114 protein-coding genes and 2 tRNA genes (1 of these 116 running past the window's edge) are annotated in these 112,657 nt (G+C 59.4%); 67 read left to right on the top strand and 49 right to left on the bottom strand.

Annotated elements, in window-relative coordinates:
* Positions 1-145: 145 nt before the first annotated feature.
* On the bottom strand, positions 146-1,123 hold the full coding sequence (locus BDE40_RS07160) for an autotransporter outer membrane beta-barrel domain-containing protein (protein WP_134013716.1): 978 nt from the start codon (positions 1,121-1,123) through the stop codon (positions 146-148).
* Between the two features lie 199 nt (positions 1,124-1,322).
* Here BDE40_RS07160 and BDE40_RS07155 point away from each other — a divergent pair, with 199 nt between their 5' ends.
* Entirely contained in the window at positions 1,323-2,012 is a 690-nt protein-coding gene (locus BDE40_RS07155) for a Hint domain-containing protein (protein WP_134013715.1), read from the top strand.
* Here the strand turns inward: BDE40_RS07155 and BDE40_RS07150 are convergent.
* The 7 genes from BDE40_RS07150 to BDE40_RS18490 are packed head-to-tail and all read right to left on the bottom strand — an operon-like array spanning position 1,978 to position 8,341.
* The gene (locus tag BDE40_RS07150) at positions 1,978-2,907 is read right to left on the bottom strand and encodes an AEC family transporter (RefSeq protein WP_134013714.1); all 930 of its coding nucleotides are present in this window, start codon (positions 2,905-2,907) and stop codon (positions 1,978-1,980) included. The genes BDE40_RS07155 and BDE40_RS07150 overlap by 35 nt on opposite strands.
* Positions 2,908-3,702: an MBL fold metallo-hydrolase gene (locus BDE40_RS07145; RefSeq protein ID WP_134013713.1), complete on the bottom strand. Its 795-nt coding sequence runs from the start codon at positions 3,700-3,702 to the stop codon at positions 2,908-2,910.
* Positions 3,699-4,484 carry a TatD family hydrolase gene (locus tag BDE40_RS07140; RefSeq protein ID WP_134013712.1) on the bottom strand — a complete coding sequence of 262 codons (786 nt, stop codon included), beginning with the start codon at positions 4,482-4,484 and terminating at the stop codon, positions 3,699-3,701. Before BDE40_RS07140 ends, BDE40_RS07145 begins: the two co-directional genes overlap by 4 nt.
* An 11-nt stretch (positions 4,485-4,495) precedes the next feature.
* Positions 4,496-5,620, bottom strand: a complete 1,125-nt coding sequence (locus BDE40_RS07135) for a DNA polymerase III subunit delta' (protein WP_134013711.1) — start codon at positions 5,618-5,620, stop codon at positions 4,496-4,498.
* A complete protein-coding gene (gene tmk, locus BDE40_RS07130; RefSeq protein ID WP_134013710.1) occupies positions 5,617-6,246 on the bottom strand; it encodes a dTMP kinase in 630 nt (209 codons plus the stop codon). Before tmk ends, BDE40_RS07135 begins: the two co-directional genes overlap by 4 nt.
* On the bottom strand, positions 6,243-7,412 hold the full coding sequence (locus tag BDE40_RS07125) for a D-alanyl-D-alanine carboxypeptidase family protein (RefSeq protein WP_134013709.1): 1,170 nt from the start codon (positions 7,410-7,412) through the stop codon (positions 6,243-6,245). The genes tmk and BDE40_RS07125 overlap by 4 nt, the downstream gene beginning before the upstream one ends.
* Positions 7,413-7,435: 23 nt before the next feature.
* A complete protein-coding gene (locus BDE40_RS18490) occupies positions 7,436-8,341 on the bottom strand; it encodes an SPOR domain-containing protein (RefSeq protein ID WP_281275427.1) in 906 nt (301 codons plus the stop codon).
* A gap of 223 nt (positions 8,342-8,564) precedes the next feature.
* Here BDE40_RS18490 and BDE40_RS07115 point away from each other — a divergent pair.
* Positions 8,565-8,654, top strand: a tRNA-Ser gene (locus BDE40_RS07115).
* A gap of 19 nt (positions 8,655-8,673) precedes the next feature.
* Here the strand turns inward: BDE40_RS07115 and BDE40_RS07110 are convergent.
* Positions 8,674-9,369 carry a helix-turn-helix domain-containing protein gene (locus BDE40_RS07110; protein ID WP_134013708.1) on the bottom strand — a complete coding sequence of 232 codons (696 nt, stop codon included), beginning with the start codon at positions 9,367-9,369 and terminating at the stop codon, positions 8,674-8,676.
* Positions 9,370-9,619: 250 nt separating this feature from the next.
* On the opposite strand from BDE40_RS07110, the gene BDE40_RS07105 reads away from it, so the two are divergent.
* The 9 genes from BDE40_RS07105 (at position 9,620) to BDE40_RS07065 (ending at position 21,603) form a co-directional block, all read left to right on the top strand.
* A complete protein-coding gene (locus BDE40_RS07105; protein WP_281275426.1) occupies positions 9,620-12,304 on the top strand; it encodes a nitrate/nitrite transporter in 2,685 nt (894 codons plus the stop codon).
* Positions 12,305-12,368: 64 nt separating this feature from the next.
* Positions 12,369-16,103: a nitrate reductase subunit alpha gene (locus BDE40_RS07100; RefSeq protein ID WP_134013706.1), complete on the top strand. Its 3,735-nt coding sequence runs from the start codon at positions 12,369-12,371 to the stop codon at positions 16,101-16,103.
* On the top strand, positions 16,100-17,638 hold the full coding sequence (gene narH / locus BDE40_RS07095) for a nitrate reductase subunit beta (protein WP_134013705.1): 1,539 nt from the start codon (positions 16,100-16,102) through the stop codon (positions 17,636-17,638). Before BDE40_RS07100 ends, narH begins: the two co-directional genes overlap by 4 nt.
* Before the next feature lies 1 nt (position 17,639).
* Complete coding sequence (narJ, locus tag BDE40_RS07090; RefSeq protein ID WP_134013704.1) at positions 17,640-18,344, top strand: nitrate reductase molybdenum cofactor assembly chaperone; 705 nt, start codon at positions 17,640-17,642, stop codon at positions 18,342-18,344.
* A 12-nt stretch (positions 18,345-18,356) separates the two neighbouring features.
* Positions 18,357-19,073 (top strand): respiratory nitrate reductase subunit gamma, encoded by a 717-nt coding sequence (gene narI, locus BDE40_RS07085; protein ID WP_134013703.1) that lies wholly within the window; start codon positions 18,357-18,359, stop codon positions 19,071-19,073.
* Between the two features lie 5 nt (positions 19,074-19,078).
* On the top strand, positions 19,079-19,876 hold the full coding sequence (locus BDE40_RS07080; RefSeq protein ID WP_134013702.1) for a peptidylprolyl isomerase: 798 nt from the start codon (positions 19,079-19,081) through the stop codon (positions 19,874-19,876).
* 18 nt (positions 19,877-19,894) lie between these two features.
* Positions 19,895-20,425: a hemerythrin domain-containing protein gene (locus tag BDE40_RS07075; RefSeq protein WP_134013701.1), complete on the top strand. Its 531-nt coding sequence runs from the start codon at positions 19,895-19,897 to the stop codon at positions 20,423-20,425.
* 4 nt (positions 20,426-20,429) lie between these two features.
* Positions 20,430-21,047, top strand: coding sequence for a carbonic anhydrase (locus BDE40_RS07070; protein WP_134013700.1), 618 nt, complete (start codon positions 20,430-20,432; stop codon positions 21,045-21,047).
* A gap of 46 nt (positions 21,048-21,093) precedes the next feature.
* A complete protein-coding gene (locus BDE40_RS07065) occupies positions 21,094-21,603 on the top strand; it encodes a DUF2478 domain-containing protein (protein ID WP_134013699.1) in 510 nt (169 codons plus the stop codon).
* 30 nt (positions 21,604-21,633) lie between these two features.
* Here BDE40_RS07065 and BDE40_RS07060 read toward each other — a convergent pair whose 3' ends face one another.
* Complete coding sequence (locus BDE40_RS07060; protein WP_134013698.1) at positions 21,634-22,464, bottom strand: shikimate dehydrogenase family protein; 831 nt, start codon at positions 22,462-22,464, stop codon at positions 21,634-21,636.
* The gene (locus tag BDE40_RS07055) at positions 22,454-23,398 is read right to left on the bottom strand and encodes a LysR substrate-binding domain-containing protein (RefSeq protein WP_134013697.1); all 945 of its coding nucleotides are present in this window, start codon (positions 23,396-23,398) and stop codon (positions 22,454-22,456) included. Before BDE40_RS07055 ends, BDE40_RS07060 begins: the two co-directional genes overlap by 11 nt.
* Before the next feature lie 168 nt (positions 23,399-23,566).
* On the opposite strand from BDE40_RS07055, the gene katG reads away from it, so the two are divergent.
* Entirely contained in the window at positions 23,567-25,741 is a 2,175-nt protein-coding gene (katG, locus tag BDE40_RS07050) for a catalase/peroxidase HPI (RefSeq protein WP_134013696.1), read from the top strand.
* Positions 25,742-25,798: 57 nt separating this feature from the next.
* On the opposite strand, the gene BDE40_RS07045 is transcribed toward katG, so the two are convergent.
* Positions 25,799-26,653 carry a universal stress protein gene (locus BDE40_RS07045; protein ID WP_134013695.1) on the bottom strand — a complete coding sequence of 285 codons (855 nt, stop codon included), beginning with the start codon at positions 26,651-26,653 and terminating at the stop codon, positions 25,799-25,801.
* 137 nt (positions 26,654-26,790) lie between these two features.
* Here BDE40_RS07045 and BDE40_RS07040 point away from each other — a divergent pair, with 137 nt between their 5' ends.
* Both BDE40_RS07040 and BDE40_RS07035 read left to right on the top strand, forming a co-directional pair.
* Positions 26,791-27,741, top strand: a complete 951-nt coding sequence (locus tag BDE40_RS07040; RefSeq protein WP_134013694.1) for a DnaJ C-terminal domain-containing protein — start codon at positions 26,791-26,793, stop codon at positions 27,739-27,741.
* 3 nt (positions 27,742-27,744) lie between these two features.
* A complete protein-coding gene (locus BDE40_RS07035; protein ID WP_134013693.1) occupies positions 27,745-28,056 on the top strand; it encodes a chaperone modulator CbpM in 312 nt (103 codons plus the stop codon).
* A 7-nt stretch (positions 28,057-28,063) separates the two neighbouring features.
* Here the strand turns inward: BDE40_RS07035 and BDE40_RS07030 are convergent, their stop codons facing one another.
* On the bottom strand, positions 28,064-28,720 hold the full coding sequence (locus tag BDE40_RS07030; RefSeq protein ID WP_134013692.1) for a DUF2238 domain-containing protein: 657 nt from the start codon (positions 28,718-28,720) through the stop codon (positions 28,064-28,066).
* Positions 28,721-28,771: 51 nt separating this feature from the next.
* Between BDE40_RS07030 and BDE40_RS07025 the strand changes: the two genes are divergently transcribed.
* Entirely contained in the window at positions 28,772-29,476 is a 705-nt protein-coding gene (locus BDE40_RS07025) for an endonuclease/exonuclease/phosphatase family protein (RefSeq protein WP_134013691.1), read from the top strand.
* Here the strand turns inward: BDE40_RS07025 and BDE40_RS07020 are convergent.
* The gene (locus BDE40_RS07020; RefSeq protein ID WP_134013690.1) at positions 29,473-30,183 is read right to left on the bottom strand and encodes a VIT1/CCC1 transporter family protein; all 711 of its coding nucleotides are present in this window, start codon (positions 30,181-30,183) and stop codon (positions 29,473-29,475) included. The two genes, BDE40_RS07025 and BDE40_RS07020, sit on opposite strands and share 4 nt — an antisense overlap.
* A 124-nt stretch (positions 30,184-30,307) precedes the next feature.
* On the opposite strand from BDE40_RS07020, the gene BDE40_RS07015 reads away from it, so the two are divergent.
* The 3 genes from BDE40_RS07015 (at position 30,308) to BDE40_RS07005 (ending at position 31,654) form a co-directional block, all read left to right on the top strand.
* Positions 30,308-30,664: a phasin family protein gene (locus BDE40_RS07015; protein WP_134013689.1), complete on the top strand. Its 357-nt coding sequence runs from the start codon at positions 30,308-30,310 to the stop codon at positions 30,662-30,664.
* 127 nt (positions 30,665-30,791) lie between these two features.
* Positions 30,792-31,133 carry a protein tyrosine phosphatase family protein gene (locus BDE40_RS07010; protein ID WP_134013688.1) on the top strand — a complete coding sequence of 114 codons (342 nt, stop codon included), beginning with the start codon at positions 30,792-30,794 and terminating at the stop codon, positions 31,131-31,133.
* Between the two features lie 98 nt (positions 31,134-31,231).
* A complete protein-coding gene (locus BDE40_RS07005; protein WP_134013687.1) occupies positions 31,232-31,654 on the top strand; it encodes an ion channel in 423 nt (140 codons plus the stop codon).
* 75 nt (positions 31,655-31,729) lie between these two features.
* Here BDE40_RS07005 and BDE40_RS07000 read toward each other — a convergent pair whose 3' ends face one another.
* From BDE40_RS07000 to BDE40_RS06980, 5 genes are all read right to left on the bottom strand, one after another.
* Positions 31,730-33,061, bottom strand: coding sequence for a TRAP transporter large permease (locus BDE40_RS07000; RefSeq protein WP_134013686.1), 1,332 nt, complete (start codon positions 33,059-33,061; stop codon positions 31,730-31,732).
* Positions 33,061-33,690, bottom strand: coding sequence for a TRAP transporter small permease subunit (locus BDE40_RS18360; protein ID WP_134013685.1), 630 nt, complete (start codon positions 33,688-33,690; stop codon positions 33,061-33,063). The genes BDE40_RS07000 and BDE40_RS18360 overlap by 1 nt, the downstream gene beginning before the upstream one ends.
* 81 nt (positions 33,691-33,771) lie before the next feature.
* The gene (locus tag BDE40_RS06990) at positions 33,772-34,875 is read right to left on the bottom strand and encodes a TRAP transporter substrate-binding protein (protein ID WP_134013684.1); all 1,104 of its coding nucleotides are present in this window, start codon (positions 34,873-34,875) and stop codon (positions 33,772-33,774) included.
* Positions 34,876-35,009: 134 nt separating this feature from the next.
* Positions 35,010-35,678, bottom strand: a complete 669-nt coding sequence (locus tag BDE40_RS06985; RefSeq protein WP_134013683.1) for a TerC family protein — start codon at positions 35,676-35,678, stop codon at positions 35,010-35,012.
* Complete coding sequence (locus tag BDE40_RS06980) at positions 35,675-37,276, bottom strand: GMC family oxidoreductase (protein ID WP_134013682.1); 1,602 nt, start codon at positions 37,274-37,276, stop codon at positions 35,675-35,677. Before BDE40_RS06980 ends, BDE40_RS06985 begins: the two co-directional genes overlap by 4 nt.
* Before the next feature lie 152 nt (positions 37,277-37,428).
* On the opposite strand from BDE40_RS06980, the gene BDE40_RS06975 reads away from it, so the two are divergent.
* Entirely contained in the window at positions 37,429-38,214 is a 786-nt protein-coding gene (locus tag BDE40_RS06975) for an IclR family transcriptional regulator (protein ID WP_134013681.1), read from the top strand.
* Here BDE40_RS06975 and BDE40_RS06970 read toward each other — a convergent pair.
* Positions 38,211-39,194 carry an alcohol dehydrogenase catalytic domain-containing protein gene (locus BDE40_RS06970; RefSeq protein ID WP_134013680.1) on the bottom strand — a complete coding sequence of 328 codons (984 nt, stop codon included), beginning with the start codon at positions 39,192-39,194 and terminating at the stop codon, positions 38,211-38,213. The two genes, BDE40_RS06975 and BDE40_RS06970, sit on opposite strands and share 4 nt — an antisense overlap.
* Before the next feature lie 252 nt (positions 39,195-39,446).
* On the opposite strand from BDE40_RS06970, the gene BDE40_RS06965 reads away from it, so the two are divergent.
* From BDE40_RS06965 to BDE40_RS06950, 4 genes are all read left to right on the top strand, one after another.
* Positions 39,447-42,998 (top strand): Ig-like domain-containing protein, encoded by a 3,552-nt coding sequence (locus tag BDE40_RS06965; protein WP_134013679.1) that lies wholly within the window; start codon positions 39,447-39,449, stop codon positions 42,996-42,998.
* A 70-nt stretch (positions 42,999-43,068) separates the two neighbouring features.
* A complete protein-coding gene (locus tag BDE40_RS06960) occupies positions 43,069-44,568 on the top strand; it encodes a TolC family protein (RefSeq protein WP_162848041.1) in 1,500 nt (499 codons plus the stop codon).
* Complete coding sequence (locus BDE40_RS06955) at positions 44,565-46,865, top strand: ATP-binding cassette domain-containing protein (RefSeq protein WP_134013677.1); 2,301 nt, start codon at positions 44,565-44,567, stop codon at positions 46,863-46,865. Before BDE40_RS06960 ends, BDE40_RS06955 begins: the two co-directional genes overlap by 4 nt.
* Positions 46,865-48,034 carry an HlyD family type I secretion periplasmic adaptor subunit gene (locus tag BDE40_RS06950; RefSeq protein WP_134013676.1) on the top strand — a complete coding sequence of 390 codons (1,170 nt, stop codon included), beginning with the start codon at positions 46,865-46,867 and terminating at the stop codon, positions 48,032-48,034. Before BDE40_RS06955 ends, BDE40_RS06950 begins: the two co-directional genes overlap by 1 nt.
* 3 nt (positions 48,035-48,037) lie before the next feature.
* On the opposite strand, the gene BDE40_RS06945 is transcribed toward BDE40_RS06950, so the two are convergent.
* Positions 48,038-49,294: a glycerate kinase type-2 family protein gene (locus BDE40_RS06945; RefSeq protein ID WP_134013675.1), complete on the bottom strand. Its 1,257-nt coding sequence runs from the start codon at positions 49,292-49,294 to the stop codon at positions 48,038-48,040.
* 332 nt (positions 49,295-49,626) lie between these two features.
* Between BDE40_RS06945 and BDE40_RS06940 the strand changes: the two genes are divergently transcribed.
* The 6 genes from BDE40_RS06940 to BDE40_RS06915 all read left to right on the top strand — a co-directional run bounded on the left by BDE40_RS06940 (position 49,627) and on the right by BDE40_RS06915 (position 53,488).
* Positions 49,627-50,253 (top strand): ATP-dependent Clp protease proteolytic subunit, encoded by a 627-nt coding sequence (locus BDE40_RS06940; protein WP_073139221.1) that lies wholly within the window; start codon positions 49,627-49,629, stop codon positions 50,251-50,253.
* Between the two features lie 155 nt (positions 50,254-50,408).
* On the top strand, positions 50,409-51,674 hold the full coding sequence (gene clpX, locus BDE40_RS06935) for an ATP-dependent Clp protease ATP-binding subunit ClpX (RefSeq protein ID WP_134013674.1): 1,266 nt from the start codon (positions 50,409-50,411) through the stop codon (positions 51,672-51,674).
* Positions 51,674-52,063 carry a RidA family protein gene (locus BDE40_RS06930; RefSeq protein ID WP_134013673.1) on the top strand — a complete coding sequence of 130 codons (390 nt, stop codon included), beginning with the start codon at positions 51,674-51,676 and terminating at the stop codon, positions 52,061-52,063. Before clpX ends, BDE40_RS06930 begins: the two co-directional genes overlap by 1 nt.
* Positions 52,064-52,133: 70 nt before the next feature.
* Entirely contained in the window at positions 52,134-52,517 is a 384-nt protein-coding gene (locus tag BDE40_RS06925; RefSeq protein WP_134013672.1) for an NADH:ubiquinone oxidoreductase subunit NDUFA12, read from the top strand.
* Between the two features lie 24 nt (positions 52,518-52,541).
* Positions 52,542-52,991 carry an outer membrane lipid asymmetry maintenance protein MlaD gene (mlaD, locus tag BDE40_RS06920; RefSeq protein WP_073139207.1) on the top strand — a complete coding sequence of 150 codons (450 nt, stop codon included), beginning with the start codon at positions 52,542-52,544 and terminating at the stop codon, positions 52,989-52,991.
* Positions 52,988-53,488: a DUF2155 domain-containing protein gene (locus BDE40_RS06915; RefSeq protein WP_134013671.1), complete on the top strand. Its 501-nt coding sequence runs from the start codon at positions 52,988-52,990 to the stop codon at positions 53,486-53,488. The genes mlaD and BDE40_RS06915 overlap by 4 nt, the downstream gene beginning before the upstream one ends.
* Here BDE40_RS06915 and aat read toward each other — a convergent pair.
* The 9 genes from aat to BDE40_RS06870 all read right to left on the bottom strand — a co-directional run bounded on the left by aat (position 53,394) and on the right by BDE40_RS06870 (position 61,768).
* On the bottom strand, positions 53,394-54,032 hold the full coding sequence (gene aat, locus BDE40_RS06910; RefSeq protein ID WP_211342405.1) for a leucyl/phenylalanyl-tRNA--protein transferase: 639 nt from the start codon (positions 54,030-54,032) through the stop codon (positions 53,394-53,396). The two genes, BDE40_RS06915 and aat, sit on opposite strands and share 95 nt — an antisense overlap.
* Before the next feature lie 40 nt (positions 54,033-54,072).
* Positions 54,073-55,416 (bottom strand): acetyl-CoA carboxylase biotin carboxylase subunit, encoded by a 1,344-nt coding sequence (gene accC / locus BDE40_RS06905; RefSeq protein ID WP_134013670.1) that lies wholly within the window; start codon positions 55,414-55,416, stop codon positions 54,073-54,075.
* 6 nt (positions 55,417-55,422) lie between these two features.
* Entirely contained in the window at positions 55,423-55,923 is a 501-nt protein-coding gene (gene accB / locus BDE40_RS06900; protein ID WP_134013669.1) for an acetyl-CoA carboxylase biotin carboxyl carrier protein, read from the bottom strand.
* Between the two features lie 134 nt (positions 55,924-56,057).
* A complete protein-coding gene (locus BDE40_RS06895) occupies positions 56,058-56,372 on the bottom strand; it encodes a hypothetical protein (protein ID WP_134013668.1) in 315 nt (104 codons plus the stop codon).
* 135 nt (positions 56,373-56,507) lie between these two features.
* Positions 56,508-57,263: an ABC transporter ATP-binding protein gene (locus tag BDE40_RS06890; RefSeq protein ID WP_073139187.1), complete on the bottom strand. Its 756-nt coding sequence runs from the start codon at positions 57,261-57,263 to the stop codon at positions 56,508-56,510.
* An 11-nt stretch (positions 57,264-57,274) separates the two neighbouring features.
* The gene (locus tag BDE40_RS06885; RefSeq protein WP_073139182.1) at positions 57,275-58,033 is read right to left on the bottom strand and encodes an ABC transporter ATP-binding protein; all 759 of its coding nucleotides are present in this window, start codon (positions 58,031-58,033) and stop codon (positions 57,275-57,277) included.
* 12 nt (positions 58,034-58,045) lie between these two features.
* Positions 58,046-59,239, bottom strand: a complete 1,194-nt coding sequence (locus BDE40_RS06880; protein ID WP_134013667.1) for a branched-chain amino acid ABC transporter permease — start codon at positions 59,237-59,239, stop codon at positions 58,046-58,048.
* Positions 59,240-59,243: 4 nt separating this feature from the next.
* Entirely contained in the window at positions 59,244-60,275 is a 1,032-nt protein-coding gene (locus BDE40_RS06875; RefSeq protein WP_134013666.1) for a branched-chain amino acid ABC transporter permease, read from the bottom strand.
* 134 nt (positions 60,276-60,409) lie between these two features.
* Positions 60,410-61,768 (bottom strand): substrate-binding protein, encoded by a 1,359-nt coding sequence (locus BDE40_RS06870; RefSeq protein ID WP_134013665.1) that lies wholly within the window; start codon positions 61,766-61,768, stop codon positions 60,410-60,412.
* A gap of 253 nt (positions 61,769-62,021) precedes the next feature.
* Here BDE40_RS06870 and BDE40_RS06865 point away from each other — a divergent pair, with 253 nt between their 5' ends.
* The 5 genes from BDE40_RS06865 to BDE40_RS06845 all read left to right on the top strand — a co-directional run bounded on the left by BDE40_RS06865 (position 62,022) and on the right by BDE40_RS06845 (position 67,934).
* Positions 62,022-63,311 carry a short-chain fatty acyl-CoA regulator family protein gene (locus BDE40_RS06865; RefSeq protein ID WP_134013664.1) on the top strand — a complete coding sequence of 430 codons (1,290 nt, stop codon included), beginning with the start codon at positions 62,022-62,024 and terminating at the stop codon, positions 63,309-63,311.
* A gap of 77 nt (positions 63,312-63,388) precedes the next feature.
* Positions 63,389-63,772 (top strand): response regulator transcription factor, encoded by a 384-nt coding sequence (locus BDE40_RS06860; RefSeq protein ID WP_134013663.1) that lies wholly within the window; start codon positions 63,389-63,391, stop codon positions 63,770-63,772.
* Positions 63,773-63,780: 8 nt separating this feature from the next.
* The gene (locus tag BDE40_RS06855) at positions 63,781-64,131 is read left to right on the top strand and encodes a hypothetical protein (protein ID WP_246030372.1); all 351 of its coding nucleotides are present in this window, start codon (positions 63,781-63,783) and stop codon (positions 64,129-64,131) included.
* The gene (locus tag BDE40_RS06850; RefSeq protein WP_134013662.1) at positions 64,131-66,815 is read left to right on the top strand and encodes an ATP-binding protein; all 2,685 of its coding nucleotides are present in this window, start codon (positions 64,131-64,133) and stop codon (positions 66,813-66,815) included. The genes BDE40_RS06855 and BDE40_RS06850 overlap by 1 nt, the downstream gene beginning before the upstream one ends.
* Before the next feature lie 81 nt (positions 66,816-66,896).
* Complete coding sequence (locus BDE40_RS06845) at positions 66,897-67,934, top strand: FliM/FliN family flagellar motor switch protein (RefSeq protein WP_134013661.1); 1,038 nt, start codon at positions 66,897-66,899, stop codon at positions 67,932-67,934.
* A gap of 55 nt (positions 67,935-67,989) precedes the next feature.
* Here the strand turns inward: BDE40_RS06845 and glnA are convergent, their stop codons facing one another.
* Both glnA and BDE40_RS06835 read right to left on the bottom strand, forming a co-directional pair.
* Positions 67,990-69,396, bottom strand: coding sequence for a type I glutamate--ammonia ligase (glnA, locus tag BDE40_RS06840; RefSeq protein WP_134013660.1), 1,407 nt, complete (start codon positions 69,394-69,396; stop codon positions 67,990-67,992).
* A 37-nt stretch (positions 69,397-69,433) separates the two neighbouring features.
* Positions 69,434-69,772 (bottom strand): P-II family nitrogen regulator, encoded by a 339-nt coding sequence (locus BDE40_RS06835; protein ID WP_089944888.1) that lies wholly within the window; start codon positions 69,770-69,772, stop codon positions 69,434-69,436.
* 150 nt (positions 69,773-69,922) lie between these two features.
* Between BDE40_RS06835 and BDE40_RS18525 the strand changes: the two genes are divergently transcribed.
* Positions 69,923-70,609 carry an NAD(P)H-hydrate epimerase gene (locus BDE40_RS18525; protein ID WP_162848040.1) on the top strand — a complete coding sequence of 229 codons (687 nt, stop codon included), beginning with the start codon at positions 69,923-69,925 and terminating at the stop codon, positions 70,607-70,609.
* Positions 70,606-71,460, top strand: a complete 855-nt coding sequence (locus BDE40_RS18520) for an NAD(P)H-hydrate dehydratase (protein WP_134013658.1) — start codon at positions 70,606-70,608, stop codon at positions 71,458-71,460. The genes BDE40_RS18525 and BDE40_RS18520 overlap by 4 nt, the downstream gene beginning before the upstream one ends.
* 75 nt (positions 71,461-71,535) lie before the next feature.
* Here BDE40_RS18520 and BDE40_RS06820 read toward each other — a convergent pair whose 3' ends face one another.
* Complete coding sequence (locus BDE40_RS06820; RefSeq protein ID WP_162848039.1) at positions 71,536-72,045, bottom strand: Hint domain-containing protein; 510 nt, start codon at positions 72,043-72,045, stop codon at positions 71,536-71,538.
* Between the two features lie 252 nt (positions 72,046-72,297).
* On the opposite strand from BDE40_RS06820, the gene BDE40_RS06815 reads away from it, so the two are divergent.
* From BDE40_RS06815 to BDE40_RS06805, 3 genes are all read left to right on the top strand, one after another.
* Positions 72,298-72,381: transfer RNA gene (locus BDE40_RS06815), tRNA-Leu, on the top strand.
* A 21-nt stretch (positions 72,382-72,402) separates the two neighbouring features.
* Positions 72,403-73,740, top strand: a complete 1,338-nt coding sequence (gene tig, locus BDE40_RS06810) for a trigger factor (RefSeq protein WP_134013656.1) — start codon at positions 72,403-72,405, stop codon at positions 73,738-73,740.
* 166 nt (positions 73,741-73,906) lie between these two features.
* A complete protein-coding gene (locus BDE40_RS06805; RefSeq protein ID WP_134013655.1) occupies positions 73,907-74,488 on the top strand; it encodes a hypothetical protein in 582 nt (193 codons plus the stop codon).
* Between the two features lie 52 nt (positions 74,489-74,540).
* Here BDE40_RS06805 and BDE40_RS06800 read toward each other — a convergent pair whose 3' ends face one another.
* The 5 genes from BDE40_RS06800 to BDE40_RS06780 all read right to left on the bottom strand — a co-directional run bounded on the left by BDE40_RS06800 (position 74,541) and on the right by BDE40_RS06780 (position 77,283).
* Positions 74,541-75,068, bottom strand: coding sequence for a hypothetical protein (locus BDE40_RS06800; RefSeq protein WP_134013654.1), 528 nt, complete (start codon positions 75,066-75,068; stop codon positions 74,541-74,543).
* A gap of 92 nt (positions 75,069-75,160) precedes the next feature.
* Positions 75,161-75,787: a 50S ribosomal protein L9 gene (rplI, locus tag BDE40_RS06795; RefSeq protein ID WP_134013653.1), complete on the bottom strand. Its 627-nt coding sequence runs from the start codon at positions 75,785-75,787 to the stop codon at positions 75,161-75,163.
* 12 nt (positions 75,788-75,799) lie between these two features.
* Positions 75,800-76,027: a 30S ribosomal protein S18 gene (gene rpsR / locus BDE40_RS06790; RefSeq protein WP_073139131.1), complete on the bottom strand. Its 228-nt coding sequence runs from the start codon at positions 76,025-76,027 to the stop codon at positions 75,800-75,802.
* A 31-nt stretch (positions 76,028-76,058) separates the two neighbouring features.
* Positions 76,059-76,409: a 30S ribosomal protein S6 gene (gene rpsF / locus BDE40_RS06785; protein ID WP_121020945.1), complete on the bottom strand. Its 351-nt coding sequence runs from the start codon at positions 76,407-76,409 to the stop codon at positions 76,059-76,061.
* 151 nt (positions 76,410-76,560) lie between these two features.
* Positions 76,561-77,283 (bottom strand): hypothetical protein, encoded by a 723-nt coding sequence (locus tag BDE40_RS06780; protein WP_134013652.1) that lies wholly within the window; start codon positions 77,281-77,283, stop codon positions 76,561-76,563.
* A 189-nt stretch (positions 77,284-77,472) separates the two neighbouring features.
* Between BDE40_RS06780 and BDE40_RS06775 the strand changes: the two genes are divergently transcribed.
* The 3 genes from BDE40_RS06775 (at position 77,473) to otnK (ending at position 80,360) form a co-directional block, all read left to right on the top strand.
* The gene (locus BDE40_RS06775; protein WP_134013651.1) at positions 77,473-78,042 is read left to right on the top strand and encodes a YceI family protein; all 570 of its coding nucleotides are present in this window, start codon (positions 77,473-77,475) and stop codon (positions 78,040-78,042) included.
* 165 nt (positions 78,043-78,207) lie between these two features.
* The gene (gene ltnD, locus BDE40_RS06770) at positions 78,208-79,107 is read left to right on the top strand and encodes an L-threonate dehydrogenase (RefSeq protein WP_134013650.1); all 900 of its coding nucleotides are present in this window, start codon (positions 78,208-78,210) and stop codon (positions 79,105-79,107) included.
* Positions 79,104-80,360: a 3-oxo-tetronate kinase gene (otnK, locus tag BDE40_RS06765; RefSeq protein WP_134013649.1), complete on the top strand. Its 1,257-nt coding sequence runs from the start codon at positions 79,104-79,106 to the stop codon at positions 80,358-80,360. Before ltnD ends, otnK begins: the two co-directional genes overlap by 4 nt.
* On the opposite strand, the gene BDE40_RS06760 is transcribed toward otnK, so the two are convergent.
* Both BDE40_RS06760 and BDE40_RS06755 read right to left on the bottom strand, forming a co-directional pair.
* Entirely contained in the window at positions 80,357-81,550 is a 1,194-nt protein-coding gene (locus BDE40_RS06760; RefSeq protein ID WP_134013648.1) for a cytochrome b/b6 domain-containing protein, read from the bottom strand. The genes otnK and BDE40_RS06760 overlap by 4 nt on opposite strands.
* Before the next feature lie 93 nt (positions 81,551-81,643).
* Positions 81,644-82,018, bottom strand: coding sequence for a cupin domain-containing protein (locus BDE40_RS06755; protein WP_134013647.1), 375 nt, complete (start codon positions 82,016-82,018; stop codon positions 81,644-81,646).
* Between the two features lie 229 nt (positions 82,019-82,247).
* On the opposite strand from BDE40_RS06755, the gene fabD reads away from it, so the two are divergent.
* The 5 genes from fabD to BDE40_RS06730 all read left to right on the top strand — a co-directional run bounded on the left by fabD (position 82,248) and on the right by BDE40_RS06730 (position 85,664).
* Positions 82,248-83,186: an ACP S-malonyltransferase gene (fabD, locus tag BDE40_RS06750; RefSeq protein ID WP_134013646.1), complete on the top strand. Its 939-nt coding sequence runs from the start codon at positions 82,248-82,250 to the stop codon at positions 83,184-83,186.
* Positions 83,179-83,739 (top strand): hypothetical protein, encoded by a 561-nt coding sequence (locus BDE40_RS06745; RefSeq protein ID WP_134013645.1) that lies wholly within the window; start codon positions 83,179-83,181, stop codon positions 83,737-83,739. Before fabD ends, BDE40_RS06745 begins: the two co-directional genes overlap by 8 nt.
* A 25-nt stretch (positions 83,740-83,764) precedes the next feature.
* Positions 83,765-84,502, top strand: coding sequence for a 3-oxoacyl-[acyl-carrier-protein] reductase (gene fabG / locus BDE40_RS06740; protein ID WP_134013644.1), 738 nt, complete (start codon positions 83,765-83,767; stop codon positions 84,500-84,502).
* Positions 84,503-84,720: 218 nt separating this feature from the next.
* The gene (locus BDE40_RS06735) at positions 84,721-84,954 is read left to right on the top strand and encodes an acyl carrier protein (RefSeq protein ID WP_021100083.1); all 234 of its coding nucleotides are present in this window, start codon (positions 84,721-84,723) and stop codon (positions 84,952-84,954) included.
* A 185-nt stretch (positions 84,955-85,139) separates the two neighbouring features.
* On the top strand, positions 85,140-85,664 hold the full coding sequence (locus BDE40_RS06730) for a GNAT family N-acetyltransferase (RefSeq protein ID WP_134013643.1): 525 nt from the start codon (positions 85,140-85,142) through the stop codon (positions 85,662-85,664).
* Between the two features lie 54 nt (positions 85,665-85,718).
* Here the strand turns inward: BDE40_RS06730 and BDE40_RS06725 are convergent, their stop codons facing one another.
* Together BDE40_RS06725 and BDE40_RS06720 are read right to left on the bottom strand one after the other, a co-directional pair.
* A complete protein-coding gene (locus tag BDE40_RS06725; protein WP_134013642.1) occupies positions 85,719-86,351 on the bottom strand; it encodes a glutathione S-transferase family protein in 633 nt (210 codons plus the stop codon).
* A 1-nt stretch (position 86,352) separates the two neighbouring features.
* Positions 86,353-87,378, bottom strand: coding sequence for a nuclear transport factor 2 family protein (locus BDE40_RS06720; protein WP_134013641.1), 1,026 nt, complete (start codon positions 87,376-87,378; stop codon positions 86,353-86,355).
* 191 nt (positions 87,379-87,569) lie between these two features.
* On the opposite strand from BDE40_RS06720, the gene fabF reads away from it, so the two are divergent.
* The 20 genes from fabF (at position 87,570) to cysE (ending at position 105,883) form a co-directional block, all read left to right on the top strand.
* Complete coding sequence (gene fabF / locus BDE40_RS06715) at positions 87,570-88,823, top strand: beta-ketoacyl-ACP synthase II (protein WP_134013640.1); 1,254 nt, start codon at positions 87,570-87,572, stop codon at positions 88,821-88,823.
* 7 nt (positions 88,824-88,830) lie between these two features.
* Positions 88,831-89,988 carry an endolytic transglycosylase MltG gene (gene mltG, locus BDE40_RS06710; protein WP_134013639.1) on the top strand — a complete coding sequence of 386 codons (1,158 nt, stop codon included), beginning with the start codon at positions 88,831-88,833 and terminating at the stop codon, positions 89,986-89,988.
* A gap of 500 nt (positions 89,989-90,488) precedes the next feature.
* Positions 90,489-91,817 (top strand): DNA-packaging protein, encoded by a 1,329-nt coding sequence (locus BDE40_RS06705; protein ID WP_134013795.1) that lies wholly within the window; start codon positions 90,489-90,491, stop codon positions 91,815-91,817.
* Positions 91,818-91,974: 157 nt separating this feature from the next.
* Entirely contained in the window at positions 91,975-93,141 is a 1,167-nt protein-coding gene (locus BDE40_RS06700) for a phage portal protein (protein WP_134013794.1), read from the top strand.
* Complete coding sequence (locus tag BDE40_RS06695) at positions 93,141-93,401, top strand: GTA head formation protein, RCAP_rcc01685 family (protein ID WP_134013638.1); 261 nt, start codon at positions 93,141-93,143, stop codon at positions 93,399-93,401. Before BDE40_RS06700 ends, BDE40_RS06695 begins: the two co-directional genes overlap by 1 nt.
* Before the next feature lie 20 nt (positions 93,402-93,421).
* Complete coding sequence (locus tag BDE40_RS06690) at positions 93,422-93,985, top strand: HK97 family phage prohead protease (protein ID WP_134013793.1); 564 nt, start codon at positions 93,422-93,424, stop codon at positions 93,983-93,985.
* Positions 93,986-94,016: 31 nt separating this feature from the next.
* Complete coding sequence (locus BDE40_RS06685; RefSeq protein WP_134013637.1) at positions 94,017-95,219, top strand: phage major capsid protein; 1,203 nt, start codon at positions 94,017-94,019, stop codon at positions 95,217-95,219.
* Between the two features lie 74 nt (positions 95,220-95,293).
* The gene (locus BDE40_RS06680; protein WP_342775000.1) at positions 95,294-95,893 is read left to right on the top strand and encodes a head-tail connector protein; all 600 of its coding nucleotides are present in this window, start codon (positions 95,294-95,296) and stop codon (positions 95,891-95,893) included.
* Positions 95,890-96,225, top strand: a complete 336-nt coding sequence (locus BDE40_RS06675) for a phage head closure protein (RefSeq protein WP_134013636.1) — start codon at positions 95,890-95,892, stop codon at positions 96,223-96,225. The genes BDE40_RS06680 and BDE40_RS06675 overlap by 4 nt, the downstream gene beginning before the upstream one ends.
* The gene (locus tag BDE40_RS06670) at positions 96,222-96,632 is read left to right on the top strand and encodes a DUF3168 domain-containing protein (protein ID WP_134013635.1); all 411 of its coding nucleotides are present in this window, start codon (positions 96,222-96,224) and stop codon (positions 96,630-96,632) included. Before BDE40_RS06675 ends, BDE40_RS06670 begins: the two co-directional genes overlap by 4 nt.
* A 110-nt stretch (positions 96,633-96,742) precedes the next feature.
* Entirely contained in the window at positions 96,743-97,177 is a 435-nt protein-coding gene (locus BDE40_RS06665) for a phage major tail protein, TP901-1 family (RefSeq protein WP_121020866.1), read from the top strand.
* Positions 97,177-97,494, top strand: coding sequence for a gene transfer agent family protein (locus BDE40_RS06660; protein WP_134013634.1), 318 nt, complete (start codon positions 97,177-97,179; stop codon positions 97,492-97,494). Before BDE40_RS06665 ends, BDE40_RS06660 begins: the two co-directional genes overlap by 1 nt.
* Positions 97,491-97,682 carry a phage tail assembly chaperone gene (locus tag BDE40_RS06655; RefSeq protein ID WP_134013633.1) on the top strand — a complete coding sequence of 64 codons (192 nt, stop codon included), beginning with the start codon at positions 97,491-97,493 and terminating at the stop codon, positions 97,680-97,682. Before BDE40_RS06660 ends, BDE40_RS06655 begins: the two co-directional genes overlap by 4 nt.
* Positions 97,682-98,344, top strand: a complete 663-nt coding sequence (locus BDE40_RS06650; protein ID WP_134013632.1) for a phage tail tape measure protein — start codon at positions 97,682-97,684, stop codon at positions 98,342-98,344. The genes BDE40_RS06655 and BDE40_RS06650 overlap by 1 nt, the downstream gene beginning before the upstream one ends.
* Positions 98,345-98,363: 19 nt before the next feature.
* Complete coding sequence (locus tag BDE40_RS06645) at positions 98,364-98,996, top strand: DUF2460 domain-containing protein (protein WP_134013631.1); 633 nt, start codon at positions 98,364-98,366, stop codon at positions 98,994-98,996.
* Positions 98,993-99,868 (top strand): DUF2163 domain-containing protein, encoded by an 876-nt coding sequence (locus BDE40_RS06640; RefSeq protein WP_134013630.1) that lies wholly within the window; start codon positions 98,993-98,995, stop codon positions 99,866-99,868. The genes BDE40_RS06645 and BDE40_RS06640 overlap by 4 nt, the downstream gene beginning before the upstream one ends.
* Positions 99,865-100,311, top strand: coding sequence for an NlpC/P60 family protein (locus tag BDE40_RS06635; protein ID WP_134013629.1), 447 nt, complete (start codon positions 99,865-99,867; stop codon positions 100,309-100,311). The genes BDE40_RS06640 and BDE40_RS06635 overlap by 4 nt, the downstream gene beginning before the upstream one ends.
* Entirely contained in the window at positions 100,311-104,264 is a 3,954-nt protein-coding gene (locus tag BDE40_RS06630) for a baseplate multidomain protein megatron (protein WP_134013628.1), read from the top strand. Before BDE40_RS06635 ends, BDE40_RS06630 begins: the two co-directional genes overlap by 1 nt.
* Positions 104,257-104,967 (top strand): DUF2793 domain-containing protein, encoded by a 711-nt coding sequence (locus BDE40_RS06625; protein ID WP_134013627.1) that lies wholly within the window; start codon positions 104,257-104,259, stop codon positions 104,965-104,967. Before BDE40_RS06630 ends, BDE40_RS06625 begins: the two co-directional genes overlap by 8 nt.
* Before the next feature lie 106 nt (positions 104,968-105,073).
* Positions 105,074-105,883: a serine O-acetyltransferase gene (gene cysE, locus BDE40_RS06620; protein ID WP_134013626.1), complete on the top strand. Its 810-nt coding sequence runs from the start codon at positions 105,074-105,076 to the stop codon at positions 105,881-105,883.
* A 52-nt stretch (positions 105,884-105,935) separates the two neighbouring features.
* Here the strand turns inward: cysE and BDE40_RS06615 are convergent, their stop codons facing one another.
* From BDE40_RS06615 to BDE40_RS06585, 7 genes are all read right to left on the bottom strand, one after another.
* A complete protein-coding gene (locus tag BDE40_RS06615; protein ID WP_134013625.1) occupies positions 105,936-107,237 on the bottom strand; it encodes a pyruvate dehydrogenase complex dihydrolipoamide acetyltransferase in 1,302 nt (433 codons plus the stop codon).
* 12 nt (positions 107,238-107,249) lie between these two features.
* Positions 107,250-108,623, bottom strand: a complete 1,374-nt coding sequence (locus BDE40_RS06610) for a pyruvate dehydrogenase complex E1 component subunit beta (RefSeq protein WP_134013624.1) — start codon at positions 108,621-108,623, stop codon at positions 107,250-107,252.
* Positions 108,624-108,626: 3 nt separating this feature from the next.
* On the bottom strand, positions 108,627-109,628 hold the full coding sequence (pdhA, locus tag BDE40_RS06605) for a pyruvate dehydrogenase (acetyl-transferring) E1 component subunit alpha (RefSeq protein ID WP_134013623.1): 1,002 nt from the start codon (positions 109,626-109,628) through the stop codon (positions 108,627-108,629).
* A 161-nt stretch (positions 109,629-109,789) separates the two neighbouring features.
* Positions 109,790-110,065 carry an FtsB family cell division protein gene (locus tag BDE40_RS06600; protein WP_425462394.1) on the bottom strand — a complete coding sequence of 92 codons (276 nt, stop codon included), beginning with the start codon at positions 110,063-110,065 and terminating at the stop codon, positions 109,790-109,792.
* Between the two features lie 143 nt (positions 110,066-110,208).
* Positions 110,209-111,102 (bottom strand): fructose bisphosphate aldolase, encoded by an 894-nt coding sequence (locus BDE40_RS06595; protein WP_134013621.1) that lies wholly within the window; start codon positions 111,100-111,102, stop codon positions 110,209-110,211.
* 86 nt (positions 111,103-111,188) lie between these two features.
* Positions 111,189-111,959, bottom strand: a complete 771-nt coding sequence (locus tag BDE40_RS06590; RefSeq protein WP_134013620.1) for an SDR family NAD(P)-dependent oxidoreductase — start codon at positions 111,957-111,959, stop codon at positions 111,189-111,191.
* 3 nt (positions 111,960-111,962) lie between these two features.
* A protein-coding gene (locus BDE40_RS06585) for a phosphoglycerate kinase (RefSeq protein WP_134013619.1) crosses the window boundary here: on the bottom strand, positions 111,963-112,657 show its 3' portion. It continues 484 nt past the right edge of the window; 695 of the gene's 1,179 nt are visible here — the last part of the coding sequence; its start codon lies beyond the right edge, outside the window; it ends in the stop codon at positions 111,963-111,965.

Genomic DNA, 112,657 nt, shown 5'->3' with positions numbered 1-112,657 from the left:
ATGGAAAAAGTGCGCTGGGCGATACACCGTGGAACCCCAAGATATAGGGTTACAATGCGCTCCGACCGCACCATTCTCCGAAAATCCGGTTTGAATTGTTCACAGGGTTATGGCTGTGTTCTTAAACCGAAAACAGCGCCCCCCCTTAGAACTGCCAGAAATAGCCAGCACTTGCGCCGATGGTTGTCGTGCCCTCGGACGTGCGAGACACGTTCGCGCCGAGGTTCAACGCACCTGTGTCACTGATGATGGTCACGCCGCCGCTGATGCGCGGAGTGGTGAAGCTGTCGACATTGCCGAAGCCGTCATCGTTGCGGACATAGTCGATCTCGAAACCGGCATTGGGCAGATAGGTCAGGTTGCCTTTGTCGATGGCGTTGTAGTGGACGCCTGTGCCGACGGTGGCGACGAAACTTTTGATCTCGGTCGCGCCATAGAGCACGACGGGGACGACGCTGCTAAAGGCAGGGAGTTTTTCGCGGACAGAGGCCACGCTGATGAACGGCGACAATTCGGCGCTTTGAAGCGGGATGCTGCCAGTCAGAGTCAGGTTGCCGAAGGTCTTTTCACCGGAGAACTTGCCCCCGTCGATGTCATAATCGGGTTTTCCGAAGCCGATGAAACCGTCAAGGCTGAGCGAGTCGGACAGACGTGCGGAGAAATAGGGCCCGACGGAGAAGCCTTTGGCTTTAATCTTTTGGGTGCCGGGCACAGTTACCGTGGAGCGGTTATAGCCCCCGATCAGCCCCACCACGAAGGAGTCGCCCAGCAGGGTGTCGGCCCCGAAAATCACGTTGGCGGAGTTGCCGGAATAGGTGCCGCTCAGGCGCTTGGCATCGACGGAAGCCCATGCCGAGGAAATGCCGCCCCAAGTCGGTGCCGTGCCACCAGTCAGGCTGGTGTCGTCCTGGCGCACAGATGGCTGTGCCGTGCCGCTGCGACGGTTGGCGATGGCATTTCGGAAGCTGGCGATGTCAGAGCCGACAATCTGCCCGGACGCCTCGGAACGCGGGTCCATTGAATAGTTGTAGCTTTGGGCATCGGCGACTTGTGGTGCGATCATCGGTGCCAGAAGAACCGGAAGCAACATGCACGAGCGGCGAAAGAATGCGGAAATATTCATGGAAATAACCTTGGCTGGAAGAACGCCTGATCATAACCCAGCCAGCGCAGTTTACCTATAGCCAAGGATCAGCCTGGCAATGCGGATTGATTATTTGGCAACAGATAGCTCATTTGACGGCCAAGCCGCTCACACGTGCAAGTCGACAGCTTTGGAAACACTCCGTTTCGTCGATTTCGTGATTTGTCATTGAATTGACATGCTTGGCGCATCGGCGGCCAGTATTGAGACAAAGTTGACCCCTAGGACGGTGACAAGACGTGTTTTTCTAGAGGTTTTTATGCAGCGCCATCTGGTTCAGATTTCACAAGAGACCAAGCTTTCAGTATCTCGGGCGCGCGCTAGTAAGCCGTGCTTTGCCCTCGGCACGCATGTCCTGACGCCGAGGGGCGACCGGTTGATCCAAGACCTTAAGGTGGGTGACTTGGTCGAGACGCTGGATCACGGGGCGCAGCCCGTGCGCGCAATGGGTGTCCGCCGTTTCGAGGCGTTGGATGACGCGGCCCCGATCCGCTTCAAGGCAGGAACGCTCAACAACGAACACGACCTATGTGTCACTGCCGGTCACCGGATCCGGTTTGCCGGATGGCAGCCGGACTTGCTGTTCGGTGAGTGGGAGGTGCTGGTCGCTGCGCGGGACTTCGTCAACAACGTGGATGTGATCCGCGATATCGGCGGCATGGTGCGCTATGCGTATCTGGACTTCGACGCGCATCACATCATCTTCGCCGAGCGGGTTCCGGTTGAAAGCTCCCAGATGGGTGCACGCGGGGCAACCGACCGTCCCAGCTCCGACAAGCTCGCCTTCCCACCCTTGGCGGAACACGAGGCGCAGGTGCTTTTGCGGTCCTACACTAGGGCAAAAGTGCCAGCCACACCCACAGCGTAAGCACCGACAGCGCGGTCGAGATCAGGACTGCCGATGCCGCAACCCGTTTGCCGACGCCATACATGTTGGCGAACACATAAGCATTCACCCCCGGCGCCATGGCCGATGTCAGCACGACTGAGCGGAACGCACCGGTTCCGACACCCGTAGCCCCAGCGACGAGCCATGTCAGGCTTGGCTGGACGACAAGCATCAGCGCGCAGACCATGATCACCGGACCGGTGTCGCCTTCCAGCTTGTAACGGGCCAGTACACCGCCCAGCCCGAAGATCGCCGCAGGCAGCGCCGCGCGGATCATCAGGTCGATGGCATCGATCAAGACGCCGGGAAGGGGCAGGGAGGTGATGTTGACCACAAAGCCCAACGCGATCCCGATAATCAGCGCGTTATGGGTGATCGCCCGCCAGACGGCCTTTGCCGTGTGCCACAGCCCGCCGCCCTTGTTGCGCACCACCTCCATCGCGGTGATGCCGATGCCGTAGCAGATCGGCGCGTTGACGGCGATGATGGCATAGTTCGGTGACAGGGAGCCCTCGCCATAGGCGCGCTCGGTGATCGGCAGGCCCAGCAGCACGGCGTTGGAGAACAGGCAGCAAAAGCCGATGGCGATGCTGTCCTCCCAAGGTCGTCCGAAGATCAGGCGCGCGCCGAGCGTGCCAAGGGTAAACCCAGCGATGGCGGGCAGGTAGTAGGACGCGAGCAGGCGCGGCTCGAAATATGCACCCAACTCCAGCTCCGCGATGCCGCGAAACAACAGGCATGGGATGGCGAAACTTTGGGTGAACTTCATCAGCGCATCCGCGCCCTCGTTCGAGAAAAGGTCGCGTTTGACCGCGATGTATCCCGCGCCGATGACCAGAAACACTGGCAGGATGACTTCCAGCAACGCCCCCATCTAAAGGTCGTATTCGATCGTCATGCCGTCATAAGCAGGGGTGACGTTGTCGGCTGTTTCGGCCTCGACCGTCGCATAGTCGAGGTCGATATGCATGTTGGTGATGACCGCGCGTTTGGGGGCCAGCTTCTCGATCCATCCCAGGGTGTTTTCCAGATGCGAGTGACTGGGATGCGGTGCGCGGCGCAGGGCGTCGATGATAAAACAGTCGAGGCCCTGTAAGGCCGCCCATGTCTCGTCGTAGAACTCTGCCACGTCCGGCAAATAGGCCAGCCCACCGATACGGAAACCCAAGGCGTCAATTGTGCCGTGGTTCGCCCTGAACGGGGCCAGCGGGATGGTGCCACCGGGGCCTTTGACCTCGATCAGTCCTTTGATCGACTTCAATGTCAGGATTGGCGGATAGGGAGAACCTTCGGGTTGCACGAAGGCATAGCCGAAGCGTGCGATCAGGCTGTTGGTTGTGTCACCGTCCGCCCAGACCTTCAGACGTTCCTTCATGTTGAACACGATCATCCGCAGGTCGTCGATGCCATGCACATGGTCGGCGTGGGAATGGGTGTAGACCACCCCGTCCAAGCGGCCGACATTTGCGTCCAGAAGCTGCGAACGCAGGTCGGGTGAGGTGTCGATCAACACGGAGGTGGTGCCTTCGGGACCGATTTGCTCGATCAGCAGGGAACAACGGCGGCGGCGGTTTTTCGGGTTGTTGGAGTCACAATCCCCCCAATGCCCGCCAAGTCGCGGCACCCCACCAGAGGAGCCGCAGCCCAATATGGTGAACCGGCGCTTCATTTGGCTTTCCAGAACAAGCGTTCGAAATTGGCCTGCGTTTGCGTGGCGAAGTCAGGGTAGTCCATGCTGAAAACCTCCGCGCCCACCTTGGCCGTGTGGGCCGTATAGCCCGGCTCGTTTCGTTTGCCGCGATAGGGGGGCGGGGCGAGGTAGGGCGCGTCGGTCTCGACAAGAATGCGGTCCACCGGCGCGGCGGCGAAGATGTCGCGCAACTCTTGGGACTTGGGGAAGGCGGCGATGCCGGACATGGACAGGTAGAAGCCCAGATCAAGCGCGGCCTCAGCCAGTTCCTTCGTGGACGAAAAGCAGTGCATGACGCAGGCATACCCGCCCTTTTTGTGTTCCTCCGTCAGGATGCGGGCCATGTCGTCATCCGCTGCGCGGGCGTGGATGATGAGCGGCAGTTTGGTCTGCCGCGCGGCCTCAATATGCACGCGCAGGCTTTGTTGCTGAATGTCCTTGCTCTCGGCGGTGTAGTGGTAGTCCAGCCCCGTCTCGCCGATGCCGACGAATTTGGGATGCTCGGCCAGCTTCACCAACTCGTCCACCGTGGCCAGCGGCTCATCGGCTGCACTCATCGGATGGGTGCCGGCGGCATAGTAGACGGAAGGATGCGCCTCCGCGATGGCGCGGACCTGTGGCTCCAACCGCAGCTTCGTGCAGATCGTCACCATCCGCGTCACGCCTGCGTCATGGGCGCGAGCGATGATATCGGGCAGTTCGCCCTCGAAATCGGGGAAGTCGAGATGGCAGTGACTGTCGGTAATTTGGGGCGTGCTCATTCTCGGCCTCGTCAGGCCGCGGTTTTCGCGGCCACTTCGTTCATTGCCAGAACCATATCAATGACCAGCGCGGAAGGGTCAAGGTTCACCGCACGCCCGTGTTGCGCGCGGGCGGAGATATCGGCCGACACGGAGGCCCATGCGCGCGCTGCGTTCGCATCGGGCGACAGACGGGCGAGCATTTCCAACTCACCGCGCGCAGCCTCTGTCTGAGGCTGGCCCAGACCGGCGCGCGCAAGGCGGGCGAGCAATACGTCAGCGAGGCGCAGCATCAACTCGTAGCGGGCTTCCTGACCGCGGGCGGCGGCCTTCTCACCAAGTGCAATCATTAGCGTGCGATCCAGCTTCGGAAAACTGGCGGCGAGCGCGACAAGGTCGGCATAGACCTCTAGCCCGCCAAGATTTAGCATCCGCAATGCTTCACCCACAGAACCGCCGGACAGTTCGGCCAGCGCCGAACCATGCGTACCGATATCGGCCCCCGTGGCGGTCAGGGCGGCGGACATATGGTCGGCGTCAAGGGTCACACAGCGCAACTCGCGGCAGCGCGACCGGATCGTGGGCAGAAGCCGCGACGGTTGGTGGCTGATCAAGAACAACAGCGCGTCGGCGGGCGGCTCCTCCAACACCTTCAACAGGGCGTTGGCGGCAGAGACGTTCATGTCGTCGGCGGCATCCACGATGACGATGCGGCGGCCGCCCTCGGTGGCGGAGAGGGAGAAAAAGCCCTTGAGCTTGCGCACCTCGTCGACGGTGATCTGCTGTTTGAACTTCTTTTTGTCCTCGTCATACGGGCGTTTCAGCACGAACAACCCCGGCTCGCTGCCAGCGTTCATGCGGGCGGCAATCGGGTGGCTTGGGTCCGTGTCTAACGTAGTAGGCGCGGGTGGTGCGCCGAACATGTCGTTTGCATCCACCGGCGGATTTGCCAGCAGAAACTTCGCCAGCTTCCACGCCAGCGTGGCTTTGCCGACGCCACGCGGGCCGGTGATCATCCATGCGTGATGCAGGCGGTCGCCGTTGAAAGCTTCAAGGAAGTTCTCCTCGGCCACATGCTGGCCCACCAGCGTCGCGGTTTCGCGCGGGTGGGGGGCGCCGTCGATCTGGTCGGAGCTGGGGAGGGCGTCGTCGCTCATGCGCGTGCAGCGATATAGGTGTCGACCAAACTTGCGATCTCGCGGCCCACGTCCTGCGCGCCTTGGGTGCCGTCAATCAGGCGCGTGCGGTCGGGGAAGTCCTCAAGCAGGCCAAGAAAGCCTGCCCGCAGCTTATGCTGGAACTCTGCCCCGAACTCCTCGAACCGGTCCTCGCCGGAGCCACGGGCCAGACCGCGCTCAAGGGCGATGTCAGGGTCCATGTCGATGATCAACGTCAGGTCAGGCTCGCGTCCGATCATCCGCGCATGAAGCGCGTCGACGGTGGCGCGCAGGTCGCCACGGGTGGCCCCCTGATACACGCGGGTGCTGTCGGCGAAGCGGTCGCAGATGATGATCTTGCCGGCCTCTAGGGCAGGGAGGATGGTGCGCTCCACATGGTCGCGGCGGGCAGCGGTGAACAGCAGGATCTCGGTCTCGGCGGACCAGCGCCCCGGCTCGCCCTCGACCAGCAGGCGGCGGATGTCTTCAGCCCCCGGCGAGCCGCCGGGTTCGCGGGTTAGCACAACTTCGAAGCCCGCCGCTTCCAGATGGCCCGCCAAAAGACGCGACTGGGTGGATTTACCCGACCCGTCAATGCCCTCGAATGTCAGAAATATCCCGTTCAAAACAAGGTCGTTGCTTGTCCGGTCAGCTGGCGGAACAATACTGTTGCCGCCGTCCGCACGCGTACCATGAAGCCGCCGGAATTGATCGTCTCTGTTGCGACCAGATCATGGGTCGCGTCCCCAATGCCGGGCACGTTCACGATCAGCTCGGCCACTTTGTCACCGGCTTTGATCGGGGCTTCGAGCGGGCCTTGATAGGTGATCTTGGCGGTCACACCGTCCTTTTTCAGCACAGGCACCAAGACTTTGATGTCTTCGGTCGCAGCAAGGCCGACTTTCGCGGCGGTGCCCATCCAGACCTCGGCCTCGGCCATGATCACGCCTTGCTCTGCCAGTTGTTGCTCGGCGAATTGGCGGAAGGCCCAGTTGGCGATACGCTCGCTTTCAGAGGCGCGGTCTTGTTGAGTGCCGAGACCCGACATCACGAACACGATGCGCCGCGTGCCTTGCTTGGCAGAACCGACAAGCCCGTATCCTGCTTCAGAGGTGTGGCCGGTTTTCAGGCCATCGGCCCCGATATTCAGCTTCAACAAGGGGTTACGGTTGAAACGGTTGTCAGGCGCGCGGTTGTCAAAGGCGAATTCGGTTTCAGCGAAGTAGCCGTAATATTGCGGGAAAACGGTGATCAGGCGTTTGGCCAGAAGGGCCAAGTCGCGCATCGACATCCGTTGTCCGGCAGCAGGCCAGCCGTTCGAGTTGGCAAATGTGGAATTGGTCATGCCCAAATCTTTGGCACGCTCGTTCATCATTTGCGCAAAACCACGCTCGGTTCCATCGGGGGAGATGGCCTCGGCCAAAACAGCAGACGAGTCGTTTCCGGACAAAACGATCACGCCACGGATCAAGTCCTCCACCGACACGCGGTCTCGGGTGTTAAGAAACATGGTCGAGCCGCCATAGGCCTGAGCGGCTTCGGACACGGGCAAGCGTTGGTCCAGAGACAAGCGACCGTCTTCGAGCGCTTCAAACGTCATGTTCAACGTCATCAGCTTCGACATGGAGGCCGGTGGAAGCGCCATGTCGGCGTTTTTCTCCATCAGCGTCAGGTCTGTTCCAAGGTCCAGAACAATCGCAGATTTTGCAGATGTTTCAAATGCCTGTGCTGCAAAGCTCATGCAGATTACAGACGAGAATGCGGCGATAAGCGTGGCAGCGCGGATGCCCATGATGGCTCCTTTGTTGATCTTTGCTAGTTGGTCACGAAATAGGCGTCGTTGAAGCCCAGATCTTTGACCTTTTTGAGAAGGGTTGCGCGCTCGGACGACGAGCCTGACGGCCCGACGACCACGCGCCAGAATTTCTTACCCTGACTTGATCCCTGTTTCACGGAAGGCAAGATGCCAATGCCGCGCAAGGATGTCGCGGTGTTGTCGGCATTGGCCTTCACCGAGAAGATACCAATCTGGATGAATGGTTTCGACAAGCTGGACGATTTACGCGCCGGAGCGGCTGCAACCTGTGCTGGTTTCGGGGCGGGGGCCGCCGCAGGGGCTGTAGCGGCCGGCTTGGCGGTCTTGTCCAAAGCCGCCTTGGCTTTGTCGATCGGGTCCAAAGGTTGGGCTTCGATGCTGTCGGGCGCGGGCAGGCTCTCGGAGCCAGCGGGCTTGGAAATCGCGGGTTGTGCGACCGGCACGGCCTCTGTGCGCAGGGCGACGACGCTCATCTTTGTCGGTTGTCCGGCGATCATGTCCAGTGTCTGGGCCGCATCTGATGACAGCTGCAGCTTGGGTCCGGGGTTGTCGCGCTCGCGGCGGAAGAGGGCGCCGATAACTGTTTTGTTGTTTGAAAGGTTGCGGATCACCACGCGTTCGGGGTCTTTGACGCCGGGATATGCGACCCAAACGCCGCCCAGCGACGGGCGACCGTCCCAAAGTCCGTCTTCATTGGCTTGGAAAACATCCGGTGCCTCGACTTCGCGCTCCTCGGTTCCGGCAGCTTCGGCGCCCGCAGATTCTACCGCTGCGACTTCCTCTCCAGCGTCTTTTTTCTTCAGGAAATCAAATCCTTGACCTTCCTCGCAGGCCGCCAACGCAGCTGCGGCCCCCAGTAAAATCGCGATCCGCCATGCCCGTGTCATAGTCTGTTGATGACCCATGTTGTTGCCCTCTGCCCGCTGCACCCTTTTGGGCGTGCTTTTTCGCTGCTTTTCGCAGCATTGTCCAAGATCACCCGTAACTGGGATATCCCTTTGGGCGCACCCTAGTAAATAAAGTTGTTTTTGCAAAGCGGTCCATTGCGCGGTCGGCAAAAATTGGCGTGAACAGGCGGGCAGGGAAGGGCTTCCAGAATCGAACATGCGCGGTTAAGTCGTGTGCGTCGGAGGAGTGGCAGAGTGGTCGAATGCACCGGTCTTGAAAACCGACGAGGGTGAAAGTCCTCCGTGGGTTCGAATCCCACCTCCTCCGCCACAGCGGCTAAACCTCGTTTTCAGCTTTGCATGTTGTCGATCAGGACGCTGGGCTTTGCGAAGGCTTCGAGCGTTTCAACGTCGCCGATTTTGATCTGGCTGCCGGACACCGTCACGCCAAAAGGGCTCAGCCCTTTGAAGGCGCGGCTCAGGTTTTCGGGGGTCATCCCCAGAAACGAGGCCAGCCGCCGTTTTTCCATGCTCAGATCAATCACCGACGAGCCTGTTTTGTTGTGCTGGCGTAGCAGGTAGTTTGCCAGCCGCTCCAGTGAGGAGCGCAATTTGAGGTCTTTGGTGTTCTTGACGACCGTGCGATAGCACTGCGCTAGCTCGTTCACGATGGCGCGTGCGAAGGCGGCATCAGTGTCGAAGATCGCCCGCACGTCCTGCGACGGAATAAGGGCGATGCGGCTTTTCTCAAGCGTGCGTGCGGACATCAGGTAGGGCGCGTCCTTGATCGTCGCGGCCAGAATGAAGGTCGAGACTGGCCTGATAGTCGCCATACTTGTCTCCTGGTTGTTCCAGCACGAATACAGATCGACAGACCCGGACAACACAACATGCAAAAAGTCGGAGGTCTCACCCTCCATGATCAGCTCGATCCTTTGAGGAAAGTTCTGCACGTAAGATCCGCGCATAAGGGCTTTGAAGTTGCTCTCTTCCATCTCCGCAAAAAGATCAAGTCTTCGGATGTCAGCGTGGTGCGACTCAGGCATGTTCGGTTGTCCCTAGTTTCAGGATGCATTGTCACCGCTTCAATTGATTAATGTCAAACGCTTGATTGATCTATCCGGCCTGCTGCCTTGATGTTGTAATGGGCCCGCTTGACTAAAGTTTGTAACCCATTTGTTTTGCTGCGTTTGTCGCCCTGTTTTGACTCAGATCAATCTTAATGAGCCCCTCAGCATCCTAGTTTGCCGCGTAATTGATGTGCCGTTCGGGCGCATGCAAATGAAAGGACATGTCGTGAACGCACTTTCCGGAGTAACGCGTGGAGACCAAAACCGGGCTCTGTCTCTCAGTACAATCGCATTTACGCTCAACTTTGCAGTCTGGACTATTTTTGCCATTATCGGCGTTCAGATCAAATCCGAGTTGGGGCTTAACGAAACACAATTTGGCATCTTGGTGGCAACGCCAATCCTGACAGGGTCGCTTACACGATTGATGTTGGGTATCTGGACAGAGCAATACGGGGGCAGGATCGTTTTCCCGGTCCAAATGCTTTTGGCAGCGGCAGCCACTTTCCTGCTGACCATGGCCGATACCTATACAATGTTCTTGGTCGCAGCACTTGGTGTTGGCCTCGCTGGCGGCTCGTTCGCAGTCGGGGTCGCTTATGTGTCGCACTGGTACCCGCGCGAGAAGCAGGGCACGGCACTTGGCATTTTCGGGGCTGGTAACGTCGGCGCTGCAGTGACCAAGTTCGGTGCTCCGTTTGTGATGGTCGCTTATGGCTGGGAAGCTGTGGCGAATATTTGGGCGCTTGGCCTTGCCGCAATTGCGATTATCTTCTTCCTTTTCGCCAAGGATGATCCGGTCTTCGAGGCCCGTCGCAAATCCGGGGGCAAGGCCCTGACGCTGAGCGCGCAGCTTGCACCGCTCAAGAACATTCAGGTTTGGCGTTTCTCGCTCTATTATTTCTTTGTTTTCGGTGCCTTCGTCGCTTTGGCACTATGGCTGCCGCACTATCTGGTCGATGTGTACGCGGTCGATATTCGCACCGCCGGTATGGCTGCTGCCGCGTTCTCTTTGTCGGCTAGTATTTTCCGAGCATATGGTGGCCATTTGAGCGACCGTTTCGGCGCGCGGGCAGTGATGTACTGGACATTCGGGTTCTCGCTACTGATGCTGTTCATGCTGTCCTATCCGTCGACCAGCTACACCATCCACGCCAAGGGTGGGGACATTTCATTCTCCACCGAAATGGGGTTTGGCGCATTTGTTCTGATGATCTTCGGTCTTGGCTTTTTCATGAGCCTTGGTAAGGCGGCGGTCTACAAGCACATCCCTGTTTATTACCCTGATAACGTCGGTTCAGTTGGTGGTCTTGTTGGGATGATCGGTGGTCTTGGCGGTTTCGTATTGCCGATTATCTTTGGCGCTTTGCTGGACTTGACCGGAGTTTACACAACCTGTTTCGCCTTCCTGTTCCTGTTGGTCGCAATCGCGCTGACATGGATGCACTTCTCGGTGCGCAACATGGAGCGTGCCAACCCTGATGTTGCCCGCGACGCGTTGCCTGAGTTGCCTGAATTCGAAGGTATGCCAATCCCGGTCGCCCCGTCTGCTGCAACTTTGACCGAGTGGGAGCCCGAGAACGAAGAGTTCTGGGCGACGAAAGGGCGCAAGATTGCACGCCGCAATCTGTGGATATCGATCCCGGCACTGCTTTTGGCGTTTTCGGTCTGGATGGTATGGTCGGTCGTGGTTGCGCGTTTGCCTGCCATCGGGTTCGACTTTTCCCAAGGCCAGCTGTTCTGGCTCGCGGCGCTTCCTGGTCTGTCCGGTGCAACGCTACGCATCTTCTACAGCTTCATGGTACCGATCTTTGGTGGGCGGCTCTGGACAACCCTGTCCACCGCATCGCTGCTGCTGCCCGCAATGGGCATCGGCTACGCCGTGCAGAACCCCGAAACGCCATACCTGATCTTCTTGGTGCTGGCGCTGCTCTGTGGTCTGGGTGGTGGCAACTTTGCGTCCTCCATGGCCAATATCAGCTTCTTCTATCCAAAAGCTGAAAAGGGGAACGCGCTGGCGCTGAATGCCGGTCTTGGCAACCTCGGTGTGTCCGTCATGCAGTTTCTGGTGCCGCTGGTCATCACCATGGGTGTCTTCGGCGCCTTGGGCGGTGAGCCGGTTGCTCTTAGCGATGGCGGCGAGCTTTGGTTGCAAAACGCAGGCTTCGTCTGGGTACCGTTCATCATCTTGGCTACAATCGCGGCCTATCTGGGGATGAACGATATTGCTTCGGCCAAATCGTCCTTCTCGGATCAGGCTATTATCTTCTCACGGTTCCACAACTGGATCATGTGTATCCTATACACGGGTACATTCGGGAGCTTCATCGGATATTCAGCGGGCTTCCCGCTGCTGATGAAAACCCAGTTTCCTGAAGTCAACGCGCTGCAATTTGCTTTCCTTGGCCCACTTGTAGGAGCTTTGAGCCGCGCTGGTACCGGTTGGATATCTGACAAGTTCGGTGGTGGTCGGGTGACGTTCTGGACGTTTGTCGGAATGATCGTCGCGGTCTTCGGTGTGCTGCAATTCCTGCCAGCTGATGGGGTAGGCGGTAACTTCTGGATGTTCTTTGCCTGCTTCATGGCGCTGTTCTTCCTGACAGGTGTCGGCAATGCTTCGACCTTCCAGATGATCCCGGCAATCATGCGCCAGGAAGTTCCACGCCTGATGCCTGATCTGGATGCCGGATTGCTGCAAAAGCAAATCGAACGTGAAAGCGCTGCGATCATCGCTTTCACCAGTGCAATCGCGGCTTACGGGGCTTTCTTTATCCCGAAAAGCTACGGCACTTCGATTGCAATGACAGGTGCACCGAATGGCGCACTCTGGGCCTTCCTTGTTTTCTACGCAATCTGCGCGGTGATTTGCTGGGTCTACTACAGCCGCAAAACAGCGCCCGTTCCTTGCTGAACCAAACAACCTCCAGCGCCGCCCGAGGACGGGCGGCGCACTTAACGCCACTTAGGAGAATGACATGAGCCACCTGCTCGATAGATTGAACTTCCTCCAGTCCAAAGAATTGGAGCAGTTCTCGAACGGTCATGGGCAAGTGACCCGTGAAAACCGCGATTGGGAAGACACGTACCGCAACCGCTGGCGTCACGACAAGATCGTGCGCTCGACCCACGGGGTGAACTGCACCGGGTCTTGCAGCTGGAAAATCTACGTGAAGTCCGGCATCGTGACATGGGAAACCCAGCAAACCGACTACCCGCGCACACGTCCTGATCTGCCCAACCACGAACCGCGCGGCTGCGCCCGCGGGGCGTCCTATAGCTGGTATTTGTATTCTGCGAACCGGGTGAAAAACCCGTTGATCCGCGGCAAGTTGATGAAGGTCTGGCGCAAGATGCGCGAGACGATGGACCCGATTGCGGCATGGACCGCGATCCAGAGCGATCCGATCCTGCGCGCGTCTTATGTTGAAACCCGCGGCAAGGGCGGCTTCGTGCGCGCCACTTGGGACGAAGCAACCGAGATCACGGCTGCGGCCAACGCCTATACCGCTAAAACCTACGGCCCTGACCGGGTCTTCGGCTTCTCGCCTATTCCGGCCATGTCGATGGTGTCTTACGCGGCGGGCTCTCGCTATCTGTCGCTGTTGGGCGGCGTTTGTATGTCGTTCTACGACTGGTACTGCGATTTGCCTCCTGCCTCGCCGATGACGTGGGGCGAGCAGACGGACGTTCCCGAAAGTGCCGATTGGTACAACGCGGGCTACCTGCTGCTTTGGGGTTCGAACGTGCCGCAAACGCGGACACCTGACGCGCATTTCTACACCGAAGCGCGGTACAAAGGCACCAAATCCGCCGTTATCTGCCCCGACTATTCGGAGGCCGCCAAGTTTGGCGATGTCTGGTTGAATGCCAAGCAAGGCACCGATGCGGCACTTTCGATGGCGTTTGGTCACGTGATCCTGCGCGAATTCCACCTTGATCGTCAGGCCGAGTATTTCGAGGACTACACCCGCAAATATTCCGACTTCCCGATGCTGGTGAAGCTAGAAGAAAAAGACGGACGCATGATTCCGGGCCGCTTCCTGCGCGCGGATGATCTGGCAGGCAAGTTGGGTGAAAAGAACAACCCCGAGTGGAAAACTGTCGCCTACGACGAGACGTCCAAGGCGTTTGTCGCCCCGAACGGATCAGTCGGCTACCGCTGGGGCGAGGACGGGGAATGGAACCTCGAAGAACGCGCATCGGCGGCGGATACCAAGCTTTCGATGAGCTTCGTTCTGGAGGAAGAACACGACGAGATTGTCGGCGTTGATTTCCCCTATTTCGGCGGCGAGGCTGTTGGCCAGTTCGCAACTGATGCGGATCACCCTGATGTCCTGACACGCAACATTCCGGTCAAGATGATCAAAGGGCCGAAAGGCAAGAAGATCGCCGTGGCCACGGTGTTCGATTTGTTCTGTGCCAACTATGGTCTTGATCGTGGTCTTGGCGGCGATTGGGTCACAAGCGACTATGCCGACGACATGCCAGGTACTCCGGCTTGGGCCGAGAAGATCACCGGTGTGCCGCAAGACAAGATCATCCACGTCGCCCGCGAGTTCGCGGATAACGCAGAGAAGACCAACGGCAAGTCGATGGTCATCTTGGGTGCTGGTTTGAACCACTGGTACCACATGGACATGAACTACCGCGGTATCATCAACATGCTGGTGATGTGTGGCTGCGTTGGTCAATCCGGCGGTGGCTGGGCGCACTATGTGGGGCAGGAAAAGCTGCGTCCACAAACCGGCTGGCAACCACTGGCCTTTGCGCTGGACTGGAACCGTCCGCCTCGGCACATGAACTCCACCTCGGCTTGGTATGCGCACACGGACCAGTGGCGCTACGAGACGCTGGAATCGAAGGAAATCCTTAGCCCGACTGCACCGGATGGTGATTGGGACGCCAGCCTGATCGACTACAACATTCGCGCCGAGCGGATGGGGTGGCTGCCGTCTGCACCGCAGCTGAAGACAAACCCGCTAGAGGTTGCCAAAGCGGCCAAGGCGGCAGGCAAGGAGGTTCCGGCCTACATGACGGAGCAGCTGAAATCTGGCGATTTGCAGATGGCCTGCGAAGATCCTGATGCGCCGGAGAACTGGCCGCGCAACCTGTTTGTGTGGCGTTCCAACCTGCTTGGCTCGTCCGGCAAGGGGCATGAGTACTTCCTCAAGCACCTGCTTGGCACCGATCACGGCGTCATGGGCAAGGACTTGGGCGAAGAGGGGGGGCAACTTCCCAAAGAGGCCAAGTGGCATGACGAAGCGCCACGCGGCAAGCTGGACCTGTTGGTGACCATCGACTTCCGTATGTCGACCACCTGCGTCTATTCCGACATCGTTCTGCCTACGGCGTCCTGGTACGAAAAAGACGACATGAACACGTCGGACATGCACCCGTTCATCCACCCGCTTCAAGCGGCTGTGGACCCTGCCTACGAGTCCAAATCGGACTGGGAAATCTTCAAATCCATCGCGAAGAAATTTCAGGAGATTACTCCGGGCTATCTGGAGCACGAGACAGACATCGTTGCCTTGCCGATCCTTCACGACACACCTGCCGAAATTGCGCAGGATCAAGTGATGGACTGGAAGAAAGGCGAGTGTGATCTGATCCCCGGCAAAACCGCACCGAACTACATTACGGTCGAGCGGGATTACACAGCGATCTATGACCGCTTCACCGCCCTTGGTCCGCTCATGGACAAGCTCGGGAATGGCGGCAAAGGCATCAATTGGAACACCCAAGACGAGATCGACAACCTGTCGGCCTTGAACGGGGTCCAGCTTGACGGTGCCGCTGCGGGTCGCCCGAAAATCGACACCGCCCTCGACGCCTGCGAAGTCATCCTGATGCTGGCGCCGGAAACCAATGGCGAGGTTGCTGTCAAAGCGTGGGAAGCGCTGGAGAAAGCCACAGGGCGCGAACATGCGCATCTGGCCGAAGGTGAACACCACAACAAGATCCGCTTCCGGGACATCGCCGCGCAACCGCGCAAGATCATCTCGTCGCCCACATGGTCGGGCATCGAGAGCGAGAAGGTCAGCTATAACGCGGGTTACACCAACGTGCATGAGTTGATCCCGTGGCGGACCCTAACGGGTCGCCAGCAGCTCTATCAGGATCACCTGTGGATGCGCGCTTTTGGTGAAGGGTTCATGAGCTACCGGCCTCCGGTCGACCTCAAGACCATCACCGATGCGGTGAAGGATGAAGGTGACAGCCTCGTGCTGAACTTCATCACGCCGCACCAGAAATGGGGCATCCACTCGACCTATTCCGACAACCTGTTGATGCTGACGTTGAACAGGGGCGGGCCGGTGGTCTGGATTTCGGAAGTGGACGCCAAATCGGCGGGCATTGTCGATAACGACTGGATCGAGCTGTACAACATCAACGGTGCCTTAACGGCCCGCGCGGTGGTGTCCCAGCGGATCAAGGAAGGCACGACCTTCATGTATCACGCCCAAGAAAAGATCGTGAACACCCCTGGCTCCGAAAAGACGGGCAACAGGGGCGGTATCCACAACTCGGTCACCCGTACAGTGCTGAAGCCGACCCATATGATCGGCGGCTACGCGCAGCAGTCCTACGGGTTCAACTACTACGGGACCGTGGGGTCGAACCGGGACGAGTTCGTCGTTGTTCGTAAAATGAAAAATGTCGACTGGCTTGATGATGAAGCAACCGACAACAAGGAGGCTGCAGAATGAAAGTTCGCGCTCAAATCGGCATGGTGCTGAACCTCGATAAATGCATCGGGTGTCATACCTGCTCTGTGACCTGCAAGAACGTATGGACCAGCCGCGACGGTGTCGAATACGCATGGTTCAACAACGTCGAAACCAAGCCGGGCCTTGGCTATCCCACCGACTGGGAAAACCAAGCCCGCTGGAACGGCGGTTGGGAACGCAGCAAGGGCGGCAAACTGCAACCCAAGCAAGGCGGTAAATGGCGGATCTTGGCGAATATCTTCGCCAACCCCGACCTGCCCGAGATCGACGACTACTACGAGCCGTTCGATTTCGACTACGACCACCTGAAATCCGCGCCTGAAGGGAAGGCTTTCCCGACGGCACGCCCACGCTCGAAGATTACCGGCGAGCGGATGCAGAAGATCGAGAAAGGCCCGAACTGGGAAGAAATCCTTGGTGGCGAATTCTCGAAGCGCTCGGACGACTACAACTTCGAGGGCATCCAGAAGGAGATCTACGGCGAGTACGAGAATACATTCATGATGTATCTCCCGCGTCTGTGCGAACACTGTCTGAACCCGGCTTGCGCCGCTTCGTGCCCGTCAGGTGCGATCTACAAGCGCGAAGAAGACGGCATTGTCCTCATCGACCAAGAGAAGTGCCGCGGCTGGCGGATGTGTGTTTCGGGCTGCCCCTACAAGAAGATTTACTACAACTGGGAAAGCGGCAAATCCGAGAAGTGCACGCTGTGCTATCCGCGCATTGAATCCGGCAACCCGACTGTGTGTTCGGAAACCTGCGTGGGCCGCATCCGATATCTGGGTGTGATGCTTTATGATGCAGACAAGATCGAAGAGGCTGCGAACGCACCCGAGACGACCGATCTGTATGATGCACAGCTAGGCGTATTTCTTGACCCCAAAGACCCCGAGGTGATCAAAGCGGCCCGCCGCGATGGTGTGCCGGAGGATTGGATCAAATCCGCCGCAGAAAGCCCGATCTGGAAAATGGCGATGGATTGGAAAGTCGCGTTCCCGCTGCACCCGGAATACCGGACGTTGCCTATGGTGTGGTATATCCCGCCGCTCTCCCCGATCCAGAACGCCGCAGAGGCCGGTGCGATCGGCATGAATGGAGGTATGCCAGATGTGCGTAATTTGCGTATCCCGCTGAAATACCTCGCCAATATGCTGACGGCAGGGGATGAAGCACCTGTTGCCACCGCGTTGGAGCGGATGCTGGCCATGCGCGCCTATATGCGGTCCAAAACCGTTGAGGGTGTGATCGACGAAGGCATCGCCGAGAAGGTCGGACTGAACGGTCGGATGATCGAGGACATGTATAAGATCATGGCCCTTGCCGACTACGAGGACCGTTTCGTGATCCCGACAACCCACCGTGAACAGGTTGAGGATGCGTATGAATTGCGCTCCGGCTGTGGCTTTACCGATACCAACGGATGTTCTCCGGGTATCTCCAAAGGCTCGCTTTTCGGCGGGTCGAAGAAAGCCCTGAAAATGCCTGATCTGAAAATCCCGCAGGAGGCGAAATAACATGGACCGTACCTTAAAAGCGATCTCGCTGATCCTGAGCTACCCGACGCGGGAACTGCAGGAAGCCATGCCGGAAATCGGGGGTGTTCTTGCCGCCGAGTCCCGCCTTACAACAGCGGCACGGCGGGCACTGCGCCCGCTGGTCGAAGCCCTCAGCGAGAGCGATATCTACGAGCTGCAAGAGCAGTATGTGATGCTGTTTGACCGGTCGCGCACGTTGTCACTTAACCTGTTCGAGCACGTTCACGGCGAAAGTCGCGACAGGGGCGGTGCGATGGTGTCTCTGGTTGAAACCTACCGCGATGGCGGGTTTGAGCCCGTGACCTCGGAACTGCCCGACCACTTGCCGGTGTTGCTGGAGTTTCTGGCGACCCGTCCGGCCGATGAGGGGCAGGAAATCCTGGCGGATGCGGCCCATATCTTTGACGCGCTGACCGAACGGTTGGCACGTCGCGAAAGCGCTTATAGCGCGGTGTTTACCGCTCTGTTGCAGCTTTCGGGCGCAAAGGTTGACAGCGCGGCGGTCGCCGAACTGCTGGAACAACCCGACGTCGATCCAAACGACCTAGAGGCGCTGGACGAGATTTGGGAAGAAAGCGAAGTGCTGTTCGGCCCCGATCCGAACGCCGGCTGCCCACAAGTGCGCGACATGCTTTCACGCATGGACGAACCTGCCACCCCCGCGCCGCAGCATGCGGCCGAATAGGGAGAAAAGAACATGCAAGAGAATATTGACTACTTCATCTTCGGTATCATGCCCTACATCGCGCTGACCGTTTTGGTTGTCGGCTCTATTGCACGCTACGAGCGTGACCCGTTCACGTGGAAGTCGTCTTCCAGCCAGCTATTGCGGCGCAAACAGCTGGTGTGGGGCTCGATCCTGTTCCACGTGGGCATCATCACCGTCTTTGGCGGGCATCTGGTTGGCCTGTTTACCCCGGTTTGGGTGTTGGACGTCCTTGGCGTTCCTTATGCCCTTAAGCAGTGGATGGCCGTTATCCTTGGCGGCACGGCCGGCATCATGGCGCTGATCGGTGCGACGATGTTGATCCATCGCCGTGTCACCGACCCGCGTATCTGGCGGCACACCAGCTTTGCGGATATCGGAATTCTGGTTCTGATCTGGCTGCAACTGTTGATCGGTCTGGGGACCATCACGCTGACGCTCCAGCATATGGACGGGGCCGAAATGGTGCGCTTCATGACATGGTCACAAAGCGTGATCTTCCTGAAGCTCAACGCGTGGGCGATGGTTGTGAATGTTCACTGGCTCTACAAGGTGCACATCTTCCTTGGGCTTCTTATCACGATCCTGTTTCCGTTCACGCGACTGGTGCACATGATCTCGGGGTTTGCTGCTCCGTTCCGCTATCTCTCGCGGCCCGGTTACCAAATCGTGCGGTCTCGCCGTAAATCTGTAAAACCAGCGGAGTAGGATCTATGAACGCATCTTTGTTCCCTGACCTTGTGGTCAACGGCGAAACCGTCCCACACGCATTGATCGCTGCCGAGACGCAGCACCACGATGCCCCGAAGGGCAAGCCCGGTATCGCATGGCGCAAAGCGGCCAATGCTGTGGCGGTGCGCACCTTGCTGTTACAAGAAGCCAAGCGGCAGGGTTTGCAATCTGAACCGGCCGAAGTCGGGCCGGGGCGCTTCGAGACAGAGGAGGAGGCCCTGATCAGGGGCCTTCTCGATCAGGCGGTGGATGTCGGCGCGCCCGACGATGCCGACATCCGCGCCGAGTTCGATCGCAACCCCGAGCGGTTCCGCTCGCCCGTCTTGTGGGAGGTGTCGCATATTTTGTGTGCCTGTGATCCCCGTGACAAAGCGGCCACGGAGAAAGCGCTCAAACGCGCCGAACTGATCGCCAAAATGGCGTTCAAGGAGCCCAAAGGTTTCGCGTCGTTGGCTAAGCGCGAAAGCGATTGTGGCTCGAAGTCTTCGGGTGGGGCGTTGGGCCAGCTTGGGCCGGGCGATACGGTGCCTGAGTTCGAAGCCGTTCTTCGCGAGATGACCGAGGGTGAAATTACCGAAAAACCGGTATTAAGCCGCCACGGGTATCACATCATTCGCTTGGATGCGTTGGCCGAGGGGCAACCTCTGCCATTCGAGAGCGTGCGTCAGAAAATCTCCGATGCCATGGAAAAGGCGACTTGGGCGCGTCAGGCGCGGGAGTTTGTCGATCAACTGGTTAAGGCGTCCGAGATCAAAGGGGCCGACTTAAAACCTGTCTAGCGATCCGAGGGTGACTTCATGACCGGCTCACAACGAAGAACTGGATGTTTCCATTCAGCACGGGAGCTTGGAAATCCACTGGATTTTCTGGTGGAAGACAACACCCGCGAACGTGGCATCTGTGATCTGCTTGACCAGATAGCCCAGTCCGCGGTCCCGAAGGCCGCGGATGTGACAACCGTCATCACCTATTTGAAGGAAGAGCTTCCCTTGCATCTACAAGACGAGAACGAGGACCTGGTTCCGCTGATGCGTTTGCGGTGCAAGGCCGAAGACCAGATCGACGACGTGATCACGCGACTACAGTCCAACCACGGCCATGCGATGGTCGACCTTCCGGCGATCGTCTTGCTTTTGGGAAAGGCGACGCCGATGTCGGAGCGGACCCGCCGGATGATCCGGAATTTCGCGTCGCATGCCCGCAGCCATATAAGCGTCGAGAATGCCATTTTGCTGCCCATCGCGCGGGTACGCTTGAAAGCAAATGACCTTGATAAAATGCGGCGGCACATGCTTGAGCGGCGTGGGCTCCACCGTGTGATAGGATGAAGCTATGCTAAAAACCCTTCTTGACCGGAATGCGCAGTGGTCACGCCAGCGCAATGAAGAGGAGCCGGGCTACTTTGCCCGCCTCGCGACACGCCAGACGCCGGAATTCTTCTGGATCGGCTGCTCGGACAGCCGCGTGCCTGCCAATGTCGTCGCAGGGCTTGATCCCGGCGAGGTCTTTGTTCACCGCAACGTCGCGAATGTGGTCCATTCGACGGATATGAACCTGCTGTCGTCGCTGGAGTTTGCGGTGGACGCACTGAATATCCGCGAGGTGATCGTCTGTGGCCACTATGGCTGCGGTGGTGTGAAAGCAGCGACGGATGATCTGCCGCACGGCTTGGCCGACCATTGGCTGGAACCCATCCGACGCTTGGCGCGGTCCTACGCGGTTGATCTATCGACGCTGGCCAATGCGGAGCAGGGGCAGGACAGGCTGGCGGAATTGAACGTGATGGAAGGTGTCCGGCGGATTGCCGAGACGCCGATTATCCAGCGCTCGTGGAAAGCCGGTGTTGGAGTGCGCATTCACGGCCTGATCTACGGCCTGAAGAACGGCCTGCTGCGCGACCTCGATTGCACCGTCGGCCCCGGTCACTTTCAGGCGGAGGCTCAGTCGTGAGCCGGAAAGACCGCTTTATCTCTCTCTTTGCAGGAAGGCTGAGCATATGAACATTGCTTACACAATCGCGCCCGGTCGCGGCGACACGGACTTGATGCTGGCATCGCTTGCCGAAACACTCGCCAACAAGGGGCTGCGCTTGTGCGGCACCGTTCAGGTGAACACCGAACGGGTCTGCGACGGACCGTGCGACATGGATGTGCTGGTTCTTCCCGACGGGCCTGCCATCCGGATTTCGCAAAGCCTTGGCAAGGAGTCGCATGGATGCCGCCTTGACCCCGACGCGCTGGAACGGGCCGTTGGCATGGCCACAGAGCAGCTTCGGGCTGGGGCGGATGTGCTAATCGTCAACAAGTTCGGCAAGCACGAGGCCGACGGGCGCGGCTTCAGGGATATTATCGCGGAGGCCATTTCGCTTGGCGTTCCGGTCCTTGTTGGAACAAACGGGCTCAGCGAGCCCGCGTTCTTGGAGTTTACCGACGGGTGCGCCCAAAAGGTGGAGCCAAACGCAGAGGCTCTGGTCGAATGGGTCGAGGCGACGATGGAGCCGGCTTAAGCGGTCACAGATCAAGACCCGCAGACTTGTTTATTGCGCGTCACCTTGAATGGCGGCACGAAGTGCTGCGTGATCTATGGCGATGTCGGTGAAGATATCCCAAGCGTCGATACCTTGGCCAAAGAACAGCTCGTAGCCGGAAATGATGCTTAGGCCCGCGCGCGCCGCATCTTGCAGGAACTGGGTGTCGACGGGGGTATAGACCGCATCGAAGGCCCAAGACGCGCCGCGCATCGCGTCAGCGGGCAGGGGGGTGCCACCAATACCGCCCATGCCCAGCGGTGTGCAGTTGATTATACCATCCGCGCCATGCGCCGCGGTGATCGCGTCATTGGAGACTGTAACGTGGATATCAGGGGCAAAGGCGATCAACGCCTCGGCCAACTCCTGCGCTTTATCACTGTCGAGATCGACAAGGCGGATTTCTCTCGCGTTCAACGCGATCAGGCCGAACGCGACTGCCTTGCCGACGCCTCCTGTCCCGATCAGGCAGACCTTGCCCGGGGTTTCGTCGCGCGCAGAGCGGTAGGCCCGCACGAAGCCGCTGTAATCTGTGTTGTGTCCTTGTGGTCCATCTGGCGTGAACACAACCGTGTTCACCGCGCCAATCGCACGCACCAAGGGGGCGGCCACGGTGACCTTTTTCACCACCAGCTCTTTATACGGGTAGGTCACGTTAAGCCCGCGGAACCCGCTGGCGTGCGCCTGTGAGAAAATTTCATCGAAGGTCAGGCCCATGTCTTTGGGGACCAGACGGTCATAGGTGACCTCTACCCCTGTTAGCTGCCCTGCGGTCCGGTGCAGGCGAGGAGTCTTTGATGCGGCGATATTGTCCCCGATCAGTCCGAGTTTAATGGTCATGGTGTTGCGCTCTATCAGTATCGGGGTTCTGGAGTGACTTCGCTTGGCTGGTTCCCACGTCGCGGAACAACTCCGCAATGCCCGTCAGGTGGTCCGCCAAAGGGTTGGTGTTGCGCCACACCATGCCGATTGTGCGGGAGGGTTGGGGCTTGGGCAGTCGCGCGACAGACACAGCGGCGGAGCGGGTCTCGATTGGCACTGCCATTTCGGGGATCAAAGTGACGCCAATGCCCGCACCGACCATTTGAACCAAGGTCGAGAGCGAACTCGCCTCCATCAGGTCGCGCGGCAGGGATGAGGACAGGTTGCAGTACGAAATCGCCTGATCGCGGAAACAATGACCTTCCTCCAGCAAAAGCAGCCGCATTTCACGCAGCTTGTCAGAGCTGGGGACAGGCTTGTCGGCGTCAGCGAGGGGGCGCACCAACACGAAGTCCTCGTCGAACAGCGCCACCTCGGTCAGGGACGCCTCCGATACCGGTAGGGCGACGATTGCCGCATCGAGCCGCCCGTCCAGCAGATCGTCGATAAGGCGTTGCGTGACAGCCTCGCGCGGGTGCGGATCCAGATCAGGGTGGTGTTTCGACAGGCGTTTGACGAAGGCAGGCAGCAGGTACGGCGCAATCGTCGGGATGATGCCGATGCGGAACGGGCCGGACAGCTCGTTTCGGGACGCGCGGGCGAGGTCGCTTAGCTCGTCGACGGAGCGCAGCACTTCGCGCGCACGGACGGCGAACTCCTCACCCAGCCGGGTCAGGCGTATTTTTCGGGTACTGCGTTCGACCAGCGGCGCGCCAAGGATTTGCTCCAGCTCTTTCATCTGCACAGACAGCGCGGGTTGCGAAATCGAACACACATCGGCAGCCCGCCCGAAATGGCCGTGATGAGCAAGTGCTTCAAAGTATTTGAGATGTTTCAAGGTGATCTGACTCATAATTAGAAATTATAGATATAATTAGAAAATACAAATTTTAACTATGGTTTTTAGCGCCTATAATTGGTTCAGAAGAAGAGGTGTCCTTGGGGGGATTCTTTTGGATCGCGAGTGCCTGATCGGGCGACGCCAAGACACCACAGTTTTAGACAGCAAGCGGAGAACATCATGGACGGAAACAAACTTGGCGGTGCGGGCGGATGCCCTGTTATGCACGGGTCTCACACGGACATGGAGGCCTCTGTCATGGATTGGTGGCCGAATGCACTGAACTTGGACATTTTGCACCAGCATGATGCGAAGACCAACCCGATGGGGGAAGAGTTTGATTACCGCGAAGAGGTCAAAACCCTCGACCATGATGCGTTGAAAAAAGACCTTTATGCGTTGATGACGGACAGTCAGGATTGGTGGCCAGCCGATTGGGGCCATTATGGCGGCTTGATGATCCGCATGGCGTGGCATGCGGCTGGTACATACCGTCTGGCTGATGGCCGTGGCGGTGGTGCTACGGGCAACCAGCGCTTTGCGCCGTTGAACTCGTGGCCTGATAACGTGAACCTCGACAAGGCGCGCCGCCTGCTCTGGCCGATCAAAAAGAAATACGGCAACAAACTTAGCTGGGCCGACCTGCTGATCCTTGCGGGCAACGCCGCTTACGAATCCATGGGGCTGAAAACCTACGGGTTTGCATATGGCCGTGCCGATATCTGGGCACCTGAGAAAGACATCTATTGGGGCGCGGAAAAAGAATGGCTGGCCCCGAGCGACAGCCGATACGACAATCTCGAAGATCCGGCCACCATGGAGAACCCGTTGGCAGCAGTCCAAATGGGCCTGATCTATGTGAATCCGGAAGGTGTTAACGGTCAGTCCGATCCGCTGAAGACCGCCTTGCAAGTGCGCGAAACCTTCGCCCGCATGGCGATGGATGACGAAGAAACCGTTGCCCTGACGGCTGGTGGCCACACTGTTGGTAAATGCCACGGGAACGGCAATGCGGACGTGATCGGCGAGGCACCGGAGGGTGCCGGGCTGGAGGGGCAGGGCCTTGGCTGGCACAATCCGACAGGAACCGGCGTGGGTGGCGACACTGTCTCCAGTGGCCTTGAGGGCGCTTGGACCACCAACCCGACCCAGTGGGACAATGGCTATTTTTACCTGCTGCTCACCCATGACTGGGAACTGACCAAAAGCCCCGCAGGCGCGAACCAGTGGGAGCCGGTCAACATCAAGGAAGAAGACAAACCTGTTGATTCCGCCAACCCGTCTGTGCGTCGTAACCCGATGATGACCGACGCCGACATGGCGATGAAAATGGACCCGATTTACCGCGAGATTTCCGAGAAGTTCTACAAGAACCCCGACTATTTCTCCGAAGTGTTCGCACGGGCTTGGTTCAAGCTGACCCACCGCGACATGGGGCCGAAAGTCCGCTACATCGGGCCGGAAGCGCCGCAAGAAGACCTGATCTGGCAGGATCCGGTCCCTGCGGGCAACACCGGTTATGATGTCGATGCGGTGAAGGCAAAGATCGCCCAAAGCGGATTGTCGATGAGTGAGATGGTTTCGACCGCATGGGACAGCGCACGTACCTATCGCGGCTCCGACATGCGCGGGGGTGCGAACGGTGCGCGTATCCGTCTGGCTCCGCAAAAGGACTGGGAAGGCAACGAGCCGACCCGTCTGGCCAAAGTGCTGGGCGTGCTGGAAGGCATTGCTGCGGACACCGGTGCCAGCGTGGCCGATGTGATCGTGCTGGCCGGCAATGTTGGTGTGGAACAAGCGGCGAAGGCCGCGGGCTTCGATGTCTCGGTTCCTTTCGCCGCAGGGCGGGGCGATGCGACGGACGAGATGACCGACGCTGAATCATTCGAGCCGCTGGAGCCGATCCACGACGCCTACCGCAACTGGCTGAAGAAGGACTACGCCGTTGGCGCAGAAGAGCTGATGCTGGACCGCACTCAACTTATGGGCCTGACGGCGCATGAGATGACCGTGTTGGTCGGCGGGATGCGAGCTATGGGTACCAACCATGGCGGCACCAAGCACGGCGTGTTCACTGATCGCGAGGGGGCGCTGACGACTGATTTCTTCGTTAACCTCACCGATATCAACAACACCTGGAAACCTGTGGGTAGCAACCTCTACGAAATCCGTGACCGCAAGACCGACGCGGTCAAGTGGACGGCAACGCGGGTTGATCTGGTATTTGGGTCCAACTCGGTGCTGCGGTCTTACGCGGAAGTCTATGCGCAGGATGATAACGCCGGGAAGTTCGTGAAGGATTTCGTTGCCGCATGGACCAAGGTGATGAACGCGGATCGCTTCGATCTGGCCTAAGAAAACCCCCCGCGCGGCTATCTGGCCGCGCGGGGGCTCTTTGCCGTCCGAGAGGCCCTAGTGGGCCATGAACACGGCGACATCGGTTTGTTCTGACAGACTGGCAGTGGTGCCGCCAAACAGGTTCTCGCGCAGTCGAGAGTGGCCGTAAGCCCCAGCAACCACCAATTCCGCCCCAACTTCCGCCGCACGCGCCAAAATACAGGTGGCAATCTCTTTGCCGCCGCTTGGATGCTGCTCCACCGTGACGTTGCAGCCATGGCGCGTCAGCCACTTTCCGACGTCGGAGCCCGGATTTTCACCGTCCGCCAATTCGCTCATTTTGGGGTCAAAGCACGCAATGGTAACGTTCTCGGCTTGTTTGAGCAGAGGTATCGCACGCTTGACCGCGCGGGAGGCTGGCAGGCTGGTGTTCCACGCCACCAGAATGTTCTTCGCGGACAAGGTTTTGACGCCCGCGCTATCGTTAATGACCACTGGGGTGGCGGAGTTGAACAAAAGGCCGTGGAGGACGTTCTTGAAGGTCTGAGGTTCGCCGCGCAACCCGTTGCAAATAAGGGCTAAGTCACACACCTTTGCGCGCCATGAGACCAGCTCTGCGAGCCCTGCAGGTTCTGCGTAAACCGAGGACACGTCGCCCGACAACCCTTCCTTGGCCAGCATGGCCTCGACCTCGTCCAATTTGGCCTTCAGATCTGCGTTTACCTGCTGGACCGACTCTTGCCAAGTATCGGGGACGACAGGGCTTCCATACGGCAGCATGCCAACACCGAAGTTCGGAAATTGTGGGATAGCACCGACCGCGAGGTAGGCCAGATGAAGATTATGCGCACGCGCTATGTCGGCCACGGGAGATAGGGTCTTCGTCGGGCAGTTCGCTCCGATGATCGATAGGATGGTTGCATTCTTCATATCAAAAACCTCTTGGCTGTTTGGCTTAATCTAACACAAAACGCGGGGTCCCTGTTTGCGATGTCTCAATACGCACGCGCAAAATCCGTGATATACTTGCTTGCAAAGCGACTATTCAACCGGAGCATCCGCAAATCATGGACTACAAGGATTACTACAAGGCTCTGGGCGTCGACCGGACGGCGACTCAGGACGAGATCAAAAAAGCCTATCGCAAGCTGGCGCGAAAATATCATCCGGATGTGAATTCCGATCAAGACGCGGATGCCAAATTCAAGGAGGCTGGCGAAGCCTTTGCTGTCTTGGGCGACGCCGAGAAACGGGCTGCCTATGACGCGCTCGGGGCAGAGCCACCTAGGGGCGGGCAGGGCTTCCGGCCACCGCCTGATTGGGAACAGGGCTATCAGTTTTCCGACCCGCCGCATGGTGCGGGCGGTCCCGAGGATGCGGCCTTTAGCGACTTCTTCGAGAACCTGTTCCGCTCCGGCGCGCGGGCCGAAGGACGGACGTCAGGCATGCGGGCCGCAGGGCAGGATCAACATGCCCGCGTGACCCTTGATATCGGGGATGCGTTTAACGGAACCAGCCGCGTTTTAACGATGCGGGTTCCCGAAATGGACGAATCCGGACGGATGATGCTGAAAGATCGCAGCGTATCTGTTAAAATCCCCAAAGGCGTTCGTGAAGGCCAGCATATCCGGTTGAAGGGCAAGGGGTCTCCGGGAATTGGTGGCGGTCCTGCGGGGGATTTGTTCCTTGAGGTGGCGTTCGCGCCGCATCCGACCTACCGCATCGACGGGCGCGATATCTATGTCGATTTGCCCGTAACCCCTTGGGAGGCGGCATTGGGCGGCAAAGTCACAATGCCTACGCCGGGTGGCGAGGTGGGGATCACCATTCCCAAAAATGCCCGCGCCGGCCAGAAACTACGCCTAAAGGGGCGGGGGCTTCCGGGCGGATTGGCCGGCGATCTTTATGCGGTTCTGAAGATCGTGAACCCGCCCACCACAACGCAGGCGGAACAGGCGCTGTACGAGCAGATGGCTAAAGAAATGAGTTTTGATCCGCGCAAAAGCATGGAGGCCTAGACCATGAAGAAAGCTAAATCACATAGCGATGAAGACAATCTGGTAGATGAGTTGACCCTGCACGAGCTGTGCCGCTTTTGCGATGCGGACAAGGCTTGGGTGGTGGATTTGATCCAGCACGGCGTCGTAGAGCCGCACGGTGCAGGAGAGGCGGAATACAGCTTTAGCCAGATTAGCGTTTTGCGGGCCAAGAAAGCCCGAAGGCTGGAGCGTGACCTCGGCATCAACATGCCGGGGATTGCCTTGGCGCTGGACCTGTTGGAAGAGCGTGACCACCTGCGCCGCTTGCTGGGTCGGTTCGGAATGGCGTCATAGCTTGGCGCTATTTGCGCAGTTTGTTGCGTGACTTCAGGTAGAGCCTTCGATTGAGGGCGACAAACTGCCGGATCGGCTGGGCCAGCAGCCCTTTGTCCGATCCTGTCAGATAAAGATAGCCCGCGAAGGACCCCAATGCCCCGCCAATCGCGTCAACGATGAGATCGCCCATGGTATCGTCGAGGCCGGTCTTTTGCATGTTCAGCCCGAACAGGCTGTCCATGGTGAACTCGAACACCTCCCAAAGTGCGCCTGTCGTCATGGCGATCGAGAACGCGATCAGCGCCAGCGCCCAGTGCGGGGCCGCGAAACGGTCGCCTTCGAACAGCATGAACGCGAACAAGAATCCGGTGAGGCCAAACCCGATGGCAGAGGTGCCATGGAGCGCGATATCCCACCACCAGAAGCGCCCGTAGAAATCAAACGCCTCGCCGAGAAAGACCGTAGCAAAGAGGAACATGGTGATGGCCACGACGAATGGAACAGGCAGCGCAATCTTGAAACGTGAGGCCAACAGGTTGGGGGCCAGCGACAAACCAAAGGTCGCAAAGGAAACGAAAGCCATGGAATAGCGGCCCAAGACCAGTGCGATCAGGGACACAGCCAGAAGCAGCCCCCAGATGAGCAACAGCACCGGACTTTGGTTTTTTAAAGAAAATGCCACACGAACGCCCTCCTTCTTCAAACGTGGGGACGCAGATCCTATCTATCAAGCATGAGTCGCCCCAAGCCATCCCCGACGCTGCGTGTCGCCAGTTACAACATCCGCAAGGCGCGCGGGTTGGATCAAAGGCGTGACCCGATGCGCATACTTGAGGTTATCAACAGCTTGGAGGCCGACGTGGTGGCGCTGCAAGAGGCCGATATGCGCCTTGGCGCACGCCCCTCGGCTTTGGCGCGCGACCTGATCTCACGAGAGACGGATTACGAGGTTGCCCCAATTGCCCGCAACGCCGTAGCGCTTGGTTGGCATGGCAATGCGGTGCTGGTGCGCAAGGACATCTCCGTCGGCAAGGTGACACATCTGGACCTTCCCGGTCTGGAGCCACGCGGGGCGGTGCGTCTGACCTTGGGCGGGCCGTTCGAGTTGGACTTGATTGCGGCGCATCTGGGCCTGATCCGGCGGAACCGTGTGCAGCAATTCGAGACCATTCTGAAACAGACCGACAAGGACCGCCCGACCGTGTTGATCGGAGATTTCAACGAATGGTCGACCCGGCGCGGCATGGAGCCTTTGGCGGGACGCTTCGAGGTTCACATTCCCGGGCACTCTTTTCATGCGCGGCGTCAGATCGCCTCGCTTGATCGGATCGCTTTAAGTGGCGGTCTTGAGTTGCGCAGCGCTGGCGTCGAGGAAGGGCCACTGGCGCGCCGTGCGTCGGACCATCTACCAATCTGGGGCGACATCGCACCCGTCTAGATGTGGAACAGCGTTCCGACGAAATAGGCAATCGCCGCGGCCGTCGATCCGATGGCAAGTGTTTCCAACCCCGACCACCACCACGGTGCGAGCGACCAGCGACTTTTTCCGGTGCCGATGGCGAAGAACACCAAGGCAGTGGCACAGGCCGCGATCAGGAACGGGTTGGGCAACCCCAGCAAGAACGGCAACAGCGGTACGATGCCTGCAACCAGAAACGCCGCGAAGGTTGCGATGGCCGCCTTCATCGGGGCGGGGGGGGTCGGGGCCAGACCGTATTCATCGGTCAGCATGATCTCCACCCATTTTTCCGAATTGTTGGTGATCGCGTCGGTCGCATCTTCCAGCAACGCGCCGCTGAGGCCCTTGAGTTCCAATATCTGGCGCAGCTCCTCGCGCTCACCTTCAGGGTATTCCTTGATGTGCCGATGCTCCAGCGCGCTCAGCCGGTTGCGGTCGTCCAGATCGGCCTTGGTGCCGGAATAGTTGCCAGCCGCCATGGAGAACCCGTCCGCCAGCACATTGGCGATGCCCAAAGCGATGATGATGGTCGGCGACAGCCCTGCGCCCTGAACTCCGGCGACGATGGCAAATGTTGTCACCGCACCGTCAATCCCGCCATAGATCATGTCGCGCAGATGCGACGCCTGACCCTCGCCGGAAATCCGTTTGGCAATCTCGGCTTTGCTGTGTCCGTGGTCCTGCATCGGCGGGTTTCCTCCTAAAAACCCATTCTGGCAGGTGATGGCAAAGCTAACCTTGACCAAAATCAAAGCGCATTTTGTATAATGGTGAAATACTGCAACTGCCTTTTACCCAGGAGACTGCACCATGGCTGCCAAAACAACATCTACATCCAATCCCGCCTCTGACAATCCGGCGCTTGCCGCGATCCGTGACATGCAGAGCGCGGGCTTTGCCTCGACCTCCACGATGGGGACTGCTTGGCTGGAAGCGATGAGCGACCTCGGCTCCGAAGTTCTAAGCTTTGTCGCTGAGCGCGTGAAAGAAGACGTGAAAACCCAGCACCAGATTTTGCATGCAAAATCACTGGCGCAGGTTCAGCACATTCAAGCGGAGTTCGTGCAAAAAGCGGTGGATCAGTACTCTGCCGAAACGGGAAAGCTGGTCGAACTAAGCAAAGTCGCCATGGCGAAAATGCCTGCGACCAAAATAATGCCCGACTAGATTGGGCGCGATCACGCCGCATTGGTATTTGATATAGATTAAGGATCGCCTGGCGGCGTGATGCTAGCTCTTGTGAAATTGCAGCATCACGCGGGGTTTCCCGCAATCCCAAGCGGAGGACGACCCTATGGTGAAAACCCGAAAGATGACGCCTGAAATCAGTGTCTGCGCGCAGCCATCTGCCAAGGATTTGGCGTTGATCCACACGCTTGGCTTCAACTCGATTGTCAGTAACCGCCCAGACGGCGAAGCGATTGATCAAAGCCTGTTCGAGGAAATGCGCCAAGCTGCGGCCTATGCCGGGATGGAGGCTGCGTATTTGCCGATTGATGTTAGTGGTCCCACTCCGGATGACGTGGATGCTATGGCCGCGTTGATGAAATCGCTGCCACACCCGATCCTTGCCTATTGCGAAACCGGAGCGCGGTGCGAAGAGCTGGTCAACGCATTGATGGCGAAAGAAGCCTGACGTTCTGCAAAGCTGGCTAATTAGGGTGGCACGTCGGCGGCGGTGACGTTACCTTGATCCAAATGATTTAGGTTTGAAAGATCAGGGAACTGGCACCATTGATTAAAGCTTTGTTTGTCGGATCCGTGGTTATCATTATCTCGATGCTAATCGCGGCGTGGTTGTTCGAAATTGCCGGACGTGCGCTCCGTAAGATTGATGCCCGGCTGCTGCGCAAAGGTCGCGCGTTCCAGACCCTTGTGGTGCTGATTATCGCGCTGTTCTGGATATTGTCGGTGCTGACATTGTCGATTTGGGGATGGGCAGGGGTCTATCTCTATATCGGCCTGTTTGAACGCCTCGAAACCGCGCTCTACTTTGCGATCGTATCGTTTACGACCGTAGGCTACGGCGATGTGGTGATTGACGAGAACTGGCGATTGCTGGCGGGGATGACGGCCACCAACGGGCTGTTGGTGTTTGGCCTGTTCACCGCGTTTCTGGTTGAAGTTCTGGATGTGGTTCGGTTCCGGCATCGCTAGATGCCTCGTTGCCTTAACGAAAGGGCGCGCGTTCACATTTGAAGCGCGCCCTTTTTCCTGTCCGATGACGGGGAATCAGCCGCCGCCGTACAGATGCACCGGCAACCACGTCGCAATAGCAGGGAAGGCAAAGACCATCCCGAGGCCGATCAGCTGGATCACCATGAACTGCATCATGCCCAGATAGATATCCTTCAGGTCCCACTCCGGCACCACACCTTTCAGGAAGTAGGCTGATAGCGCCACAGGCGGACTGAGCCACGCGGTTTGCAAACAGACCGCCACAAGGATCGCGAACCAAAGCATGTCGACCTGCAACTCCAGCAGCACAGGTGCAAGGATGGGCAGGATGATCAGCACAATCGGCACCCATTCCAGCGGCCAGCCCAAGACGAAGACCAGCGCGAGGATCAAGATCACCACAACGGATGCGGACACGTCGAGGTTCAGCAACAGCTCGGTGATCATGGTTGGCGTGCCAAGGCGAGAGAACACCGCGCCAAAGAAATTGGAGGCCGCCACGAGAAACAGGATTAGCACCGAGATTTCCAAGGTCTTAATCAATGCGTCATAGAAACCCTTTATCGTGAACTTGCGGTAACCCATCGCCAGAAGGATGGAGCCGAACGCGCCCATACCTGCGCCCTCGGTGGGCGTGGCCAGTCCGAACAGGATCGAGCCTAAGGCAAACGCGATCAGGATCGTGGGCGGCACGAAGCCCCAGAGCAGCTCCCAAGCGATCTTGCTTTTGTCCGGCTCGATCAGCTCTTCCGGCAAGGGCGGACCAAGCTTGGGGTTAATCCAGCAGCGCCCGACCGCATAGATCAGGTATAGCGCAGCCATCATGACGCCCGGAATGATCGCGGCGGCGAACAGGTCGGTGACTGGGATTTCCAGCACGGGCCCCATCACCACCAGCATGATCGACGGCGGGATCAGGATGCCCAAGGTTCCGCCCGCTGTAATCGTCCCTGCGGCCAGCCGCACGTCATAGCCGGAGCGGTTCATGGTCTTTGCGGCCATGATGCCCAGAATGGTGACCGAGGCCCCCACGATGCCCGTTGCGGCGCCGAAGACCACGGAGACGAACAGCACGGCCACATAAAGCGAGCCTTTCATGCGGGCCAGCATCATCTGGATCGCCGCGAAGAGGCGCTCCATCAGGCCCGCCTGTTCCATCATAAATCCCATGAAGACGAATAACGGGACAGCCGCGAGGGTCTGCTCCATCATCGAGTTGTAGAATTGCAGGGTCATCAGGAAGATGGTCAGCTTGACGCCAAAGCCCCACGCACCGAACACGACGCCAAGGAAGATCAGGGTGAAGGAAATCGGGAAGCCGATGAAGATCGCGAACAGCATCGCCCCGATCATGAACAGGCCGATTATTTCATTAGAGAATTCCATTAGACCGGCCACTTTCCACGGGTCGCGGCGTACCACGATTTGAGTATTTCAGACACGCCTTGGATGCATAGGAAGAACACACCGGTGGTCAGGGCGATTTTGACGGGCCATACGATCGGCGCCCATGTGCTGTCGCCTGCACGCTCGCCCTGCATGAAAGATTTCAGCGAGAAGTCGTAACCGGCTTTCAGGAAGAACAGCATCGAAGGCATGAACAGTACGAGATAAAGGATCAGGTCGACGCGGCCTTGCGTGCGCTCGGTGAAGCCGCGGTAAAGGAAGTCGGCTCGGATGTGCAACCCGCGCATCAGCGCGTAGGCAGCCCCCAGCATGAAGGACACGCCGTAAAGGATGCGCGACAGGTCATAGGCCCAAAGGGTGGGCGCAAGAAAGAAGCTGCGCGCGATGACTTCGTAGAACATCCCGAAGATGATCGGCACGATCAAAAGGCACGCGATGCGGCCTTGCCAGTTGGAGAAGTTGTCGATTGCGTAAACGGCTTTACGGGCGAGGGGGTGCATGTCGTCGGGCAAGGTTTTGCCCACGGCACCGCCCGCATCTGCGAGAAGCTCGTCACCGACATTCTCGTATTCCGAGAAGTCGATCTTGTCTTGATCTTCGTTGATCATGGGACTGTTCCTGTTGGCGATGAGGCCGTGACGTTTGGGGTCCTGCCCGCATCACACGACGCGGGCAGGGGAGGTTTTGTGTTACTTGCCTGCAGCCAGTTCAGCCGCATAGGCGCGGCCGAGATTGGCGTTGGAGGTCTGCGCACCGGCCCAGAACGGAACTGCGGTCCGTGCGAAGTCCTTTTGGGACTGCCACACTTCCGCAAAGAACGCGTTTTCGGCGGCGTTGGTCTCCAGCGCCTTGTTGGCGGCGGCCATGTACTCGGTGAAGTAGTCGGCAGGGGTGTCATGCAGGATGACGCCGTCCTCGTTCACCAGCTTGTCCAGCGCCAGACCGTTTTCACGGATGCGGTAAGCCATGGACTTCATCAGCGACGCGTTGGCGGCGACTTCGATGGCTTTCTGCTGCAATGGCGTCAGGCTGTTGTAGACGTCGCCATTAATATAAAGGTCAGCGTTCACAACAACCTGGTGCAGGCCTTGCAGGTAGTAGTGCTTCAGAACCTTCTGGAAGCCGAACACGCTGTCAGGCTTCGGGCAGCACCATTCAGCCGCGTCGATTGTGCCTTTTTCCAGCGCGGGCAGGATGTCCCCGCCGCCCATGGCGACCGAGGCCACGCCGATGTCTTTATAGGTCTGGCCCGGAATGCCCGGAGGTGTCCGGAAGCGGTATTTGCGGAAGTCGGCCATGGTCTCGATCGGTTCTTTGAACCAACCCAGAGCCTCTGGGCCAACCGGTTGCAGCATGAAGCCTTTGACGTTCACGCCCATCTCTTTCCACAGCTGGTCATACAGCTCCTTGCCGCCTGCATTCAGGAACCACGACATGAAGGCGATGTTGTCGATGCCGACACCGGCACCAGCCACTGGCGAGCCGAAGAGCATGGCGGCAGGGTGCTTGCCCGACCAGTAATGCGTCCATGCAAAGCCGCCTTCGATCAGGCCCGCGTCAACCGCGTCGAGCGTTTCCTGCACGCCCACGACGGAGCCTGCGGGCAGCACTTCGATGACGACTTCGCCATCGGTCAACGCTTTCACGTCTTCAGCAAAGTCTTTCAGCATAACGATTTCATCCGCAGATGACGGAATAACCGACTGCACGCGAATTGTGGTCTCGGCAAATGCCGCCGAGGCCAGCATCGACAAGCCTAGTGCGCCTGCCGTGATGGTTTTCAAGTTCAACATAAGGTCCTCCCTTAAGGTCCAAGCCTTCTGTTTCATCTTTGGCGGAACGGGGAAGGCATCCCGAGCCGCCTTTTCTTCAACGGGTCACCGCGCTCCTCCTCCAAGGTGCGGTGGTTGAATTCTGCGAGCAGGGGCTAGTGGCCCTTGCCCATCTCATACCCTTCGATCCAGCCCATCATCGGGCCGATCCCAGTGCTGGCCTCAAAAACACCGCGGTAGAACATTTCGCCGGCCACATAGAGCAGCACGACAAGGCCCAGCCAGCTGATCCACGGATAGTGGGTCAGCAGTTTCATGATCATGGTTGCGGCAAAGGCCATCAGCACGATGGCAAGGCCAAGCCCGAAGATCAGCATATTGGTGTCACCATCCGCAATCGCGGCAACGGCCAGCACGTTATCAAGTGACATCGAGACGTCAGCTATGGTGATCGACAACAGCGCCGAGGCCATCGTCCGCGTGGGCTTGCCGGTATAGCCCCTGTTCGGATCCTCGGCGCGCTCTAGCGCAAGTTCGGCCTGTTCATCGACGTTATCGCGAATCTCGGTGTAGAGCCGCCAGCACACCCAAAACAGCAGCAGGGAGCCGACAAACAAGATGCCGGGAATGCCCAGCAGTTTCGTCGCGACCACAGCGAAGGCGATGCGCAAAACTGCGGCGATGACCATACCGTATAGAATGGCCTTCTTGCGCAATTCAGGCGCAAGTCCCGCCGCCGCCATGCCGATGATCAACGCGTTGTCGCCTGACAGGATCAGGTCAGCGACGACGATTTTGCCGAAATCTAGTGCAGTGTCGATCATGCTGCGGTGTCCTTAAGGATCATATCAGAGACTTTCTCGCCGATCATGATCGCCGGCGCGTTGGTGTTGCCGCTCACGATGGTCGGCATGATGGAGCAGTCTGCGACCCGCAGACCTTCGATGCCATGCACCCGTAGACGCGCGTCGACGACGGACATGTCGTCTTGCCCCATCTTGCAGGTTCCGGTCGGGTGGTAGATCGTAACAGCTGTATTTCGCGCCCAGTCGAGGGTGCCGTCGTAGTCGTCAAATGCCACGTCCCGACCCGGCGCGAATTCCTCAAGAATATGCTCTTTTAGCGGGCTGAACCCGGTGATGCGCCGGGCGACCTGGATGCCTTTCACGATCGTGCGCTGATCGGTTTCTGTCGCCAGATAGTTGGGGTGAATGGCTGGGTGGTCCTGCCAGTTGGCGGATCGCAACTCCAGATGCCCCGCGCTTTCTGGGCGCAGTTGCAGCACGCTGGTGGTGAAGGCGGAAAACTTGTGCGGCCCTTCGGCCGGGTGCGAGGCCGAAAAGGGCTGAATGTGAAACTGGATGTCCGGGACGTCCATGTGCGGCTCTGTCTTTAGAAAGCCGGTCCCCAAGCTGGCGGCCATCGCCATCGGTCCGGTGCGTTTCAGCGCGTATTCCAACGCGATCAGACCCTGCTTGAAATAGTTGGACACTTCCACGTTGATGGTCGACAGGTCCGTTTTAAACACCGGACGGGCTTGCAGGTGATCTTGCAGGTTGCGCCCGACGCCCTTCAGTTCATGCACCATGTTGATGCCATGAGGTTTGATGGTGTTCACATCACCGATGCCAGACAGCATGAGGATTTGCGGAGAACCTATTGATCCTGCTGATAAAACAACCTCCCGTCGCGCGCGAATTTCGGTGTGCTGGCCGTTGATGTCAACCTGCACGCCGACGACCCGTTTACCATCAAGAACAAGTCGTTTGGCTTGGGCATGTGTGATAACCTCAAGGTTTTGACGCCCCCGGGCAGGCTTCAAATAGGCCGCGGCCGAAGAGCAACGGCGGCCCTTCGACATCGTGAGTTGGAAATAGCCCACGCCCTCTTGGTCGCCATCGTTGTAATCGGGGTTCTTTTTATAACCAGCGGCCTCGGCGGCGTCGATCCACTTGTCCACGATATCCCGCTTTAGGCGCGTGGGGGAGACCTGCAATGGCCCGCCAGTTCCACGGTCCGCACCAATGTCTGCGCCAAGCCAGTTTTCCGACTTCTTGAAGTAGGGCAGGACATGGTCCCAGTCCCATCCGGCATTTCCAAGTTGGGCCCAGTGATCGTAATCTTGCGATTGGCCCCGCACATATAGCAGGCCATTGATCGAGGAAGATCCGCCCAAAACACGGCCGCGCGGCCATGGGATCGACCGCCCGTTCAAGCCCGGATCGCTTGCCGCCTTATAGCGCCAATCCGTTTTCGGGTTATCCATGGTTTTGAAGTAGCCAACGGGGATGTGGATCCACGGATTAGTGTCGCGCCCGCCTGCTTCGAGCAGGGCAACGCTATGTTTGCCGCTCTCGGAAAGGCGGTTCGCAATAGCGCACCCAGCCGAGCCGGCGCCTACAATCACGTAGTCAAATTCCAAAATCCCTCCAGATATGAAAAAATGAGACTTGCGGTCCCGTTTTTGATGGGTTTAACCTACAGGGATTCGCCATCGAAACAAGTGATTTCCATTTTTCGGTTGCGTGGCGGGCTGAGCGAGCAGGTCTCATGCGCGCCTGTTTAGGAGGTCTTATGTCAACGAGCGGAAACCAACAGACCGACGCGGATGCGCGTATCCCGACAAATATGCGCACGCTGTTATTGCTGGAAGCATTGGGGCATGGCGACAAGGCCATGACGCCGACCGAGATGAACGCCTCCGTCGGTTTGCCCAAGCAAACCGTGCATCGGCTTTGCACCACATTGGAGGCCGAAGGGTTTTTGGTACGCGACGGAGATGGCAAAGGCTACCGCGCCGCACGCCGCACGCGGCTGATGTCGGCGGGGTTGCTGCATGCAAGCTGGGCCAATATCGCGCGCCACCAAGTGTTGTCGGAAATTGCCAAAACGGTCGGGGAGACGGTCAACTACGTTGTGCCGGAAGAAGCGGGGATGCGCTATCTGGACCGTGTGGATACCGACTGGTCGTTCCGCATTCAGTTGCCTGTAGGCACCAACGTGCCGTTTCACTGCACGGCGTCGGGCAAAGTGTTCATGGCGTCGCTGACCCCCAAAGCGCGGGTCGCCTTTGTGACTGCGCTGACTTTGTCCGGCCATACCCGCAAAACCCATGTGTCAGCCGAGGCATTGATGGCGGAGCTGAAGCAGATCGCAAAGCAAGGCTATGCCGAGGATGACGAAGAGTTTTTGGATGATATGGTTGCTGTGGCGGTGCCAATCCGTGATTTGACAGGGCGCTACGTCGCCTCGCTGGCGGTGCATGGCCCGACGCAAAGGATGAGCCTGTCGCACGCGCGCGATATGCTTCCGGTGCTGCAATCGGGGGCAGAAAAGCTGCGCGATGCGTTGTTTGTCTAAGGGTGCAAGATCACTTTGGGTGCCATAACGCGGCCCCCGAGGATGTCTGCAAAGGCTTGCGGCCCTTCTGACAGCGCGCGGGTCTCGGCCCAATCGAGCCCACCTAAACGCCCCTCCGCCATGGCTACAACGGTGTCTTGGAAGTCTTTCTCGGTATAGGCGTATGTGCCAAAAACCGTTATTTCCTGTAAGGTTATGCGGCGAACATCAAGTCCTCCAACGCTGTCACCAAGGCCGATATGGCAGATCGTCGCGCCGGGGGCTGCCATGGCGCAGGCCGTCTCGCGGGTGGCTTTGTAGCCGACACAATCGACAACCAACGCGGCCTGGCCCATGGCAATGTCCGATGGCTTGCACACCGGAATGTCGATCAGCCCGCGCAAATGTGCAGCGCGGAGCGGGTTGGTTTCGATCAAGGTCACGTCTGTCGCACCAAAAGCCTTTAGCGCCAAGGCAGACCCGAACCCGATAGCCCCGCCGCCAATCACGACCGTAGGAGCGGTGAGGTCGGCATAGGGCTGCGCCGCGCAGAGCCGGATGGCGTGCCAGCAAACGGCTAGCGGTTCTGCCAGTGCGGCTTGGTCGAAGCTGAGGTGATCGGGCAGGGCGATCAGATTACCTTGCGGCATTGTCAGCCATTGCGCAAAAGCCCCTTCGCGTGGTGGCATGGAAATGATCTGGCGGGTGGGGCAAAGATTGCTGCGCCCGCTGCTGCATGCGGGGCAGGTGCCGCAAGTTACCAATGGGTTAACAGTGACGCGGGTTCCGGACTGAGGGCCGGATGTCACAACGCCCGCAGCTTCGTGGCCGAGCACCAGCGGGGCGGGGCGGCGGTCGTCGTGCCCTAAATAGCCGTGCATGTCCGACCCGCAAATTCCGACTGATTTCACCTCGATCAATGCCTCTCCGTCCTGCGCAGTCGGGGTCGGGAGGTCTTGCATCTCCATGGCCTTGGGGGCGGTGTAGACGAGTGCTTGCATCGAGGCGGCCCTATTCTTGGCAGATTTGGCCCAACTTCGCTGGAGGCGTGATGTCGGGCAAGGGATATCTTGCAATTCCTGAACGCATTTCTCTGTTAGACACTTGCCGTAAGGTTCAAAAAAACCACAACATATGGGAACTGTTCAAATATGTCGGCTTTTCCCCTTGGATAAATCGAACATTTCTGATTTAAGATTTCTTAATAAATCGAGGTGCAGAAGCGCCCGAGTGTTAGAGGCGGAGTGGTAACTATGGAAGCGATTGAGTTCGTTGTTCGTGATCGTGCGGGCAACATTAGACGTGGTATGCTGGCGCAAGCCGAAACCGCAGATACAATTTTTGTCAACAGCGGTGACGATATTTCCCTGAACCTGCGCAGGTTTCAGGTGGCTGGATACGAGCGTTCGGGCGATGCGGTTATTGTAACCCTTGCCGACGGGCGCAAGATCCGGCTTGAAGGGTACTTCAGCGCCGATGCCGATCTCTTCATCAGCGCGGACGGTCTGCTGACCGAAGTCGATTTGGCTGGTGCTCAGGAGGGTCTGGTCAACGCGGAATATGCCGAGGCGCAGGTTTTCGGCAAGTGGAGCCCCGATGACGCGCTTTTCTATGTAGGCGGCTCCGAGGTTGATACAATTATCGCGGCTGACGCCGCGGGTGAAGAAACGGCGACAATGCTGGCGGCCCCGATCCTCGCCGGATTGGGCGGTGCGGGCGCAAGTGGCCTTGGTGCTGCTGCGGCCGTTGTCGGTGGTGCTGCAGTTGTTGGCGGTCTTGGCGGCGGCGGAGGTGGCGGAACGGCTCCTGACACCGAAGCCCCGGAGGTGACGCTGGATACCGGCGTTGTTTCTGTTGATCACGTGTTTGATGCTGAAGACCACGCCGATGGCGTTGAGATTGGTGGCTCTGGCGAGGCTGGCGTCGCGATTGTCGTCGAGATTGACGGCGAGACGCAGGAAACGGTGATTGACGAGGATGGCAACTGGCAGGTTGTGTTCGATCCGACGCAAGTTCCCGAGGGTGAATATGACGTCGACGTGACGATCACCGCCACGGACGACGCGGGCAACGTGACAACGATCACCGATGTGGTGCGTGTCGATACTGTAACTGTCGTTGATGTGGTTACCATCGACGGTGCCGCGACCGGATCGGGTGACGTCATCAATGCAGTCGAGCATGCGGATGGTGTGACCCTGACGGGCACCGGCGAAGTGGGGGCCAATGTGGTCGTCACAATCGAAGAGAACGGTGCTACGGCAACTGCGGTGGTTGATGCTGATGGCAACTGGTCGGTGGATTTCGGCGCAGATCAGGTCTCTACCGGCGAATATACGAGCACTGTGACTGTGACGAGCACGGACGCTTATGGCAACATGGCGACTGCGACTGCTGAAATGGTTGTCGATACCTTCGCGGAGGTGGCGATCACCGGTAATAATTCCGGCGCTGATGGCATATATAATGGCGCTGAAGTCGGCAGTGCGACTGTGATGAACGGGACGGCTCAGGCTGGCTCGTCCGTTGTGGTTACACTGACCGGTCAGAACGGTGAAGTTCTTGGAACTCAGACGGTTACGGCAACTTCTTCAGGCGCATGGTCGGCCGAGTTTGCGGGTGGCACATTGCCCGGTGGCGAGTATGACGCGACCGTAACGGCTGTAGCAACCGACACTGCCGGAAACAGCGCGACGTCCAGCTCCACGATCCCAGTAGATACCATCACCAACGTGGCGATCACCGGAAATAACGCGGGCGCAGACGGCACTTATAACGACGTTGAATCTGCGACTGTTGCGGTGCTGAACGGCACGGCGCAGCCCGGGGCTGCGGTCGTGGTGACTTTGACGGGGCCAACTGGCGCGACACTCGGTACGCAAACAGTTACGGCGACTTCTGGCGGTGCATGGACGGTTCAATACCCTTCCAACTCGCTTCCGGCGGGTGAATATGATGTGACAGTAACGGCGGTAGCCACTGATGCTTCGGGGAATTCGGAGACCACATCGGCAACGATCCCTGTGGACACGATCACCCATGTCGAGATTGCGCAGATCGAAGGTCAAACCGCCGGTACGGGCGTTGTAAACGCTGCAGGCCACGCGGATGGTGTGACCATGTCCGGCACGGGCGAGCCTGGTGGCAACATCACGGTTTCAGTTGCGGGCGGTGGTACAGCAACCGGTGTAGTGGGTGCGGACGGCACGTGGAACGTCGCGTTCCAGGCGTCGCAAATCCCAACGGGCGAGCGCACGGTGGATGTGACTGTGGCCATCGAGGATGCGCACGGGAATACCGACACCGCGACCTCGACCATGGCGATTGATACGATCACCAACGTGGCCATCACTGGGAACAACACGGGTTCCGACAACGTCATGAACCTTGCCGAAAGCGCGAGTGGCACGGCTTTGAATGGCACGGCCCAGCCGGGCGCGTCGGTGGTTGTTTCCATGGCCTCCGAAGCGGGCGTTATGTTGGGCAGCCAAACTGTTATCGCGAATTCCAACGGAACGTGGACAGCGAACTTCTCGGCCAGCACGCTGCCAAGTGGTGAGTATAACGTAAACGTATCGGCCGTCGCGACCGACGGCGCGGGCAACACGGCCTCGACCACATCGAGCTTTGCGGTCGACACGATTGCGAACGTGTCGGTCAACACGCTCAATGTAGAGGGCGACAACGTCATCAACATCGCGGAAGCCAGTGACGGGGTGCAAATTACCGGCACGGCAGAGGCGAACTCCCGCGTGGAAGTCGACTTCGGCGGTGCAACGCGCACTGTAGTTACCGACAACAATGGCAACTGGCAGGCTTCTTTCGGTCCGGGCGATGTTCCGGCGGGGGTCGAGACCACCATTCCGGTTCAGGCAACCTTCACGGATGCGGCGGGGAACACTGCTGTCGCCAATGGTACGGTTCAGGTCGATACAATCGTCCGCAACCTTGGCGTGAATGCGGTCACTGGCGACGGTGTCGTGGACGCGAACGAGGCGGGAACCGGCTTCACGCTGACAGGGACCACCGAACCGGGCGCGCAAGAGGTGATGGTGACGTTCCACAACCTGCCACCGCGCGCTGCCACGATTGGCTCCAACGGCAGCTGGACGGTCACCTTTGGCCCGAACGAAATTCCGCAAGGCGAATACACTTCGGACGTGACGGTCACCACGATTGACCGCAACGGCAACCCTGACAGCGTGTCGACACCTGTCACGGTGGATACCGAGGTGCCAGAAGCCCCTGTGGTGATTTCCTACACCGAATACTTCCGCGGCGATCCGGGCGTGTCCGGTATCGGCACCGAGCTGACCGACGATATCGTCGCGATCAGTCAGGTGAGCGAGACGGGGGCTGTTGGCAATGTGAGCTATGACACCAATGTGGTGCGCGGTGACGAGCTTCAGTTCACGTTCAACAACCGCATTCCGGATGGATCGAACCTTGTCGTGAATGCCGAGGACGCCGTTGGCAACGAAAGCGCCACTTTGCTGGTGCTGGATGACAACGCGGTCGGCACGGTCAACGTCTCGTTGAACGGCTTGTCGAACTTCAACGTCAGCTCCATTGATCTGTCCATCGTGGCCGAAAGCGAGCTGACCTTGTCCGAGGCAGACCTGTTGGGACTGTCGGAAGACACCAACGCGCTGCTGATCCATGGCGACAACACCGACACAGTGAATATTGCCGGTGCCGTCAAAACGACAAACACCGAGGTGATCGACGGGCGTTCTTACGACGTCTACACCTTGGGTGACGATGGCAGCTTGCTGATCGAGCATGACATCACAGTGAACTACTAAAAGCGGGCGGGGGCATATCCATCAGGGTATGCCCTTTCCAACCTCTCGAACTTACAAGAAGGGGCTCCGCATGGGACAGGGTACTAGTAAACGCGCAGTTTTGCGCATGGTGTTGGCAGGCACCACAGCAGTTTCACTTATGGGCTGCATGGGCGACGAGGCGACACGGGGTGCATTCTCCGGTGCCACGCCCGCGATCACAGATGATGTGAAAACTACAGGTCGCTTTGCGGAGCGTGTTCAGGTCGAGCGCGATGGCGAGGAAACCACACCGATTTTCGGGTTTCTCAAGCGCAAACCCAAATCAGATACCGCAACACGCAACGCGTCGACGATTGACGTGGGCGAGAACCTCAACGGCGCGTCCGCCCAGCCCCAAGCGCAAGCCGCTTTGGCGGGTGGCACGGGTGGTAAAGAAAGCTCCGCGCTGATCGACACATTGCTGCGCCGCCAGGCCGTACTGGACGCGCGCTCCCCTTATGGCAAAGTCGCGGGCTCTGTTCTGGCGGCGAACTCCCGCGCGGCAGAGGCCGAGCTGCGTTCCGCCAAGTTGCGCGCGGAAGCCGCGTCTAAGAACTGGCTACCGACGATTGGCCCCGCGCTAACATTGTCGTCTTTGGGCGAGGTCATCGCCTCGATGGTCATCGACCAAGTGCTGTTTGACAACGGTCGCAAGAAGGCCGAACGCAGCTTCGCCAAATCCGATGTGGAAGTTGCCGCTGTCGCATTGGCGCAGGACACGAATGACCGCGTCTACGCGGCGCTTGATCTTTATATCACCGCCGAGAAGGGTCGCGCGCAAGCCGAAGCGGGAAGCCGAGCAGCGGATCGTTTGGGCGAATTTGCATGGGTTATGGACCAGCGCGTGCGGGGTGGCGTGTCCAACCCCGCCGACTTGCAGATCGTCAAGCAGAAGCTTGCTGAAGCCGAGAACCAGCGCAACTCTGACTTGGAAACAGCGCGCACCGCGATTGCAGAGCTGAACGCGATGTCGTTGAAGCCGCTGAGCGACGTGCGTGGCCTTGCCTCCATCGGCAATTCCGAAGCAGCCAAACCGCTGTCCATCCTGAAGGCCGAGGCCGAGCGTGACCGCGACATCGCGGAAGCCACAATCAACCGCGCAGGGTTCCTGCCGGGGATTTCCGCGAAAGGCACCTTGCAAAAAGGCGGGGCCACGGGCGGAATTTCCGTGGGCGCGCCCAACGGGTTCGGGTTTGGCACCAAGGCCAGCCTGAAAGCCATCGAGGCCACCAAGGAAGCCGCTGCGCGCCGTGTGTCACAAGCCTCCGAGGACCAATCGCGCAAAATGCGCCGGTTGGAGCAGAACCTGATTTCATTGAAACGCCAGCAGGCGCAAGGGCAGGGGCTTTTGTCCTCGGCCAATGAAAACCTGTCGCTGTTCGACCGCCAGTATAAGGCCGGCCAGCGTCCGGTGATGGATGTGGTGCGTGTCTACGAGACCAAGGTTGCCACAGAGCGCGACCAGATCGGCCTCAAGTATCAGATTGCCTTGGTAGAGTTGCAGATTGCCCATCTTATGGGTGCGTTGGTGGATGGTGAGGATATATGAGCACGCCCGTCATCGCGTTTGACATGGCGCGAGCCAAAGCGGCTCAGGCATCAAATACCGCGAAGCTGAAACCGGTTGAGACCCCGACCTCGGTGGCCAATGATCCCGGTTTGCGCGTTCCGATGCCGCAGACGCCTGAGAAGGCAGGGCGGTTCTCCAAAAAATTGCGCAATCGGGCCAATCTGGTGTCGGTCTATGCTGGCTTGCTGGGCGTTGATTTGCAGCCTTCCGACGTGCTCGACGCCGCTGTGGAAATGCCTCTGGACGCCGGTGGCGTGTCACCGGAACTGTTGGCAAACACGATGAAGAAACTGGGGCTGGTCTGCTCCGTGCGCAATGTGCGTTTGCGCGCTGACCTGTGGCCTGCTTTGGTCGAGATGAAGACCGGCCAGCTGGTTTTGGTGTTGGAGCAACACGAGCAAACCCTGACGATCTTCGACGAGACCATTGGCGACCGCCGCACGGAAGTGCCACTGGGAGAGTTCGCCAAGGTGTTCTCCGGCAAGGTGCTGAAGGCCGAAAGCTCTATGCGGCAGGTCGAGGAAAAGCACCGGTTGGACGCCAAGCCAACCCATTGGTTTTGGGGAGAGTTCCCGAAATACAAACGCCATCTGGTCGAGATCACCGCTGGCTCTTTCGTGGCCAACATTCTGGCTGTTGCCGTCGCGCTGTTCTCGCTGCAGGTCTACGACCGCGTGATCCCGCACCAGTCCCACGCGACGCTGTGGGTCTTGGCCATCGGCGCGATGGGCGCATTGACGCTGGAGGCGTTTTTGAAGATCGCCCGCGCCCGTATGATGGACGGGGCAGGGCGCAAAATCGAACTGGCCGTGCAGCAAACCTTGATGAGCCGCCTTTTGGGAATGCGCGCTGGCAGGCCCGGTGCGACGCCGTCAGGCACGTTCTCCGCGATGCGCGAGTTTTCCTCCATCCGCGAATTTTTCACCGCGTCGACAATCGGGTCGTTGACGGATGTGCCGTTTATCTTTTTGTTCCTGCTGCTGGTTAGTTCCATCGCGGGCAATGTGGTTTGGGTCTTGGTCGCAGGGGGCATCCTGATGCTTCTTCCCGGGTTCTTCCTGCAAAAACGCATGATGAAACTGACCGAAGAGACGCAAGGCGCCTCGGTCAAAGCAAACCGCTTGCTACATGAAGCCATCTACGAAGCAGACACGGTCAAATCGCACCGCGGCGAAGATCGGTTCGCACGCCTTTGGGGCGAGTTGAACGCGCTATCCGCGCTGAAATCTTCCGAGCAACGCCGTCTGGCCTCCGCGCTGACCTTTTGGTCGCAAGGCGTTCAGCAAGCCACCTATGTGGGCGCGGTTGTTGTTGGCACCTTCCTTGTGTTTGCGGGCGAGTTCACCGTCGGCTCGATCATTGCTGTGGGTATTCTGACCTCCCGCACCCTCGCGCCACTGACGCAACTGGCGGGTACTATGGCGCGGTGGTCGAATGTGAAAACCGCGCTTGTCGGCCTCGATGCGGTGGTGGAAAGCCCGCAGGATTATGACTCCGAACGCAGTTATTTGCGTCGCGAACGCATCACCGGCCGGTTCGAGGCGCGCGATCTGATCCACCGCTACGACGAAGATGCTGCACCCGTGCTGGATCTGGGGAGCTTCTCCATTCCGGTAGGGCAGCATGTGGCGGTTCTCGGGGCCAATGGCTCGGGCAAATCTACGTTGATCAAGCTGCTTTCGGGCCTGTATGCGCCGGATAAAGGCCGCGTTCTGATTGACGGCATCGACATGGGGCAAATCCACCCCAAAGATCTGCGCCGTGGCGTTGGCTACCTGAGCCAAGAGGTCCGCCTGTTTGCAGGATCGTTGCGCGAGAACCTGAACTTGTCGGGGCTTGAGCGCGATGATGCGCGCCTGTTTGCAGCCCTCGATTTTGCAGGGCTTGGCCGCTATGTGCGCGAACACGCCAAAGGGCTGGATTTGCCAATTCACGACGGCGGCTTGGGCCTATCTATCGGTCAGCGCCAGTCTATCGGCTGGGCGCGGTTGTGGCTGCAAGACCCGTCCGTGGTGTTGCTGGACGAGCCGACCGCGGCGCTGGACCAATCGCTGGAAACCGCTCTGGTCGCCAATCTGCAAGGCTGGCTTAAGGGCCGCACCGCTGTAATCGCCACGCACCGTATGCCGATCCTTGCCCTGACCGAACGTGTGATGATCTTGAAGGGCGGCAAACTGTCGGTGGACGGGCCGCGCGAACAGGTTCTGGATCATTTGAAGAAGACCAAAGCGGCCGCCCAAGGTGTTAAAATCAATGCACCGAAAGGGGGCAAGTGATGGCCACAATCGACGCCGCATTCGACGACGACCTGCGCGGTCCTTCTTGGGTTATCCGCATCATTGGCCTTACGGTCGTGGCTTTCATTGTCTGGGCGTCTTTTGCGTGGGTCGACGAGATTGTGCGCTCGGAGGGGGAGTTCGTGTCTTCCTCCCGCCCGCAAATTATCCAGAACTTTGAAGGCGGCATCCTGTCGGAGCTTCTTGTTGCCGAAGGCGACACCGTGAACCCCGGCGATATTCTGGCGCGCCTGTCCGTTACCAATTTCCAGACCTCCGTGGATGATCTGCAAGATCAGATCGACGCGTTGGAAATCCGCCGCATGCGTCTAGAGGCCGAGCTTGCCGGACAGTTCGATTTCTACGTTGCTGGTGATCTTGAGCGCCGCCAGCCAGAGATCGTCGCATCCGAACGTGCCTTGCTAAGCGCCCGCCAGACCGACTTCGAAGGCCGCACAGACAGCGCCCGCGCCATTTTGAAAGAGACCCGTCGCGAGGCGGCGTTGATGGAAGACCTGTTGACCCAGAATATCGTCTCTCTGGTCGAGGTGTCGCGCGCTCGCAAAACCAACACCGACGCCGAGGCCAAGTACAAAGAGATCGTCTCCAAGGCGGAGCTGGACCGCGCCTCTGCCTATTCCGACACGCTGAAAGAGCTGGCCACGCTGCGCCAGAACATGAAGCTGAGCAAAGACCAACTGGCGCGGACGGTCATCCGCTCCCCGATGAAGGGCATCGTGAACAACGTGGCAATTTCGACCATCGGTGGCGTTGTCCGTCCGGGCGAGGAGATTTTCCAAATCATCCCGATGGGCGAGGAATTGTTCGTCGAAGCCAAGGTGAAGCCCAAGGATATCGCCAGCCTGCGTCCGGGGCAGAACGCAACTGTGAAGCTGTCGGCCTATGACTACACGATTTATGGCACTCTTACGGGCAAGGTTCAGGTTATCTCCGCCGACACGTTCAAGGACGAGCGCGTGGCAGATGGCGACCCGCATTACAAAGTGCTGCTGTCGGTTGATATGGAGCACCTGTCACCGCGTCAGAAGTCGGTGGAAATTCGCCCCGGTATGTTGGCGCAGGTTGAGTTGCACACGGGCGAGAAGACCATTTTGCAGTATCTGACCAAACCGCTCTACAAATCGCACGAAGCATTCCGCGAGCCGTAGGTTTCAGCTGCGGATGAATATCTGCACATCAGCCACGTTGGTGCCGGTGCCACCTGTCATTAGCAAATCACCCGACGCGCCAAGCGCTGCGTAGGCGTCATTATTCGCCAATAGGGCTTCCGGATTAACACCTGCGGCTTTCATCCTTGCGAGCGAGCCCGCGTCGACCAACCCGCCAGCCGCATCGGTAGGGCCGTCCCGCCCGTCCGTGCCTCCAGATAAGAACACCCAGTCACCGGGAATTTCTTGCAGCGCAATGCGCAGGGCAAGGTCCTGATTACGCCCGCCTTTCCCGTTTCCGGTCAGGGTTACTGTGGTCTCCCCGCCAAAGAGCAGAACCGCCGGCGCGTCTTGTGGAAGGGCGCGGAAAATCTCTGCCAGTTGCGGGGCGACGTCCTCCACGTTGCCCTCCAGCCGGTCATTGATGATCTGCGCCTCCGGACAGGCGGTGCGCATGGCATCAAGGCTTTGGCGGTTCGAGGCAATCAGGTGGTTTTCCGCTGTTGGCAAGGTTCCGATATCCAGCTCCGCGCCGCTTAGGTGAGCTTGCACGCTGGCGGGCATGTGGTTCCAGATATTGGCCTGCTCCAGCAACGCCTTTGCGCTGGCACGGGTGCCGATCGGAGCGACTGTTGGTCCGGACGCGATCGCGCGCAGGTCGTCACCCACGACGTCGGACAGGATATAGGCGGTGACCGGAGCAGGGGCTGCCGCGCGCAATAACCCGCCGCCCTTGAGGCGGGAAAGCTGCTGGCGAATGTGGTTCATATCGTTGATCTCTAACCCCGAACCCAGCAACACTTTGTTAACCTGCGCCTTTTCCTCAAGGCTTATGCCTTTTGCAGGGGCGGGAAGAAGCGCCGAACCTCCGCCCGAGATGAATGCGATGACGCGGTCCCGAGGCCCCGCTTTGCCTAACAACTCCTCAACGGCCCGTCCGGCGGCTTCGCCGGCAGCGTCCGGTACCGGATGGCCTGATTGCAAAACACGGCAATCATCGAGCGGTGCCGCGTTTTCCGGATTGGTGACCGCGAGCGCCTCGAATGTGCTTGACGCCGCGACATGGCTTAACGCGGCGCGCATCATGGGAACAGCGGCCTTGCCAACGGCGATCAGGAACAGAGTTCCGTCGGCGTCCAAGGTCGTGTTTCGCAGCGCGCGCTCGACAGCACGCCCGGGGTGCGCAGCCAAAATGGCGGCGTCAAAAAGACGTTTCGCGGTGGTGCGCATGGTATTAATGGTCTCAGATTTATATTTCATTTAATCAATGTATTACAGTGTGAAGTTAATGTTCTATAGTAAGATTTTTTCAATCCGCGACACTTGTTTGCGCCGCGTTCAGATTTGCATCTCACAAAGAGCCTCAGGGGCTTTGGGAAGTCAAGTCGGGCAGCGCGCGGTGCCTGAAACGCAGGCCGCGCGGTGCCGGAGTTTGGTGCGAACGGTGCTGGCTTGAAATAGTGTGAACCCGCCCCAATCTAATCGGTCTCACATCACGGGGCGAGATGCGCTTGCGCCCGTTTTTCTCCGCTACTAACCTCACGTTCATATTTACGCATTACGAACCGCTCAAAAGCAGAAGGCAGGCAGGCATGTACGATCCAGTCGAAACCTATATGAATCTCGTTCCGATGGTGGTCGAACAGACCAGCCGCGGGGAGCGGGCTTACGACATTTTCTCGCGCCTGTTGAAGGAGCGGATCATTTTCATCAACGGCCCGATCCATGATGGCATGTCCCATTTGGTCGTGGCGCAGCTGCTGCATCTCGAGGCGGAAAACCCGTCCAAGGAAATCAGCATCTACATCAACTCGCCCGGTGGCGTGGTGACGTCGGGTCTGTCGATCTATGACACGATGCAATATATCAAACCGAAGGTGTCGACGCTGTGCATCGGGCAGGCGGCGTCCATGGGGTCGGTGCTGCTGGCGGGTGGTGAAAAGGGCATGCGCTTCTCGCTGCCAAACTCGCGGATCATGGTTCATCAGCCTTCTGGCGGGTATCAGGGCCAAGCGTCGGACATCATGATTCACGCGGCTGAAACCCAGAAGCTGAAAGATCGTCTCTATGACATCTACGTGAAGCACACAGGTCAAACCAAGAAAGCAGTCGAAAAGGCGTTGGACCGCGACAACTTCATGTCGCCGGAAGAAGCCAAGGACTGGGGTCATATCGACGAGATCGTCGAGAATCGTGTCAAAGAAGACGACGCGAAATAATCAAGACCTGCGCCTTGTTTTGTTGCAAAAAGCAGGGCGCAGGAAATACGTTTTTGGCGTTGTGCCTCCGTTGATGCTGCCCTAACTTATGGCAACAGGCGTAAACGAAGTGTCACGCAGCACAAAGCGGCGGGCAAAACAAAATAGGTGGTGCAATGGCAAACAACTCTGGTGACGGCAAAAACACCCTCTATTGTTCGTTCTGCGGCAAATCCCAACACGAAGTTCGCAAGCTGATTGCAGGGCCGACGGTGTTCATCTGCGATGAATGCGTCGAGCTGTGCATGGACATCATCCGCGAGGAAACCAAGACCGCAGGTCTCAAGGCTGCTGATGGTGTTCCGACCCCGCAGGAAATTTGCGAAGTTCTGGATGATTATGTGATCGGGCAGGGCCACGCCAAGCGCGTGTTGTCGGTAGCTGTTCACAACCACTACAAGCGCCTCAATCACGTCGGTAAATCCGGTGATATCGAACTGGCGAAATCCAACATCATGCTGATTGGCCCGACAGGCTGCGGTAAAACGCTGCTCGCCCAAACGCTGGCCCGTATCCTTGATGTGCCGTTTACCATGGCAGATGCCACGACCCTGACCGAGGCCGGGTATGTCGGCGAAGATGTCGAGAACATCATCCTCAAGCTGCTTCAATCGTCCGAATACAATGTCGAGCGCGCACAACGCGGCATCGTCTATATTGACGAGGTCGATAAAATTACCCGCAAGTCCGACAACCCCTCGATCACCCGCGATGTGTCGGGCGAGGGCGTGCAACAGGCCTTGCTGAAAATCATGGAAGGCACCGTCGCCTCCGTGCCACCGCAAGGCGGGCGCAAGCATCCGCAGCAGGAATTCCTGCAAGTGGACACCACCAACATCCTTTTCATCTGTGGCGGCGCGTTCGCGGGCCTCGACAAGATCATCGCGCAGCGCGGCAAGGGTTCGGCTATGGGCTTTGGTGCGGATGTGCGCGAGGAAAACGAAAAAGGCGTCGGCGACCTGTTCAAAGAGTTGGAGCCGGAAGATCTGCTGAAATTCGGCCTGATCCCGGAATTCGTCGGTCGTTTGCCGGTAATTGCCACTTTGGAAGATCTCGACGAAGAGTCGCTGGTCACCATCCTGACCCAGCCGAAAAACGCTTTGATCAAGCAATATCAGCGCCTGTTCGAACTGGAGGATGCCAAGTTGACCTTCACCGATGACGCGCTGGTGGCCATTGCCAAGCGCGCGATCGAGCGGAAGACAGGTGCGCGCGGGTTGCGGTCCATTCTGGAAGACATCCTGCTCGACACCATGTTCGAGCTACCTGCGTTGGACAATGTCGACGAAGTGCTGGTCAACGAAGACGCTGTCGGTCGCACCGCAAAACCACTGATCATTTACGGCGAGGCCAAAGAAAAGGCCGAGGCTGAAGCTGGCTAATGACGATCCGCCGGATTTCGTCAGGCGGCGCGTTTGAGGCCAAGGTCGGCTATTGCCGCGCAGTTGTTGCTGGCGACTGGGTCCATGTTGCGGGCACAGTCGCCGCTCCACTACCCGAAACCGGCGAGCCGCCCGCAGGGGCGGCGGCGCAATGTGTATCCGCGTTGGCAATTATCGAACGCGCTTTGAACGAAGCTGGGGCCGATTTTTCCGACGTCGTGCGCGTAACTTACATGCTGCCGGCGGCCGACGAGTTCGAAGCCTGCTGGCCCGTTCTAAGTGCGACATTCGGTGACAATCCGCCCGCGGCCACGATGATTGAATGCGGGTTGATCGACCCGAAATACCGCATCGAGATTGAAGTCACCGCGTATAAACCCGCGCGTTAGCGGGTCGCTGTGCACTGGACTGTGGCGCGGCGATGGTCCATATAATGCGAGACGAATTTTGGAGGCCGGTATGGGCATTCTCAACACACTTTTTCGCGCGGTCACTTGGTGGGACAGCCAGACGTTGAACACACAGCTGTTCACATGGCGCAAAGGCGAGAAAGTCGGTGAGGACGAAGGTGGAAACATCTATTATCAAACCTCTAACGGCAAACGCCGCTGGGTGATCTTCAACGGAGAGGCCGAGGCGTCTCGCGTGAACCCTGATTGGCATGGCTGGCTGCACCACACGTGGGACGAGCCGCCCACCAAGGCACCGATTGCGCACAAATCATGGCAAAAGCCGCACCTGCCGAATCTGACGGGAACTGCGATGGCCTATGCGCCTCAGGGATCCTTGCGGCAGGCGAAACCGAAGTCACGGCAGGACTACGAGGCGTGGTCGCCGGAATAGCGGCCAAAGCTTGCGGGGGCGCAGATGTCTGAAAACACAACAGAAGTAATTGTCGGCACGGGCGTTCTGGCCGTGGCCATCGGATTTTTTATCTTCGCGACCGGCGCCACCTCCTTTGCAACCGGCGGGGATGCTTACCCGCTTGCGGCCAGCTTCCGATCGGCTGAAGGGGTGAAAATCGGCACAGATGTGCGTATGGCGGGGGTCAAAGTGGGCACCGTTACCGCACTGGACTTGAACCCCGAAACCTTCCGTGCTGACGCGACTTTCACTATGAAGAACGGCATCGAAGTTCCTGACGACAGCGCCATCGCGATCAGCTCCGAGGGACTGTTGGGCGGCAATTTCGTCGAGGTTATTCCAGGTGGCTCCCCGTTCAATCTGGAACCGGGTGGCGAGATTGAAGACACGCAAAGCTCTGTATCCCTCATTACACTGTTGATGAAGTTCGTGGCCGGGAACGGCGACGAATGAAACGCCTTACTGCCGGATTAGTGCTGCTGGCTCTGCCTGCGGTGGCTCAAACGACCATTGAAGGCGACGACACTGTTATCCGGCTTGGGAATGCGCCCGTCGCCGAGAGCAAAATGCGGCCAGCGGCCTCCAGTGCGGCGCAGGCGGTGATGCGTGGATTGGACAAGCTTGCAGGTGCCAGCGAAGACATCATCTTGACCGCAGGCGAGGCGACGCAGTTCGGCCCATTGACGATTACGATGAAGGACTGCCGCTATCCCAAAGGAAACCCAAGCGGGGATGCCTTCGTGAGCCTGTCGGTGATTGATACCAATACCAACAAATCCGCGTTTGAGGGGTGGATGATCGCGTCCAGCCCTGCGCTGAACGCGATGGATCACCCGCGCTACGACGTCTGGGCGATCAGGTGCAAACTTGATGACCGGACACCGTCAGTGGTTGCCGGAGAAAGTTCGCCTTTTCCGATAATGCGTCCCGAAGGGCTCGGCGGTAACTAGCACGCGGGATTTCGACACCCCCGAGGGATTCCAGATGCGGAGTCAGAAATTGGGTGTCGAGAAGCTTGAAGCCACCCGCATTCAACCGTGACACCAGATAAGCCAGCGCGATTTTAGACGCATCGCGGCGGCGCGAGAACATGGATTCACCGAAGAAGGCGCCATTCAACGTCACACCATAGACGCCGCCGACCAGCTCTTTACCGTCCCACACCTCGACAGAATGGGCATGCCCGGCATGAAATAAATCCATGTATATGCTGAAAATCGGGGCGTTGATCCAGGTCTCTGGGCGATCCGCGCAGCCCTCGATAACGCCCGCGAAATCAGTGTCGATCTTGATCTGAAATGGTTCGCGAAGGATCGTTTTGCGAAGCGAACGCGAGATGTGGAAGCCGTTAAGCGGCAAGACGCCGCGAAACTCCGGATCGAGCCAGAACAGCTCATCCTCCTCGCGGCTTTCCGCCATCGGAAAAATCCCTTGCGCATAAGCGCTCAGGATCAATTCGGGTGTCAGCTCAATAGGGCGTTCATCTTTGGCCATGACGGCAGGAAAGCAGGGCTGCGCTATGCGCGCAACTCACTTAGACGTTTTCCTCAAGCCAATGCTCCAGCCAGTGAATGTTGTATTCACCTGTTTGCACGGCGTCTTCTGCCAACAGCGCATGGAACAACGGGGTCGTGGTGTCGATGCCATCCACGATCAATTCACCCAACGCGCGGTGCAATCGCGCCAAAGCGGCGGGGCGGTCGGGGGCGTGAACAATTAGCTTGCCGATCAGGCTGTCATAGTAAGGCGGGATCGAATAGCCGTCATACAGCGCCGAGTCCATCCGCACGCCAAGCCCGCCAGGGGCATGATATTGCGTTATTTTTCCGGGGCAGGGGCTGAAATTTGGCAGCTTTTCAGCATTAATGCGGACTTCAATGGCATGGCCGTTTACAACAAGGTCTTCCTGCTGGAAGGACATCGGCAGGCCAGCGGCCACGTTGATTTGCTCGCGCACCAGATCGACGCCGAACACGGCTTCGGTCACGGGGTGTTCGACCTGTAGGCGGGTGTTCATTTCGATGAAATAAAACTCGCCGTTCTCATACAGAAACTCGATTGTGCCCGCGCCTGCGTAGTCGATATTGGCCACGGCGTCGGCACAAATTTTACCGATCCGCGCGCGGGTTTCCGCGTCGATTGCGGGGCCGGGGGCCTCCTCGAACACCTTTTGGTGGCGGCGTTGCAGCGAGCAATCGCGCTCGCCCAAATGCACCGCACGGCCTTTGCCGTCGCCGAACACTTGAATTTCGATGTGGCGCGGTGTGGTCAGGTATTTCTCGATATAGACTTCGTCATTGCCGAAGTTGGATTTACCCTCGGCACGCGCGGTCTGGAAGGCGCTTTTCATCTCGCCCTTATTGGCGGCGACTTTCATCCCCTTGCCGCCGCCACCAGCGGTGGCTTTGATGATGACCGGATAGCCGATTTCATCCCCGATACGGTACGCATCTTCCAGTGAGCCCACTCCACCACCAGAGCCGGGGACGCATGGCACACCCAGCTTCTTCATGGTTTCGATGGCGGTGATTTTGTCACCCATGACGCGGATATGCTCGGCGGTCGGGCCGATGAATTTCAATCCGTGATCTTCGACGATCTGCACGAAACCCGCGTTTTCCGACAGGAACCCATATCCCGGGTGGATCGCTTCCGCGCCGGTGATTTCGCAGGCCGAGATGATGGCGGGGATCGACAGATAGCTTTCGGTGCTGGAGGGCGGGCCGATGCAGATGGCCTCGTCCGCCATACGCACATGCATCGCGTCACTGTCGGCGGTCGAATGCACGGCAACGGACTGGATGCCCATTTCGCGGGCGGCGCGAATGACACGCAGGGCGATCTCGCCCCGGTTCGCGATAAGGATTTTTTTAAACATGGAGGATTACTCCACGATCATCAGCGGCGCGCCGAATTCCACCGGTGTGCCATCCTCGACCAGCACGCGTTTTACGGTGCCGGATTTCGGGGCAGGGATGTGATTCATGGTTTTCATCGCTTCGATGATCATCACGGTCTGACCTTCTGTGACCTTGTCGCCGACGGCTGCGAATGGGGGTGTGCCGGGTTCGGCTTGAAGGTAGCAGGTGCCCACCATGGGCGAGGTCACGGCACCGGGGTGCTGTGCAGGATCGTCGTCGTCGCCGGATGCGGCGGGTGCAGCAGCGGCCGGCGCTGCGGCGGCAGCGGCGGGTACGGCAGCGGCGACAGGGGCGGCGGCAACCGATTGTTGCACCACATTCACCTGCTTGGAGACGCGCACGTTCAGGCTGTCGTCTTCGCCATATTCGCGCTTCACCTCAAGTTCGGTGAGGTCGTTGCTTTTCAAAACCTCGGCCAGCGCCTTCACAAATGCGACGTCGCCGTCATGGGAGTTCTTTGCCATTTATCTAGTCCTCGACCCGTGTGCCGTTCTTACTTGCCGGTGATTGTCCGGTAATGCGGCTTTAAATTGACTTGAATGCTTATAGGCCAAGGCGGTTTAGGTGAAAAGCGATGAATTCATGCCAGCATATGCAGTTAGGGATCAAGGGAGGACGGTCGCGGGACCAACAGATCGACCCGCTCGCCCTTTGGTTGAGGCGGCTCGATTCCTTGCATGTTGCGCAGCAAGCTTTGCAACTCGTGCTGTTCACGGTCCCTTAACGGGCCGCGCGGATGCTGGTCGGGCGTGAATTGTGCCGCACCGGACGGTGCAACAGGCGTGACGGGTCGTGTTTGTGACTGCGGTGCGGGCGGCCCAATAAAGGGGCTTTCTGCGGGCTGTTCCCTGACGGGCAGGTGTTTCGTTGTGAACGGCATCAAGCCGGCCAAATGTTGAGAAAGTAGCATCATCGCTATGCCCTTCCAAAAGAGGAGCCCACCCGCAGACGACCGTGCGCTGCACGCCCTAATGACACGTTAACGATGCGCACGAAAAAAGGCGCAGTTCGAGTAAACTGCGCCTTAAATTCTGTGCGTCAAGCGGGCTTAGATCGCCAGATATTCCGCCCGCAGCGCGTCATTCTCCAGCACCTCTTCGGCAGAACCGTCGAAAACCACCGAACCGGTATCAAGGATCACCGCGCGGTCCGCCAGCTTCAGTGCAGCCACGGCGTTTTGCTCCACGATGATCGTGGTGATGCCTTGATCACGGATGATTTGCAGCGTCTTGGCGATCTCCTGCACGATGACGGGGGCAAGGCCCTCATAAGGCTCGTCCAGCAGCAGAACTTTGATGTCGCGGCACAAGGCCCGCGCGATGGCCAGCATCTGTTGCTCGCCGCCCGACAGGGTCACGCCCTCCTGCTTGCGGCGCTCGCCGAGGCGCGGGAACAGCTCATAGACACGCTCCAGCGACCAGCCAATCGGCGGGGCGATTTGTGCCAGTTGCAGGTTTTCCTCAACGGTCAGACCGGCAATGATGCGGCGATCTTCCGGCACCAAAGCGATGCCCGCCGCCGCTGCCTCATAGGATTGCATGCTGTGCAGCGGTTTGTGGTCCAGCCAGATTTCGCCATGTTGCAGTTGCGGATCACCCAAGCGTGCGATGGTGCGCAGGGTCGAGGTTTTGCCTGCCCCGTTGCGGCCCAGCAGGGCGAGGATCTCGCCCTCGTGGACGTTGAAGCTGACACCTTGCACGATGTAGCTTTCGCCGTAATAGGCTTCGATCTCCCAGACGGAGAGGAAGGCAGGGGCGGTCGCTGCGTTGTTGGCGTTCTTGTTGAAGTCGGGTTTTACATTCATGGGGCCAATCCTCAGACTTGGGCTTCACCCAGATACGCTTCGCGCACCTTGGGATGGCCTTTGATGTTTTCAGGGGTTTCTTCAACCAGCGGCGTGCCTTGGGCAAGCACGGTGATCCGCTCGGCCAACGAGAACACAACATGCATGTCGTGTTCGATGATCGCCATGGTGATGTCGCGCTTTTCCTTGATCTCTTTCAGCAGGTCGATCGTGTTGTTGGTGTCGGCGCGCGCCATGCCTGCGGTCGGCTCGTCGAGCAGCAGCAGCTTGGGTTCTTGGACAAGGCACATGGCCATTTCCAAGCGACGTTTGTCACCGCGCGACATGCTGGAGGCCGTCATGTGACGCTTGTCGAGCATTTTGACGTCTTCAAGGATGGCCTCAGCCGTTTCCTTGATGTCGTTTTGCCCACGAACGGCGTTTAGGGCATTCAGCTTGAACGACCCGTCCCGTGCCGCGAAGCAGGGGATCATGACATTCTCGAACACCGTCAGCTCTGCGAAGATTTCCGGTGTCTGGAACACGCGGGAAACCCCCATCTGGTTGATTTCATGCGGCTTGCGGCCCAGCAGGGATTGGCCTTGGAAGGTCACCGACCCCGTGTCAGGGATCAGTTTGCCCACAAGGCAGTTCAGCAGCGTGGATTTACCCGCCCCGTTGGGGCCGATGATGGCGTGGACGGTGTTTTCCGCCACACTCAGGTTTACATCGGATAGTGCTTGCAACCCGCCGAAGCGTTTGCCGACATTTTTGATCTCTAGGATTCCCATGTCATTCGCTCCTTATTCAGCAGGGGTGGTGTCAGAGGCGGCAGGGGCGTCGTCTTCCGCCTTCTTGCCACGGATTTTGCGGGCAATTTTCTGGCCGCCTTCAACCAACCCACCGGGCAGGAAGATCACTATAGCCATGAACATCAGACCCAGCGTCAGGTGCCAGCCTTTGCCCACAAATGGGTGGACGATGGCGATCAGGAAGTCCTCGATGCCGTCGGGCAGGAAGGCAAACCACTGGTGCAGCACGGTGTCGTTGATCTTCGAGAAGATGTTCTCGAAATACTTGATGAAACCGGCACCAAGGACGGGGCCGATCAAGGTGCCTGCACCTCCAAGGATGGTCATCAAAACAACCTCGCCAGACGCGGTCCATTGCATCCGCTCGGCACCGGCCAGCGGATCCATGGAGGCCATCAGACCACCTGCAAGACCGGCATACATGCCGGAGATTACGAAGGCCGCCAGCGTGTAGGGGCGCGGGTTCAGACCGGTGTAGTTCAAGCGCGTCTGGTTGGTTTTGATAGCCTTCAGCATCAACCCGAACGGCGAGCGGAAGATGCGGATGGCGAGGTAGAACATCCCCAGCATGATCAGCGCGCACAGGTAGTAGCCGGTGTTGAAGTCAAAGCTCCACGCGCCCGCGTCCAGCGTGTAGGTAGACTGCATTTCCTGCCCGAACAGATGCGGGATATTTGGCATCGCGTCGGAGTGGAAATATTGCGGATCGGAGTTGTAGACTTGCAAGCCTGTCTCGCCATTGGTCAGCGGTGTCAGCACCGAGTAGGCGAGTGCAAACGACATCTGCGCGAAGGCCAGCGTCAGGATCGAGAAGTAGATGCCCGACCGCCGCAGCGAGATATAGCCGATCAGCAAGGCGAACAGGCCCGATGTGATGACCGACAGAAAGATGCCAGGCAGGATGTTATAGCCCAGCAGCTTGAACATCCACACGGCGGAGTAGGAGCCTATGCCAAGGAAGGCCGCGTGGCCGAAGCTGAGGTATCCGGTCAGCCCGAACAGGATGTTGAACCCGATGGCGAAGATGCCAAAGATCACGAAGCGCTGCATCAGGTCGGGATAGCCCGCGTTGAACTGCGCCATCGCCGAGTCCGCAGGGAACGGGTTCAGGATGAAGGGAGCACACATCGTCAGAATGGCAACGATGATGAGCAGGGAGGTGTCTTTCTTTTCGAGACCTAGCATTGTCTTAGTCCTCCATCACGCCCTTGCGACCCATAAGGCCACGGGGACGTACCAGCAGAATGATAATTGCAACGAGATAGATGATGATTTGGTCGATACCCGGCAGGATCTGCTTGATTTCGTTCATCGACGAGAAGCTTTCGAGGATACCCAGCAGGAACCCTGCGAGCACGGCTCCGGGCAGTGAACCCATGCCGCCGACGACGACCACCACGAAGCTCAGGACAAGGAAGTCCATGCCCATATGGTAATTGGGCGAGTTGATGGGGGCGTACATGACCCCCGCCAGCCCCGCCACCGCGGCCGCTATCCCGAACATGATGGTGAAGCGGCGGTCGATATTGATGCCCAGCAAGCCCACGGTTTCGCGGTCTGCCATACCGGCGCGGACGACCATGCCGAAGGTGGTGAATTGCAGGAAGCCGAAGACGGCAGCGATAATCAGGGCGGCGAAGAAGAAGTAGACCAAGCGCCAGTAGGGGTAGATGACCACATTCGGATCAAACCCCAGCAGCGTGCCGAAATCAAACGAGCCTCTGAACGCGTCAGGGGCAGGGGTCGGGATCGGGTTCGCGCCGTAGAATTGCTTGATGACCTCTTGAATGACGATGGCAAGGCCGAAGGTCACAAGGATCTGGTCCGCATGCGGACGCTTGTAGAAGTGCTTGATCAGGCCGCGTTCCATAATGTAGCCGACACCGATCATGATCGGGATGGCAAACAGAATAGCGAGCGGCACAGACCAGTCGATGATCGAGCTTCCAAGCTCCGGGCCGAACCAGCTTTCGATATAAGGTGTTTTGATCTTTGCGGGATTGCCAAGAAAGTCGGTCTTGGTCGGGTCGATCGTCTCGAAGGACAGCGACAGGATTTTTTGCAGCGTCACCGCGCAGAAGGCACCCAGCATGAACAACGCCCCGTGGGCAAAGTTCACCACGCCGAGCGTGCCGAAAATCAGGGTCAGGCCCAAGGCAATCAACGCATAAGCGGAGCCTTTGTCCAAACCGTTCAATAATTGAAGAATGATTACGTCCATCGTTCCCGTCTCGCCTGTTGGGGTGATCTTGCCAAAACCTGTGCCGCGCGTGCGGCCCAAGTGGGCAGGGGGTGCTTTGAGCCTGCTCCTTTGTAGAAAGGAACAGGCTCTGAGCTTTTTGTCGTCAGATCAGCTTATGCGCCGGGGTTGCACTTGCCCAACTCGCCACCGGCGAACATTGGGTGGTCAACCGCGTATTCAACCTGTGCACGTGGTGTGATTTCCACGATTTCCAGAAGGTCGAACTCGGATGTCGGGTTGTCTTTACCCTTCACGACCAGCACGTCTTTGAAGCACTGGTGATCATCCGCACGGTATTCGGTAGCACCGTTGCCAAGGCCATCGAACTTGAAGCCTTCGAGGGCTTCGACAATGCCGCATGGGTTGAACGTGCCGGCACGTTCCGCCGCATCCGCATAGAGCATGGTTTGCACGTAGCATGTGTGCGCTGCCTGCGAGGGTGGGAAGCCGTACTTTTCGCCGAAGGACTTAACGAACGCTTTGGAGCCTTCGTCGGTCAGCGACCAGTGCCAGTTGGTGGACCCGAAGATGCCTTTAACGTTTTCGCCAGCACCTTTTGCCATCAAGCGGGAATACAGCGGAACAACGATTTCGAAGTTCTTGCCGTTCACCTGCTTTTCACGCAGGCCAAACTGCACCGCGGATGTCAGCGAGTTCACCATGTTCCCGCCGTAGTGGTTCAGAACCAGAACGTCAGCGCCGGAGTTCAGAACCGGAGCAACGTAGGACGAGAAGTCGGTCGTTGCCAGCGGTGTCAGCACGTTGTTCGCAGTCTTCCAGCCCATAGCCTCGGTTGCGGCTTGGATGGATTCCTGCTGTGTCCAGCCCCATGTGTAGTCAGCTGTCAGGTGATAAGCAGTCCGGTCGGAGCCGTAACGTGCTTGCAGCACTGGTGCCAGAGCAGCAGCAGACATGTAGCCGTTAAAGAAGTGGCGGAAGCCGTTGGCTTTCTTGTCTTTACCGGTGGTGTCGTTGGAGTGGGTCAGACCCGCCATGAAGATCACGCCAGCTTCTTGGCACAGACCTTGAACAGCCACAGCCACGCCGGAGGACGAACCACCAGTGATCATGATTGCGCCGTCTTTTTCGATCATCGACTTTGCCGATGCGCGAGCTGCGTCAGATTTGGTTTGCGTGTCGCCTGTGACGAACTCGACTTTCTTGCCGAGGATGCCGTTGCCTTGCAGGGCTTTGGACGAGAACGTGCTCATCATGCCGCCGTCGCCACCACCGTTCAGGTGCTCGACTGCCAGCTCGTATGCGCGCAGCTCGTCTGCACCCTCGTCGGCGTATGGGCCGGATTGTGGTACGTTGAAGCCCAGCGTCACAGTGGAGCCGGTCGGTGCGTTCAGGTAGCCGGAATGGGCATCGGCCCAGACAGAGCCGTCAAAGAGTGTTGGTGCCGCCAGTGCGCCGCCTGCCATTGCAGACGTCTTGAGCAAGCCACGACGTGTGAAATTCGAATTGGACATTTAAATCCTCCCTAAGTGATTGTGGCCCCTCCTCCTCAGGGGAAGCCGTGGTCTGATTGTATCTCAGGCCTTCCCCAATATTGCGGAGGCGTCGTAAATCGCACAACAAACCATTGGGTTCGCTTTAAAAATTTGTAAACAAATGGACATTGCTTGCGCAGAAATTGTAAACTAATTTTCAACGCAGCGCGGAAAGCCTCTGGATTCGCTTAGGAAATAAAAGACCGGTCTGCCGCAAGGGAAGGATTCACGCATGCCAAAGTCTGCTTTGACCGGATCCAGAATCCGTGAACACCGGTTGATGCGAGGGATAAAGCAAGCTGATCTTGCGCGTGATATTGGCATTTCCGCCAGTTACCTCAACCTGATCGAACATAATCGCCGCAGAATCGGCGGCAAAACGCTGTTGGCCTTATCGGAAGCGTTGAAAATCGACCCCTCGACCTTAAGCCAAGGGGCAGAGCGCGCGGTGGTCACCGAATTGCAAGACGCAGCGGCATCAGACGCGGATGTTCCGGTGGAGCTCGATCAGATTGACGATCTTGTCGCGCGGTTCCCGGGCTGGGCGGCGAAGGTTACCGCACAGCACCGACGCCTCCGCGCGTTAGAGCAAACGGTGGGCGGGCTGAACGACCGGCTGACCCATGATCCTGTGTTGTCGGAACGCATGCATGAGGTGTTGTCGACGGTGTCCGCCATCCGCTCGACCGCCGCGATCCTTGTCGGAACGCCGGATTTGGGGACGGAATGGCAAGCGCGCTTTTATTCCAACATCGACACCGAAAGCCGCAGGTTGGCCGACAGCTCTGCCGCGATGGCGGCGCATCTGGACAACCTGTCGCGCAAGGACACCAGCACGGCGACGCCGCTGGAAGTCGTGTTCTCGGCCTTTGATGGGCGTGGTCACCATTTGCGCGAACTTGAAGAAGGGGGCGACCCCGAAGCGTTCGCCGCGCAAATGTCCGAAATTGACAGCACGGCAGCGCGGACGCTGGCGGCGGCGTATTTCAGGACCTACAGCGCCGACGCGAAAGCCATGCCGCTGGAGATATTCGAGCCGGCGGCCCACGAGATGAAGTTCGACCCGGCGGCCTTGGCGGCGCGCTTCGGCGTTCCACTGGAAGCCGTCTTTCGCCGTCTTGCCAGCTTGCCCCGCGGGGCAACGGTTCCGGATATCGGCTTGGTAAGCTGTGACGCGGCAGGGGCGTTGCTGGTGCGCAAGTCGCCCTCCGGACTGGCGCTTCCGTGGTTCGGGGCGGGGTGTCCGCTTTGGCCGCTCTATGCCGCACTCAGCGCGCCGGGTGTGCCGATCCGCCGCATCATCGAGGGCGAAGACGGCGCGCGGTTCACCGCGATGGCGCTGGCTCACCCGTCCGGCCCGCTGCGTTTTGACCGCCCGCCCGTATATCATTCGATCATGCTGCTGATCGCGCAGGACGACGCGACGGGCGAGGCGGCAATTCCCGTGGGCAGTTCGTGCCGGATTTGCGCGCGAAGTGACTGCGATGCACGGCGCGAGCCGACAGTTTTAACGCATGGCTGACGCAGCGGCGTTTTGACAACGGATGAAAATGGGGCCTAATGGGGGAACACGGCCAAACTTGGGGAGGGGTAAGGCGCATGTCAAAGACCGTTTTGCTCGTCGAGGACGAGCCGAACATCATCGAAGCAATCAGCTTTTTGCTGGAACGTGACGGCTGGACGGTACGTATCCATTCACAAGGTGATGATGCGGTCGACGCCGTGTTGCGGGTAGCCCCTGATGTGCTGGTGCTTGATGTGATGCTTCCGGGACGCAGCGGGTTTGATATATTGCGGGACCTGCGCAGCAACGCCGCGACCAAGGGCCTCCCGATCCTCATGCTCACGGCCCGTGGCCAAACCAAGGACCGCGAATTGGCCGAGAGCTACGGTGTGAGCCACTTTATGACCAAGCCGTTCTCCAATGACGAAATGCTTGGCAAGGTGCGCGACCTCTACACTGCCTCTGCTGACAAGCCCTAAGTGCGTTGATGCCCGAACCAGACGAGCCAAAGGGTCAGGGCCGCCGCCGCATCGGACTGACCGCCACCAGCCCAAACTCCCGCACGCTGTTTCTGGAGCGGCGCGTTTACCAACGCCGCCGCCTGATCGACGCCGCTAAGTTGCTACCCATCGTCGGGCTGTTCCTGTTTGTGGTGCCCGCGCTGATCCTCGGCACCCCCGGCGAGGAAAACGCCACGGGCACAACGGCCTTACGCTTGATCTATTTCTTCTTCGTCTGGGCCTGCCTGATCGCCACCTGCGCCACGATTGCGCGCGGGTTGGCAGGGGCGGACGATCCGGGAGGCGACAAGGGCAAGGCTGACGAGGACCAAGCCTGATGGTCAGCTTCAACATTCTCATCACGGTTGCGGTGATCTACACCATGCTGCTGTTCGGCGTTGCGTTTTATGCAGACCAGCGGGCGCAGCGCGGCCCGTCGCGCTGGCTGCGTTCGCCTTGGACCTACACGCTGTCACTCAGTGTCTATTGCACGGCGTGGACATTCTACGGTGCTGTCGGTAACGCCGCGCGGTCGGGGCTGGAGTACCTGACGATCTATCTTGGCCCCACCTTGGTGTTCCTTGCGTGGTGGTGGTTGCTGCGCAAGCTGGTGCGTATCGGCAAGGCGGAGCGGATCACCTCCATCGCCGACATGATCTCCAGCCGCTACGGTAAATCGCCGACAATCGCGGTGATCGTCACCGTGCTCGCCATTGCAGGAACCACGCCCTATATCGCGCTGCAATTGCAGTCGGTGACGCTGTCGGTGGCCGTGTTCACCGAGTTCCCGACGGGCAACGGCGGCGGCTCCGACCTGAACGCCACCGCGTTCTGGCTCTCGGCGGGGCTGGCGCTGTTCACCATCTTCTTCGGCACCCGAAATCTTGACGCCAACGAGCGGCACCACGGCGTGGTGACCGCCATCGCGCTGGAAGCCATCGTCAAATTGGTGGCTTTGCTGGCAGTGGGCATCTTCGTGGTTTGGGGCGTGTCCGGCGGAGTCAACGAGACCCTGCGCGCGATTGATGCCAGCCCCGTGGCCGATTGGCAGCCAAGCCCCAGCCGCTGGACTTCGATGATCTTCTTGTCGGCGGCGGCAGTGATCTGCCTGCCGCGCATGTTTCAGGTGTTGGTGGTCGAAAACGCCGACGAGCGGCATTTGCGCACCGCCGTTTGGGCCTTTCCCACCTACATTCTGGCGATGAGCCTGTTCGTGCTGCCCATCGCGGTGGTCGGCCTGGCGGTCATGCCCGAAGGTTCCAACCCCGACCTGTTTGTGCTGACCCTGCCGCTGGAACTGGGGCAGGAGGGGCTGGCCCTGCTGGCGTTCCTTGGTGGTTTTTCGTCGGCCACGTCGATGGTCATTGTCGCCTCCATTGCACTGGCGACCATGGTGTCGAACCATATCGTCGTGCCGATCTGGCTGAATACCCGCCCCGCAGGCGCGTCGATGTCCGGCGACATGCGTCAGGTCGTACTGCTGTCGCGCCGCTTGTCCATCATTGCCGTGCTCGGGTTGGGCTACGTCTATTATCGGACCACGGGCGGCTCCGCCGCACTGTCAGCCATCGGTCTGGTGAGCTTCGCAGGTGTTGCACAGGTGGTGCCGGCCCTGATCGGTGGATTGTTCTGGCGCGGGGCCACACGCAAGGGCGCGATTGCGGGCCTTCTGGTGGGCTTCGGTCTGTGGATTTACACTTTGTTTATGCCAGCGATCGGTGCGTTCCCCAGCTCGATGCTGTTGCACGGATTGTTTGGGGCAGACATGCTGCGACCGCAGGCTTTGATGGGGTTCACGGATATGGACCCGCTGGTCCACTCGATCCTGTGGTCGATTTCGCTGAACACGCTGGCCTTTATCATCGTGTCGCTGGTGTCCTTCCCGACCCCGATGGAGCGCCTTCAAGGGGCCGCCTTCGTCAATGTGTTCGAGCGTGGCGACGGCGCGGTCTCCCCCATCGGCGGTCAGGCAGAGACGGAAGACCTGCTGGTCATGTCGCAACGCCTGCTGGGCGCGCGGGAGGCCCAGACCTTGTTCCAGCGCGAGGCCACGCGGCAGGGCAAGGCGGGCTATCTGCCAGACCCGACACCTGATTTCATCACCCTGCTGGAGCGCGAACTTGCGGGCTCCGTCGGCGGGGCCACGGCCCACGCGATGATTGCGCAGATCAACGGGCAAACCTCGATCACCGTGCGCGACCTGCTGGCGGTGGCGGATGAGAGTGCGCAGATGCTGGAATATTCCAGCCAGTTGGAAGCGCAATCGCGCGAGCTGGAGCAAACAGCGCGGAAACTGCGTGAGGCCAACACCAAGCTGACGGCGCTGTCGGTTCAAAAGGACGCGTTTCTCAGTCAGGTGAGCCACGAGCTGCGCACGCCAATGACCTCAATCCGGTCGTTCTCCGAGTTCCTGATGGAAGGTGGCATGGACGAGCAGGCGCAAGCGCGCTCCGCCGGAATTATCCACGAGGAAAGCATCCGCCTGACCCGACTGCTGGATGATCTGCTGGATCTTAGCGTGTTGGAGAACGGGCAGGTGGTTCTGAACGTGCAGACCGCACGGTTGAGTGACCTGTTGGACCGCGCTGTGTCCTCCGCAGGGGTCGGGTCCTCCAAGCCGGACGGGCTTGAAGTGATACGCACTGCCGAGGACGAAGGCGTGCTTTTGAAAACCGACACGGACCGGCTAACGCAGGTGTTCATCAACCTGATTTCCAACGCGCAGAAATACTGCGTCACGGACACTCCGCGCTTACGGATCGTGGTGACCCGGTCTCAAGACAGCGTAGACATTGACTTCATCGACAACGGGCTGGGCATTTCGCCAAAAGACGCGACCGTGGTGTTCGAGAAATTCGTGCGCCTGACCGATCAGGCCTCCGCGGGAAGCGCGGGGCTCGGCTTGGCGATCAGCCGCGAGATTATGCTGCGCCTGGGCGGCTCACTGGATTATGTGCCGGGTCAGGGCGGCGCCGCCTTCCGTGTGCAATTGCCGCTGGTCTGGGTTGAACGGGTGGGGTGAGATTTTTCTGCAAATGGGTCGATCCGGTTAATCAAATCGCAGCATCTTGCGGGTCATTTTACGCAGGACCAAACCAAGAACATGCAGGCAGGCACTTTGACCGGATCCAACACCGCATTGGCACTTATGGTGCGCCCCAGTAAGCCCAAACGTGGCGCGAGCCATGTTTTGCTGGAAGATATCGCCGACACGTTGTTTCGCGGCCCTGCGAAGACGGGTCATGGTATCGACCTTCTGATCCGCAATGCACAGGCACAAAGCCTTCCGCAGGCCAGCGCGCTGTCGCGGCTTCCCGACATTGCGGTACCCCATATTCTTGAGGGGCCGGATGGTGTGACGGGGTTGCTGGTCTTCGATGGCGTGCTGGTGGATGCCTTGATCGAACAGCAGACCTTGGGCCGGATTTCATCTGCGCCGCGGGTGGACCGGCCGGTGACGGCCATTGATGCGGCGCTGAGTACGGGGTTTGCAAATTCGGTGACTAGCAAGCTGGCGGAACTGGTGGAGGACCGCCGCGATGCCTCCGCTCTCGCGGGCTTTGCCTGCCGCGCAACCCAAACAGACCGTGCGGCGCTTAGTTTGGTGATGTCTGCCAAGGCCTATGACGTGTTGCAGATGGATGTTGATCTTGGCCCAGGCCTGAAAACGGGGCGGGCGCTTTTGATGTTTCCGGCCGCCACTGTCGACGCGATGCCGAAGCGGAAACAGGTAAATCCGGACATGGTCGCGGTCTTGCAGGACAGCCCGCTGCATTTGTCGGCATTTCTGCCAGCGGTTCCATTGCAGGTCAGAGCGCTGCTGGATTTGGAGGAGGGCGCGGTCATTGCCCTACCGGACGGGATCCTTGCGCGGACCCAGCTGCGGGATCGCCGCAAGACGCTGCTCGGGAAAGGGCGTTTGGGGCAGTTGAACGGTCGCCGCGCCATCCGTCTGGATGGATCGCCGCACATGCGCGCGCAGCCCTTGGAGGCACAGACAAAACCGACGCAGATTACGGCTGACGGCGCGTGGCCGCCAGAGTTGGAGATCACTGCGGAAAGCATGGTGCACGAGCAAGGGGCTCCAACGGGCGCCCCGAATGCAGAGGATGCGGTGCCGGAACTGGCCGCGTCCTCCTGATCAACTGAAAAAGGCACCCGCAGGGGGTGCCTTTTCCGAACTCTTGGCGCTGGACTTAGCAGCTGTAGTAAAGCTTGTACTCGATCGGGTGTGGCGTGTGCTCATAGGCATAAACCTCTTCCCACTTCAGCTCCATATAGCCCTCGATCTGCGACTTGGTGAAGACGTCACCGGCCAGCAGGAACTCGTGATCTTCTTCCAAAGCTTGCAGCGCTTCGCGCAGGCTGCCGCACACAGTCGGGATGCCCGCCAGCTCTTCGGGGGGCAGATCGTAAAGGTCCTTGTCGGATGCGGGGCCGGGATCAATTTTGTTCTTGATGCCGTCGAGGCCAGCCATCAGCAATGCCGCAAAGCACAGATATGGGTTCGCTGCCGGATCGGGGAAGCGGGCCTCGACGCGCTTGGCCTTGGGGGATTCGGACCACGGGATACGCACACAGCCGGACCGGTTACGGGCGGAGTATGCGCGCAGAACCGGAGCTTCGAATCCCGGGATCAGGCGTTTGTAGCTGTTGGTCGCAGGGTTGGTGATCGCGTTCAGCGCCTTGGCGTGTTTCAGGATGCCACCGATGAAATACAGCGCCTCTTTGGACAGGTCGGCATATTGGTCGCCCGCAAAGATCGGCTTGCCGTCTTTCCAGATCGACATGTTCACGTGCATACCGGTGCCGTTGTCGCCTGCAATCGGTTTCGGCATGAAGGTCGCCGATTTGCCGTAGGCATGCGCCACATTGTGGATCACATATTTGTATTTTTGCAGCTCGTCCGCTTGATGTGTCAGCGAGCCGAAGATCAGGCCCAGCTCGTGTTGACAGCTGGCAACTTCGTGGTGGTGCTTGTCGACCTTCATGCCCATGCGCTTCATGGTGGACAGCATTTCAGACCGCAGGTCTTGCACCGCGTCGGTGGGGTTCACAGGGAAGTAGCCGCCCTTGATGCCCGGACGGTGGCCCATGTTGCCCATTTCGTACTCGGAGTCCGAGTTCCACGCCGCGTCTTGTGCGTCGACCTCGAAGGACACTTTGTTCATCTCGACCGAGAAGCGCACGTCGTCGAACAGGAAGAATTCAGCTTCCGGACCCCAGAAGGATTGGTCGCCGATGCCGGTGGTTTTCAGATAGGCCTCTGCCTTCTCGGCGGTGCCGCGCGGGTCGCGGTCATAGGGCTCCATCGTGTCGGGCTCTACCACGGTGCAATGAACACAGATGGTTTTTTCAGCGTAAAACGGGTCCATATAGGCCGAGGACGCGTCGGGCATCAGTTTCATGTCGGATTGTTCGATGGACTTCCAACCGGCGATGGAGGAGCCGTCGAACATGAAGCCTTCCTCGAGGAAATCCTCGTCGACCAGATCAGCCACGATGGTTACGTGCTGCAACCTGCCGCGCGGGTCGGTGAAACGGATGTCGACATATTCGACGTCCTCGTCCTTGATGGTTTTCAGCAGATCTTTGTTGCTCATCTGACCGTTCCTCTTTTATCAGTTAGCTAAGTGTTGGTTAAAGCGCGTCGTCGCCGGACTCGCCGGTTCTGATGCGAATGGCTTGCTCCACGGTGGAGACGAAGATTTTGCCGTCGCCGATCTTGTCGGTCTTGGCGGCTTCGATGATCGCCTCGATGGCACCATCTAACTGGTCGTCGGCCAGCACGACTTCGATTTTCACTTTCGGCAGGAAGTCCACGACATATTCCGCGCCGCGATACAGCTCCGTGTGGCCTTTCTGGCGGCCGAAACCTTTGACTTCGGTGACGGAGAGGCCTTGGATGCCAAGCTCCTGCAGCGCTTCTTTCACTTCGTCCAGTTTGAACGGTTTGATGATCGCTTCAATTTTCTTCATCGCGGTCGGGCTCCCTTTGCTCGTCTTGAAACGGGTCAGACCACTTTCAATCGGCAGGGACAATTGGCAGACTGTAAAAGCGGCGCCGAACCGCCCGTGGGAAACATGCTCTGCCTAATTTTTGAGCAAAACGACGCGAAAGTGTGCGAAATGAAAACTACCGGTCAATCTGTGGTCATAACCAGCGACGAAATGCGGACGGTGGAGCAAGAGGCTATTGCGTCTGGACGCGTCACCGGATTGGAGCTGATGGAACGTGCGGGCAGGAGCGTCGTGGAGGCAATTTTTGAGGAGTGGCCCAGATTCCGCGACGGCACGCACCGCGCGGTGGTTTTATGCGGGCCGGGCAACAATGGCGGCGACGGCTTTGTCGTGGCGCGGTTGTTGAAAGAGGCGGGGTGGGATGTCCAGCTATTCCTTTTCGGGGATGCGACCGCACTGCCACCTGACGCCGCGACGAACTTTGAGCGATGGTTCGCTATGGGCGAGGTGGCGGATATAGAGCAGGCCTTGCATGTCGACTTTGACACCTGCGATCTGGTGGTGGATGCGCTGTTCGGCATCGGCCTGTCGCGCCCGATCACCGCGCCGGTTCTGCGGGACCTGTTCAAAGCTGTGTCACAGGCTGACAAACCCGCCCGCGTCGCGATCGACGTGCCGTCGGGATTGGACAGTGACACCGGAGTGCCACCGGACGGTGGGTCGGCCCTTCGGGCCGATCTGACGGTGACGTTTCACGCCTTCAAACCTTGCCATAAGATGAAGTCGTGGCCGGGCGTCCTTCCCGATTCTGCTGCGCTCGCCCGCTACACCGTCGTGAAGGATATCGGCCTATGAATTTAGAAATGACGCCGGATCGGATCAATCGCCTGCGAAAGCGCTCGGACCAGCACAAGTATAGCCACGGTTCCGTTTTGATACTGTCCGGCCCCGCAACCCGCACAGGAGCGGCGCGGTTGTCGGCAATGGCGGCTTTGCGCGTGGGGGCGGGGGTGGTGACGGTCGGCGCACCGCGCGATGCCTTGCCGGAATGTGCCGCACATTTGACGGGGATCATGCTGCGGGAGGTCTCAGAAGCGTTGGATCTGTCGCTGATCCTCGCCGAAGATCAAAGGATCAACGCGCTGTGCATCGGCCCGGGTTTCGGGCTGGAGGCTGCGAACGGTGCCACGCTAGGCGCCGCACTCGCCACGCAGCGCGCGGTGGTGCTGGATGCGGACGCATTGACCTTGATGGCGCAGGACCGCGATCTGTTCACTCAATTGCACGACGCCTGCGTGCTCACCCCCCATGCGGGCGAGTTTCGCAGGCTGTTTCCGGGCTTGGGCGAAGGCGACCAGCCCTTCACCTTGGATGAAAAGAAAGACGCCACCCAAAGGGCGGCGGATTTGTCGGGGGCTGTGGTGCTTTATAAAGGCGCGCAGACCACCATCGCGGCCCCCGGATGTCCTGTAGCTGTAATGGACACCACGTCCGAGCCAGCAGCAGCTTGGTTGGCAACGGCGGGGGCGGGCGATGTGTTGGCAGGGCTGATCACGGGCCTGCTGGCCAAGGGTTGCACGCCAGTGGAGGCGGCCGAGATCGGAGCGCTGCTGCATGCCATGGCCGCTGGTCACGCGGGGCCGGGGCTCATCGCCGAGGATTTGCCGCAGCAAATCCCGGGTCTCTATCGCGAATTGGGTGTGTAGTCTTTTGGCGGGGTGGGGCCTCCGTAAGAGAGGCCCCGCTGCCATATGCGGTGTAGCGAGGTCGTTGTTGTAGCCTTAGGCGGCGACGAAGACGTTCTCTGGATCGGCAGCTACTTCTGCAGCGAAATTGGAAATCACTTCAACGCCGTCAACGTAAAAGATTTCCTCTTCCTCGAAGCCCAGTTGATAAACTTCGTGGATGTCCAGCTCGGCCTCTTCGGCGATGTATTTGCCGTCGACCAATGTGTTGATGTTGACGATGACCATGTCGCGACCAAACAGCATCTCAGCGCGCCAGTCGCGGACCATGACCTCTTGGTCAGGAGCCATCAGCATGTCGGCGTTTGGACGGGAGAAACCAAGTGTCCCCTGACCCACGCGGATCGGGCGCATCATGTGGCGTTCCACGCGCAGCTCTTGCAAGGTGCGCATTCCGTTCCGTGTGACGATGCGGTCGCCAGCTTCAAGGCTGGAGATTGGCATATAGCCGCGCATTGTCAGGACCTGAGAGCCGCCCAGAAGGCCGCTGAGTTTGGTGATGGTGTCGTTTCCCCCACCGAAAGTCTTGTGCATGTTGGCAGACATGTGTTCGCTCCGAATGATTGGTTGCGTCTTTCGATGGTTAATTAATGAAATCCAAATAAGGCAGAAAATGGACACGACCCTGACCAGACCAAGGCCATGTCGCGATGAATCCGAGGCGAAGGGCCTGTGAGGTAAGGGTTGCCTTACCTTTTGGTGACCGAATGCGTGATTTTCGTCTCGCATCCCTTGGCGGGCTTTGCTACATGGGCGCGAAGCGGGCTTCGGAGGCGACTCCTTAGTCAGTAAAGTTATGCGGGTGTGGCGGAATGGTAGACGCACCAGATTTAGGTTCTGGCGCCGCAAGGCGTGGAGGTTCGAGTCCTCTCACCCGCACCATTATATATAAGGACGACTAATATGAAGGTCACCGAGACCCTGAACGAAGGCCTCAAGCGCGGCTACAATATCGTAGTCACTGCCGCTGAGATGGACGAGAAAGTAAACGAAAAGCTTCTCGAGGCTCAGCCCGAAGTCGAGATGAAGGGTTTCCGCAAAGGCAAAGTGCCTATGGCCCTGCTGAAAAAACAGTTCGGTGACAAGGTCATGGGTGAAGCGATGCAGGAAAGCATCGATGGTGCGATGTCCAAGCATTTCGAAGAATCCGGCGACCGCCCTGCGATGCAGCCTGAAATCAAAATGACCAATGACGACTGGAAGCCCGGCGACGATGTCGACGTGTCCGTCTCCTACGAAAAACTGCCGGAAATTCCTGATGTTGATCTGAAAAAAATCAAGCTGGAAAAGATGGTCGTGAAGGCTGAAGACAAAGACATCGACGAAGCTCTGTCGAACCTGGCCGAAAACGCTCAAAACTTTGACGATCGCAAAAAAGGCTCCAAGTCGAAAGATGGCGACCAAGTGACGATCGACTTCCTTGGCAAGGTCGATGGCGAAGCCTTTGAAGGTGGCGCTGCGGAAGACTATCCACTGGTTCTGGGCTCCAACTCGTTCATTCCGGGTTTCGAAGCACAACTGGTCGGCGTTAAAGTTGGCGACGACGTTGAAGTGAAGGTGGATTTCCCTGCGGAATACCAAGCTGAGCACCTCGCTGGCAAAGCTGCCGTGTTCGAGTGCAAGATCAAAGCGGTCAAGGAACCGAAAGCCGCCGAGATCAACGACGAGCTGGCCAAGCAATTCGGCGCCGAAGATCTGGCCGCGCTGAAAGCCCAAGTGGCAGAGCGTCTGGAAGCCGAGTTCGGTGGCGCATCCCGCGCAGTCCTGAAGCGCAAGCTGCTGGACGAGCTGGACAAGCTGGTGAAATTCGAGCTGCCTCCGACATTGGTCGAGGCCGAAGCAGGTCAAATCGCCCACCAGTTGTGGCATGAGGAAAACCCTGACGTTCAAGGTCACGATCACCCAGAGATCGAAACCACCGACGAGCACAAAGGTCTTGCCGAGCGCCGCGTGCGCCTTGGTCTGCTGCTCGCCGAGATGGGCCGCAAGAACGAGATCGAAGTCACCGACGCCGAAATGACCCAAGCGATCATGAACCAAGCCCGCCAGTACCCGGGTCAGGAACGCCAGTTCTTCGAGTTCATCCAGCAAAACCAGCAGATGCAGCAGCAAATGCGCGCGCCGATCTTTGAAGACAAGGTCGTCGACTATGTATTCGAGCTGGCAGACGTGAAAGAGAAAGAGGTCAAGAAAGCCGACCTAGAAAAAGCTGTCGAAGCTTTGGAAGACGACGCCTCTTAAGTCTCTGACAATAAGACTTTATTTAAGGCCGTCCTTCGGGGCGGCCTTTTTTGTTGCCCTGAAAGCGTACGGCCAATGTCCCAGCTTTTGCGCAGGATTGCTGAAATTTTGTCATATTTGGACGTCAGGGTGCGGGCAGGGAAAAGACAATTTAGGGAAATTTGCAATGAGCCTGATGGACTTCACGCTGGACGCACCGGACCAACAACAATCGGTTGATGTGACACGCACATCTGCGGGATACCGCGTTTGCGAGACCAAGCTTGAAGGCTGGCAGGTGCAGGTTGTCCGCGTGTTCATGGCGGCGATTTGCTTTGGCATGATGGCGGCAGGCGGAATGGTCTGGACGTTAACTGACACAAATTTCCCCGGTGATCCTGCAATCACCAAGGCAATTCTGTCGACTGCGATTTACATCGTGGCGGCGGCTCTGGTCGTGAACGGTGCCTTCGCCCAATCGCGCGACGAGGTCGAAATCGACCTGAAGGGCCGCGTGCTGCACATTATTTCTCGGGCCCCGTATGGCATCACGAACTCCCGCAAAACGCTTCGCTTCGAGGAGATCACCCGCATTGATCTGGCTGAAACCAGCCTGATGACCGAATTGCGCAGCGCGATCACCCGCCTTGACTACGGCACCATCAAGTTGAGCGCCCATGGTGGCCGCGCCTTCAAAATCGTCGGCGGCGACATGATGGATCTGGAGCCACTGTTGTCGCGCCTGCGTGGGGACACCGGCGTCGCGTAATTTCAGAAGTCATTTCTAGAATCTAACTGGCCGCTCCTTGTTTGGGGCGGCCTCATTCGTTCTGTGGGGTGATGTTCTCGCAGCGGTCATCCGGATGCAGAATCAGGGTTTCCTCAACTGAATCCAACTCGACCACGAACGGATCGGGGCTGTTTTCGGTCCGGTGGCTCATGATGGAGAGCAGCATGAAAGGGTTCAGCGTGTTCTTGGAGCGCGAGACATGCATGGTGATCGGCGCGCGACGTGCCAACAGCCCCATTAGCGCAAATCGGGAATAGGGTGCGGCGCTGATTGCGTGGTGTTCGCGCGTGAGCACTTGATTGCAGATGTCTTGATGAAGGGTTCTCTTTGAAAACAGGATCTTCCGCCGATCCCGTAGCGTCGCGCGATAGGTCGGGCTTGGCACCGCGGTGAGCGCGAATGTCATCTCGTCATAATCGAGCGTGCCGAAGGCGTGGCGGTCCAGCACCTGCTTTGCATCAGGACGCCAAGCGGTGACACGCCATCCGGCTTGATGCGCAAGAATTGCGGGTGGGGCGATGACCAAGACCGCGAACAGGCCAATCAGAAGGGCTTTCATCGGGCCAGTGTGCGGTGCGCGCATGGGCAGGCGCAACGAAAAAGGCCGCCCCGAAGGACGGCCTTAAATCTGCGAGAGTTTGGAAGAGGGGCTTACGCCTCGTCTTCGCCTTCCTCTGCGGCTGGGGCTTCAATCGCCTCGGCCAGATCGTCGTCTTCGGAAGCGGCAGCACCGATATCGTCGAACAGTTCGGCGATTTCGAATTCTGCTTCTGCTTCTGCTTCAGCGGCCAGTTCCTGAATGGATTTGCCGGAGGCTTGCAGTTCTGCTTCCTCGACCGAGCGGGCCACGTTCAAAGAGAATGTGGCTTCGACTTCGGGGTGCAAACGCACCGTCACATCGTGAACACCGAGGTACTTGATCGGGCGTTCCAGCACGACTTGACCGCGGTCGATTGTGAAGCCTTCAGCCGTTGCGCTGTCTGCGGCGTCACGGGTGGTGACGGAGCCGTACAGAGCGCCGGCGTCAGATGCCTGACGAATCACGATGAACTGTTGGCCACCAAGTTTGTCAGCCATTGCTTCGGCTTCTTTCTTGGTCTCCAGGTTGTTGGCTTCAAGCTGCGCTTTTTGCGCGTCGAAGACAGCCTGGTTGGCTTTGGTGGAGTTCAACGCCTTGCCTTGCGGCAGGAGGAAGTTGCGGGCGTAACCCGCTTTTACGTCTACGATATCGCCCATTTGGCCGAGTTTCGCGACGCGTTCCAGAAGGATAACTTGCATGTGCTTTGCTCCTTACTTCACTGCGTAGGGCAGCAGGGCCAAGAAACGTGCGCGTTTGATGGCACGGGCCAGCGCACGCTGGTTCTTGGCACCAACAGCGGTGATACGCGAAGGGACGATTTTGCCACGCTCGGAAACATAGCGTTGCAGAGTGCGGGTGTCTTTATAGTCGATTTTCGGGGCGTTATCACCCTCGAACGGATCGGACTTACGACGGCGGAAAAATGGTTTAGCAGCCATGGTTTAGCTCCTTAAGTTCAGGTCAACAAAATCAGTTGCGAGGGCGGCGTTCACGCTCGTCGCGCTTCTGCATCTGGACGGACGGGCCTTCTTCGTGCTCGTCGACCTTGATGGTCAAAACACGCATGACATCGTCATGCAGGCGCATCAGGCGTTCCATCTCCTGCACGGCTGCGGCTGGCGCATCCGAGCGAACGAAGGCGTAGTGGCCCTTGCGGTTTTTGTTGATCTTGTAGGCCATGGTTTTCAGGCCCCAATACTCGTGCTCGACAACCTTGCCGCCATTGTCCGACAGGACGGCGGAGAAGTGCTCGATAAGACCCTCAGCTTGTGTGTTGCTCAGGTCTTGGCGCGAGATAAACACGTGCTCATACATTGGCATGTGTAATTCCTCTTACTTTTCAGGCGTGCTTCATAGGACGGGCAATCAAGACCTTCGCACCCATCCACGAGTGGCATCGCGGTTCAAATAGTTTCACGAAGGTCCGCGCGGTATAGCAGGGATCGGGCAGGGCGCAAGGGAATTGGGCGCTTCAGCAGCCGTTAATCCGACCAGCGATTGCAAGGAACAACAACATGTCCACCACAAGCAGCACATGCCAGAACGCCAGCGCCAGCAAAAAGGCCAGTGCGCCGCGCCATATGCCCATCGGGAACAGCTGGAAATACAGGCGGACAGAGGCGATCCAGTAGACCAACAGGGCAACAAAGATCACGGTGGTTTGAACCTCGTTGAGCATGTCAATCAACGGGTCTTGCGCGATCAGATCGTTCAGATGCTGGATTTTGGCGCCGATCCCGTTTTCGCAAGTGGTCAGGCCCTTGTGATACATCGCGTATAGCTGCGGCGAGAGCACCTTGAACGCCCCGTAGAACAGCAAGGCCGCAAACGTTGTGATGGTGACGTATATCCCGTTGAAGTAGAACCCCAGCCGCATCAGGCGTTTGAGGTCACCCTCGTAGCGGCAAATTCTCCATGCCAACGCAAAACTGACGAAGCCCATCAGAGATAGAAACGCCGCATGAATGCACAAGATCACCACGCGGCTCAGATCGGTCAGGCTGTCCCCAAGCACCAGCGTGATCAGCACCGCATTGGTGAGTAACGCAGAGCCTAGAAACAGAACGGAGCTGCGAAATCCGCTGTCGTGGCGCACGCGGTAAGATATCTCGTGGATGGGCCGTAGCAGCGCCGCGCCCAGCAATTGCCAGAAGCGCAAGTAGTCGTCCAAATACTCTTTGATGAGGCCAATCATCTGCCCATCCCGCGTGCTGAAAGCCCGACTGTACCATTTTGACGGCGAGAATGGTGGATATTTGCACCCGTGAATAGGTCTACCCCGTATTTACGCACACAAACTGTTGATTGCCGCCGGATTGCTTTTCGCTACCGTTCCACGATTTTAAGGGATGACGACTTTATTTCCTTGAAAGGATAAACAAACATGAAGACTTTCGCTCTTGCCACAGCCTTCGCGCTGGCCTCCACTGCCTCTTTTGCTGCCGACAGCTATACGCTCGACGCCAGTCACAGTCAGGTTGTGTTCAACTACAACCACCTCGGTTTCTCCACGACTTACGGCATGTTCTCGGGGTTCGAGGGCGAGATTTCCTTTGACGACGCCGATCCGGCGGCGTCCTCGGTGAGCGTTTCCATGCCAGTGAAAAGCATGCTGACAGGCTGGGAGAAGCGCACAGGGCACTTCATGTCACCTGACTTCTTTGGTGCAGAGGATGGCGACATGGTCACCTTTACCTCGACCGGCATCGAAGTGACCGGCGATGCGACCGCCAAGATCACTGGCGATCTGTCGATGAATGATGTGACCAAATCAGTGGTGTTGGACGCCAAGCTGAACAAGTCGGACACGCATCCGATGGCGGGCAAGCCTTGGTTGGGCTTTGACGCGACCACAACGCTGCTGCGCTCCGACTTCGGTCTGGGTGCGTTCGCACCAGCCGTGAGCGATGAGGTTCAGGTTATGATCTCCATCGAGGCGCAAAAAGCCGAATAATCCGGTTACTCAACCGTTAAAGCCCCGTCCGGCGTGAAGTGCCGGGCGGGGCTTTTTGCGTTTTGAGGCCATTGCAGGCCGAACGGCGATTGACAGTATTCTCGGAAAACGGCACAAATTTTGAAATTATAATAAAATCTTGAAATTTGCGCTTGGGAGGGCCTGATGACAGATCAAATGACTGCTGCGGTCATTGGGCTCGGCTCGATGGGGTGGGGTGCTGCGGTATCGCTGCTGCGCGCTGGCATTGCCACGCGAGGCGTAGATATCCGCGCCAACGTGTTGGATAAATTCACCGCCGAGGGTGGCACTAGCTTTACCTCAGCGAGCGCGGCCTGCGCAGGGGCGGATGTGGTTTTCATCTTCGTCGTGAATGGAACGCAAGCCGAGGACGTTCTGTTCGGGTCAGGCGGCGCAGTTGCGGCGGCGCAGGATGGCACCGTTTTTGTGACCTGTGTGACGATGGAGCCATCGCGAGCGGTCGATCTGGCGGCGCGAGTGGAAGCGGCTGGTATGTTGGCTATCGACGGTCCAGTCTCCGGCGGCTCGGCCAAGGCGTTGAACGGCGAGATGACGATCATGGCGTCGGGCCGTGCGGAAGCGTTTGACAAGGCGCAGGCCTGTTTGGACGCGATTGCGACCAAGGTTTACCGCTTGGGCGACGCGGCAGGCAAAGGCTCGCAGGTCAAGATGATCAACCAGCTCTTGGCCGGCGTCCACATCGCCGCCGCCGCCGAGGCGCTGACTTTGGGGGCGAAGATCGGGCTTGATCTGGGGATGTTGCACGAGGTCATTCAGGAATGTGCCGGCAACTCGTGGATGTTCGGCAATCGCGGCGCGCATATCGTGGCGGGCGACTACACACCGCATTCGGCTGTAGACATCTTCGTCAAGGATTTGGGCATCGTGACGGGCGAGGCGGCGGATCATCCGGTGCCTTTGTCGCAAACCGCGCTGGCGCTGTTCAAGGAGGCCTCCGCCGCGGGCATGGGCCGCGAGGACGACGCGGCGGTGGCAAAACTGTTGGCCACAAAGGGCGGCATCAAACTGCCGGGCATGTCATGACCGTTCTCGGCTGCATCGCGGATGACTTCACGGGGGCGACCGATCTGGCGGGGTTGCTGGCACGATCCGGCGTGAAGGTGAACCTGCATATGGGCGTGCCTGACGCGCCGCCGACCGACACCGCCGCCTTCGAGGTGATCGCCCTCAAGTGCCGCACGGAGCCTGCGCCCGATGCCGTGGCCGAATGCCTGCGGGCGCTAGACTGGCTGAAGGCTGCGGGCGCTGAACGCTTCTTTTGGAAGTATTGCTCAACCTTTGACAGCACGGCGGACGGTAACATCGGCCCCGTGGCGGAGGCATTGATGGATAAGCTGGGCGCGGAGCAGACGATCTACTGCCCCGCATTTCCCGAAAATGGACGCTCGATCTTCATGGGCAACCTGTTTGTGGGCGAGCAGCCCTTGGCGGAAAGCCCCATGAAAGACCACCCGCTGACGCCGATGCGCGACAGCAACCTGATGCGCCTGCTGGAGCCGCAGGTGACGCGCCCGGTTGGGCTGGCGAACCGCTTGGTGGTCGAGAAGGGGGCGGATGCCCTGCGTGACCGCTTGGCGGAGTTGCGAGCCGAGGGCGTGGCGCATGTGGTCGTGGATGCGGTGTCAGATAGCGACCTGCGCGTCATCTCGGAGGCCTGCCGCGACATGGTGCTTTTGACCGGCGGCAGCGCCGTGGCGATGGCGTTGCCGGAGTTGTATTTGAAAGACGGAACGCTCAAAGCCGACGCGCCAAGGATGCAAGCGCCTCAATTGGCTCAGGGCGCAATCGTGTTGTCGGGCAGTTGCTCTGCCATGACCCGAGCGCAGGTCGCGGCGTATCTGGAACAGGCGGAAGGCTTCCGTCTGGACCCGCTGGATCTGGCGCAGAACGGCGCGGGCGCGGCGCTGGCTTGGCTGGAAAAGCAACCGTTGGACAGCGCCAAGATCATCTACGCCACGGCTGAGCCCGCGTCGGTCAAGACCGCGCAGGACAAGCTGGGCGTCGCCAAGGCGGGAAACGTGGTCGAGGAAGCCTTGGCCGCGCTCGCCGTGAAGGCCCGCGATCTGGGCGTGCGGCGTTTTGTGGTGGCGGGGGGCGAGACCTCTGGTGCTGTGACCAAGGCGCTTGGCGTGACGCAACTGACCATCGGCGCGGAGATCGCGCCCGGCGTGCCGTGGTGCTTTGCCACAAGCGACGGGCACGACATTGCCGTGACCCTCAAATCAGGCAACTTCGGCGCGGAAAGCTTTTTTGCCGACGCGCTGGCAAAACTCTAGTTGCGGGTGGCGGTCAGGTTGACCGTCACGGCCACGTCAAAGCCCACGGAACTTTCGTCGGGATAGGTCTCGCCAATGTTGAAGCTGGTCCGGTTCAGCCGCGTCTGGCCCTGCATCACGGCGGTATCCCCGTCGATTTGTAGCGAGAAGGGCAGATTCACCGGCACCTCCATGCCTTTCAAGGTCAGGGTGCCGTTCGCGGTGTAGGTGAGGCCATCTTCCAGAATATCCGCCTTGAACACGGCAGTGTCATGGGTCTGCGCGTCGAAGAAATCCGGCCCCATGGCTTGCGCGGTGACGGAACCGAGACTGAGCGAGCCGATTGCGACCTGCACCTCCACATCGCCATAGACGCCGTTCGCGTCCGGCTCCTCGGTGAAATTGATGGCGGCGGTCCAGTCGGCGAAGCTGCCTTCCACATCGCTGCCCAACTGGCGTACGGTGATCGCCAGGGTGCCGTCCTGCACGGTCCAGCCGCTTTCGACCGCCGCGAGCCTTGGTACGCTGTCCTGCTCGGTTGCGGCGAACAGCCCAAGGTTGACGCCAACCACCAAGGCCAGCATGTATGCACCCACCGCGCCGATGATCGGCAGGGCGGAGCGGTGTTGTTCCGGCACGCTGTCCGGCTCGGTGGTGCCGGGGAGCATACGTTTCAAGGTGATGTCGCGGTCGATGAAGTGGTGCTTTAGCGCGCCCGCCACGTGCAGGATGATGGAGATCGCCAAAACCCGCTCGAACACGATGTGCAGGGAGGCAAAGATATGCGCGAAACTGTCGTCCTTCGGCACGAAAGGCAGGCCTTGCCCGAACGGCCACCAGATCGGCGCGAATCCGGTGGTCGCGGCGTGGTGAATCCACCCCGTCAGCGGCACCAGCACCAAGGCGGCGTAGAGCGTCCAGTGGACTAGCTCGGCCAGCATGGCTTCCAGCCGCTTGTCGGCGTTCAGCAACGCCGGTTTGGACTGCGAAATGGCCCACGCGATGCGGGCCAGCGCGGTGAAAAAGATGAACACGCCGAGCGTCTTGTGGATCGAGAACATCTGCGCCTTGAACGCCAGCGCCTCGCCGGTGTCATAGGGCAGGCCATTGGCGTAGATGCCCAGCGGGATCATGGTGATGATCAGCAGGGCGATCAGCCAGTGGAAACTTTTGGTGACGGCCCCGTAGGTCGTCGTGCTGTTGCCGCGCATGGGATGTTCCTGTTTCTGGTCGAGCGCCAAACTAGACGCGAAGGGCGGGAAGCTGAATGCACGAAACTGTGCATCGCTGCGACCGGTGGTTGTTCAGGTCGCGTCGGGATCGACCAGGTCGGTCTGTATCCATTCGCGGCTCAGGTGAATGTCGATGCTTTCCAGACGGCCCGGTCCGAGGTTCTCGTATTTATGCGGGACCGCAGCAGGGCCCATCAAAACGTCGCCTTCGGAGGCCTCGATCACCTTGTCGCCGATGGTGAAACGGGCGCGGCCTTTGCGGATGACAAAAATCTCGTCATAGGGATGCACATGCCATTTGGGGCCGACACCGACCTCGTCGGTGGCGTAGAACAAGACCGTGACGTCGGAATCGATCAGCGCGCCTCCGACCACGCCTTTCCAGTCGTCCTTGTCCGACTTCCAGTCGGCATGTTTCACGTGTTGGGCGGGTTTTTGCGGTTTCATCTTACAATCTCCCTTGTTGGCTGTCGGACGCGCCTGACCGGCTTAAAGTTGGTGCAAAGCGATGCCGAAACTTAGGGCAGCTTTCTTTGAGTGACCATCTATAACATGGCCTCGAAACTGCGAACCGGCGCACAGGTTTTGTGCGCGAAGCACCGCGCGGTGCTTGTGAGGGGGCATCCGGTCGGCTAGACCTTTAAAAAACACCACAGACGAACAGGGGAGCAGCCATATGCGCGCATTTGTATTTCCGGGCCAAGGGGCCCAGACCATCGGGATGGGGCGCGATCTGGCCGATGCCTATCCAGAGGCCAAAGCCGTGTTCGACGAGGTAGACGACGCCTTGGGCGAAAAGCTGTCTACCCTGATCTGGGAAGGGGAGCAGGACACGCTGACCCTGACCCAAAACGCCCAACCCGCGCTGATGGCGACGTCCTTGGCGGTGATGGCGGCGTTGAAATCCGAAGGGGTTGGCGTTGACGCGGCTTCTTTCGTGGCGGGGCATTCGCTTGGGGAATACTCGGCACTCGCGGCGGCAGGGTCCATTTCCGTGGCAAACACCGCCCGCTTGCTGCGCACGCGCGGCTTGGCGATGCAGGAGGCCGTGCCGGTAGGTGTTGGCGCGATGGCTGCGTTGTTGGGCTTGGACTTCGAGACGGTTCAAGCCGTGGCCGAGGAAGCAGCGGGCGATGAAGTGTGCCAAGCCGCCAACGACAATGATCCCAGCCAAGTCGTGGTGTCCGGCCACAAGGGCGCCGTGGAGCGTGCGGTGGAGCTTGCCAAGGCGCGCGGTGCCAAGCGTGCGGTGCTGTTGCCTGTCAGCGCGCCGTTTCACTGTGCCTTGATGGAACCCGCAGCGCGCGCGATGGCCGAAGCCTTGGACGATGTGGATATCGAGGACCCTTCCGTACTTTTGGTAGCGAACGTATTGGCGTCCTCGGTTAGCAGTTCATCAACCATCCGTACGCTGTTGGTCGAGCAGATCACCGGCTCCGTCCGGTGGCGCGAAAGCGTGGAATATATGGGTGCGCAGGGCGTGACCGAGATGTGGGAGGTCGGCGCGGGCAAGGCCCTGTCCGGCATGATCCGCCGCATCAACCGCGATATCGCGACCCGCGCCATCGGCACGGCGGATGACGTGAAAGCCGCTGTGGAAGCGCTGAATGCTTAAAGCCCGTCTGCTCTCGCTCGCCCTCGTGGCGGGCTGCGGGACGGTGGAGAACATGTCCCAGACCCTGAATATGCAGGTCGACGGGCAAAGCCTGCGCATGGACGGGGTCATCAATACGCGGGCGCTACGGCAGTTTGTGCAAACGCTAGATGACAATCCCGGCCTGCGTGAGGTGGTTCTGGGCCGCATTGACGGCTCGCTGGACGATGAGGTGGTGGCCGAAATGGGCTACACCCTGCGCGAACGGGGGCTGGCGACGCGGATGCTGCCAAGCTCGGAAGTGTTTTCCGGCGGGGTGGACCTGTTTCTGGCAGGGGTGCAACGCACGGTGCCTGCGGGCGCTGTCGTGGGTGTGCATGAGTGGGAAACAAGCTTCGGCTCGGCGCGGGACTATCCGCGGGGATCAAAGCAGCACGAACCGACGCGGGGCTATATCGAGGATATGCTGGGGTCTGACGCGTTCTACTGGTTCACAGTGGAGGCCGCGTCGTTCAACGAGGTGCATGTCATGACCCGAGGCGAATTAATCAGATACGGCGTGGTTACGCGCTGAGACTACTTTAAGAAAGGGCAGTAAGATGTTTAACCTAGAAGGAAAATCGGCGCTTGTAACGGGTGCGTCCGGTGGGATTGGTGGAGAGATTGCCAAAATCTTGCACGCGCAAGGGGCAACGGTCGCCCTGTCCGGCACGCGGGTGGAGCCGTTGGAGGCCTTGGCGTCAGAGCTGGGCGAGCGCGCGCATGTGCTGCCCTGCAACCTGAGCGATTTCGACGCCGTCGACGCGCTGCCCAAGCAGGCAGTCGAGGTCATGGGCGCGGTGGACATTCTGGTCAACAACGCCGGCATCACCCGCGACAACCTGTTCATGCGCATGTCGGATGAAGAATGGCAGTCGGTGATCGACGTCAACCTGACCTCGACCTTCAAGCTGTGCAAAGGCGTGTTGCGCGGCATGATGAAGGCGCGGTGGGGGCGGATCGTGAATATCTCGTCGGTTGTGGGGGCGACGGGCAATCCGGGGCAGGGCAACTATGCGGCATCCAAGGCGGGCATGGTGGGTATGTCCAAATCGCTGGCCTACGAGGTCGCGTCGCGGGGGATCACCGTCAATTGCATCGCGCCGGGGTTCATCACGACGCCAATGACCGAGAAGCTGACGGATGACCAGAAATCCGGAATCCTTGGGCAAATTCCTGCTGGCCGGATGGGCGATGCGGGCGAAATTGCGGCAGCTGCCCTCTATCTTGCCAGCGCTGAAGCGGGCTATACTACGGGCACTACGCTGCATGTGAATGGCGGAATGGCGATGATCTAAGCGCTGCGATGCAGCGATTTCGCTTTGGCTGAATGAGGGTTGTATAAGCGTTTGCGTTCCCCATTTGGTATGCTATAGGCGGCGCAGATCAGCTGGGGGGAAACCTTTGGCAGCCGCATTTGCGGCGAGATAACAGGCCAAATGGCCAATACCAACTGGGTAGGGTAACTTGCCCGCCACCAATCGGGCAAACCCCGAGCAAATACGAGGAATACAACATGAGCGATATCGCAGACCGCGTTAAAAAGATCGTTGTCGAGCACCTTGGTGTAGAAGAAGACAAAGTTGTTGAAAACGCATCGTTCATCGACGATCTGGGCGCAGACAGCCTCGACACCGTTGAGCTGGTTATGGCGTTCGAAGAAGAGTTTGGCATCGAGATCCCAGACGACGCTGCAGAAACCATCCAGACTTTCGGCGACGCAACGAAATTCATCAAAGAAGCTTCCTAAGCTTTAGCTTACAGTTTTGACGAGATTAAAGATGGCGTCCCTTGGGGCGCCATTTTTTGTTTGGGGTAAAGATATTTAGCAATGGGCTGCGCGGACAAAACCGCCATCTAATTTGAGACCGAAGGTGATGTGTTATCTAGCATCGCGAGTTATGGTTCCTAAGATAAGCCCGAACGGAGTCCGATATGACTGAACCTCTGACGTCCGCGCCAGTCCTTGAAACGGAGCGCCTGACCCTACGCGGACCGCTACAAAGCGATCTAGCTGAGTTTACCCGTTTCTTGACGAGTTCACCGAGGATGCAGGCTCAGGGAGAAACGGGCAGCAAAGAAGAAGCCTGGTTTGGCTTTCTAATAGGGATCGGTCACTGGCAATGGCACGGGTTTGGATTCTTTACGTTGGTTGAACGTGGACAGGGCCTGCCCATAGGTCGTGTCGGGCTACTTAAGCATTCAAGTTGGCCCGAAGTTGAATTGGCGTGGCATCTTTTTGAAGGAGCAGAGGGCAAAGGATACGCAACGGAAGCTGGGCAGGCAGTTCGTAGCTGGGCGTATCAAACCCACGGATTCAATCAACTGGTTAGCTACATTGATTGCGACAATCATCGTTCGCAAGCGGTTGCGAAACGTCTCAGAGCGAAGACCGATGGCACGCGTGCTGATCACGATCCGGAAGCTGAAGTTTGGAAACACCTACCTGAACCCATATAATTACTTTGGACTCGGAGCGGACGTTCACCGGTCCCGCTTTGGGAGCAAGTTGCCTTACCCCAACTTCCCCTCAATCCATTCCCGCATATGTGGTCGATAGAACGCCAGTTCCTGCGCGACTTGAGGCAGGGTTGCCATCTGCGTGCGGTAGGTGCGGACGGTGCTTGACCAGTGCAACGGAGGGAGGACGGTGTGGGTTTCCATCAGCTCCAGCCACTCCAACGTGACGATCAGGCCGCAATCGCTTAACCAGAGGCGGTCGCGGGGGAGCGGGCTGCGGTCTAGCAGCGTGCTCAGGGCGGTGAGGCGTTTGGTGATCTCTGCGTGCGCTGCCTCTATTTCAGATGCAACGCGCGTTGCCGGAGCGACGTTGGAGAACAGCAGGCGCAGGGCGGGCTCCAGCCTTGTATCGTGGAAGCGGGACAGCTCGCGCGATTTGGCACGCGGGATCAGGCCTTCGGGCAGCATGGCGGGCGTGGGGTGCTTTTCCTCAAGGTATTCGGCGATCGCCTCGCTGTCGGTGAGGGTGAGGTCTCCGTCCACAAGTGCTGGCAGGTTGCCCGAGGGGACCAGCGACAGGTAGTTGGCGGGCGGGGCCAGATCGCGCCACTCCAGCCCCTTGGTGCGCAGGGCAAGGCGCAGTTTGGCGCAATAGAGGGAGTGGTCGACCGAATAGGCCTTGAGCATATTAGCGCACGCCTGCGTTCAGGCGTTCCAGCACGTCGAGGCCCTGCATCTTCAGGAAATGCAGCATGTCGATGATCACCCAGTTTTCGGCCAACTTGTCCCCATCACGGCGGTAGATATCGACCACCCGCATATCGGCAGGTTTACCCGTGGCGGGGAGACCGAGATAACCGCCAATCGGGGTGACGGTCAGGTTGGGCCAACCAAAGAAGCCGCAATATTTGCCTTCGGCAAAGCGGGCGACGTGGCCATTGAAGATGCGGTCCGCCAACTGGGTTCTGAACGGGGCCTGATGCTGGGTGATGTAGCGGTCGATGGTGTAGGTGGCGCCGATGCCGTGGGGGCCGTACCAGATCATATCGTCGTGCCAGTTTTCCGACATCTCTTGCTGCGGGGTCAGGTAGGTCTTGGACTTGCCTTGCAAGACCTCGTTGGCCTTGGAAATGCTGTTGGCCATTCTGTTGACGAGGGCGAGGGTGGTCTTGCCCTCGTCCGGACTACTGGAGGACAGCAGCAGCCCGTCATTGGTCATCGGGCCGGGAACGATGAAGGCCGCGCCTGTTTGGGGCGGCAAGGGATCGACGCCGGCTTGCGCCATCACCGACAGGACATCGCAAAACAGCGCGGTCTCGGCGATCTTGCCGTTCTCGATCCGGTGGAATTCGGCGTAGCGCAGGAAAGCCATCTTTCCGGTGGGCGGGATGCCCAGCCATGGCGCGTCGAACAGGCCCATGAAATGCCCCATCGAGCAGGTCCATGTGGCGGTGAAGCCGTCGATTTCGTTGAGGCCTGCGAAAAAGATGTCCTCGCGCCGTTGAAGGCTGGAGAAGGCGTTGAGGAGCGGTGCCCAGAAGGCCTGCATCGCCGCCCCGGCACTTGGTTGCCGGTTGAACGGGTGGACGCCGCGCCAGTGGAAGTCCGGCGATGTATGGGCTTCTAGCCGGTCGAGGCGATCGGACGGGGCGGCTTGGTCGAAATCGGCCATGTAGGCGCGGGAAATGGCTTTTTCGGCGGTGAAATCTGTCATGGCGACCTATAAAGTTCGGATTCACGCTAGGAGTGCCGTTCATTTCATGTCCCCGCAAGGGAAATTGGCCCGAAGTTGCGCGATCCGCCGCCTTTGGATGGTGAATATCCAACGCGATACCTTGCCCCTATGGGTCGTGGACGTGTAAGACCCGAAGGATAAACCTTGTGCTACAGGATAAAGGGGTGGGTATGCGTCGAGTTGTGATTACCGGTCTTGGAATGGTGACGCCTTTGGGCGACGGCGTGGAGACCACGTGGAAGAATGCGCTGGCGGGGAAATCCGGCGCGCGCACCATTGAGAAGTTTGACGCCTCGCATCTGGGGACCGGCTACGCCTGCGAAGTTCCGCGTGGCGAAGGCGCGGGCGAGTTCAACGCCGACGCCTATATGGAGCCCAAAGAGCAGCGCAAGGTGGATGATTTCATATTGTACGGCATGGCGGCCGCGCAGCAGGCGGTGGAAGACGCTGGCTGGACGCCGGATGACCAGCACGAGCTGGAGCGCACGGGCGTGATGATCGGTTCTGGCATTGGCGGCTTGTCTTCGATTGCGGACACGGCTGTTTTGATCAAGGAGCGCGGTCCCCGTCGGGTGTCGCCGTTCTTTATTCCGGGCGCTTTGGTCAATCTGGTGTCGGGGCAGGTGTCCATCCGCTACGGCTTTAAAGGGCCGAACCATGCGGTTGTGACCGCGTGTTCCACCGGCGCACATGCCATCGGTGACGCGGCGCGGCTGATCGCGCTGGACGACGCGGATGTGATGATCGCAGGTGGCGCTGAGAGCCCGATCTGCGAGATCGGGATCGCCGGTTTCAACGCGTGCAAGGCGCTGTCGACGGCGCATGCGGACGACCCGGAGAAGGCCTCGCGGCCATGGGATGCAGACCGCGACGGGTTTGTCATGGGCGAGGGCGCGGGTGTCGTGGTTCTGGAGGAATACGAGCACGCCAAAGCGCGTGGCGCGAAAATTTATGGTGAAGTGTTGGGCTATGGGCTGTCAGGTGATGCGCATCATATCACCGCGCCGCCACCTGACCATGAGGGCGCGGAGCGGGCCATGCGGGCTGCGGTGAAGCGGGCTGGCATCGAGCCAGCTCAGATCAACTATATCAACGCGCATGGCACCTCGACCATGGCGGACACCATTGAACTGGGCGCGGTGGAGCGGCTGCTGGGTGATGCCTGCAAAGGGGCGACCATGTCGTCCACCAAGTCGATGACCGGCCACCTGCTGGGAGCCGCTGGCGCGATTGAAGCGATCTTCTGCATTCTGGCGATGCGGGACAACATCTGCCCGCCGACGATCAACCTTGATAATCCCGCCGTGGATACCGACATTGATTTGTGTGCAAACAAGGCGGTAAAGCGCGACGTTAATGTGGTTTTATCCAACAGCTTCGGCTTTGGCGGCACCAATGCCTGCCTGATCATGGGAAAAGTGTAAGCCCCTTATGTGGAAATCCATCGCCTCGAACTTCCTGACGCTGTTCATCCTGCTACTGGTCGCCGCTGGCGCGCTGGTGGGCTGGGGACAGGCGCAATACACCAAGACCGGCCCGCTGGAGGACGCGATTTGCGTGCGTGTCCCTTTAGGCGGCTCAATGGCGCTGGTTTCGCGGGATCTTGAAGCAAAAGGTGCCGTGTCGAACGGGCGGATTTTTCGCATCGGTGCGGACTATGCGGACAAGTCGCAACAGTTGAAAGCGGGCAGTTTTCTGGTGCCTGCGGGCGCGTCTATGCAGGAGATCGTGGATGTTGTGACCCGTGGCGGGCAGAACACATGCGGGACGGAAGTGGTGTACCGCATTGGCGTGACCTCGCGCAGCGCTGTGGTGCGGGAACTGGACCCTGCAACGAACGAGTATATCGAGACGGCGAAGTTCACGCCCGGCGTGGATGATGTTCCTCAAGTCTATGTGGAGGCGCGGGACGACCGCGATGTGCGCTACCGTGTGGCCGTGGCAGAAGGGGTGACCAGCTGGCAGGTCGCGGACAGCCTGCGCGCGCTGGATGTGATGGAAGGCGAGATCGAGGCAACGCCCGCTGAGGGCAGCCTTGCACCGGACAGCTACGAGATCAAACCGGGTGCTAGCCGCTCCGAGTTGATTGCAAAGATGCAGGCGGCGCAGGAGAAAATTCTGGCCGAGGCATGGGAAGCGCGCGATCCGACGGTGCCATTGGAGTCGCCGGAGGAAGCGTTGATTTTGGCCTCTATCATCGAGAAGGAGACCGGCGTTGCCGAAGAACGGCGTCAGGTGGCCAGCGTGTTCACCAACCGTCTGCGTAAAGGCATGAAGCTGCAAACCGACCCTGCGGTGATCTATGGGATCACCCGTGGCGAGGGCGTGCTGGGGCGCGGGCTGCGCCGGTCCGAGCTGGACCGCGAAACCCCGTACAACACTTATGCCATTCCGGGCCTGACCCCGACGCCGATTGCCAACCCCGGCCGTCTGGCGATCGAGGCTGCGCTAAACCCTGACGACACGCCGTATATCTTCTTTGTGGCGGATGGCACGGGCGGACATGCGTTCGCTGTGACCATTCAGGAGCACAACGAAAACGTTGCCAAATGGCGCAAAATCGAAGCGGAGCGGAACGCCAATAACTAGGGCGCTAACCCTTTGTTAACGAACAGCGTTCGCAGCTTTTGAGCGGGCGCAATTTCTTGACATTCGGGCTTTGATGAGGGATAAGACCTCTCAAGACGGAACAAGTGAGAAAGCGGCTCGGGTCACCAAGACCCAAGGCCGCTTTTTTCGTTTTCCGACCCCAGACCAAGCCTTTCCGCCACCGGTGCGGAAGGTAGGAGGCCGCATGACAGAGACCCCCGATCAAACCGGTTCGCCGGACCTATCGGTGACGAAAACAGTAGACGAGATTTTGGAGGACCTGACGGCGATGGCGCATGACCTGACCACAGATGTCAGGCGGGAATGGCGACGTGCGCGCACCGAGCGTTCGGTTCCTCCCGAGCTGAGACACAAGCTGAAGCACGAACTTCAGACCCTGTTGAACATGAGTAGAGACGCGGAAGGGAAATTAGATGAACACCGCAGAAAGCGTGCCGGACGAGCGGGAGAGTTTGCCGTCGACCTTGGGGCAGCCCGGACTGAGATCAGGCGCCGCCTTGATCGCATCCAAGCCGGACGAGATCCGCGAAGCGTTTCTTGAGGGGCTGAGTGACGAGGAAGCCTCGGCGCTGCCGTTCCTGTTCGATTTCTGGGCGCATCCGCATCAGCTTCCGCCTGCGGGCGACTGGCGGTCCTGGGTGATCATGGGCGGACGCGGCGCGGGCAAGACCCGCGCGGGGGCTGAATGGGTGCGGATGATGGTCGAGGGCGACATGCCCGGCGATCCGGGCCGCGCACGGCGCGTGGCGCTGGTGGGTGAGACCTTTGACCAAGTGCGCGACGTGATGATCTTTGGCGATAGCGGGATACTGGCGTGCTCGCCCCCTGACCGTCGGCCTGAGTGGCAGGCGACACGGCGGCGGCTGGTCTGGCCGAACGGGGCAATCGCGGAGGCGCATAGCGCGTCCTCGCCGGAGCATCTGCGCGGGCCGCAGTTTGACGCGGCTTGGGTGGATGAATTGGCGAAATGGACCAAGGCGCGGGAGGCTTATGATCAGCTGCAATTCGCGCTGCGTCTGGGGGACCGTCCGCAGCAGGTGTTTACCACCACGCCGCGCAATGTGACGGTGCTGAAGCAGATACTGGATGCAGGGTCGACGGTGGTGACCCATGCGCCGACCGAGGCCAACAAGGACAACCTTGCGGCGTCGTTTTTGGAAGAGGTGCGCAGGCGCTATGGCAACACGCGGATGGGGCGTCAGGAGCTGGACGGCATTTTGCTGGACGATCTGGACGGCGCCTTGTGGACTGCGTCGATGCTGGAGGATCTGCGCGTGACCGAGCTGCCCGATTTCGAGCGGGTGGTGGTCGCGGTGGACCCTGCGGTGTCGTCGAAGAAGGCGTCGGACGCCTGCGGGATCGTGGTGGCGGGGCTGGTGCGGTCCGGTAAGGACTGGGAGGCCGTTGTGATCGAGGACGCGACGGTTGAGGGGGCGTCGCCCACCGGCTGGGCGCATGCTGTCTTGGCGGCTTACGAGCGGCACGGGGCGGAGCGGATCGTGGCGGAGGTGAACCAAGGGGGCGATCTGGTGGAGACGTTGATCCATCAGCTGGACCCTGTGGTGCCGTACCGGTCGGTCCATGCGTCGCGGGGCAAGGCGGCAAGGGCGGAGCCTGTGGCGGCTTTGTATGAACAGGGTCGTGTGAAGCATTACGGCGCGTTGGGGCCGTTGGAGGATCAGATGTGCCAGATGACGGTAACGGGCTTTCAGGGCTCCGGCTCGCCGGACCGTGTGGACGCGCTGGTCTGGGCGTTGACGGAACTGATGGGGGCGGCGGCCCCGCAAGCGCGGATACGGACGCTTTAGAGCACCGTACGGTGGCGTAATGTGATGTTAGGGGCAGTGCGCTAGATTGCCCTTAACGACGCGATGAAGGGTTTCGGCCCTGATGCGACAGACAATTGAGGCCCCCATGGATTGCACCACGGGGGCCTTTTCTTTTTGGACGAACAGGAGCCGGATGATGGTGTTTGACTTTTTGCGGCGTGGACAGGCGGAGGTGCCGGAGGCGAAGGCCTCGGCCACGGGCAAGGTGCTGGCTTACGGCGGGCGCGGCATTGCCTGGAGCCCGCGGGACACGCCGTCGCTGACGCGCTCGGGCTTTGCGGCGAACCCTGTGGGGTTCCGGTCGGTCAAGATGATCGCGGAGGCGGCGGCGGCCTTGCCTTTGGTGTTGCAGGACGGGGCGCAGCGGTTCGAGAGGCATCCTGTGCTGGGGCTGATGTCGCGGCCCAATCAGGCGCAGGGGCGGGCAGAGATGCTGGAGGCGCTCTATGGCCAGCTGCTGCTGTCGGGGAACGGGTATCTGGAGGCTGTGGGGCTTGGAGAGGGCGTTCCGGTGGAGCTGCATGTGCTGCGCTCGGACCGGATGAGTTTGGTTCCCGGCGCGGATGGCTGGCCTGCGGCGTATGAATACGCGGTGGGCGGGCGCAAGCACCGGTTTGACATGACGGGGGAGCTGGCACCTATCTGCCATATCCGCAGCTTCCATCCGCAAGATGACCATTACGGGTTTTCCCCCTTGCAGGCGGCAGCGACGGCGATTGACGTGCATAACTCTGCCTCGCGCTGGTCGAAGGCTTTGCTGGACAACGCGGCGCGGCCTTCGGGGGCGATTGTCTACAAGGGCGGCGATGGCCAGCAAGCGATGACCAACGACCAGTTCGAGCGGTTGCAGATCGAGATGGAAGCGCATCATCAGGGCGCGCGGAATGCGGGGCGGCCGATGCTGCTGGAGGGTGGCCTGGACTGGAAGCCGATGGGGTTCTCGCCCTCGGATATGGAGTTCCAGAAGACCAAGGAAGCCGCGGCGCGCGAGATTGCGCAGGCATTTGGGGTGCCGCCGATGCTGCTGGGGATACCGGGGGATGCGACCTATGCGAATTACGCGGAGGCGAACCGGGCCTTCTATCGCCTGACCGTTCTGCCACTGGCGGGCAAGGTGCTGGGGGCCGTGTCACACTGGTTGGGCGAGCTGTCCGGTGAGGCGGTGACGCTGTCGGCTGATCTGGACCAGATTCCCGCATTGGGCGTGGAGCGGGAAGCGCAATGGGCGCGGGTCGCGGGGGCGGATTTCCTGAGCGACGCGGAGAAGCGGGTGCTGCTGGGACTGCCTGCGGAGGCGAGCTGATGGAGGACAAGGACCGCCCGCATAAGGGCGGCGGATCGCGCTACCTCTATGAGCCGTTTCAGAGTGGCGTCGAGGCAGCCCCTTTGCTGAAGCTGGAAGCGCTGGAGCGGGTGCAGGCGGAACGCTGGACCGCGCTGGACTACCGGCTGGGGCAGATCGAGACGCGGCTGGAGCGTCTGGACAGGCGGGTCTGGCTGACGATTTTCGGGGTAGCTGCGGCTGTTCTCAAGGAAACTGTGACCGGTGTTTTTCTGCCGTGACTGAACAAGGAAATACTATGATGTCAGACTATTACGGGCCGGAGCTGGAGCGCAAGTTTTGCCAGATCGGGGATCAGGTGGAGCTGGGCGCGAATGCCACGATCTCGGGTTATGCCTCGCTGTTTGGCGAAGTGGATCAGGGCGGTGACGTGGTGACAAAGGGGGCCTATGGCGCGTCGCTGGAGCGGCTGGCGTCGAGTGGCACCAAGGTGAAGCTGCTTTGGCAGCATGACCCGGCCCAGCCGATTGGCGTGTGGGATGAGGTGCGCGAGGACGCGCGGGGGCTCTACGTCAAGGGACGGCTGCTGACCGAGACGCGGCAGGGCTTAGAGGCTGCGGCCTTGATCGAGGCCGGCGCGATTGACGGGCTGTCCATCGGATACCGGACGGTGAAGGCCGAACGGGATGCCAAAGGCCGGAGGCACTTGGCAGAGCTGGAGTTGTGGGAGGTGTCACTGGTGACCTTCCCGATGCTCCAGACGGCGCGGGTGGGGGCGAAGGCCGACGACCTTGCGCCGGATACGACGGCGCAGGATCTGGCGGGCGTTTTCCGCACCCTGCGTCACACGCTCAGCGACGCCTGAGCACAACACGAAGCAACATGCAGGACATGACATGACCAAACCCGAGACAAAGTCCCGGGCCGGAGGGCGTATGCCCGATGGCAACGCTCCGGCTTTTGATCTGGCCGAGGAGATGGCCGGATTTATGAATGATTTCGGCCAGTTTCAGGCCGACGTTAAATCCCGACTTCAAACACAGGAAGACCGCATGACCCAACTGGATCGCAAGAATTTCGCCCGCGCGGCACGCCCCGCTTTGTCCACCGCCGTCGAGGCCGAGGTGCCTCACCAGAAGGCCTTTCAGGCCTATCTGAGAAGTGGCGATGACGATGGTCTGCGCGGCCTGCAAGTTGAGGCAAAAGGACTGACCACCGCCGTGGCCGCCGACGGTGGCTATCTGGTGGACCCGCAGACCTCGGACACGGTGGCGACGGTGCTGCGTTCGTCCGCGTCGCTGCGTGCGATTGCCAATGTGGTGAACGTGGAAGCCACGTCCTACGACGTGCTGGTGGACCATACCGAGCTGGGCTTTGGCTGGGCCACGGAAGCGGCGGCAACCGAGACGGACACGCCGCAGTTCGATCGCATCAGCATTCCGCTGCACGAGCTGTCTGCCTTGCCGAAAGCGTCGCAGCGCCTGCTGGATGACGCAGCTTTTGACGTGGAAGGCTGGCTTGCGGGCCGCATCGCGGACAAGTTTGCAGCGGCTGAAGCGGAAGCGTTCATCAAGGGTGACGGCGTGGACAAGCCCAAAGGGTTCCTGACGCATAACTCGGTTGCCGATGACGCGTGGACCTGGGGTAATATTGGCTACATCGCGACCGGCGTGGATGGCGACTTTGCCTCTGGCACACCGGCGGAGAGCATTGTGGACCTCGTCTATTCGCTGGGTGCCCGCTACCGCGCCAATGCGGCGTTCGTGATGAACTCCAAGACGGCAGGGGCCGTGCGCAAGATGAAGGACGCGGACGGGCGCTTCTTGTGGTCGGACGGTCTGGCGGCGGGCGAGCCTGCGCGACTGATGGGCTATCCGGTACTGATTGGCGAGGACATGCCGGACATCGCCTCGGGCACCACCGCGATTGCGTTTGGTGACTTCACTAAGGGCTACACCGTGGCGGAGCGCCCGGACCTGCGCATCCTGCGTGACCCGTTCTCGGCCAAGCCGCATGTGCTGTTCTATGCCACCAAGCGCGTGGGCGGTGATGTGTCGGACTTTGCGGCGATCAAGCTGCTGAAGTTCTCGAGCTTCTAGGCGGGCGGGTCGGGCGCGGATCGCCGCGCCCGACCCATATTCCCTGATTTTGAAACAGACCCGTTTGGAGATGGATGATGGAGCTGGTTGATCTGACCACCACCCCCGCCGAGGCTTTGCCCTTGGCCGCGTTCAAAGCGCATTTACGGCTTGGGTCGGGCTTTGCCGACGAGAGCCTGCAAGACGAGGTGCTGGGCGGGTATCTCCGCGCGGCGCTGGCCACGATCGAAGCACGCACTGGCAAGATTCTGTTCGAGCGGGTGTTGCAGTGGCGCCGGACACAGTGGGCCGCCTACGGGCATCAACCGCTGCCGGTGGCGCCCGTAACAGCGATTGCCAGCGTCGCGCTGCGCAGTGCTGATGGCGTGGTGCGCGAGATTGCCGAAGAGCTTTACGGGCTTGAGCGCGACACGCACCGCCCGCGCTTGTTTGCCTTGGGGCGCAGTCTGCCCGTGATTGCAGAGGGCGGCGAGGGTGTTGTGACCTTTACGGCGGGCTTTGGCCCGAGTTGGGATGACATTCCTGCCGATCTGCAACAGGCGGTGCAATTGCTGGGTGCGTATTACTACGAGCACCGTGACGATTTGAGCGGGCCCAGTGGCGTGATGCCCTTTGGTGTCGTGTCGCTGCTGGAGCCTTACCGCAACATCCGTGTGCTGGGTGCGCGCGCATGAGTGTGGAGTTGAACAGACGTCTGACGCTGGAGCACGCGGTCCGCGTGGCGGACGGGGCGGGGGGCTACACCGAAGCCTGGGTGGCTTTGGGTGATTTGTGGACGCGGGTGAAGGCTGGTTCGGGTCGCGAGCGGTTCGGGGCAGGGGTGACAGTGTCGACGGTGCCTTACCGGATCGTGGTGCGCGGTGCGCCCGTGGGATCGGATTCGCGGCCCAAGCCGGAGCAGCGGTTTCGGGAAGGGGCGCGTGTGTTCCGGATCGTCGGCGTGGCGGAGTATGACACGGACGCCCGCTATCTGACGTGCTTTGCCATAGAGGAGGTTGCGGGATGACCTATGCAGTTTCAGCCGCCTTGCAGGCGGCGGTGTATGGCGCGTTGGCGGGGGACAGTGACCTAAGTGCGCTGGTCGGTGGTGCCGTGTTCGATGCGGAGCCTGCGGGCAGCTTGCCGGATTTATACGTGACCTTGGGACCGGAGAATGTGCGGGCCGGGTCTGACGGATCCGGTGGCGGCGCGGTGCATGAGTTCGTGATTTCAGTGGTGACGGATGCGGCAGGGTTCTCGACGGCGAAGCAGGCGGCGGTGCTGGTCTGTGATGTGCTGATCGACGCGGAGTTGGCTTTGACGCGGGGACGGCTGGTGTCGTGCCGGTTCCTGAAAGCGAAAGCGGCCAGGGCGGAGCGTGGCAATGCCCGCCGGATCGACCTGACGTTTCGGGCGCGGGTGGATGACGGGTGAGCTTTGCGCCCGTGGTGGGCGGCGGAATTAGGTATTTTTGAAGCAATGATGGGGGCGGGTGCTCTGCTGGGCGCGCGTTAACCTTAATGAAATATGGATGGAGATGAGCCATGGGCGTGCAACGCGGCAAGGACTTATTGTTGAAAGTGGATCTGACCGGAGACGGCCAGTTCGAGACCATCGCGGGCCTTCGCGCCACGCGGATTTCGTTCAATGCGGAGCAGGTGGACGTGACCTCGATGGAGAGCGCGGGCGGCTGGCGCGAGTTGTTGGCCGGGGCCGGTGTCAAGAGCGCTGCGATCTCCGGCTCCGGTGTGTTCCGTGACGAAGGCACCGACGAGCGGGCGCGGCAGATATTCTTTGACGGGGAAGTGCCTCAGTTTCAGGTGATTATCCCTGATTTCGGGATTGTTGAGGGGGCGTTCCAGATCACCTCCATTGAATACGCGGGGGCGCTGGAAGGTGAGGCGACGTATGAGATGTCGCTGGCCTCGGCGGGGGCGCTGACGTTCACGCCGATCCTTGATGCGCCGGTGGGGCCGTAATGGCGAACCCGTGGGCGGGCGAGGTCCGCTTGGTGCTGGACGGTCAGGCGCATGAGTTGCGCCTGACGCTCGGGGCGCTGGCGGAGCTGGAGGCGGATTTGGCGGGCGAGACCGTACTGGACCTGATCGAGCGGTTCGAGGCGGGCAGGTTTTCCACGCGGGACGTGTTGGCGTTGATTGTGGCCGGCCTGCGTGGAGGGGGCTGGCGCGGCGTGGCGGCTGATCTGGTGTCCTCGGAGATCGAAGGCGGCTTGCTGGGGTGCACCAAGGTGGCGGCACAATTGCTGGCGCGGGCGTTTACCACGCAAGGGACATGAGCGGTTTTGACTGGCCCGCCTTGCTGCGGGTTGGTGTGGCGGGGGGGCTTAAGCCTGCGGAATTTTGGGCGCTGACCCCTGCGGAGCTGGTTTTGGTTCTGGGGCTGGACGCGGTCGAGAAGCCGTTGAACCGCGCCCGGCTGGCAGAGCTGGAGCGGATGTATAGCGACATGAAAGGAGCGCCTTGATGGGTGTCTTGGACGGAATTGACGGGCTGGAAGGCCGCATCGAGGGGTTGGAGACGTCGCTGGGCGGCGCGGAGGTGGTCGTGAGCACCTTCGAGACGGAGCTGACGGCGATGCGCTCGACGATGCTCTACACATCGCGGGAGGTTGCGTCGTTGTCGTTGTCGATTGGCGGCGGGTTGCGCAAGGCGTTTGACGGGCTGGCCTTTGATGGCATGAAGCTGTCGGACGCGTTGAAGGCCGTCGCCGAGAGCATGGTCAACGCCGCCTATAACACCGCGATGCGGCCGATCCAGAACGGGTTGGGCGAGGTGATCGCCAACGGGATGAACGGGCTGGTTTCGGGGATATTGCCGTTCGAGAAGGGCGGCACGTTTAGCCAAGGCCGTGTGATGCCATTTGCCAAGGGGGGCGTGGTGAGCGCGCCTACGAATTTTGCCATGCGAGGGGGCATGGGGCTGATGGGTGAGGCGGGACCGGAGGCGATCATGCCGCTGGCGCGTGGGCCTGATGGCAGTTTGGGCGTGCGTGCTGGTGGGGGCGGGCGGCCTGTGCAGGTGGTGATGAATATATCGACGCCTGACGTGGCGGGGTTCCAACGCTCGCAAAGCCAGATTGCAGCGCAGATGGGCCGGGCTTTGAGCCGCGGCCAGCGCAACCGTTGATCCTGGGGAGGATACTTAGATGAATTTTCATGAAGTGCGGTTTCCGGCGTCTTTGTCCTTTGGCTCGCTGGGCGGGCCGGAGCGGCGCACGGAAGTTGTGACCCTCGCCAACGGCTTCGAGGAGCGCAACACGCCTTGGGCACATTCGCGCAGGCGGTATGACGCGGGCGTGGGGATGCGGTCGCTGGACGATGTGGAAGCCATGGTGGCGTTTTTCGAAGCGCGTCAGGGGCAGCTTTACGGGTTCCGTTGGAAAGACTGGTCAGACTTCCGCTCATGCAAGGCATCGGGTGAGGTGACGTTTGAAGATCAGGTGATCGGGCGTGGGGACGGCGTGCAGACGGAGTGGCAGCTGACCAAGACCTATGCGTCGGGTGGGTATGACTACGCGCGGCCGGTGAAGAAGGCGGTATCGGGAACGGTGCTGGTCGGGTTCGACGGCATTGTGCTGCAAGAAGGCGTGGACTGGGAGATCGACCTGAACACGGGTGTCGTGAGTTTTGGCGAGGCACCGGATGCGGGTGTGGAGATTACCGCAGGATACGAATTCGACGTGCCGGTGCGATTTGCTGTGGACGCAATTCAGACCAGTGTGGCGAGCTTTCAGGCCGGCGACGTGCCGAGTGTGCCGGTCGTGGAGGTGCGGGTATGAGTTTGCAGGAGCATCTTGCCAGCGGACTGACGACCGTGTGCCGCTGCTGGGCGGTGACGCGGCGCGACGGGCGCGTGTTTGGCTTTACCGACCATGACGAAGGGATGTCGTTTGAAGGGGTGGACTTCAAAGCGGACACTGGGCTGACAGCGAGTGCGTTGCAACAGGTGACGGGGCTGGCGGTGGACAACACTGAAGCCGTTGGAGCGCTGTCGGATGAAGCGGTGACGGAGGCCGACATCAACGCGGGGCGCTTTGACGGGGCGGAGGTGACGGCGTGGCTGGTGAACTGGCGCGACGTGACGGCGCGGGAGGTGCAGTTCAAAGGCTCCATCGGGGAGTTGAAGCGCGCGGATGGCGCGTTTCATGCGGAACTACGCGGGTTATCGGAAGTGCTGAACACGCCTGTAGGGCGCGTGTATCAGAAGCCGTGTCAGGCTGTGCTGGGGGATCGGACATGTTGCGTTGATTTGACTACTGCGGGGTATCGAACGGAAGTTCCGATTGAGCAGGTTGAAGCCGGACGGGTGTTTCGCTTTTCCGCCTTGGCTGGGTTTGATGATCGCTGGTTTGAGCGAGGACGGCTTGAAGTGCGGTCAGGGCAGGCCGACGGGCTGGTGGCGATGGTCAAAAATGACCGCATGGTGGATGGCGCGCGGGTGATCGAGCTTTGGGAAGAGCTGCGGATGCCTGTTGAGGTCGGGGATATCGTCCTGCTGGAAGCAGGATGCGACAAACGGATTGAGACCTGCCGGTTGAAGTTTCAGAACATCGCGAACTTTCAAGGGTTCCCGCATATTCCGGGGGAGGACTGGCTGATGACCTACCCGCAGGACTCGGGCGCGAATGATGGTGGGAGCCGTTACAAATGAGCGGGGTGTCTGAACGGATCGTGCAGGAGGCACGCGCGTGGATCGGCACACCCTATCGCCACCAAGCGAGTTGCAAGGGGGCGGGAGCTGATTGCCTTGGCCTTTTGCGCGGGGTGTGGCGGGACGTTTATGGCGCGGAGCCGGAAGCGGTGCCTGCGTATTCAGCGGATTGGTCGGAGCCGCAGGGCGAGGAGCGCCTGTGGGCGGCTGCACGACGGCGGCTGGTTGCCAAGGCACCGAATGAGGCCGCGCTGGGCGATGTGGTGTTGTTTCGCATGCGCGAGCAAGGGGTAGCCAAGCATCTGGGGATCACCTCGGCCTTGGGTGCTGCACCGAAATTTATCCATGCCTATTCGGGGCATGGGGTTGTGGAGTCTCCGTTCTCGGAGCCTTGGGCACGGCGCGTTGTGGCGCGATTTGAATTTCCGAAAGCAGGTAGCTGATGGCAACGATACTTTTATCCGCGGCAGGGGCCGCTGTTGGCGGCGTTTTGGGCAGTGGGGCGTTCGGGATCAGCTCGGTCGTGATCGGGCGGGCGATTGGCGCGACCATCGGGCGTGCCATTGACCAGCGTTTGATGGGGAGTGGTTCCCAGACGGTCGAGTCGGGCCGCTTGGACCGGATGCGGGTGATGGGGGCCAGTGAGGGCGGCGTCGTGCCGCGCGTTTTCGGACGGATGCGGGTGCCGGGGAACGTGATTTGGACCTCGCGGTTCAAAGAAAAGGTTACCGTTACCGAACAACGCGGTGGCAAGGGAGGCGGGCCGAAGGCGACCAACCGACAGTACAGCTACTGTATCTCTATTGCAGTTGCTTTGTGCGAAGGCGAAATCGCACGAGTCGGGCGGATCTGGGCGGATGGGACGATTATTCGCAAATCCGACCTGAGCTTGCGGGTTTACACGGGGAGCAAGGAGCAGCAGCCCGACCCCGTTATGAGCGCCATTGAAGGGGAAGGCACCATCCCCGCTTATCGTGGTCTCGCCTATGTCGTGATTGAAGACATGGACCTGAGCGAATTTGGCAACCGTGTACCGCAACTGACCTTCGAGGTGATCCGCCCGTCGCGCGCGAAAGGCGTGAGCGAGCCGCTGATGTCGGATTTGGTTCAAGCCGTCGCGTTAATGCCGGGTTCTGGCGAGTTCGCATTGGCGACGACGCCGGTTTACCGCAAGGGTGCTTTGGGCGAAGGGACCGCCGCGAATGTGAACAGCGCGGAAGGCGTGCCGGATTTGGTGTCGTCGCTGGATGCTTTGACGGGGGAATTGCCGAACTGCCGCTCTACTTCTCTGGTGGTGAGCTGGTTTGGTGATGATTTGCGCGCTGGGCATTGCAAGATCACCCCGAAGGTGGAGGATCAAGCAGGCAACAACTTCACAATTGGAAGCACGCCTGTCGCTGGAGCTGACCCGTCAGTTTGGTCGGTCTCGGGTATCGACCGTGGGCAAGCCGAAGCTGTTGCGCGGGCGGACGGCGCACCGATTTACGGGGGGACTCCGTCAGATGCTTCAGTCATTGAGGCGATTGCTGCACTGAAAATAGCGGGCCAAGACGTGATGTTCTACCCGTTCATTCTGATGGACCAGATCGTGGGGAATACGCTGCCTGATCCTTATAGCGGGGATATCGGGCAACCCGCGCTGCCGTGGCGGGGCAGGATCACATCTGACCGGGCTGTGGGCGTTGCGGGGTCGACCGATGGCACGGCGGCTGCTTATGCAGAGGTTGCCGCGCTTATGGGGAGCGCGCATGTTTCCGATTTCACGTTGAATGATGGCGAGGTGATCTATAGCGGCCCCGCCGAGTATTCCTATCGTCGGTTCATCCTACACTATGCGCATCTTTGCGCGGCGTCAGGTGGTGTTGACGCATTTTGCATCGGCTCGGAGATGCGCGGGCTTACGCAAATTCGCGACGATAGCGGAGGCTTTCCAGCGGTTGAGGCGCTGCGGGTTCTGGCAGGCGACGTGCGCGGCATATTGGGGCCGGACGCAAAGATCGGCTACGCTGCGGATTGGTCGGAATATGCCGGATATCAACCGCAGGACGGGACGGGTGATCTACTGTACCATCTGGACCCGCTTTGGGCGGATGACGAGATCGACTTCGTGGGGATCGACAATTACATGCCCATCGCGGACTGGCGGGACGGCGATGCACATTTGGACGCGGAGGCTGGCTCGATTTATGATCTGGATTACCTGCGCGGCAATATTCGCGGCGGTGAGGGATATGACTGGTACTACCGTGACGACGAGGAGCGGGCTTTACAGATACGAACACCGATTGAAGATGGCGCCCATGGGGAGCCATGGGTGTATCGCTACAAAGATCTATGGAACTGGTGGGGGCAAGCGCATCATGACCGCGTGGGCGGCGTGCGCTCCTCGGTGTCGAGCGCTTGGGAGCCACAGTCCAAGCCCATCTGGTTCACCGAAATGGGATGTGCTGCGATTGACAAGGGGCCGAACCAGCCCAACAAGTTCCTTGATCCTAAGTCGAGCGAGAGCGCGATCCCGCATTTCTCAAAGGGTAAGCGAGACGACTACGTCCAGATGCAGTATCTGCGGGCCTATTACGGGTTCTTCGGGTCGACTGACAATAACCCCGTAAGCCCGGTTTACGATGGCCCCATGGTCGACATGTCGCGGGCTTTCGTATGGGCGTGGGATGCAAGGCCTTGGCCGGACTTTCCAAGCAACCTCTCGGTTTGGAGCGATGGTCAAAACCATGTGACGGGACATTGGCTTACGGGTCGCACGTCGGTCATGCCACTAGCCCATGTGGTCGGAGAGCTATGTGAGAGCGTCGGGCTGTCGGATTACGATGCGACCGATTTGCACGGGGTGGTGCGCGGTTTCAGTGTAGCCGAGTTTGACACGCCGCGCTCGGCCTTGCAGCCCTTGATGATCGCGCTTGGGTTCGATGCGATCGAGCGCGGTGGCAAGGTGGTGTTCCAAGCACGCAAAGATGCCAGCCAGCAGACGGTGGACGAGGCCGAGCTTGTTGTTGACGGACAAGATGTGGTGCTTGAACAAGTGCGTGCACCCGAGGCCGAAACCGTGGGCGAAGTGCGTCTTGGATATGTCGAGGCCGAGGGGGAGTTTGTGGTGCGCGTTGCGGATGCGCGGTTCCCCCATGACGGGGCTGCGGACGTAACGCAAAACGAGTTGCCGCTGGCCTTGACCGAAGCAGAAGCAACAACGATTGCCGAGCGGTGGTTGTCGGAGGCGCGTGTCGCGCGCGACGCGGTGAGCTTTTCGTTACCACCGTCACGCAGTGATCTGCGCGCCGGTGATCTGGCCGAGCTTACCGATGCCCGTGGAGACCAGACGCTGTACCGTGTCGATCGCGTGGAGGATCGGGGCGCTCGCCGGATTGAAGCCGTGCGGGTAGAGCGGCAGATATACACGCCCAGCGAAGCGGTCGAGAGCGTCGGAGAAGTGCGCCCGTTCGCGGTGCCGGTGCCAGTCTCGGCCCAGTTTATGGACCTTCCACTGCTCAAAGGGGACGAGGTTGCCCACGCGCCCTATGTCGCCGCATCTGCACGACCTTGGCCGGGTGGGGTTGCTGTTTACAGCTCCGCCGAGGATAGCGGTTACACGTTGAACACTGTGATAGAGACCCCTGCGCGCATGGGCGTATTGGCCACGGCACTCGGGCGTGCGGAGGGTGGCCTGTGGCAAAGGGGCGAGCCGTTGAGGGTCACCTTGTCCGGAGCTTCGCTCAGCTCCGAGTCGTGGGACGCAGTGTTGAACGGGGCGAATGTAGCTGCGATTGGCGAAGGCTCATCCGAGCGCTGGGAAGTCATCCAGTTCGCGTCAGCAAACCTTGTGGCAGCAAATACCTATGACCTTTCCGACCTGTTGCGCGGACAAGCGGGTAGCGACGGGTTGATGCCTGATAGCTGGCCGGTGGGGAGCCGCTTTGTGATGCTTGATGGTGGTCCGGCACAGATCGGTATGGAAATGTCATCGCGCGAATTGGCGCGGCACTACCGTATTGGGCCGTCTCTGCGGCCCTATGACGACCCGTCATTTCGGTATTATGTCGAAGCATTTCAGGGGGTTGGGCTTCGACCCTATGCGCCGGCACATCTCAAATCGCGCAGGCTTGGCACTGATTTAGAGGTGAGCTGGATTCGAAGAACGCGGATCGATGGCGACAGCTGGGCCTCCGTCGAGGTTCCGCTCGGCGAAGAAGTGGAACGATATGTGGTTCGCGTGTCTCAAGGCGGCAGCGTTGCGCGGGAGACCGAAGTCCAGACGCCGACTTGGACTTATTCCAGCGCTGCGCAAGCGGCAGACGGCCTGACTGGCCCATACAACATCGAAGTGGCGCAGGTGTCCTTGCGCTTCGGACCGGGACTTTACTCAAGGATCGAAATCAATGGCTGATACAGCAACCCTAAAACTTCCCTTGCTTGCGGCGTCGCAAGCCCAGAAACATGTCACGGTGAACGAGGCGCTCGCCCGCATTGATGCGGCGTTGCAATTGAGCGTGGTCAGCCGATCCTTGGCGACGCCTCCGGCATTTGCGGAGGAGGGCACGTGTTACCTTGTGCCTCTTGGGGGTGTGAATGCCTGGGATGGTGAGGATGGAAATCTGGCGTTCTACCTGAATGGCGGCTGGGATTTCCTGACACCCTTGTCCGGTTGGAGGCTATTTGTCAGTGATGAAGCCGTGAGCGTTAGTTTTGACGGCACGGAATGGCTCGACAACATGTTGTCTTCATCGCCCTTCGGTGCAGCCATGCGGGCAGAGACGGTCGAGTTCGACTTTGACCTGAGCGCAGGTGCGACTGCGTTAACCGGCTTTGTCATTCCACAAGGATCAGTGGTTCTGGCGGTTACAGGATTGGTTGTCACAGCAATCACGGGGACGTTGAGCGATTGGTCATTGGGAGTGGATGTCTCAGACACCCGATACGGGTCGGGCTACGGTATCGGCGCGGGGTCATGGGTGCGAGGGCTCACAGGACAACCGCAAGCCTATTACAGCAACACCCAATTGAAGCTGACGGCGAATGGCGGGGATTTTGCTGCGGGCACAATACGACTGTCGGTGCACCTGCTACGGTTCGACATTCCGCGCGCATAACTGACGGTGATCGGAGTTATCACGCTTTTACGCGTGACAGGGGTTTGGAATTGCCAGATTTTACCTATGTGGTGTAAGGACACGGGAACACCCGAAAGGAAAAGTGATGGCACATTCCAACCCCAAACTGGCAGAGATCGATCCGGTCTGGGCTCAGATCACGGAAGAAGCGCGTGCAGCCATTGCTGCCGAGCCACTTCTGGGCGGTTTGATCCACGGCTCGTTGCTGCATCACGAAAAGCTTGAATCGGCCTTGGCCTACCGCTTTTCACAAAAGCTGGCTTCACCGGAAATGTCCGAGCAAATCCTACGCGAGATTACGGACGAGGCCTATGCGGCGGATCCCTGGCTGGGTGAGGCTGCGCGGGCGGATATTGTCGCGGTGTTCGACCGTGATCCTGCCTGTGACCGCTTCTTGCAGCCAGTGCTGTTCTTCAAAGGATTTCAAGCCATCCAAGCGTATCGCGTTGGTCATTGGCTTTGGAACCAGGGCCGCAAGGACATGTCCTATTTTGTGCAAATGCGGACGTCTGAAGCATTTGGGGTGGATATCCATCCTGCAGCGCGGATCGGCAAAGGTATCATGATTGATCACGCCCACTCGATCGTCATTGGCGAGACGGCGGTTGTGGGCGACAACGTCTCGATGCTGCACTCGGTCACGCTTGGCGGGACGGGTAAAGAGCATGATGATCGTCATCCGAAAATCGAAAACGGTGTACTGATTGGTGCGGGCGCGAAAGTACTGGGTAACATCACTGTGGGCTACTGCTCTCGCGTAGCGGCAGGGTCTGTTGTGCTGGAAGCGGTGCCTCCGATGAAGACTGTGGCGGGGGTTCCTGCCAAGATCGTCGGTGAAGCCGGTTGCACTCATCCTTCGATCTCTATGGATCAGATGATTGGCACAAAAGGCTGATACAAAAGATTAAATGTAAAAATGCCGGATCAAACGATCCGGCCTTTTTTTGTTATGCAAGCATGCCCATCGGGTTTTCGAGATTGTCCTTGATCGCATTGAGCAGGTTGGCCCCAAGCGCCCCGTCGATCACGCGATGATCAACGCTCAGCGTCGTGGACATCACTGTAGCGACCTTCAACTCACCATCTTCACCAACAACGGGTTTCTTGGCTCCGGCGCCAACTGCCAGAATTGCGGCGTGAGGCGGGTTGATTATGGCATCGAAATTGTCGATGCCGAACATGCCCAAGTTAGAGATCGCGAAGCTGCCGCCCATATACTCATGCGGGGCTAGTTTGCGGTCACGGGCCCGCGCTGCAAGGTCTTTCATCTCGGTTGACAGCGCTGACAGCGACTTCATCTCGGCGTCTTTCAACACGGGTGTGAACAGCCCGCCCTCAATGGCCACGGCGACGGCAACGTCCGATGGTTTCAGGCTCAGCGTACGGTCGCCCGCCCAGACAGCGTTCGCATCCGGCACTTGCTGCAATGCCAGCGCGCAGGCTTTGATGATGAAGTCGTTAACGGACAGTTTTATGCCCCGTGGCTCCAGCGTTTTGTTCAGGGTGGAGCGGAATTTGAGCAGCGCATCCAGTTGCATGTCGCGGCGCAGGTAGAAATGCGGCACCGATTGCTTCGCCTCTGTCAGGCGCGCGGCAATGGTTTTGCGCATGCCGTCCAGCGGCTGCTCTTCGTAATCGCGGCCTTCGTACATCTTGCGCACTTGGTCGGTCGTCGGACCTGCGGCCATCGCGGCACCTGCGGGTGCTGCCGAAGACGCAGCGGGCGCTGCTGTATCGGCCTTCTTGGGGGCAGCGGTCGCACCTTCCACGTCGGCTTTGACGATGCGGCCTTTGGGACCGGAGCCTTTGACATCTGCAAGATCAATACCTTTGTCGGCTGCGATGCGGCGTGCCAGAGGCGATGCGAACACGCGGTCACCATCTGCGCGGGCAGGGGCTGCGGGGGCAGATTTTTCGGCCGGGACATCGTGTTTCGTAGCTTCTGGGGCAGCCTTGGGCTGTTCTGTCGAGGCGGAGGACGCTTTGCCGATGTCATCGGCGCTTTCACCATCTTCCAGCAGCACGGCGATGGGCGTGTTTACCTTCACACCGTCAGTGCCTTCCGCGATCAGGATCTTGCCGACTACGCCTTCATCCACGGCTTCGAACTCCATGGTTGCCTTGTCGGTTTCGATTTCGGCCATGATGTCGCCGGAGTTGACGGTGTCGCCTTCCTTCACCAGCCACTTGGCCAATGTACCCTCTTCCATCGTGGGGGAGAGCGCGGGCATGAGAATTTCGATTGGCATGATCTACGCTCCTTAGCGGTAAGTGACAGCTTTGACGGCGTCGATGACCTCTTTGGTCGTCGTCAGCGCCAGCTTTTCGAGGTTCGCGGCATACGGCATCGGTACGTCCTTGCCGGTACAGTTGATGACGGGAGCGTCAAGATAGTCGAACGCCTCCTGCATCAGAACCGAGCTGATGTAATTGCCGATAGAGCAGACTGGAAAGCCTTCCTCCACGGTTACGCAGCGGTTGGTTTTCTTGACGCTTTCGATGATCGCACCAGTGTCCATCGGGCGCAGCGTGCGCAGATCCAGAACTTCGGCGCTGATCCCGTCTTCTGCCAACTTATCAGCGGCTTCCAAGGCGTACTTCATGCCGATGCCGAAGCTGACGATGGTGACATCCGTTCCCTCGCGCCAGATTTTGGCTTTGCCCAAAGGAACGGTGTAATCGTCCATAACAGGCACATCGAAGGACTGGCCGTAGAGGATTTCGTTTTCGAGGAAGACGACAGGGTTCGGGTCGCGAATGGCGGATTTCAACAACCCTTTCGCGTCGGCTGCCGAGTAGGGCATGACGACTTTCAAACCCGGAATTTGGGAATACCAAGCGGCGTAGTCATGAGAGTGTTGTGCACCGACGCGCGCGGCCGCCCCGTTCGGGCCACGGAACACGATCGGGCATCCCATCTGGCCACCGGACATATAGAGCGTTTTGGCCGCCGAGTTGATGATATGGTCAATTGCCTGCATGGCGAAGTTGAAGGTCATGAACTCCACGATCGGGTTCAAGCCACCGAACGCAGCGCCGACACCGATACCGGCGAAGCCGTGCTCGGTGATGGGGGTGTCGATGACCCGTTTGGCGCCGAACTCGTCCAGCAAGCCTTGGGAAATCTTGTAGGCACCTTGGTATTCGGCGACTTCCTCGCCCATCAGGAATACTTCCGGCGTGCGGCGCATTTCCTCGGCCATGGCATCGCGTAAGGCTTCGCGGACCGTGGTGGGTTTCATTTCGGTGCCTTCAGGGATGTCCATTTCGGCCGGAACAACCACTGCAACGGGTGCACCGGGGTTGGCAGACATCGGCTCGTTAATGGGGGCCTTGTCCTCGTCATCGTCAGCCGCACCACCGGAAGACGCCTTAACATCGTCGGCGCTTTCGCCTTCCTCGACCAGAATGGCGATGGCGGTGTTCACTTTGACGCCTTCGGTGCCTTCCGCGATCAGGATTTTGCCGATGATACCTTCGTCGACGGCTTCAAATTCCATCGTGGCCTTATCGGTTTCGATTTCAGCCATAATGTCGCCGGAGGAGACAGTATCGCCTTCCTTCACAAGCCATTTGGCAAGGGTGCCTTCTTCCATGGTGGGCGAGAGGGCGGGCATTAGAATTTCGGTCGCCATGTCTTAAGCCTCCGCTTCCATGTAGATGTCTGTGTAAAGCTCGTCCAAGCTGGGCTCCGGGCTTTCTTTGGAGAATTCAGCGGCCTCGTTCACGATGCCTTTGATTTCCTTGTCGATGGCTTTCAGGTCTTCGTCAGTCGCGTGCTTGCCTGTCAGCAAAATGTCGCGGACCTGCTCAATGCAGTCCCGCTCGTCGCGCATTTTCTGCACTTCTTCGCGGGTCCGGTATTTCGCAGGGTCGGACATGGAGTGGCCGCGATACCGGTAAGTTTTCACTTCCAGAATATACGGGCCTTTGCCAGCGCGGCAGTGTGCGACGGCTTTCTCGGAGGCTTCCTTGACCGCCAATACGTCCATGCCGTCGACCGCTTCGCCCTTGATACCAAAGGCTGCGCCACGGGTGTAGATGTCGGGGGAGGAGGTGGAGCGGGCCATCGCGGTGCCCATCGCGTATTGGTTGTTCTCGATCACGAAGATCACCGGCAGGTCCCACAGGGCTGCCATGTTGAAGGTTTCGTAGACCTGACCTTGGTTCGCGGCACCGTCGCCGAAATAGGTAAACGTCACATTGTCATTGCCGCGATACTTGTCGGAGAAGGCGAGGCCCGCACCAAGCGGCACCTGCGCTGCCACGATGCCGTGGCCACCGTAGAAATGCTTCTCCTTGGAGAACATGTGCATGGAGCCGCCCTTGCCTTTGGAATAGCCGCCTTCGCGGCCCGTCAGCTCGGCCATGACGCCTTTGGGGTCCATGCCACAGGCCAGCATGTGACCGTGATCGCGATAGGATGTGATGCGCTTGTCACCGTCTTTGGTGGCCGCTTCCAAGCCCACAACTACGGCCTCTTGACCAATGTAGAGGTGACAGAAGCCGCCGATCAGGCCCATGCCATAGAGCTGGCCCGCTTTTTCTTCAAAACGACGGATCAAAAGCATGTCGCGGTAGTAGCTGAGAAGCTCTTCCTTCGAGACATTCGCTTTCTTGGTGGTTTTCTTGGCGGCCATGCTGGCAATCCTCCCAAAAATCTTAGCGCAAAAGGGTATAGTTTAACGTTAAACTATCTTTTACCAGAGCTTTTTGCAAAGATCACCCCCGTTTAGGTGCCGCGTGGTAACTTTTACCAATGGTACTCGGGGAGGCGATGGAGATGAAGGATTATATAGGGTTAGCGCAACAGGATTTCGTCGGACCGCATCAGGCCAAGCGTTGCGCGGGCCTGCATGTCGAGCAGATCGAGGTCGAGGTAATTGTCGGAGAGTCGCCGCGTCTTGTTGCGCATGTCGGCCACTTGGGCTTCCAATGCGTCCAGTTCGCTGCGCAGGGTTTCAATCTCTGACTCGACTTGAACACGCCTGAAAATCCCGTAGTCGCCTTGCACCGCTGCAAACACGAAATACGCTCCCATCAGGAAGAACACCGAAAATATCAGCAAGGGCGTCAGGCCAAACGTGGTGCGTGAATTGGTCAATGTGAACCTCGGGATGCGCCTCTTTGCGGACGCTGCCCGATATGAATCGCACATGTGATTCGGTTTGTGAATCCCCTAAATCTCTAGAACAGCATTTTTATTAGGGTTTTTGCCAATTATCCCGCCACAGACGCCTGATAAATGCTGTCGATGGTTGCCGCGATCATTTCGTTGAACTCGGTGTCGGTTTGCTGCGCGGACAGGCCTTCGGTCAAGGCACGAGAGAAGCTGGCAATCACACCTGTGTTTTTGGACAGGCGGGCATTGGCTTCCTCGCGGGTGTAGCCGCCCGACAGTGCCACGACGCGCATTACGCGGGGGTGGCTGACCAGCGACTGATACAGGTTTGCCTTTTCTGGAAGGGTCAACTTCAACATCACGTCCTTGCCTTCAGGCAGGGCGTCGAGTTGCTTGGTCAGCTCGGCCAGCAGAATGTCCTCGGCCTCGGCCTTGTCGGTGATGGAAATGGTCACTTCCGGCTCGATGATCGGAACCAGGCCGTGGCCCAAAATCTGACGACCCAGATCAAACTGCTGCGCCACGTTGGCCGCGATGCCTGACGTTGATGCTGCGTTGATGACCGAGCGCATCTTGGTCCCGAACATGCCCTTTTCCACGCCGCGTTTCAGCAGCGCATCAAGACCGTCGATAGGCTTCATCATCTGCACGCCGTCGGCCTCGGCTTCCAGCCCCTTGTCGATCTTCAAAAACGGCACTACGCGGCTGTCTTCCCAAATGAACCGGCCCGACGGCATTCCGCCCATCTCGCGGTCCATGGTCTTCTCGAACAGGATCGCACCGATGACCTTTTCGCCGTTGAAGGCAGGTGCCTTCACGATGCGGGTGCGCATCTCGTGGATCTTATCGAACATCTCTTCGTCATTGGCGTAGGCATCTTCCTCGACGCCATAAAGGCGCAGCGCCTTGGGGGTCGAGCCGCCGCTTTGATCCAGCGCGGCGATGAAGCCCTTGCCGTTGCGGATTTGTTCAAGCTGTTCGGAATTCGACATGAGGGGCCTCGCCAATGGATACGCTAATTTCAGCAATCTCTAGGCGAGGGGGCGTGATGTTGCAATCATGCTTGCGCTAACGGCGCTCAGGAGCGGACGTAAAACTGCGCCACGACCCATGTCAAAAGCCCGCGCGGCGTGATGCGGGGCATGAAGGCGAAGACTTTGTTCATGAAGCCTGGGACGATCACCCGCTTGCCGCGCATCATGCCGGACCAGCCAGCGTCAGCCACGCCTTCGGCGGTCATGGATAGCCCCAGTTTCAGAAGTCGGACATCCTTCATGTCGGCATCCTTGAAAAAATCCGTCTTGGTGGGGCCGGGGCAAAGCACCGATACGGTGATCCCGGCGCCCGCCAGTTCTTGCGCGACTGCCTCGGACAGCGACAACACATAGGATTTGCTGGCATGATACACCGCCATCTGCGGGCCGGGCATGAAGGCGGCGGTGGACGAGACGTTCAGGATCTTGCCGCCGCCGTTGCCGGTCATGTGCTGCACGCCCGCCTTCATCAGCTGGGTCAGCGCGATCATGTTGACCTGCGCGGTAGCCTCTTCGCGGGCGGTGTCGGTTTTGGCGAAAGGTCCGTTGATGCCAAGCCCCGCATTGTTCACCAGCACGTCGATCTGGCCGATTTGCGTAGCATTGGCCCAAAGCGTTTTCGCCCCGTCCGCCGCATTCAGGTCTGCGATTACCACATGAACATCGCGTCCGGTCTCACGCAGCTCGCCTGCCAGCGCTTTCAGTTTGTCTTCCGACCGCGCGCTCAGGATCAAGTCGCGCCCGTCTTGTGCGGCGCGATGGGCGATGGCTTTACCAATCCCCTCGGAAGCTCCCGTGATCAGCACATAGCCCATAGTCTATCCTTCCAACGCGGCGACACCGGGGAGCGTCTTGCCCTCCATCCATTCAAGAAACGCGCCGCCCGCGGTGGAGATATAGGTGAAATCACCCTCATGCCCGCTCGCATTTACGGCGGCCACGGTGTCGCCACCGCCAGCGACGGAGACCAATTCGCCCGCCTTCGTCTGGCGCGCAATTTCGTCGAGCACGTCGAAGGTCGCTTTGTGGAACGGCGCCAGCTCAAACACGCCAAGCGGGCCATTCATAATCAGCGTCTTGGCGTCCTTCAGCACGCCCTTGATGTAGTCCACCGTCGTGGGTCCGGCATCAAGGATCATCTGATCCTCGGGGCAGGCGCCAGCGGCAACGGTCTGATGTTGTGCGTTTTCCTTGAACTCCTTGGCGACAACGATGTCGCGCGGCAGGATGATTTCGCAGCCGGTCGTCTTGGCCTTGGCGATGATGTCGCGCGCGGTGTTGGCCATCTCATGCTCGGCCAGCGATTTGCCCACGCCGATCCCCTGTGCTGCAAGGAAGGTGTTGGCCATGCCACCCCCGATCACCAGATGGTTGACCTTTTCCACGAGATTGCCCAGCAGGTCGAGCTTGGTCGACACCTTCGCCCCGCCAACGATCGCAACCACGGGGCGCTCTGGAGTGCCAAGGGCGGCTTCCAATGCGCTGAGCTCTTCTTGCATCAGGCGACCTGCGC

Source organism: Litoreibacter halocynthiae (assembly GCF_004365635.1).
Classification (GTDB): Bacteria; Pseudomonadota; Alphaproteobacteria; order Rhodobacterales; family Rhodobacteraceae; genus Litoreibacter; species Litoreibacter halocynthiae.
Note: the sequence above shows the minus strand (reverse complement) of the source record. Positions and strands in the feature narration are given on the sequence as shown.

Coding starts and splice junctions, on each gene's coding strand:
- rpsF (WP_121020945.1), bottom strand. CDS start 76,409: ATGCCAATGTATGAGCACGTGTTTATCTCGCGCCAAGACCTGAGCAAC.
- BDE40_RS06805 (WP_134013655.1), top strand. CDS start 73,907: ATGAGCCTGATGGACTTCACGCTGGACGCACCGGACCAACAACAATCG.
- BDE40_RS06760 (WP_134013648.1), bottom strand. CDS start 81,550: ATGCGCGGCAACAGCACGACGACCTACGGGGCCGTCACCAAAAGTTTC.
- BDE40_RS06925 (WP_134013672.1), top strand. CDS start 52,134: ATGGGCATTCTCAACACACTTTTTCGCGCGGTCACTTGGTGGGACAGC.
- BDE40_RS06660 (WP_134013634.1), top strand. CDS start 97,177: ATGGCGAACCCGTGGGCGGGCGAGGTCCGCTTGGTGCTGGACGGTCAG.
- BDE40_RS06835 (WP_089944888.1), bottom strand. CDS start 69,772: ATGAAGAAAATTGAAGCGATCATCAAACCGTTCAAACTGGACGAAGTG.
- BDE40_RS06855 (WP_246030372.1), top strand. CDS start 63,781: ATGCCCGAACCAGACGAGCCAAAGGGTCAGGGCCGCCGCCGCATCGGA.
- BDE40_RS06720 (WP_134013641.1), bottom strand. CDS start 87,378: ATGACAGATTTCACCGCCGAAAAAGCCATTTCCCGCGCCTACATGGCC.
- glnA (WP_134013660.1), bottom strand. CDS start 69,396: ATGAGCAACAAAGATCTGCTGAAAACCATCAAGGACGAGGACGTCGAA.
- BDE40_RS07035 (WP_134013693.1), top strand. CDS start 27,745: ATGAAGAAAGCTAAATCACATAGCGATGAAGACAATCTGGTAGATGAG.
- BDE40_RS18490 (WP_281275427.1), bottom strand. CDS start 8,341: ATGGGTCATCAACAGACTATGACACGGGCATGGCGGATCGCGATTTTA.
- accB (WP_134013669.1), bottom strand. CDS start 55,923: ATGGCAAAGAACTCCCATGACGGCGACGTCGCATTTGTGAAGGCGCTG.
- BDE40_RS06685 (WP_134013637.1), top strand. CDS start 94,017: ATGACCAAACCCGAGACAAAGTCCCGGGCCGGAGGGCGTATGCCCGAT.
- BDE40_RS18360 (WP_134013685.1), bottom strand. CDS start 33,690: ATGATCAACGAAGATCAAGACAAGATCGACTTCTCGGAATACGAGAAT.
- BDE40_RS06625 (WP_134013627.1), top strand. CDS start 104,257: ATGGCTGATACAGCAACCCTAAAACTTCCCTTGCTTGCGGCGTCGCAA.
- BDE40_RS06850 (WP_134013662.1), top strand. CDS start 64,131: ATGGTCAGCTTCAACATTCTCATCACGGTTGCGGTGATCTACACCATG.
- BDE40_RS06895 (WP_134013668.1), bottom strand. CDS start 56,372: ATGATGCTACTTTCTCAACATTTGGCCGGCTTGATGCCGTTCACAACG.
- BDE40_RS06745 (WP_134013645.1), top strand. CDS start 83,179: ATGCTTAAAGCCCGTCTGCTCTCGCTCGCCCTCGTGGCGGGCTGCGGG.
- BDE40_RS06860 (WP_134013663.1), top strand. CDS start 63,389: ATGTCAAAGACCGTTTTGCTCGTCGAGGACGAGCCGAACATCATCGAA.
- otnK (WP_134013649.1), top strand. CDS start 79,104: ATGACCGTTCTCGGCTGCATCGCGGATGACTTCACGGGGGCGACCGAT.
- BDE40_RS06915 (WP_134013671.1), top strand. CDS start 52,988: ATGAAACGCCTTACTGCCGGATTAGTGCTGCTGGCTCTGCCTGCGGTG.
- BDE40_RS06690 (WP_134013793.1), top strand. CDS start 93,422: ATGTCAGACTATTACGGGCCGGAGCTGGAGCGCAAGTTTTGCCAGATC.
- BDE40_RS06590 (WP_134013620.1), bottom strand. CDS start 111,959: ATGGGCTATGTGCTGATCACGGGAGCTTCCGAGGGGATTGGTAAAGCC.
- BDE40_RS06700 (WP_134013794.1), top strand. CDS start 91,975: ATGGTGTTTGACTTTTTGCGGCGTGGACAGGCGGAGGTGCCGGAGGCG.
- BDE40_RS06845 (WP_134013661.1), top strand. CDS start 66,897: ATGCAGGCAGGCACTTTGACCGGATCCAACACCGCATTGGCACTTATG.
- BDE40_RS06680 (WP_342775000.1), top strand. CDS start 95,294: ATGATGGAGCTGGTTGATCTGACCACCACCCCCGCCGAGGCTTTGCCC.
- BDE40_RS06880 (WP_134013667.1), bottom strand. CDS start 59,239: ATGCTAGGTCTCGAAAAGAAAGACACCTCCCTGCTCATCATCGTTGCC.
- BDE40_RS07025 (WP_134013691.1), top strand. CDS start 28,772: ATGAGTCGCCCCAAGCCATCCCCGACGCTGCGTGTCGCCAGTTACAAC.
- BDE40_RS06645 (WP_134013631.1), top strand. CDS start 98,364: ATGAATTTTCATGAAGTGCGGTTTCCGGCGTCTTTGTCCTTTGGCTCG.
- cysE (WP_134013626.1), top strand. CDS start 105,074: ATGGCACATTCCAACCCCAAACTGGCAGAGATCGATCCGGTCTGGGCT.
- BDE40_RS06615 (WP_134013625.1), bottom strand. CDS start 107,237: ATGCCAATCGAAATTCTCATGCCCGCGCTCTCCCCCACGATGGAAGAG.
- BDE40_RS06990 (WP_134013684.1), bottom strand. CDS start 34,875: ATGTTGAACTTGAAAACCATCACGGCAGGCGCACTAGGCTTGTCGATG.
- BDE40_RS06775 (WP_134013651.1), top strand. CDS start 77,473: ATGAAGACTTTCGCTCTTGCCACAGCCTTCGCGCTGGCCTCCACTGCC.
- BDE40_RS06755 (WP_134013647.1), bottom strand. CDS start 82,018: ATGAAACCGCAAAAACCCGCCCAACACGTGAAACATGCCGACTGGAAG.
- BDE40_RS07155 (WP_134013715.1), top strand. CDS start 1,323: ATGCTTGGCGCATCGGCGGCCAGTATTGAGACAAAGTTGACCCCTAGG.
- accC (WP_134013670.1), bottom strand. CDS start 55,416: ATGTTTAAAAAAATCCTTATCGCGAACCGGGGCGAGATCGCCCTGCGT.
- BDE40_RS07135 (WP_134013711.1), bottom strand. CDS start 5,620: ATGAGCGACGACGCCCTCCCCAGCTCCGACCAGATCGACGGCGCCCCC.
- aat (WP_211342405.1), bottom strand. CDS start 54,032: ATGGCCAAAGATGAACGCCCTATTGAGCTGACACCCGAATTGATCCTG.
- BDE40_RS06725 (WP_134013642.1), bottom strand. CDS start 86,351: ATGCTCAAGGCCTATTCGGTCGACCACTCCCTCTATTGCGCCAAACTG.
- clpX (WP_134013674.1), top strand. CDS start 50,409: ATGGCAAACAACTCTGGTGACGGCAAAAACACCCTCTATTGTTCGTTC.
- BDE40_RS06975 (WP_134013681.1), top strand. CDS start 37,429: ATGTCAACGAGCGGAAACCAACAGACCGACGCGGATGCGCGTATCCCG.
- BDE40_RS07160 (WP_134013716.1), bottom strand. CDS start 1,123: ATGAATATTTCCGCATTCTTTCGCCGCTCGTGCATGTTGCTTCCGGTT.
- narI (WP_134013703.1), top strand. CDS start 18,357: ATGCAAGAGAATATTGACTACTTCATCTTCGGTATCATGCCCTACATC.
- BDE40_RS06650 (WP_134013632.1), top strand. CDS start 97,682: ATGGGTGTCTTGGACGGAATTGACGGGCTGGAAGGCCGCATCGAGGGG.
- BDE40_RS07065 (WP_134013699.1), top strand. CDS start 21,094: ATGAACATTGCTTACACAATCGCGCCCGGTCGCGGCGACACGGACTTG.
- BDE40_RS07145 (WP_134013713.1), bottom strand. CDS start 3,702: ATGAAGCGCCGGTTCACCATATTGGGCTGCGGCTCCTCTGGTGGGGTG.
- BDE40_RS06940 (WP_073139221.1), top strand. CDS start 49,627: ATGTACGATCCAGTCGAAACCTATATGAATCTCGTTCCGATGGTGGTC.
- BDE40_RS07070 (WP_134013700.1), top strand. CDS start 20,430: ATGCTAAAAACCCTTCTTGACCGGAATGCGCAGTGGTCACGCCAGCGC.
- BDE40_RS06675 (WP_134013636.1), top strand. CDS start 95,890: ATGAGTGTGGAGTTGAACAGACGTCTGACGCTGGAGCACGCGGTCCGC.
- mltG (WP_134013639.1), top strand. CDS start 88,831: ATGTGGAAATCCATCGCCTCGAACTTCCTGACGCTGTTCATCCTGCTA.
- fabG (WP_134013644.1), top strand. CDS start 83,765: ATGTTTAACCTAGAAGGAAAATCGGCGCTTGTAACGGGTGCGTCCGGT.
- BDE40_RS06730 (WP_134013643.1), top strand. CDS start 85,140: ATGACTGAACCTCTGACGTCCGCGCCAGTCCTTGAAACGGAGCGCCTG.
- BDE40_RS06630 (WP_134013628.1), top strand. CDS start 100,311: ATGGCAACGATACTTTTATCCGCGGCAGGGGCCGCTGTTGGCGGCGTT.
- BDE40_RS06800 (WP_134013654.1), bottom strand. CDS start 75,068: ATGAAAGCCCTTCTGATTGGCCTGTTCGCGGTCTTGGTCATCGCCCCA.
- BDE40_RS07125 (WP_134013709.1), bottom strand. CDS start 7,412: ATGGGCATCCGCGCTGCCACGCTTATCGCCGCATTCTCGTCTGTAATC.
- BDE40_RS06695 (WP_134013638.1), top strand. CDS start 93,141: ATGGAGGACAAGGACCGCCCGCATAAGGGCGGCGGATCGCGCTACCTC.
- fabD (WP_134013646.1), top strand. CDS start 82,248: ATGCGCGCATTTGTATTTCCGGGCCAAGGGGCCCAGACCATCGGGATG.
- BDE40_RS07000 (WP_134013686.1), bottom strand. CDS start 33,061: ATGGAATTCTCTAATGAAATAATCGGCCTGTTCATGATCGGGGCGATG.
- BDE40_RS06595 (WP_134013621.1), bottom strand. CDS start 111,102: ATGTCGAATTCCGAACAGCTTGAACAAATCCGCAACGGCAAGGGCTTC.
- BDE40_RS06965 (WP_134013679.1), top strand. CDS start 39,447: ATGGAAGCGATTGAGTTCGTTGTTCGTGATCGTGCGGGCAACATTAGA.
- BDE40_RS07140 (WP_134013712.1), bottom strand. CDS start 4,484: ATGAGCACGCCCCAAATTACCGACAGTCACTGCCATCTCGACTTCCCC.
- BDE40_RS07060 (WP_134013698.1), bottom strand. CDS start 22,464: ATGACCATTAAACTCGGACTGATCGGGGACAATATCGCCGCATCAAAG.
- BDE40_RS06985 (WP_134013683.1), bottom strand. CDS start 35,678: ATGATCGACACTGCACTAGATTTCGGCAAAATCGTCGTCGCTGACCTG.
- katG (WP_134013696.1), top strand. CDS start 23,567: ATGGACGGAAACAAACTTGGCGGTGCGGGCGGATGCCCTGTTATGCAC.
- BDE40_RS07150 (WP_134013714.1), bottom strand. CDS start 2,907: ATGGGGGCGTTGCTGGAAGTCATCCTGCCAGTGTTTCTGGTCATCGGC.
- BDE40_RS07020 (WP_134013690.1), bottom strand. CDS start 30,183: ATGCAGGACCACGGACACAGCAAAGCCGAGATTGCCAAACGGATTTCC.
- BDE40_RS07075 (WP_134013701.1), top strand. CDS start 19,895: ATGACCGGCTCACAACGAAGAACTGGATGTTTCCATTCAGCACGGGAG.
- tig (WP_134013656.1), top strand. CDS start 72,403: ATGAAGGTCACCGAGACCCTGAACGAAGGCCTCAAGCGCGGCTACAAT.
- BDE40_RS07100 (WP_134013706.1), top strand. CDS start 12,369: ATGAGCCACCTGCTCGATAGATTGAACTTCCTCCAGTCCAAAGAATTG.
- fabF (WP_134013640.1), top strand. CDS start 87,570: ATGCGTCGAGTTGTGATTACCGGTCTTGGAATGGTGACGCCTTTGGGC.
- BDE40_RS06665 (WP_121020866.1), top strand. CDS start 96,743: ATGGGCGTGCAACGCGGCAAGGACTTATTGTTGAAAGTGGATCTGACC.
- BDE40_RS06820 (WP_162848039.1), bottom strand. CDS start 72,045: ATGTCTGCCAACATGCACAAGACTTTCGGTGGGGGAAACGACACCATC.
- BDE40_RS06930 (WP_134013673.1), top strand. CDS start 51,674: ATGACGATCCGCCGGATTTCGTCAGGCGGCGCGTTTGAGGCCAAGGTC.
- BDE40_RS06865 (WP_134013664.1), top strand. CDS start 62,022: ATGCCAAAGTCTGCTTTGACCGGATCCAGAATCCGTGAACACCGGTTG.
- ltnD (WP_134013650.1), top strand. CDS start 78,208: ATGACAGATCAAATGACTGCTGCGGTCATTGGGCTCGGCTCGATGGGG.
- BDE40_RS06655 (WP_134013633.1), top strand. CDS start 97,491: ATGAGCGGTTTTGACTGGCCCGCCTTGCTGCGGGTTGGTGTGGCGGGG.
- rplI (WP_134013653.1), bottom strand. CDS start 75,787: ATGCAAGTTATCCTTCTGGAACGCGTCGCGAAACTCGGCCAAATGGGC.
- BDE40_RS07015 (WP_134013689.1), top strand. CDS start 30,308: ATGGCTGCCAAAACAACATCTACATCCAATCCCGCCTCTGACAATCCG.
- BDE40_RS06870 (WP_134013665.1), bottom strand. CDS start 61,768: ATGTCCAATTCGAATTTCACACGTCGTGGCTTGCTCAAGACGTCTGCA.
- mlaD (WP_073139207.1), top strand. CDS start 52,542: ATGTCTGAAAACACAACAGAAGTAATTGTCGGCACGGGCGTTCTGGCC.
- BDE40_RS06950 (WP_134013676.1), top strand. CDS start 46,865: ATGGCCACAATCGACGCCGCATTCGACGACGACCTGCGCGGTCCTTCT.
- BDE40_RS06945 (WP_134013675.1), bottom strand. CDS start 49,294: ATGAAATATAAATCTGAGACCATTAATACCATGCGCACCACCGCGAAA.
- BDE40_RS18520 (WP_134013658.1), top strand. CDS start 70,606: ATGAATTTAGAAATGACGCCGGATCGGATCAATCGCCTGCGAAAGCGC.
- BDE40_RS06970 (WP_134013680.1), bottom strand. CDS start 39,194: ATGCAAGCACTCGTCTACACCGCCCCCAAGGCCATGGAGATGCAAGAC.
- BDE40_RS07045 (WP_134013695.1), bottom strand. CDS start 26,653: ATGAAGAATGCAACCATCCTATCGATCATCGGAGCGAACTGCCCGACG.
- BDE40_RS06640 (WP_134013630.1), top strand. CDS start 98,993: ATGAGTTTGCAGGAGCATCTTGCCAGCGGACTGACGACCGTGTGCCGC.
- BDE40_RS07080 (WP_134013702.1), top strand. CDS start 19,079: ATGAACGCATCTTTGTTCCCTGACCTTGTGGTCAACGGCGAAACCGTC.
- pdhA (WP_134013623.1), bottom strand. CDS start 109,628: ATGGCCGCCAAGAAAACCACCAAGAAAGCGAATGTCTCGAAGGAAGAG.
- BDE40_RS06885 (WP_073139182.1), bottom strand. CDS start 58,033: ATGGGAATCCTAGAGATCAAAAATGTCGGCAAACGCTTCGGCGGGTTG.
- BDE40_RS06780 (WP_134013652.1), bottom strand. CDS start 77,283: ATGATTGGCCTCATCAAAGAGTATTTGGACGACTACTTGCGCTTCTGG.
- narH (WP_134013705.1), top strand. CDS start 16,100: ATGAAAGTTCGCGCTCAAATCGGCATGGTGCTGAACCTCGATAAATGC.
- BDE40_RS06670 (WP_134013635.1), top strand. CDS start 96,222: ATGACCTATGCAGTTTCAGCCGCCTTGCAGGCGGCGGTGTATGGCGCG.
- rpsR (WP_073139131.1), bottom strand. CDS start 76,027: ATGGCTGCTAAACCATTTTTCCGCCGTCGTAAGTCCGATCCGTTCGAG.
- BDE40_RS06890 (WP_073139187.1), bottom strand. CDS start 57,263: ATGAATGTAAAACCCGACTTCAACAAGAACGCCAACAACGCAGCGACC.
- BDE40_RS07055 (WP_134013697.1), bottom strand. CDS start 23,398: ATGAGTCAGATCACCTTGAAACATCTCAAATACTTTGAAGCACTTGCT.
- BDE40_RS18525 (WP_162848040.1), top strand. CDS start 69,923: ATGAAAACTACCGGTCAATCTGTGGTCATAACCAGCGACGAAATGCGG.
- BDE40_RS07110 (WP_134013708.1), bottom strand. CDS start 9,369: ATGCCTGAGTCGCACCACGCTGACATCCGAAGACTTGATCTTTTTGCG.
- BDE40_RS07040 (WP_134013694.1), top strand. CDS start 26,791: ATGGACTACAAGGATTACTACAAGGCTCTGGGCGTCGACCGGACGGCG.
- BDE40_RS06875 (WP_134013666.1), bottom strand. CDS start 60,275: ATGGACGTAATCATTCTTCAATTATTGAACGGTTTGGACAAAGGCTCC.
- BDE40_RS07010 (WP_134013688.1), top strand. CDS start 30,792: ATGGTGAAAACCCGAAAGATGACGCCTGAAATCAGTGTCTGCGCGCAG.
- BDE40_RS06735 (WP_021100083.1), top strand. CDS start 84,721: ATGAGCGATATCGCAGACCGCGTTAAAAAGATCGTTGTCGAGCACCTT.
- narJ (WP_134013704.1), top strand. CDS start 17,640: ATGGACCGTACCTTAAAAGCGATCTCGCTGATCCTGAGCTACCCGACG.
- BDE40_RS06635 (WP_134013629.1), top strand. CDS start 99,865: ATGAGCGGGGTGTCTGAACGGATCGTGCAGGAGGCACGCGCGTGGATC.
- BDE40_RS06610 (WP_134013624.1), bottom strand. CDS start 108,623: ATGGCGACCGAAATTCTAATGCCCGCCCTCTCGCCCACCATGGAAGAA.
- BDE40_RS06955 (WP_134013677.1), top strand. CDS start 44,565: ATGAGCACGCCCGTCATCGCGTTTGACATGGCGCGAGCCAAAGCGGCT.
- BDE40_RS06960 (WP_162848041.1), top strand. CDS start 43,069: ATGGGACAGGGTACTAGTAAACGCGCAGTTTTGCGCATGGTGTTGGCA.